Source organism: Brevibacterium permense, from assembly GCF_025506275.1.
In the GTDB taxonomy this organism is placed as follows: Bacteria; Actinomycetota; Actinomycetes; order Actinomycetales; family Brevibacteriaceae; genus Brevibacterium; species Brevibacterium permense_A.
Window position 1 is genome coordinate 172547 of sequence record NZ_QYCP01000093.1, and the last position, 85421, is coordinate 257967.

At 63.7% G+C, this 85421-nt stretch carries 77 protein-coding genes and 1 pseudogene (1 of these 78 cut by a window edge); 51 read left to right on the forward strand and 27 right to left on the reverse strand.

The window, feature by feature from the left end; genetic code table 11:
- The 3 genes from D3I60_RS14855 to D3I60_RS14865 all read left to right on the forward strand — a co-directional run.
- Positions 1–355, forward strand: partial view of a CoA transferase subunit A gene (locus D3I60_RS14855; RefSeq protein WP_262777087.1) — the 3' end only. Its footprint begins 560 nt before the window's first position; 355 of the gene's 915 nt are visible here — the last part of the coding sequence; its start codon lies beyond the left edge, outside the window; its stop codon occupies positions 353–355.
- Positions 352–1236: a CoA-transferase subunit beta gene (locus D3I60_RS14860; RefSeq protein ID WP_262777089.1), complete on the forward strand. Its 885-nt coding sequence runs from the start codon at positions 352–354 to the stop codon at positions 1234–1236. Before D3I60_RS14855 ends, D3I60_RS14860 begins: the two co-directional genes overlap by 4 nt.
- Positions 1237–1337: 101 nt before the next feature.
- Positions 1338–2717, forward strand: a complete 1380-nt coding sequence (locus D3I60_RS14865; protein ID WP_262777090.1) for an MFS transporter — start codon at positions 1338–1340, stop codon at positions 2715–2717.
- 212 nt (positions 2718–2929) lie between these two features.
- Here the strand turns inward: D3I60_RS14865 and D3I60_RS14870 are convergent, their stop codons facing one another.
- Positions 2930–5449, reverse strand: a complete 2520-nt coding sequence (locus D3I60_RS14870) for an HNH endonuclease signature motif containing protein (protein ID WP_262777092.1) — start codon at positions 5447–5449, stop codon at positions 2930–2932.
- 974 nt (positions 5450–6423) lie between these two features.
- Between D3I60_RS14870 and D3I60_RS14875 the strand changes: the two genes are divergently transcribed.
- Positions 6424–7629 (forward strand): NAD(P)-dependent malic enzyme, encoded by a 1206-nt coding sequence (locus D3I60_RS14875; protein WP_262777094.1) that lies wholly within the window; start codon positions 6424–6426, stop codon positions 7627–7629.
- 118 nt (positions 7630–7747) lie between these two features.
- Positions 7748–9109, forward strand: coding sequence for a hypothetical protein (locus D3I60_RS14880; protein WP_262777096.1), 1362 nt, complete (start codon positions 7748–7750; stop codon positions 9107–9109).
- 411 nt (positions 9110–9520) lie between these two features.
- Here the strand turns inward: D3I60_RS14880 and D3I60_RS14885 are convergent, their stop codons facing one another.
- From D3I60_RS14885 to D3I60_RS14895, 3 genes are all read right to left on the reverse strand, one after another.
- Positions 9521–9943, reverse strand: a complete 423-nt coding sequence (locus tag D3I60_RS14885) for an organic hydroperoxide resistance protein (RefSeq protein WP_259358799.1) — start codon at positions 9941–9943, stop codon at positions 9521–9523.
- 128 nt (positions 9944–10071) lie between these two features.
- Positions 10072–10551 (reverse strand): MarR family winged helix-turn-helix transcriptional regulator, encoded by a 480-nt coding sequence (locus D3I60_RS14890; RefSeq protein WP_262777098.1) that lies wholly within the window; start codon positions 10549–10551, stop codon positions 10072–10074.
- Positions 10552–10794: 243 nt separating this feature from the next.
- Entirely contained in the window at positions 10795–11961 is a 1167-nt protein-coding gene (locus D3I60_RS14895) for an SPFH domain-containing protein (protein ID WP_262777100.1), read from the reverse strand.
- Between the two features lie 340 nt (positions 11962–12301).
- Here D3I60_RS14895 and D3I60_RS14900 point away from each other — a divergent pair, with 340 nt between their 5' ends.
- Positions 12302–13000, forward strand: a complete 699-nt coding sequence (locus D3I60_RS14900; RefSeq protein ID WP_262777102.1) for a FadR/GntR family transcriptional regulator — start codon at positions 12302–12304, stop codon at positions 12998–13000.
- A gap of 138 nt (positions 13001–13138) precedes the next feature.
- The gene (gene nagB, locus D3I60_RS14905) at positions 13139–13921 is read left to right on the forward strand and encodes a glucosamine-6-phosphate deaminase (protein WP_262777103.1); all 783 of its coding nucleotides are present in this window, start codon (positions 13139–13141) and stop codon (positions 13919–13921) included.
- 84 nt (positions 13922–14005) lie between these two features.
- Here nagB and D3I60_RS14910 read toward each other — a convergent pair whose 3' ends face one another.
- From D3I60_RS14910 to D3I60_RS14925, 4 genes are all read right to left on the reverse strand, one after another.
- On the reverse strand, positions 14006–14692 hold the full coding sequence (locus tag D3I60_RS14910) for an N-acetylmannosamine-6-phosphate 2-epimerase (RefSeq protein WP_262777104.1): 687 nt from the start codon (positions 14690–14692) through the stop codon (positions 14006–14008).
- 81 nt (positions 14693–14773) lie between these two features.
- A complete protein-coding gene (locus D3I60_RS14915; protein WP_262777106.1) occupies positions 14774–15898 on the reverse strand; it encodes an ROK family protein in 1125 nt (374 codons plus the stop codon).
- A complete protein-coding gene (locus tag D3I60_RS14920) occupies positions 15895–16812 on the reverse strand; it encodes a dihydrodipicolinate synthase family protein (RefSeq protein ID WP_262777108.1) in 918 nt (305 codons plus the stop codon). The genes D3I60_RS14915 and D3I60_RS14920 overlap by 4 nt, the downstream gene beginning before the upstream one ends.
- Positions 16813–16822: 10 nt before the next feature.
- Positions 16823–18487: a sodium:solute symporter gene (locus D3I60_RS14925; RefSeq protein ID WP_262777109.1), complete on the reverse strand. Its 1665-nt coding sequence runs from the start codon at positions 18485–18487 to the stop codon at positions 16823–16825.
- A gap of 324 nt (positions 18488–18811) precedes the next feature.
- On the opposite strand from D3I60_RS14925, the gene D3I60_RS14930 reads away from it, so the two are divergent.
- From D3I60_RS14930 to D3I60_RS14950, 5 genes are all read left to right on the forward strand, one after another.
- The gene (locus tag D3I60_RS14930; RefSeq protein ID WP_262777111.1) at positions 18812–19699 is read left to right on the forward strand and encodes a CoA transferase; all 888 of its coding nucleotides are present in this window, start codon (positions 18812–18814) and stop codon (positions 19697–19699) included.
- A 141-nt stretch (positions 19700–19840) separates the two neighbouring features.
- Entirely contained in the window at positions 19841–20920 is a 1080-nt protein-coding gene (locus tag D3I60_RS14935; protein ID WP_262777113.1) for a glycosyltransferase family 2 protein, read from the forward strand.
- Positions 20917–21834, forward strand: a complete 918-nt coding sequence (locus tag D3I60_RS14940; protein ID WP_262777114.1) for a hypothetical protein — start codon at positions 20917–20919, stop codon at positions 21832–21834. The genes D3I60_RS14935 and D3I60_RS14940 overlap by 4 nt, the downstream gene beginning before the upstream one ends.
- Positions 21835–21924: 90 nt before the next feature.
- Positions 21925–22386 (forward strand): DUF3151 domain-containing protein, encoded by a 462-nt coding sequence (locus tag D3I60_RS14945; protein ID WP_262777116.1) that lies wholly within the window; start codon positions 21925–21927, stop codon positions 22384–22386.
- Between the two features lie 103 nt (positions 22387–22489).
- Positions 22490–23989, forward strand: coding sequence for an MFS transporter (locus D3I60_RS14950; RefSeq protein ID WP_262777118.1), 1500 nt, complete (start codon positions 22490–22492; stop codon positions 23987–23989).
- 84 nt (positions 23990–24073) lie between these two features.
- On the opposite strand, the gene D3I60_RS14955 is transcribed toward D3I60_RS14950, so the two are convergent.
- Positions 24074–24397 (reverse strand): ArsR/SmtB family transcription factor, encoded by a 324-nt coding sequence (locus D3I60_RS14955; RefSeq protein WP_262777119.1) that lies wholly within the window; start codon positions 24395–24397, stop codon positions 24074–24076.
- A 159-nt stretch (positions 24398–24556) separates the two neighbouring features.
- On the opposite strand from D3I60_RS14955, the gene D3I60_RS14960 reads away from it, so the two are divergent.
- Positions 24557–25633, forward strand: a complete 1077-nt coding sequence (locus tag D3I60_RS14960) for an NADH:flavin oxidoreductase/NADH oxidase (protein ID WP_262777121.1) — start codon at positions 24557–24559, stop codon at positions 25631–25633.
- A 183-nt stretch (positions 25634–25816) separates the two neighbouring features.
- On the opposite strand, the gene crcB is transcribed toward D3I60_RS14960, so the two are convergent.
- From crcB to D3I60_RS14975, 3 genes are read right to left on the reverse strand one after another with little or no spacing between them, the layout of a single operon-like run.
- Positions 25817–26194 (reverse strand): fluoride efflux transporter CrcB, encoded by a 378-nt coding sequence (crcB, locus tag D3I60_RS14965; RefSeq protein WP_262777123.1) that lies wholly within the window; start codon positions 26192–26194, stop codon positions 25817–25819.
- Entirely contained in the window at positions 26191–26733 is a 543-nt protein-coding gene (locus D3I60_RS14970; RefSeq protein WP_262777125.1) for a fluoride efflux transporter FluC, read from the reverse strand. Before D3I60_RS14970 ends, crcB begins: the two co-directional genes overlap by 4 nt.
- Entirely contained in the window at positions 26730–27323 is a 594-nt protein-coding gene (locus D3I60_RS14975) for a universal stress protein (protein ID WP_262777127.1), read from the reverse strand. Before D3I60_RS14975 ends, D3I60_RS14970 begins: the two co-directional genes overlap by 4 nt.
- A 314-nt stretch (positions 27324–27637) precedes the next feature.
- Between D3I60_RS14975 and D3I60_RS14980 the strand changes: the two genes are divergently transcribed.
- The 8 genes from D3I60_RS14980 to D3I60_RS15015 all read left to right on the forward strand — a co-directional run bounded on the left by D3I60_RS14980 (position 27638) and on the right by D3I60_RS15015 (position 36207).
- Positions 27638–28132, forward strand: a complete 495-nt coding sequence (locus D3I60_RS14980) for a MarR family winged helix-turn-helix transcriptional regulator (protein ID WP_262777129.1) — start codon at positions 27638–27640, stop codon at positions 28130–28132.
- Between the two features lie 120 nt (positions 28133–28252).
- Positions 28253–29683, forward strand: coding sequence for an MFS transporter (locus D3I60_RS14985; RefSeq protein ID WP_262777130.1), 1431 nt, complete (start codon positions 28253–28255; stop codon positions 29681–29683).
- A gap of 75 nt (positions 29684–29758) precedes the next feature.
- The gene (locus tag D3I60_RS14990; protein WP_262777132.1) at positions 29759–30703 is read left to right on the forward strand and encodes a hydroxymethylglutaryl-CoA lyase; all 945 of its coding nucleotides are present in this window, start codon (positions 29759–29761) and stop codon (positions 30701–30703) included.
- Entirely contained in the window at positions 30700–31431 is a 732-nt protein-coding gene (locus tag D3I60_RS14995) for an enoyl-CoA hydratase/isomerase family protein (protein ID WP_262777133.1), read from the forward strand. The genes D3I60_RS14990 and D3I60_RS14995 overlap by 4 nt, the downstream gene beginning before the upstream one ends.
- A gap of 1 nt (position 31432) precedes the next feature.
- Complete coding sequence (locus tag D3I60_RS15000) at positions 31433–32629, forward strand: CaiB/BaiF CoA transferase family protein (protein WP_262777135.1); 1197 nt, start codon at positions 31433–31435, stop codon at positions 32627–32629.
- On the forward strand, positions 32626–33450 hold the full coding sequence (locus tag D3I60_RS15005; protein ID WP_262777136.1) for an enoyl-CoA hydratase/isomerase family protein: 825 nt from the start codon (positions 32626–32628) through the stop codon (positions 33448–33450). The genes D3I60_RS15000 and D3I60_RS15005 overlap by 4 nt, the downstream gene beginning before the upstream one ends.
- On the forward strand, positions 33447–35192 hold the full coding sequence (locus D3I60_RS15010) for a class I adenylate-forming enzyme family protein (protein WP_262777138.1): 1746 nt from the start codon (positions 33447–33449) through the stop codon (positions 35190–35192). The genes D3I60_RS15005 and D3I60_RS15010 overlap by 4 nt, the downstream gene beginning before the upstream one ends.
- A gap of 1 nt (position 35193) precedes the next feature.
- A complete protein-coding gene (locus tag D3I60_RS15015; RefSeq protein WP_262777140.1) occupies positions 35194–36207 on the forward strand; it encodes an NAD(P)H-dependent flavin oxidoreductase in 1014 nt (337 codons plus the stop codon).
- A 184-nt stretch (positions 36208–36391) separates the two neighbouring features.
- Here the strand turns inward: D3I60_RS15015 and D3I60_RS15020 are convergent, their stop codons facing one another.
- Together D3I60_RS15020 and D3I60_RS15025 are read right to left on the reverse strand one after the other, a co-directional pair.
- Positions 36392–36721 (reverse strand): nuclear transport factor 2 family protein, encoded by a 330-nt coding sequence (locus D3I60_RS15020; protein ID WP_262777142.1) that lies wholly within the window; start codon positions 36719–36721, stop codon positions 36392–36394.
- 70 nt (positions 36722–36791) lie between these two features.
- The gene (locus tag D3I60_RS15025) at positions 36792–37547 is read right to left on the reverse strand and encodes an SDR family oxidoreductase (protein ID WP_262777144.1); all 756 of its coding nucleotides are present in this window, start codon (positions 37545–37547) and stop codon (positions 36792–36794) included.
- A gap of 63 nt (positions 37548–37610) precedes the next feature.
- On the opposite strand from D3I60_RS15025, the gene D3I60_RS15030 reads away from it, so the two are divergent.
- The gene (locus D3I60_RS15030) at positions 37611–38297 is read left to right on the forward strand and encodes a TetR/AcrR family transcriptional regulator (protein ID WP_262777146.1); all 687 of its coding nucleotides are present in this window, start codon (positions 37611–37613) and stop codon (positions 38295–38297) included.
- A 126-nt stretch (positions 38298–38423) separates the two neighbouring features.
- Here D3I60_RS15030 and D3I60_RS15035 read toward each other — a convergent pair whose 3' ends face one another.
- On the reverse strand, positions 38424–39704 hold the full coding sequence (locus D3I60_RS15035) for an aminotransferase-like domain-containing protein (RefSeq protein ID WP_262777173.1): 1281 nt from the start codon (positions 39702–39704) through the stop codon (positions 38424–38426).
- A 243-nt stretch (positions 39705–39947) separates the two neighbouring features.
- Here D3I60_RS15035 and D3I60_RS19525 point away from each other — a divergent pair, with 243 nt between their 5' ends.
- Both D3I60_RS19525 and D3I60_RS15040 read left to right on the forward strand, forming a co-directional pair.
- The gene (locus D3I60_RS19525; protein ID WP_440588581.1) at positions 39948–40154 is read left to right on the forward strand and encodes a mycothiol transferase; all 207 of its coding nucleotides are present in this window, start codon (positions 39948–39950) and stop codon (positions 40152–40154) included.
- Between the two features lie 35 nt (positions 40155–40189).
- A complete protein-coding gene (locus tag D3I60_RS15040; protein WP_262777175.1) occupies positions 40190–40411 on the forward strand; it encodes a hypothetical protein in 222 nt (73 codons plus the stop codon).
- A 63-nt stretch (positions 40412–40474) separates the two neighbouring features.
- Here D3I60_RS15040 and D3I60_RS15045 read toward each other — a convergent pair whose 3' ends face one another.
- Positions 40475–41002, reverse strand: coding sequence for a hypothetical protein (locus D3I60_RS15045; RefSeq protein ID WP_262777176.1), 528 nt, complete (start codon positions 41000–41002; stop codon positions 40475–40477).
- 217 nt (positions 41003–41219) lie between these two features.
- Between D3I60_RS15045 and D3I60_RS15050 the strand changes: the two genes are divergently transcribed.
- The 4 genes from D3I60_RS15050 to D3I60_RS15065 all read left to right on the forward strand — a co-directional run bounded on the left by D3I60_RS15050 (position 41220) and on the right by D3I60_RS15065 (position 45784).
- On the forward strand, positions 41220–42506 hold the full coding sequence (locus D3I60_RS15050; protein WP_262777177.1) for an adenylosuccinate synthase: 1287 nt from the start codon (positions 41220–41222) through the stop codon (positions 42504–42506).
- A 241-nt stretch (positions 42507–42747) separates the two neighbouring features.
- Positions 42748–43725 (forward strand): Bug family tripartite tricarboxylate transporter substrate binding protein, encoded by a 978-nt coding sequence (locus D3I60_RS15055; protein ID WP_262777179.1) that lies wholly within the window; start codon positions 42748–42750, stop codon positions 43723–43725.
- Complete coding sequence (locus tag D3I60_RS15060) at positions 43722–44276, forward strand: tripartite tricarboxylate transporter TctB family protein (protein WP_262777181.1); 555 nt, start codon at positions 43722–43724, stop codon at positions 44274–44276. Before D3I60_RS15055 ends, D3I60_RS15060 begins: the two co-directional genes overlap by 4 nt.
- Entirely contained in the window at positions 44273–45784 is a 1512-nt protein-coding gene (locus D3I60_RS15065; RefSeq protein ID WP_262777183.1) for a tripartite tricarboxylate transporter permease, read from the forward strand. The genes D3I60_RS15060 and D3I60_RS15065 overlap by 4 nt, the downstream gene beginning before the upstream one ends.
- Before the next feature lie 97 nt (positions 45785–45881).
- On the opposite strand, the gene D3I60_RS15070 is transcribed toward D3I60_RS15065, so the two are convergent.
- Together D3I60_RS15070 and D3I60_RS15075 are read right to left on the reverse strand one after the other, a co-directional pair.
- The gene (locus D3I60_RS15070; RefSeq protein WP_262777185.1) at positions 45882–46328 is read right to left on the reverse strand and encodes a carboxymuconolactone decarboxylase family protein; all 447 of its coding nucleotides are present in this window, start codon (positions 46326–46328) and stop codon (positions 45882–45884) included.
- Between the two features lie 131 nt (positions 46329–46459).
- Positions 46460–46738 carry a hypothetical protein gene (locus D3I60_RS15075; RefSeq protein ID WP_262777187.1) on the reverse strand — a complete coding sequence of 93 codons (279 nt, stop codon included), beginning with the start codon at positions 46736–46738 and terminating at the stop codon, positions 46460–46462.
- 170 nt (positions 46739–46908) lie between these two features.
- Between D3I60_RS15075 and D3I60_RS19380 the strand changes: the two are divergent.
- From D3I60_RS19380 to D3I60_RS15085, 3 genes and pseudogenes are all read left to right on the forward strand, one after another.
- Positions 46909–47110: pseudogene (locus tag D3I60_RS19380) on the forward strand (hypothetical protein); the annotation flags it as partial.
- Positions 47111–47149: 39 nt separating this feature from the next.
- Positions 47150–47440, forward strand: coding sequence for a DUF1989 domain-containing protein (locus D3I60_RS15080; RefSeq protein WP_262777244.1), 291 nt, complete (start codon positions 47150–47152; stop codon positions 47438–47440).
- An 85-nt stretch (positions 47441–47525) separates the two neighbouring features.
- Positions 47526–48440, forward strand: coding sequence for an arylamine N-acetyltransferase family protein (locus D3I60_RS15085; RefSeq protein ID WP_262777188.1), 915 nt, complete (start codon positions 47526–47528; stop codon positions 48438–48440).
- A gap of 44 nt (positions 48441–48484) precedes the next feature.
- Here D3I60_RS15085 and D3I60_RS15090 read toward each other — a convergent pair whose 3' ends face one another.
- Positions 48485–49237, reverse strand: a complete 753-nt coding sequence (locus D3I60_RS15090) for a helix-turn-helix transcriptional regulator (RefSeq protein WP_262777189.1) — start codon at positions 49235–49237, stop codon at positions 48485–48487.
- A gap of 84 nt (positions 49238–49321) precedes the next feature.
- On the opposite strand from D3I60_RS15090, the gene D3I60_RS15095 reads away from it, so the two are divergent.
- From D3I60_RS15095 to D3I60_RS15110, 4 genes are all read left to right on the forward strand, one after another.
- Positions 49322–50698, forward strand: coding sequence for a CynX/NimT family MFS transporter (locus D3I60_RS15095; protein WP_262777191.1), 1377 nt, complete (start codon positions 49322–49324; stop codon positions 50696–50698).
- Between the two features lie 84 nt (positions 50699–50782).
- Complete coding sequence (locus D3I60_RS15100; protein ID WP_262777192.1) at positions 50783–51634, forward strand: helix-turn-helix domain-containing protein; 852 nt, start codon at positions 50783–50785, stop codon at positions 51632–51634.
- An 81-nt stretch (positions 51635–51715) separates the two neighbouring features.
- The gene (locus D3I60_RS15105) at positions 51716–52138 is read left to right on the forward strand and encodes a VOC family protein (protein ID WP_262777194.1); all 423 of its coding nucleotides are present in this window, start codon (positions 51716–51718) and stop codon (positions 52136–52138) included.
- Between the two features lie 1208 nt (positions 52139–53346).
- Positions 53347–54393, forward strand: a complete 1047-nt coding sequence (locus D3I60_RS15110; RefSeq protein ID WP_262777195.1) for an NAD(P)-dependent alcohol dehydrogenase — start codon at positions 53347–53349, stop codon at positions 54391–54393.
- Positions 54394–54396: 3 nt separating this feature from the next.
- Here the strand turns inward: D3I60_RS15110 and D3I60_RS15115 are convergent, their stop codons facing one another.
- A complete protein-coding gene (locus D3I60_RS15115; protein ID WP_262777197.1) occupies positions 54397–55557 on the reverse strand; it encodes a GAF domain-containing protein in 1161 nt (386 codons plus the stop codon).
- A gap of 156 nt (positions 55558–55713) precedes the next feature.
- Here D3I60_RS15115 and D3I60_RS15120 point away from each other — a divergent pair, with 156 nt between their 5' ends.
- Positions 55714–57534: a flavin-containing monooxygenase gene (locus D3I60_RS15120; RefSeq protein ID WP_262777198.1), complete on the forward strand. Its 1821-nt coding sequence runs from the start codon at positions 55714–55716 to the stop codon at positions 57532–57534.
- A gap of 182 nt (positions 57535–57716) precedes the next feature.
- On the opposite strand, the gene D3I60_RS15125 is transcribed toward D3I60_RS15120, so the two are convergent.
- A complete protein-coding gene (locus D3I60_RS15125; RefSeq protein ID WP_262777199.1) occupies positions 57717–58238 on the reverse strand; it encodes a TetR/AcrR family transcriptional regulator in 522 nt (173 codons plus the stop codon).
- A 189-nt stretch (positions 58239–58427) separates the two neighbouring features.
- Here D3I60_RS15125 and D3I60_RS15130 point away from each other — a divergent pair, with 189 nt between their 5' ends.
- Both D3I60_RS15130 and D3I60_RS15135 read left to right on the forward strand, forming a co-directional pair.
- Entirely contained in the window at positions 58428–59972 is a 1545-nt protein-coding gene (locus D3I60_RS15130) for an MFS transporter (RefSeq protein WP_262777200.1), read from the forward strand.
- Between the two features lie 54 nt (positions 59973–60026).
- Positions 60027–60710 carry a DUF4166 domain-containing protein gene (locus D3I60_RS15135; protein ID WP_262777202.1) on the forward strand — a complete coding sequence of 228 codons (684 nt, stop codon included), beginning with the start codon at positions 60027–60029 and terminating at the stop codon, positions 60708–60710.
- 160 nt (positions 60711–60870) lie between these two features.
- On the opposite strand, the gene D3I60_RS15140 is transcribed toward D3I60_RS15135, so the two are convergent.
- From D3I60_RS15140 to D3I60_RS15150, 3 genes are read right to left on the reverse strand one after another with little or no spacing between them, the layout of a single operon-like run.
- A complete protein-coding gene (locus D3I60_RS15140) occupies positions 60871–62418 on the reverse strand; it encodes a tripartite tricarboxylate transporter permease (RefSeq protein ID WP_262777203.1) in 1548 nt (515 codons plus the stop codon).
- 1 nt (position 62419) lies between these two features.
- Complete coding sequence (locus D3I60_RS15145; protein WP_262777205.1) at positions 62420–63094, reverse strand: tripartite tricarboxylate transporter TctB family protein; 675 nt, start codon at positions 63092–63094, stop codon at positions 62420–62422.
- Positions 63091–64128, reverse strand: coding sequence for a Bug family tripartite tricarboxylate transporter substrate binding protein (locus D3I60_RS15150; protein ID WP_262777207.1), 1038 nt, complete (start codon positions 64126–64128; stop codon positions 63091–63093). The genes D3I60_RS15145 and D3I60_RS15150 overlap by 4 nt, the downstream gene beginning before the upstream one ends.
- 257 nt (positions 64129–64385) lie before the next feature.
- On the opposite strand from D3I60_RS15150, the gene D3I60_RS15155 reads away from it, so the two are divergent.
- From D3I60_RS15155 to D3I60_RS15205, 11 genes are all read left to right on the forward strand, one after another.
- Positions 64386–66719 carry a S9 family peptidase gene (locus tag D3I60_RS15155; RefSeq protein ID WP_262777209.1) on the forward strand — a complete coding sequence of 778 codons (2334 nt, stop codon included), beginning with the start codon at positions 64386–64388 and terminating at the stop codon, positions 66717–66719.
- 264 nt (positions 66720–66983) lie between these two features.
- Complete coding sequence (locus D3I60_RS15160) at positions 66984–67961, forward strand: ABC transporter substrate-binding protein (protein WP_262777210.1); 978 nt, start codon at positions 66984–66986, stop codon at positions 67959–67961.
- Positions 67962–68106: 145 nt separating this feature from the next.
- On the forward strand, positions 68107–69090 hold the full coding sequence (locus tag D3I60_RS15165) for an ABC transporter permease (protein WP_262777212.1): 984 nt from the start codon (positions 68107–68109) through the stop codon (positions 69088–69090).
- A 5-nt stretch (positions 69091–69095) separates the two neighbouring features.
- A complete protein-coding gene (locus D3I60_RS15170) occupies positions 69096–69887 on the forward strand; it encodes an ABC transporter ATP-binding protein (protein WP_172175025.1) in 792 nt (263 codons plus the stop codon).
- Between the two features lie 149 nt (positions 69888–70036).
- On the forward strand, positions 70037–70636 hold the full coding sequence (locus D3I60_RS15175) for a TetR/AcrR family transcriptional regulator (protein WP_262777215.1): 600 nt from the start codon (positions 70037–70039) through the stop codon (positions 70634–70636).
- Positions 70633–70992: a DMT family transporter gene (locus D3I60_RS15180; RefSeq protein ID WP_139906975.1), complete on the forward strand. Its 360-nt coding sequence runs from the start codon at positions 70633–70635 to the stop codon at positions 70990–70992. Before D3I60_RS15175 ends, D3I60_RS15180 begins: the two co-directional genes overlap by 4 nt.
- Positions 70989–71303, forward strand: coding sequence for a DMT family transporter (locus tag D3I60_RS15185; RefSeq protein ID WP_262777217.1), 315 nt, complete (start codon positions 70989–70991; stop codon positions 71301–71303). Before D3I60_RS15180 ends, D3I60_RS15185 begins: the two co-directional genes overlap by 4 nt.
- Positions 71304–71362: 59 nt before the next feature.
- The gene (locus D3I60_RS15190; RefSeq protein WP_262777219.1) at positions 71363–71494 is read left to right on the forward strand and encodes a hypothetical protein; all 132 of its coding nucleotides are present in this window, start codon (positions 71363–71365) and stop codon (positions 71492–71494) included.
- A gap of 184 nt (positions 71495–71678) precedes the next feature.
- Positions 71679–73889 carry a BCCT family transporter gene (locus tag D3I60_RS15195; protein ID WP_440588582.1) on the forward strand — a complete coding sequence of 737 codons (2211 nt, stop codon included), beginning with the start codon at positions 71679–71681 and terminating at the stop codon, positions 73887–73889.
- Positions 73886–75472, forward strand: coding sequence for a choline-sulfatase (betC, locus tag D3I60_RS15200; RefSeq protein WP_262777220.1), 1587 nt, complete (start codon positions 73886–73888; stop codon positions 75470–75472). Before D3I60_RS15195 ends, betC begins: the two co-directional genes overlap by 4 nt.
- A 258-nt stretch (positions 75473–75730) precedes the next feature.
- Positions 75731–77131, forward strand: a complete 1401-nt coding sequence (locus D3I60_RS15205) for a TIGR01777 family oxidoreductase (RefSeq protein ID WP_262777222.1) — start codon at positions 75731–75733, stop codon at positions 77129–77131.
- Positions 77132–77206: 75 nt separating this feature from the next.
- Here D3I60_RS15205 and D3I60_RS15210 read toward each other — a convergent pair whose 3' ends face one another.
- On the reverse strand, positions 77207–78436 hold the full coding sequence (locus tag D3I60_RS15210; protein ID WP_262777224.1) for a cobalamin-independent methionine synthase II family protein: 1230 nt from the start codon (positions 78434–78436) through the stop codon (positions 77207–77209).
- A 940-nt stretch (positions 78437–79376) separates the two neighbouring features.
- Here D3I60_RS15210 and D3I60_RS15215 point away from each other — a divergent pair.
- Entirely contained in the window at positions 79377–79925 is a 549-nt protein-coding gene (locus D3I60_RS15215; protein WP_262777225.1) for a hypothetical protein, read from the forward strand.
- A gap of 582 nt (positions 79926–80507) precedes the next feature.
- Here D3I60_RS15215 and purL read toward each other — a convergent pair.
- A complete protein-coding gene (gene purL / locus D3I60_RS15220; protein WP_262777227.1) occupies positions 80508–82892 on the reverse strand; it encodes a phosphoribosylformylglycinamidine synthase subunit PurL in 2385 nt (794 codons plus the stop codon).
- Between the two features lie 163 nt (positions 82893–83055).
- Here purL and trhO point away from each other — a divergent pair, with 163 nt between their 5' ends.
- Complete coding sequence (gene trhO / locus D3I60_RS15225; protein WP_262777229.1) at positions 83056–83967, forward strand: oxygen-dependent tRNA uridine(34) hydroxylase TrhO; 912 nt, start codon at positions 83056–83058, stop codon at positions 83965–83967.
- 72 nt (positions 83968–84039) lie between these two features.
- Here the strand turns inward: trhO and D3I60_RS15230 are convergent, their stop codons facing one another.
- Positions 84040–85056, reverse strand: coding sequence for an epimerase (locus D3I60_RS15230; protein WP_262777231.1), 1017 nt, complete (start codon positions 85054–85056; stop codon positions 84040–84042).
- Positions 85057–85421: the final 365 nt, after the last annotated feature.

The following is an 85421-nucleotide window of genomic DNA, read 5'->3' on the forward strand; positions in this document are numbered from 1 at the left end:
GTTCGCCGGTCGTCGACTCATCGTCACCGTCGAGGAGATCGTCGACGAGGCTGTCATCCGCTCCGACCCGAACCGCACGATCGTTCCTGCGCACGTCGTCGATGCCGTTGTCGTGATTCCTCGAGGCTCGCATCCACATTCGGTCCAGGGCTATTACGACCGCGACGACGAGTTCTCGAGACAGTGGTCGGCGCTCGCCCGCGACGCGGGCGCGGTTCAGAACTGGATCGAAGCGCACATCCGCGGCACGAACGACCACGATGAGTTCCTTGCCGCTCTCGGTTCGGACCATTTTGAGCGGATGGCCATCCACGACGCCTATTCGACACCAGTGAACTATGGAGGCCGAGCATGACGCTGAGTGCACACGACACCATTGGGGCTCAAGCCCGCGAGGAGACCGCCGGGAGTGAGGCAGCCCGCGGTGGGGCCGCGGGGAGCGAGACCGCCGCCAGTAAGAGTGCCGGGAGCCAGGTGACCAGCAGCGAATTGCTTACCGTCCATTCGGCGCGGGCGCTGGCCGGTCGCAATGTGGTCTTCGCCGGACACGGACTGCCGACGCTCGCCGTCTCCCTGGCGCAGCACACTGTGGCACCGGACGTCGAGATCGTCTACGAGTCGGGGGTCACCGGAGCCAGACCGCCGGTCATGCCGCGCAGCATCTCGGACTCGATCCTCGTCCCCGGAGCCGCCTCGGTGATGCCGATGACTCATCTGTTCAACTATGTTCTCCAGGGCCAGCGCATCGATGTCGGCTTCCTCGGTGCCGCGCAGGTCGACAGATACGGAAACCTCAACTCCACCCTCATCGGCGAGGACTGGGAGCACCCCGACAGTCGGCTTCCGGGCTCGGGAGGAGCCATCGAAGCGATGGCAGGTGCAGCCGAGATCTTCCTCGTCATGCGCCGGCACACCCCGCGCACCTTCGTCGAATCCTTGGACTTCGTCACCTCCCCAGGGCCGAAGAAGGCTGCCGAGGCGAAGGCCGGGGCAATGCCGGCGGGCGCAGGCGTGACCCATGTGATCACTGATCTCGGAATCATGACGCGCTTCGCCCGGGATGAAGAGCTCACCCTGACCGCAGTTCATCCCGGTGTCGACCCCGCCGAGGTGGTGCGCCAGACCGGGTGGAATCTCAAGGTCTCGCCCGGCATCGAGACGACACAGCCGCCGACTCCGAGTGAGCTCGCACTGCTGCGAGAGACGCTCGATCCCACCCGGATCTACCTGCGCTGAGCCGCAGTCCTCTGGCCATCGGCTCTGCCCGAGGACGGATGCAGGTGGCGGTCGAGCGGTGACCGAGCACGCGAGAATTCGAACCGAAGAAAGTTGAAACCATGTCAATGAAGACAAGCACGCACACTGCCTCCCCTCTCGACCCGAATGTGACTCGCCCCGAGCTGCGTCGTGCCGCATGGTCATCGTGGCTCGGCAGTTCGCTCGAGTACATGGACTTCACCCTCTACACTCTTGCCTCAGCCTTGGTCTTCGGGCCGCTGTTCTTCCCCAATGAGACTCCTGCGGTCGCGCTGATCTCCAGTCTCGGGGTCTATGGATCCGGGTTCGTTGTGCGACCGATCGGCGGGTATGTCTTCGGTCGAGTCGGTGACAAACACGGCCGTCGCATCGTCCTCATCGTCACTCTGTCGATGATGGGCATCGCCACCATGGGCATCGGACTTCTCCCGACTTATGCCCAGATCGGCATCTGGGCGCCTGCGCTGCTCGTCGTTCTCCGACTCGTGCAGGGGTTCGGAGCCGGAGCCGAATTGGCCGGAGCCTCGGTGCTCTTGGTCGAATCGTCGCCGGTGCGTCGACGAGGACTCTTCGGGGCGATCGTGGCGATGGGGACAAACAGCGGAATCTTCCTGGCCACAGTTCTGTGGACCCTACTCACGCTCTTGCCGGACGACGCCTTCCTCAGCTGGGGCTGGAGGGTGCCTTTCCTGCTCAGCATCGTCACCACGTTCGTGGCATTGGCAATTCGTACGAAGGTCAGGGAATCGCCGGTGTTCGAGGAAGCCAAAGAACGTCGCGCGGAGGCCGCTGCGCACACTGCAGAGCAGCCGAACATCCTTGTCGAGGCGCGGCGGTCGACGAAGTCGTTCCTGCTCGCCTTGGGCATCCGAATGGGAGAGAACTCCGCGGTCTACCTCGTCAAAGGTTTCATGGTCGGATGGGTCGTGACTACGACCGGTCTGGACTCCGCAGTGGTCACGACCGGCATCATGATCGGCACCGTCATCGGCTTCGCCACCGTTCCGTACTTCGGCAAGCTCAGCGACAAGCTGGGCCGGCGGCCGGTGTTTCTGGGCTTCACTCTCTTCCAGATCCTCTTTGCGATTCCGGCCATGATCCTCATCGATACGGGCAATCCAGTTGTCATCGCCGCTGTGTTCGCGGTCTTCGTCGGCGGCCCCTTGCCCAATCTCTACGGTGTCGAGTCGAGCTGGTTGGTCGAACTGTTCGGATCGAAGCATCGGTATACATTCATGACCACTATCAAAGAGGTCGGATCGGTCGTCTCCGGCGGTCTGGCGCCGGTGATCGCGGCCTCGCTCGTCGCCGTGATCACCGACTCATGGTGGCCCGTTGCGATCGTTCTCATTCTGTTCGCCGGCTGCGGCTTGCTCGGTGCGCTCTTCGCGCCCGAGACCCGTGGTCGCGACCTCACGACTGAAGTCGACGCAGTGGACGATCGGCAACCGCTGCAATAGGCGCGGGCTGGGTCTGTGCGATAGGTGAGGGCCGTGGCCCTGCGATAGGCGAAGGCTGGCCCAGTGAGGTGGACTACGACCAGCCCGCTGGGGTAGGCGACGGCCCCACCGCCGAATCGCGGTCCGCAGTTGCGGCGCGGAGGCGCTCTGCCACCAGTGCTGTCGCTGCAGCTCTGCGTCGAGAGCGATGCCACAGGCTCCGTGGCGTGTCATCAGAACGGTGGGGGATCGACCTCGAGGTCGTGGTCCCAGTTCACTGTCTTGGAGACGAAGCGGTGGTCCCAGGGATCGTCGGCTCCAGCGCCCTTGGGGCCTGCAGCGTCCGCAGACTGCGAATTGCTTTCGAAACCGGTGACGTTCGGGCCAGCGGCGGTACGGACGCTGCGCTTGTCGGGCTCATTCGGGTCGAAGTCGATATCGTCGATGTCGAGCTTCGCAAGACGCGCCCATCTGACGACTCGGGCGTACTTCGCGTTCCCCGTCAGCTGCTTCACCGTGAGAGTGTTGGAGCCGGCAGGGAGACTGAGCTGGTGGACAGACTTCTCCCAATTGAGGCAACGCTCCAGCCGCAAGCGCTTGATTTCAACCTGCTGCTCCCGATACGCCTCCGAAAGACGTCGCTGGTGTGCTTCGCGTTCCTCCCGTTGGCGCTTCTCTTCGTCGCGCTGACGAATCGTCGACTCGCCAGGCATGAGCTCGAGCACCCTCGGTGCTGAGGGAACCATTGACCAGGGCAGTTTCCACCGCTTGAGACCCAGTCGTCCCAGGGAATCGAATTCGAGCGCTTGGGCAACATTGATCGGCTGGCCGGGCGCTGACACAGTGGTCGAGATTCCGTGTTTGAACTCATAATCGAGCTCACCGGATTTGGGCATAGTGACCCGAAGGCGGCCGGCGGTCTTCAACGCATGATGCTTCTTGCACAGAGGATGAAGGTTTCCGAACCGAGTGAGACCGCCCTTGAGCGGATCCAGATGGAAGAACGGAACGACATGGTCGATCTCCGACTTCTCAGCCCGACGAACACAGCCGGGAACGGTGCACACGGTCCACTGCTCGACCAAGGTCTTCCGAAGATCTCTGGGGACCTGGTAAGTGGTCGCTTTGGCGTCGATGGGAGTGCCGGTGGCGGGATCGGTGAGGATCCGCTGGATGCTCTTCGACCGGCCGGCGATGTTGCGAGCCACCTCGACGGGTACCGGTGAGCCGTCGGCGAAAGTGCCGGGCAGGTCCGAATCCCCGGTGAGCGAGAGGAAGGGAACGGTCACCACGGTGGCGGCCTGATGCGACAGCCACCACGCGCTTGTGGGCATACGCAGCTTGACGACATATTCAATGGGACCGTCAGGGTCCTCACCTTCGACGATGCAGTCGGGCCGGAAAGCCGATCCGTCGGGTCGGTTGGCGACAGAGAATCCGTCGGACGACTCTGTGGTGCTGTTGGCCGAGCTCCCGGCGGACGATTCTGCGACATCGTCGTCCGAGTCCGAAGCAACGTGTTTCGCGAAGTCGGCGACAGCGTCGTCCGAGTCCATATCCGGAATGAGCTCGCCGTCGGTGTCGAGCAGCGACTTCTCTTCGGCGGTTTGGATACCTGTGATCGGGTCGACCGAAATGACCTTGACCTTGAGCTCCGGGACTGGCCGGGTGAGCAGATCGTACTCGAGCTGAGAGATGGAGCGGTCATCGCTGATCTCAACGCCCATAGGCAGATTGAACGCCGACTTGTTCTTTCCATGCACGGCCAGCGCCATGCCCTGGATTCGGTTGTAGCAGGCGAAGATCTCCGCTGAGGGCCCGCTGACGGTCAGGCAGGCCGAGCCGTCCTTGTAGCCTTCGACATCGACGCGGCGACGCTTGGTGGCGAGTTCGGTATTGTCGACCGGCGGAACGAGCAGGGCGATCATCTTCGCCAGGTCCCGGCGCAGGGTCTCACAGGTGATATCGGCGCGCCTCGCGGCCAGGAAGATGTCGAGCTTCGGAAGGAAGTCGAACGCGACATCAGCACACTGGCGGGCGACCACATCGACATGTGCCTGGGTGAACTCTCCGGCGCGGACACGGTCGGCGAAGCGCGGCAGACCATAGAAGATCGTCATCGCGCCGGTGAGCTGACGGTAGGTGCGGGCAGTGTTGGTCCCCAGCACCGTCGAGATCTCCACGAGGTCCTCAGCGTCGACATTGTCATAGACCCATTTCGAGAAGCAGATGCCCTCATCGAGCTCGGGGAACTCGGGCAGAGCTTTCGCCTCGGGTTCAGTCGCCTTGCGCAACTGTTCGCGGGCGAAGTCGGCGTCATAGAGCACAACTGTCGCGGAAGGGGAGCCGCGGGTGCCTGTCGTGTCGTCAGTGGGCGACGACGCGACGTTGGGCGAAGACGCGTCCTTGGTTGACGACGCGCCCTTGGGTGAGGTCTCCGACTTCTCCGCAGCGCCGAAGACGGTGTTCTCTTCGGACTCTTTGGCGCGGCGTTCGAAGGATGCGGAGATCGTCTCGCAGCGAAACGGTTCGGAGCCCTCGGGTATGGGCAGTTCGAGGGCGATGAAGACCTGTTCCAACACAACTGAGGAGACTGATTCGAGAAGGGAGAAATGGGCACGGTCGGAAGCGACAGCGTTCTCGGCAAAGCGAGACATGCTTGATTCGAAGCGGATGGCGAATCGGGGCGACGGCTGTGTCACACCCGGCTCGTCTGCCTGGGCGGGGGTCGAACGGTTGGTGGTGCCCTTCATTGCTTTTTCACCTGCCTCGGACTTCGTTGTCGGGGAAGTGGTGCTGACTTGAAAAGCTGTTAATCAAATCTTAGGCGTTCAAATTGACATTCACAATAGGAAAAAGAAAAAAGATTCGAATAAAGTTCGATGTCACGTCAAGGATGGAAATGCTGTCTACTCATCATTGCATTCAGTGCTGACATAAGGATGTTCGTTTTCGTTTGTGCAGGTCAGCCACGATTTCGGTGTGGGTGAGTGCCCTTCGGGGCGCGTCCGTTGCGGTTTCGAGAAGGAGGAGCCGCCTCGGGAAGAACGTCGCGGTTTCGACAAGGAGGAGCCTCCTCGGGCAGAGCTGTCGCGGTTCCGGAGTGGGGAGCGCAGGTGGGCTCAGTGGGTAGGTCATGCATCGGGCCCAGAAGCGAGATCATGCAGGGGACTTGGCGGAGGGCCGCACAGGGAGCGTCGGGGCGGGCAACGCATGTGGCTCGCAAGCGAGCCGCACAGGGAGCTTCGGGGCGAACCACGCGGAGGGAAGAGCCGCCTCGGCGAATGCGCCAGCCGCGTTCCCAACCGGTCCAAAGGTCTGGAGAACATGCCGCCGGAACGGCGGGACAGCCTCGGTGGGGGCCGGATTTTCGGGTGAAACGGGTCACAGCATCGGTTATGATGATCGAGTTGTCGGATGCGACCCATGAGGTCGGTACTCGCCTCATGCGAGCCGTATCCGCACTGCGCGCAACCGCGTCGCCCTTCACCTAGGGCCATGTCGCGGGCCGCGTCGACGTCACCGCACCATCCTTCACTGGTGACCAGTTCTTCGCCCAGACCATCGCCTGCGCTCACGGTCGACCGTGTCCGCGCCGGCCGACGGCCAGACGATCACTGCCGGCTGCACCGATGATCCGATCATCGAACGGAGTGCTCGCCCAACCGAGTGCTCGCGAGCTCCAAAAGCTCGCGAACCGCCGCCGCATCAACCATGAGGATCAACCATGACGACCACCGCTCACAACTCCGCCGCCTCCGACCAGGGGTCGAAGGGCCCGATCACCGACGCCGAGATCTTCGAGGCACACGAAGGCGGCAAGCTCTCCGCCGAGCTCACCTCGCCGCTCGAGACCCAGCGCGACCTCTCGATCGCGTACACCCCGGGCGTGGCCAAGGTCTGCACCGCGATCAAGGACGAACCGCAGCTGGCGCGTACTCACACGTGGACCGGTCGACTTGTCGCGGTCATCTCCGACGGATCGGCTGTGCTCGGCCTCGGTGACATCGGTCCGGCCGCCTCGCTGCCGGTGATGGAGGGCAAGTGCGCCCTGTTCAAGTCCTTCGCCGGGCTGAATGCGATTCCGATCGTACTCGACACCAATGACACGGACGAGATCGTCGAAACCATCGTCCGCATGGCCCCGACCTTCGGTGCGATCAACCTCGAGGACATCTCGGCTCCGCGCTGCTTCGAGATCGAAGACCGGGTCAAGGAAGCCCTCGACATCCCCGTCATGCACGATGATCAGCACGGCACCGCCGTCGTCGTCCTCGCCGCGCTGACGAATGCTCTGCGCGTGGTGAAGAAGTCCTTCGAGTCCGTCCGTGTCGTCGTCTCCGGCGCCGGTGCCGCCGGTGTGGCCGTGGTGAAGATCCTCGCCGACGCCGGCGTGAAGGACATCGTCGTCCTCGATTCCAAGGGAGTCGTCGAGTCCGGCCGTTCCGACCTGACCGAGACCAAGCAGTTCCTCGCCGAGTCGACGAACCCGCGCGGAATCTCCGGTGGGATCGGCGAGGCCCTCGACGGCGCGGATGCCTTCATCGGCGTCTCCGGCGGCACCATCGACGAGGCGCATCTGGAGAACATGGCCGACGACGCGATCATCTTCGCCCTGTCGAACCCCAACCCCGAGGTGGCTCCCGACGTCGCTTCCAAGTACGCCACCGTGGTGGCCACCGGGCGCAGCGACTTCCCGAACCAGATCAACAACGTCCTCGCGTTCCCCGGAATCTTCCGCGGCGCGCTCGACGCCGATGCGTCCGAGATCACCGACGATATGAAGCTCGTCGCCGCTCGTGCGATCGCCGATCTCGTCGGCGATGACCTCGAGCCTGGTTACATCGTGCCCGGTGCGCTCGATTCCCGTGTCGCTCCGGCTGTCGCCGAGGCGGTCGAGAAGTCCGCTCTCGAGGCCATGGCTAAGCGCTGAGTGGAGGAACGGCTGGAGCTAGGTTCCGGGCTGGTGGTGGGTTCTTGGAAGAGCCTGTCACCAGCCCGTCTTGTTCGTAGATTTCTTGGCAGGCTAGCATTTGTATGAGGGGAGCTCCGTGATTCTTCCGGTTGTCGTGGGCACTAGCGCAGCAATCGCGCTCAAGATCGTGTTCTTAGCGGCCAGAGTGTCATGGCCGGACAACTACTTCGACAGCTCTGATCGTACAAAGCATTGGGTTGTGGAAGCTCCACTGAAAGTTCTTGTGTGGCGACTTGTTCCTTTCGTGTTGGCTGCAATTTTCGCGGTCGTAGTAGCTCGTTCGTTGGGGGCCGATGCAAGCCCTGTGCTGTGGGTGTTCCTTGGTAGTCACATCGCTACAACAAATCTTCTCGCCCTGATCTCCGCATACTCGAGGAGCTCCGGAATTCTCGTCCAGTGGGCTTACCTGATTGGACTGTCTCTTGTGTTCGCCGTTGTTGTCGGAGTTCTGGGCTGGGGTCCTTGGGATCTTGCTGGTGTGGCCCCGGAAGCGGAGACGCTGGTGCAGGGGGTCTGGACAGCTGTTTGCGTCGCCGTTCTGTTCGCTGTGTTCAAAGCCATGACTCTGAGCCGCCGTTCTGGTGACGTGGGCGCTGGTTCATTGAGCAGCCTCAAAATTGACGATTTCTACATGGGGTACTTGGCAAATTGTGCTTTTGAAAGACGGGCAGACTTGCCGTTGTTGCTAGCGATTGTTGCTCATGAATCGAGTAATCGTCCAAGGTTTGTTCGGCATGTTGAGTTATTCCTGTTCAAGCATTCTTTCCGAAAGTTGACCCCGCAGTCTGTGGGGATTGCGCAACAAGAGATTGGGAAGGGAAGATCCTGGCGGCAGCGTAGCCGGACTCGTTTGAACGAACTTGATTGCCAGTCTCTGGAGAGGCTTTCTGAACAGTTTTCGGGCTCGGTGGTTCCTGAGGGTGAAGTGAGATTTGGAGCCTATCAAGTGAAGAGTCTCGTGAATTCGCACAACAAGGGCTCGTCAAATCTGGTTGCCGTCGCGAGGATTTATGATGACCTCTTCGTTGGTGAAAGTGCCGTAATGACGGCGATCCAAACGACCGCTGAAGATTGCTCGGCGGTGGCGGAGTCCGTCGAGCCTGGTGGCGTTAGCATTAGTCCGAATTTGGTGTCGGCCCCTGAGTTTAATTCGCCCTGGGTGGTCCGCTATGGGAGTTATTGTTACGTTCAGTTCAAGGTTTCGCGATTTGATGTTGCAAAAGTGGACGTAAGCATTATCTCAAGCAGTGCTTCACGCTCCAGACCTGTTTCTCATGGCTTTGGTTCAGGAAGCAAGGAGTTCAAGACTGGTCTGTTCAAGGTTCCCGCAAGTGGGATGGGAGTGAAGCTAATCGTTACAGACTATAGTGGTAGGAGATTGCAGGTCGCTAGTCTGTTTTTTGACGCGGAACGAGACTTTGCGTCCGTTTTTGACTAGTGGGTTATTGATTGCAGCTTGGCCTCTTGTCTCAAACTATTCTTTAAACCCCGGTCGGTATGTGCAACTTTGCCGGCGCCAGGCATGGGGCCGCGAACATTTGACTTACCCCCGGATCTTGCTCAGTTCTTGCTCAATGCGCGAAGTGGTGTGTGGGCGAAGTGAAGTGATGAACTGCGGGTTTACACTGAAGAGGTCACGTGGCAGTGCAGTTGCGCGTCTGGCTATACAAAATGTGTTGACATCATTAGTGACCAGGTCTCTCATGCCCGTCGGGGCAGAATACGCAACCATACGCAGATAACGGGGGCGCATGAAAAGCGGTCCTCACCCATCCCTCATTGCGTTGTGGGCAGAGTGCGCTGGCCTGTTGAGTGTCCGTCGCGCTGCTGACGGTCGCGTTTCTGACTGTCAGTCGTCGGTGACGGTGATGGTCACGTCGATGTTGCCGCGGGTGGCGTTCGAGTACGGGCAGACCTTGTGGGCCTTGTCGGCCAGCGCCTGTGCCTCGGCTTTGTCGAGGTGCGGGAGGGTGACCTCGAGTTCGACGGCGAGCTGGAACCCGCCCTCATTGTTCTTGCCGATGCTCACTCGTGAGCCGACCGCTGAGTCGTCGACGTTCGCCTTGGCCTGACCGGCCACGAGGCGCAGCGCCGAGTGATAGCAGGCCGCGTAGCCGACCGCGAAGAGCTGCTCGGGATTCGTGCCGTTGCCGCTGCCGCCCATCTCCGCGGGTGTGGCGAGATCGACGTCGACCTTCCCGTCGTTCGTGCGACCGTGGCCGTCGCGGCCTTCGCCGGTGGCCAGTGCCTCTGCAGTGTAGAGAGCCTTCATGATTCTTCCTTTCGTTGGCGGTGCGTTGTCGGATCAGTGGTGAGCAGTGGGATCGGTGGTGAAGTGTGGGGTCAGCGGTGCAGTGCGGGTTCAGTGGCGCACTGTGAATCCACAAGTGCGGTGTGAGTTCAATGGTGCGGCAGGGGGCCAGGGGGCTCGACGGGCGCGGGTTCCGCGCGCAGGTTCCTCGTCAGTGTGCGCAGGGTCTCGAGCAGCTCCGGCATCGAAGCGGGATCGAGCTGAGTGCGCTCACCGATCCGGACCGGAACGCACTCGGCGCGCTCCTTTGCTGCGGCACCCTCGGCAGTGGGGCGGATGAACACACTGCGCGAGTCCTCGGCGGAGCGGTGGCGGGTGACGTAGCCGAGCGATTCCAGCCGCGACAGCAGCGGAGACAGCGTGCCCGAATCGAGCTGCAGACGCTCACCGAGGTGCTTGACGGTCACGCCTTCGGGCGCGGAAGCCTCCTCCCACAGCACCAGCATCACAAGATACTGCGGATAGGTGATGCCGAGCTCGGCCAGCAGATCCTTGTATGACGCGGTCATTGCACGCGACGCCGAGTAGAGGGCGAAGCAGAGCTGTCTGTCGAGGTCGAGCGCATCCATATCTAAATGGTTGCACACAATTCAATTGTGCACAACTGATTATCAGAAGTCGGATGAACGGGGATCGAGGTGAACACAGCGGAGGGGCGGGCGAAGATGTCTCTTCGCCCGCCCCTCCGCTGTGCGGTGCCTCAGTCGTTCGCCGGCGCTCGGTGTCGTGCGTCGGCGTTCGGTCAGCTCCGGCGTCGCTTCGGCCGCCTGGCTCGGCTCTCGGTCACTGCGGTGGCCTGGCTCGCCTCTCAGTCAGTGTGGCGGCTGCTGGCTGTTCTTCCACTGCTGAGCAGCCTCCCGTGCAGATTGAGCCGCCGACCGAACGGATTGGCCGAGCGACTGGGCGGAACCTCCAGGGCCACCTGACTGACCGTCATGACCCGAACCGTCGGAGCCATTTGAGCCGCCCGAGTTCGGCGGGTTGGTCGGCTGCGGTGGAACGCTGGCCTGCTCGGAGCGGTGGCTCGGGGCGTACCTGCTCTCGGGTGCTGTGAAGGTCGCTCCATCCTCGGCGGCGTTGGCGGCGAACAGGGCGTTGCGGATCTCCTGACCCATCTCGCCAACGCCGCCCGGGTTCGAGGGCATGAACAGCACGTTCGACCGGCCCTCCTGAGCGACGTTCTGCATGGTGTCGAAGTACTGGGTCATCATCAGCAGCTGCTCGGCCGTCTTGTCGATGCCCACCTCCTGCAGCTTCGCGTACTGCTCGGCGATACCGGTCGCGATCGCCTTGCGCTGAGCGGCGACACCCTCACCGTGGAGGCGCATCGCCTCGGACTCCGCCTGCGCCTGGGTGACGCGCTTGATCTTGTCCGCCTCGGCGAGCGACTGAGCGGCGACACGGTCACGCTGTGCGGCATTGATCGAGTTCATCGAATCGCGGACCTTCGGGTCCGGGGTGATATCCGTGACCAGGCTGCTGACGATCTTGAAGCCGTAGCGCTTCATCGATTCCGAGAGCCGGCCCTCGACGTTCTCCGCGATATCGTCCTTCGACTCGAACGCCGTGTCCAGAGTCAGGCCCGACAGGGCCGAACGAACAGTGTCGAAGACGTAGGAGCGGATCTGCTCCTCGGAGTTCGCCAGCTTGTAGTACGCGTCGGCGACATTGTTCTCTTCGACGACGTACTGAACGGCGACGGGAACCGTGACGAAGACGTTGTCCTTCGTCTTCGACTCGATGTTGACCTCGAGCTGCTGGACGCGCAGCGAGATCGGTCGGCTCGTCGTCTCGATGAACGGCACCTTCGTGTTCAGTCCAGGCTTCGCGACCTTCTTGAACTTGCCGAACCGCTCGACGATGACGTTCTCCTGCGTCTTCACCGTGAAGAACATGCTGGTGCGCAGCTTGCCGAAAAGCAGAACGGCGATGACGAGGATGACGATGATTATGGCGAATGTGGCCACCAATCCAGTCACGGGTGCTCCAATGCGTCGTAGATTTCGGCCGCCGAGCGACCGCCTGTGACTACCACCCTAGTAGCCAGGACGACATCCGCATACGCCAAGGCCGGTTGGCGGTACTGCGGGGTTCGGGAGATCTGGACGGCAAACCCCTCTGGGCCGCAAGCCCCTGGACGCTGAACGGCAAGCCCTGAGGCGATGAACGGCAAGCCCTTGGGTGCTGAACGACAATCCCTGAGGCAACGAATGACGTCGCGTCGGCCCAACTGTCTCGACATCGAAGAATGACCGCCGACACATCTGATGTCGGACGTATAATGGAGACTCAGCGTGGAACGACCAGCAGAAGGTGATCATGGCGGAGCCGACAGAGACCGGACGGAAAGTGACAACCTCCGACAGAATCAAGGATCTCATCCTCTCCGATGGTCTGCGTCCCGGAGACCTGCTGCCGACCGAAGGCGAACTGTGCACCCGCCTCGGCGTCTCGCGGTCGAATGTCCGGGAAGCCATCCGCAAACTCTCGACCCTCGACATCGTCGACGTCCGGCACGGTCACGGCACCTACGTCGGCGAGATGACGCTCGACGCGCTCGTCGAAGCCCTCGTCTTCCGAGGCGTCCTCAGCCCCGGCGACGACCTCGACGCACTGCGCGATGTCGTCGAAGTGCGCAAGGCCCTCGACCACGGAATGTCCGAGCAGATCGTCGACGCCCTCAACGGCACGGAGAATTCCGAGCTCAAGGACTTGGTCGACGAGATGACCGCGCTCGCCGCTGACAGCAAGACCTTCCCGCAGCAGGATCGCGCCTTCCACACTGGGTTGCTCGCGAAACTCGGAAACTCGCTCGTCGGCCAACTCGTCGCAGCGTTCTGGGATGTGCACACTGCCGTCCTGCCCAAACTCAACGTCGCCGTGGCCGCCGACCTGGAGCAGACCGCACGTGCCCACGGCCTCATGCTCGAAGCGGCAGAATCCGGTGATGCCGAAGCCTTCCGCGCTGCGATCACCGCCCACTATGAGCCGATCATGCGAGCCCTCGAACAGAAATGATTGACTGAAGACAGACGCCCACACAGCCGACCGGGGCAGCGCCGAACGAAGACCCCGGGACGCCAAACGCACCCGCACGACGCCGAATACAGGCCGCAATACGCCGAACTCAGATCGCAGAACGCCGAAGGAGACCACATGGAAGTCGTCATCGCCGACGAATACACGTTGGCGGAGCTCGCCGCCGACGCGATCGAGGAGCTGCTGCGCACCGAGGCTGCACCGGTCATCGGGCTGGCGACCGGCTCGAGCCCGCTGCGCATCTACGACGAGCTGACCACGCGCCACAAGAACGAGGGTCTGTCCTTCGCCCACGCGCAGGCGTTCATGCTCGACGAATACGTCGGCATCGCCGACGACCATCCGCAGCGCTATCGCAACGTCATCGACGCCGAGATCGCCACTCGCGTCGATTTCGCCGAGGGGGCTGTCCATGGTCCCGAGGGATCCGCCGACGACTTGGCGGCCGCCTCGGCGGACTATGAACGGAAGATCGCCGAAGCGGGCGGGATCGACCTGCAGATCCTCGGGATCGGCAGCGACGGTCACATCGCGTTCAACGAACCCGGATCATCCCTGGCCTCGCGGACACGGGTGAAATCCCTGACGCACCAGACGCGGCTCGACAATGCGCGGTTCTTCGACGGCGACGTCGAGCAGGTGCCGAAGCTGTGCCTGACCCAGGGGCTTGGCACGATCATGGAGGCGAAGCATCTCGTGCTCGTCGCGACTGGCGGCAACAAGGCCGAGGCCGTGCATCAGATGGTCGAGGGACCGATCTCGGCGATGTGGCCCGCGACCGTGCTCCAGATGCACCCGCATGTCACGGTCATGCTCGATGATGCGGCGGCGTCGCGGCTGCAGCTCGGCGACTATTACCGCCACGCTTACGAGAACAAGCCTGAGTGGCAGAGCCTCTGAACGATTTCGGCCCGGGCCGGTAGCTGGCGGACTCAGCCCGGGCCGCCTACCTGCGAACGCAGCTTGGGCTGCTGACTCGCGAACTCAGCCCTCGACGGCTTCGGTGAACCACGAGGTGATCGTTGCGGGATGCGTGATCGCGGTGCCCACGACCACGGATTCGGCGCCGGCTTCACGCGCGGCGGCGGCATGCAACGGGGTGTGGATGCGGCCCTCGGCGACGAGCAGCGCAGGCAGCTCGGCCGCTCGGATCGCGCTGATGAGTTCGAGGTCGGGACCCTCGGTTCTCGCACGTTCGCCGGTGTAGCCAGCCAGGGTAGTTCCGATGATGTCGGCCCCGGCATCTGCCGCCGCTTTCGCATCGTCAAGGCTGCCGCAATCGGCCATGACCAGGGCGTTCGTCTGTTCGTGGAGGCGTTCGACCGTCTCGGCCAGGCTCAGTCCGTCAGGCCGTCCACGTCGCGTCCCGTCGAGGGCGACGATGTGGGATCCGGCCAGAGCCACTGCAGACGCGTGTTGGAAGGTCGGCGTGATGACAACTCCGTCCTTGCCGTCCTTCCACAGCCCGATGATCGGGACTTCGACGGCCGAGCGAGTTGCCTGAATGTCGCCGAGTCCCTGCACTCGCACGGCCGCAGCTCCTCCGCTGACCGCCGAGGCCGCCACCTGCGCCATCGTTCTGGGGTCGCGCATCGGCTCGCCCGGATAGGCCTGAGCGGAGACGATGAGCCGTCCCCGCAGCGCCTCGAGGATCTCGGTCTTCGACAGCATCAGTGAGTCTCCTTCTTCTGGCGGTTCTTCTCGCCGTTCGGCGCGTTCGTCAGTGTGTTGGTGTCACGGGAGGGAAGCGTCTCAGTGCTTCTGGCCGGGCTCGTCATTCCAGAGGCCGGCAGCGCCGATGAGCGCGGCATCCTGCCCTAATTCTGCCTTCACCAGCGGGGCTCCGGAGGCAGCGGGAATGAGTTCTGCGGTGAAAGCCTCGTGGAGCGGCCCCCACCAGGCGTCGTCCATTTCGGCGAGCCCGCCGCCGATGACGACGACCTCGGGGGAGAGGACGTTGACGATCCCGCCGAGTGCCGATCCGAGGGCACGCGCCCCTATGTCGAAGGCGCGAAGCGCCAGTTCTTCCCCCGCCGAGGCGGCCGCCGCCAATTCTCGGGTGTTCGTTGGGACCGGCGCATTCGCAGAAGCGGGAGTCGGGGTGGGGGAGTCGGACGGTGTCGCCGGCGCCGATTCGTGGGTCTGCCCTTGTGCTGCACGTTCCGATTGCACGAGGTCGGGATCGGCGGATCCACGGACCAAGCGCCGGTAGGTCGCGAGAATAGCCGGACCCGAAGCAATGGCCTCGACGTGGCCGGTTCCGCCGCACGGGCAGTCCAGCCCGGCCGCAGCCGCGACGGGCACATGCCCGATGTGACCGGCGGCAGAATTCCTGCCAGTGAGCAGGTGGCCATCGGTGATGAACCCGCTGCCGATGCCGGTGCCCGCCGCGACAAGCAGCGAACTCCGAGTGTCGTTGGAGGCTCCGACGGCCGCCTCGCCGAGGGCATGGGCGTGCACATCGTTGACGACGCGCACGGGAAGGCCGGTGCGCGCGGTGAGTTCAGCGACCAGGTCCGTTCCGGTCCACCCGGGCAGGGAATCCGTCGCCGAGACCACAGTCCCCGTCACAGGGTCGATGACCCCGGCCGCGCCGATGCCGATCCGCCACACGAAGTCGGAACCCGAGCCGTCCCCGCCCCCGGCGAGACCGCCGGATCCGGCACTGCTACGGCCGCCGGACTCGGCGCCACGCGAACCCGACGTCTCTGCGATGACGGCGGCGGCTACCTCGGCGATGGTGTCGAGAACCGCCCGGGCACCTGCGATCGCGGGCGTCGGCACGCTGCGCACGTGCGCAAGTTCGCCGTCGATGACGGAACCGGCACGGATCTTCGTGCCTCCGACATCGACGGCGACGGTGGCGGGCAGCGTCACAGCAGTCCTGCGGCGGCGACGATCTCGCGGACGTGCTCGGTCTCATCGGCGTTGAGCACCTCCATCGGTTCGGCCATCCGGTTAGAGCCGATGATGCCCAAGAGCTGCAGGGCGGTCTTGAACCCGCCGAGGCCTGCCGCACCTGCGGACACGCGTCCCGGGGTCGCGGCTCCGGTGATATCGAACAGCGCCGCCACACGATCCTGCTCGGCGGCCGCTGCCTGCCAGTCCCCGGCCTTCGCGGCATCATAGATGCGCACATATCCGGCGGGGTCGACGTTGCCGAGCCCGGGCACGATGCCCGCCGCGCCGCCGAGCATCGCACCGTCGGTGACCACCTCGTGGCCGGTGAAGACGGCGAAGTCCGGCAGGTGCTTCGTCGCGAGCAGCAGACGACGGAAGCCGACATCGTCGCCGGAGGAGTCCTTGACTCCGGCGATGACACCATCCTCGGCGAGGCGGACGACGACGTCGAGCGGCATCTTCATATGCGTGCGCACCGGCACGTCATAGGCGAACAGGGGCACGCTGATATGGGCGGCGACGGTGCGGAAGTGGCGCTCCACCTCGGCGGCGTCGGACAGCGCATAGAACGGCGTGGTCACGACGGCTGCGTCACCGCCGATGGCCAGCAGGCGGTCGGCCTCTTCGAGGACCCGGGTCGTCGTCTGCTCGCTGATGCCCACGAGGACAGGCACCCGGCCGGCGGCGGCCTCGATCGCGGTGGAGAGGACGAGGTCACGCTCGGCGTTCGTCAGGTACGGGACCTCGCCGGAGGACCCGAGGACGAAGATTCCGTGCACACCGCCGGCGACGAGGTGGTCGACGAGGGCGGCCAGCCCGGCGCGGTCGATCTCACCGTCGGAGGTGCGCGGGGTCAGCAGCGGCGGGATGATTCCGTGGAAGTCAGTCATGGTCGTGTCCTTACTTGTCGTGCTTGTCATTGTTCGCCGAGGCGGCCCCGGAGTCGGCCGGAGCCGATCCGTTCGTCGGGGCAGAGTCGGCGGAGATTGCGGGGGAGGGGGCCACGGATGCGGCAGGCTCCCGGGCTGGTTCGGTGGGGACTCGGCGAGTGTAGGCCGAGCGCTTTCCATAGATCGTCAGCGGCAGCACATCGTGGTCGCCGCGGCCGCTCTGCATCGCTCCGGTGAGCAGGGAGATGAGGTAGCCGAAGAGCATGGCGCCGATGAACGCGACGGTGGAGACAGCGAACGGTGTGAGTCCGGCCTGCTCCTGGACGATCCAGGCCAGTGCGGCACCGAGCAGGAGGCCGGTGAGCACTCCCGAGGAGTTCGCCCGCTTCGTGAAGATGCCGAGGGCGAAGACGCCGGCCAATGGGACGCCGAAGAGTCCGGTGATCGAGAGGAAGAGGTCCCAGGTCTGGGCCTGATCGGTCGCCGAGAGGTAGAGCGCGACCCCGACGGACAGGGCACCGACGATGACGATGACGGCGCGGGAGAAGCCGACTCCGGTGCGGGGCCTGCCGTCCTTGGGCGGGAAGAAGCGGTCGCGGATGTCGACGGTCACGCAGGCCGAGATCGAGTTGAGGCTCGAGGAGATCGTCGACTGTGCGGCGGCGAAGATTGCGGCGATGAGCAGACCCGAGACACCGGCCGGCAGCGCGGTGACCGCGAAGTAAGGCACGAGCGCCGAGGTGTTGAAGCCTTCCGGCAGAGCCTCCGAGTGCTGGTAGAAGCTGTAGAGCACGGTGCCGATGCCATAGAACAGCGGGATCGTCAGCAGGGCGAGGAAGCCGTTGACGATGAGCGAACGGGCCGTCGACTTCGGAGAATCCGTGGTCTGGTAGCGCTGGACGACGTCCTGGCTGGCCGTGTACTGGTGCAGATTGTTGAAGACCGAACCGAGGAAGACGATCGGGATGGCCGCCGCGGCCCCGCCGAACTTCCAGTTGTCGGCGGAGATGAACTTGTCATCGGCTGCGGCGTCGGCGGCGACCGTGCCGAGACCTCCGTCGATGGCCATGACGCCGAAGACGAGGATGACCGCAGCACCCACGAGGAGGATGATGCCCTGGACGACGTCGGACCAGATGACGCCCTCGATGCCGCCGAGGAAGGTGTAGACGACCGAGAGCACGCCGACGGCTCCGGCGACGAGCGCCGGATTGATGTCCGTGACCGAGCTGATGGCCAACGTCGGCAGGTAGATGACGATGGCGACGCGACCGATGTGGAAGAGGACGAAGAGGACCGAGCCGAGCACGCGGATGCTCGGGCCGAAGCGCTCCTCGAGGTACTCATACGCCGTGGTGACGTCGAGCTTGCGGAAGAACGGGATGTAGAAGAGCACGAGCAGCGGGACGATTGCGAAGATCGCGATATTGCCGGCCGCATAGGACCAGTCGGTGAGGAAGGCCTGCTCGGGCGTGGACATATACGTGATCGCCGACAGCGTCGTCGCGTAGATGGAGAAGCCCGCCGCCCAGGCCGGGATCCGCCCGCTGGCCTTGAAGAACTCCTCTGTTCCGCCACTGGCTCGCCTGGTGAACCAGACTCCGATGCCGAGGGTGGCCAAGAGGTAGATGATGATCACGGCCCAGTTGAGGCCGCCGAGTCCCGGAGCGTCCATGCTCCCTCCTCACGTGGATGAACGAACGTAGGGGACCGGCGCGGGCGTGAGTGCGAGCGGAAGTCCCATCTGACTTATAGAACCAATACGTAAGACGTATGATGTCCTATGTTGTGAATGTACGGGAATGTGCGGCACGACACAACCCGGCAGACGGCGGATGTGCTATCCGCGCTGGTGAGAGCGTGGGGGCCTCGACGGTCCAGCGATATTCGGGCGCCGCTTATTGAACACTCTTTCAGTTTCCAATACATTCGGTGAAAGACGATGATGTGCAGCAGTCATGCTGTGAGCCGATTCCATGGCCGAATACGAGGAGACACGGTGCCCGACCAGCCACCACTTGCCGGAGTCACGGTGATCAGTCTCGCCGTGAACCTCCCTGGCCCCTTGGCTGCCGCCCGATTGAGTGCCCTGGGGGTCGAGGTCATCAAGATCGAACCGCTCACGGGCGACCCTCTCGATTCAGCTGTGCCCGAGTACTACCGAGAACTGACCGTCGGTCAGGACATCCGCAGGCTCGACCTCAAGGATCCCGCCGGCAGGGCAGAGCTCGACGCCCTCGCCGCCGAGGCTCAGGTGCTGCTGACGGCGATGCGGCCGCGAGCCGCGGTCGCGCTCGGTCTGCCCGAGCTCGTCGAACAGCACGGGCTCGTCCACGTCGAGATCGTCGGCTTCGCCGGAGACCGTGCCGATGTGCCCGGTCACGACCTCACCTATCAGGCAGCACATTCCACGCTCGTACCCGGCGCGATGCCGACCGTGCCCATTGCCGACGTCCTCGGCGGAGAACACGCCGCCCTCGAGGCGCTCGCCGGTCTGCGCCAGAAGGAGCAGCAGGGTGCCGTCGGCGGCATCGTCAAGCGGGTCGTCCTCGATGATGCTGCCGCATGGGCGGCAGGGCCGGCACGGCACGGTCTGAGCTCACCCGGGGGCCACCTCGGCGGGGGATCCCCGTTCTACCGGACCTATCCGACGTCCGATGGGCACATCGCCGTCGCCTGCCTCGAACCTCATTTCGCGAGCGCGCTGGCCGCGCACATCGGCACCGAGGAGGCCGTACTCGAGCGCACGTTCGCCGAGAAGCCGACCTCGCACTGGGTGGAATTCGCCGCAGAGCACGACCTTCCGATCGAACGAGTCGCGCTCGGTTCCGGTCAGAATCTAGGTCGCTATCGGACACTTTCTGCGAACAGAAATATCCGATGTTGACCTAGATTCGAGTGCTGGTGTCCGATGGTGACCTGAAGTCGGGGTGTGCGGTCGAATGCGGCGGGGGAGTCTCAGCTCGACAAAGCCCACCTGTATGCCCCCTCAAGACCGAGCATTCGCGGGTGTGGGAAGATTGAGGGCGTGTCGACAGTACTTGAGATCCTGACCCCGGAGGGCCTTCCGCCGCTGGCCGAGAAGCCCGGTGTCTCCTTCATCATGCCGGTCCTCAACGAGGCCGAGCACATCGAACAGGCGATCACGACGATCCTCGCGCAGGAGTATGACGGAGACAAGGAGATCGTCCTTGCCCTCGGCCCCTCGACCGATGAGACGAACGCCATCATCGAATCGATGGCTGCGCGTGATTCGCGGATCCAGACGGTCGACAATCCGCAGGCCGCGACCCCGATCGGGCTCAACCTCGCCATCGCCGCGACCCGGCACCCGGTGATCATCCGCGTCGACGCACACTCCGGGCTCGGCGCCGACTACACCAGACAGGCCATCGACACTCTGCGCGAGACGAAGGCCGCGAACTGCGGCGGACTCATGCTCGCCCGCGGCAAGACCTCCTTCCAGAAAGCCGTGGCGAGAGCCTACATGTCCCCGGTCGGTCTCGGCGGTCCCGCCTACCACTCCGGCGACGAGGCGCAGGAAGCCGAATCGGCCTACCTCGGCGTCTATCGTCGGGAAGTGTTCGACCACCTCGGCGGGTTCGACGAAGGCATCAAACGCGGTCAGGACTGGGAACTCAACCTGCGTATCCGCACCGCCGGCGGCCGCATCTGGTTCAACCCCGACATGGAAGTCACGTACTGGCCGCGCGGCACCTGGTCGAAGATCGCGCAGCAGTTCTGGGCCACCGGAATCTGGCGCGCCGAACTTATCCGCCGCTACGGATCGCAGAACTCCATCCGCTACTTCGCCCCGCCGCTGCTTGTGCTCGGCATGAGCGCAGCCGTGGTCGAAACCCTGCTCCAACTGTCCGGATCGACGAAGCGGTGGCCGAAGTTCCTCCGCCGCTTCACCTCGCTGATCCACGTGCCCAGCTTCGGCTACATCGCCGGAATCGTGGCCACCGCATCGGCGGCGAAGGACTGCGGACGACGCGAGCGATTCTGGTTCGGCATCGTCCTGCCGACCATGCACCTGTGCTGGGGTGCCGGGTTCCTCCGTGGACTCGTCACCGGAGCCGGAACGACGAAGGACAGCAGCCGATGAGCAAGAAGAAGCCGAATCGGGCCCACCGGGACCGCTACGGTCGCGGCACCAACGATCCGCTGCCGAGCGTCGATCCCGAATCCCGCGAACGGATTCCCGTGCCCGACCGTCCCGAGCCGAAGAAATTCAACGCACCCCTGTGGGCCGGCGCCATCGTCGTCCTCCTCGTCGCGGGAGTGTTCGCGATGAACATCTTCGGCTCCGACGACCAGCTGACCGTCGATTCGCTCAACCCACCGGCCGTGGGCGCCCTCGACGGCGGATCCTCGGTGTACCCGGCGAACTCGAAGCTCGCCTTCACCGAGAACGTGAAGTTCGGCTACCTGCCCGCGCCCACACTCACCGCGCTGGGCGACGGCACGATCGTGGCCGCGAACCCGGAGACCGCAGCCGAGGACATGGGCCTGAAGAAGGGCCTCGACGAGCTCGACTCCGCAGAATTCCTCGACCAGACCATCAAACCGGCCCGCAAGGACACGAGTCCCGGCGATCCCATCACTTGGGATCAGATCGTCGACGAGTTCGGCGGGGACACCGTGTTCATGCCCGCCATCGACTCCGCCGAGGTGGCCACCCCGGCGTTGAAGACCATCACCGAGGCGGGGCTCGAGGATTCGACGCTCGTGCGCACCGATGACCCCGAGGTGGCCCGTGCCGCCGCCGATGCCGGAGTCGGCGCCATGTTCATCGGGGACTACACGGTGAGCTCGGCTGAGGCCCTCGACTCCAGCGGGTACACGGCAACGGCGGTTCGTGCCGATGATGCGTCGACCTGGGCCGAAACGGACCTGGCCGTCTGGGCGACCGATGTCAAAGACAAGAAGCAGCTCGAGAAGCTCGCCGACGCCGGGGTCACGGGAGCACTGAGTGAGAACCCGTACAAGGTGCTGCCGTCCGAAGTGAAGAAGAACTGACTGCGGCCCCGAACCGAACGTGCTGCTGGGGGCGGACAGCCGCCTCGGCGAAATGATGTTGACAATGACCCCGACTACGAAGGAGACGCAATGACCCAGCCCATCGGCAACCCGTCACACATCGGCAATCTGGATGCCAGCCAACTCGGCCCGCAGCCGACCTATCTGCCCGACGACCACCCGGACGTCGATGCTCGCAAGCGCATCGACGCAGGTGAAGAGCCCATCGATGTAGCGACCGCACTGCCGGCCTCGTCCCTGGCGTGGGCAGAACTCGCCGATGAAGCGCACCGGGAAGGCCGCCTCGTCGACGCCTATGCCTACGCCCGCGTCGGCTACCACCGCGGACTCGATGCCCTGCGCGCCGCCGGTTGGCGCGGCGCGGGGCCGATCCCGTATTCGCACGAGGTCAACCGCGGATTCCTCCGCGCGCTCTACGCGCTCGGCCGTGCCGCCGGAGCGATCGGCGAAGGCGAGGAAGCCGCACGCATCGAAGAATTCCTGCACTCGTCCGACCCGAAGGCTGTGGAAGCCATCGGCCGCGGGGAGTAGCCCCGCCGCAGCTTTTTCGGACACATCGGCCTTCGTGGTGCGTGAGCAAACGCACCACGGAGGCCGATTGTGCTTGTCGGCAGGGCGGCGTAGAACTATATGAATGGGTAATGTTTCCGAGACGGTCATGACGGCAGAGCAGCGCAAGATCCTGGCGGTGATGCTCGTACCGATGTTCATGTCGCTGCTGAGCGTGTCGATCGTCAACGTCATCCTCCCCGACATGCAACGCTCGATCGGCGCCTCGAACTCGGCGATCCAGTGGGTGCTCTCGGGCTATACGCTCGCATTCGGCGTGCTCCTCGTGGCCGCCGGTCGAGCCGGCGACCTCTTCGGCCGTGGTCGGCTCTTCGTCATCGGCGTCGGCGTCTTCGCTCTCGGTTCCCTCATCTCAGGACTGTCCCCGGACCCGCTCGTGCTCAACATCGCCCGTGTCGTCATGGGCCTCGGCTCCGGCCTGCTCAGCCCTCAGGGCGTGGGGATGCTCCAGCAGTACTTCCACGGCCAGGTGCGCGGTCGCGCCTTCGGGATGTTCGGCACGATCGTCGGCGTCTCCGTAGGCATCGGCCCTGTCCTCGGCGGTGGACTCATCGCTGTTCTCGGCGACGAGTGGGGGTGGCGTTCGGCGTTCCTCATCAACGTGCCGATCGCCCTGGCCGCGATCATCCTCGGCCGGCTCTGGCTGCCGCAGAGCGCCTGGGTCGGCACCGGCACCGAGTCCGACACCGATTCCGAGTCCGGCACCGAGTCCGACTCGAACGGCAGAAGTCGGGCCGACTTCGATCCGGTCGGGCTCGTTCTGCTCGGCGTGGGCACTCTGCTGGTCATGCTGCCCTTCCTCGAGCGCAGCGCAGGTGCTTGGATCTATGCCCTCGTCCCGGTCGGCGTCGCCGTCGTCTGGCTGTGGGCGCGATGGGAGAACCGATACTCTCGCCGAGGCGGATCACCGATGGTCGACATGCAGCTGTTCCGGACACGCAGCTTCGCCTACGGGGCGTCGCTGACGTCCATGTATTTCGTCGGTATGCCCGGCATCTGGGTCATCGTGGCGCTCTATTTGCAGAACGGTCTCGGATTCCCTGCCCTCCACGCAGGCCTCGTCGGTCTGCCCTCGGCGCTGCTCTCGGCCATCGCCGCACAGGCGGCCGGCCGTGTCGTGCTCACCTTCGGTCGGAAGATGGTCGTCCTCGGGGTCGCAATCGGTCTGACCGGGGTCGTCGCCTCGGCGCTCCTCGTGCTGGCACATGAGGCCTGGGGGATCAGCATCTGGTGGCTGCTCCTCACGCTCGGGGTCACCGGCCTCGGGCAGGGCATGGCGATCAGCCCGAATCAGACGCTCACTCTGGCTGAAGTGCCCGTCGAGTATGCGGGCAGCTCCGGCGGCGTTATGCAGACCGGGCAGCGGGTGGGCACGGCCATCGGCATCGCGATCGTCACTGCTGTGTTCTTCGTCGTCCAGCCTCTGGCCGGCTACGGCGCCGCCATCGTTGCGGGCTTCGGGTTCATTGCGCTCGTCATCGTCTTCGCCGGAATCATCGGACTGGTCGATCTTGCTCGCGGTCGGGCCAGGGCCCGGCAGGAGGGGCAGACGGTCAGGAGCTGAGCCCCGCCTCGTCGGTCCAGCCGGCTCACAGCGATGTGGGCGTTGTCTCGTCTGGGGGATGGGCGGGCTTGAGCGAGGACGGAGCTATGACGTCGGTTTCTCGATGTCCTGGGCGGCGAACACGGCGTCGAGGAGGCCAGGGAAGCGGGCGTCGAGGTCATCCTTGCGCAGGGTGTTCATGATCTTCGTGCCCTCGTACTCCTGGCGGATCACTCCCGCTTCGCGCAGAGTGCGGAAGTGGTAGGTCGCCGTGGACTTCGACACCGGCAGCTCGAAGGTCGCGCACGCGTGATCGCCGAATGCGTCGTTGAGCTTGCAGGCGACGGTGCGGCGAACCGGGTCGGCGAGTGCGGCCAGCACGGTGTCGAGTCTCATCTCGTCCTTGCTGGGGTGGTCAAGTGTGCGCATAAGGAGCCTCCCTTCTCGCCATCGTGTCGGTCTGATGTCGTGCCCCTCTATTGTACGAAACATTTGGTAGTACGAAATTCATCGTAGTAAAGTGCGAACTCGAAGTACGAAGAATCTCATACTTCCAATCGACTACTTTCGACGAGATCACGAGGTGCCATGTCTCATCTGCTGTTCGAACCGCTCACACTGCGCGGCCTGACCTTCCGCAATCGGATCTGGGTTCCGCCCATGTGCCAGTACTCCGTCGAGACTCTTGACGGGGTCCCCGCTCCTTGGCACACCGTCCACTACGGCGCCATGGCCAGAGGAGGAGCCGGCGCCGTCATCGTCGAAGCCACTGGGGTCACTCCGGAGGCACGCATCTCGGCCAAGGATCTGGGACTGTGGAACGACGAACAGCGCGACGCCTTCGTCCCCGTCGTCGACTTCCTCCACTCGCAGGGCACCGCTGCGGGCATCCAGCTCGCCCACGCCGGTCGCAAGGCCTCGACCTATCCGGAATGGGGAACTGACCACGACGGCAGCCTGCCCGTCGACGAAGGCGGTTGGCAGACCGTGGCTCCATCCGAACTGGCCTTCGACGGACTCGCCGAACCGCGTGCGTTGACTGAGGCAGAGATCGCCGAGGTGGTCGAGGCCTTCCGGTCCTCGGCTTGCCGGGCGATCGAGGCAGGGTTCGACTTCGTCGAGATCCACGCTGCACACGGATACCTCCTCCATGAGTTCCTGTCGCCCCTGAGCAATTCGCGCACCGACTCCTACGGCGGAACCTTGGAGAACCGGGCCCGACTGCTGCTCGAGATCGTCGATGCCACCCGCGCCGAGGTGGGCGAGGACGTTCCCGTGTTCGTGCGCCTGTCCGCGACGGATTGGACCGACGGCGGGCTCACACTCGACGACACCGTCCAGGTCGCCGGACGGCTCAAGGAGCACGGCGTCGACCTCATCGACGTCTCCTCCGGCGGCAATGTGATGGCGTCGATTCCCGTCGGCCCCGGCTATCAGACGACCTTGGCCGCCGGCGTGCGTCAGGGATCGGGACTGCCGACCGCGGCCGTCGGCCTCATCAGCGAACCGTTCCAGGGCGAGCACATTCTGGCCACTGGCCAGGCCGATGCGATCCTCGTGGGCCGTGAGTACCTGCGCGACCCGAATTTCGCGCTGCGCGCCGCCGACGCACTGCGCTTCGACATCGACTATCGCCCGGCTCAGTACCACCGCGCCTATCGGTGAGCTGAGCTCAATTCGCTGGAGCGGCTCGGCGCTCACACGCTGACGGTCCAGTTGAAGTCGCACGGCACATGTTCAAATGTGTGCTGTTCGACTTCAACTGGGCCGTTCGGCATCTGCGTGGACAGCGCCGCGCCGAGGGTGGGCGTGTGGAGATGCGGCCGAGCCCGGAACGGTCGGTCGTATCTAAGCCAGGCCGCCGAGCCACATTCCGATCGCAGCAGACGTCGTGGCGAGGACGAGGGTGCCGAACCCGTTGACCAGGCCCGCCGCCCAGCGACGTTCCTGGAGAAGTCGAACTGTTTCGAAGCTCGCCGTCGAAAACGTCGTATAGCCGCCGAGGAATCCTGTGCCGAGCACCAGGTGCCAGGCTTCCGGCAGCAGATTCGCCCCGGCCAGTCCGGTCAGCAGTCCGAGCACGAGCGATCCCGAGACATTGATGATGATCGTTCCCCACGGCAGGGCCGTGCTCACGCGGGACTTGATGAGTCCGTCGATCAGCATTCGTGATGAGGCGCCGAGTCCGCCGGCGGAGGCAAGGGCGATGAAGACCAGCGGGGTCATCGGGCACTTCCCGGGTGACGGTCCGTAGAGACACCGGGACCGGCATCCGCGGCGTCCTCGTCCCGGACATCGGGTTCGATCGGCAGATCGTCGGTCCCCTCGTCGACCTCACCGGCGCCTCGACGCAGCGTCGTCGCCGTGGCGATGCCGGCGAACGTGGCGAGACCGCCGATGAGTACCGTGCCCACCGCGTAGGCAAGACCGATGCCGGGGCTGCTCGCACCGCCCGGATCCGCGCCGAGGAGGCCAGCGGTATCCGCGGTCAGCGCGCTGTACGTGGTGAAACCGCCCATGAAACCGGTGCCGACCAACATCCGCGCTCGGCGACGCCACCCTTCATCTGGACCGCTGCGCGCCAGGAAATCCAACAGCAGGCCGAGCAGGAACGCCCCGAGGATGTTCACCGTGAAGATCGCCCACGGCACATCGCCGAGGGGCGGCAGGCTCAGGCTGATCGCCTCACGTGCCGCGGTTCCGAGCGCGCCGCCGAGGAATGCGAGCCCCAGATAGGACGGGCGCAGGTGGACCGGCCGGGTCACTGCTCGCCCTCGCCGGTTTGAGGCTCAGCAGTGGGGAAAGCGCCCGGGGGCGGCGACGTCGCAGGAGCTTCGGGGTCGTCCATGCCGCCGGTGCCTGTCGCCAGCGGAACGACGACGAGGGGGCGATGCTGGAGCCTGGACAGTTGGATCGCGACCGAGCCGTTGAAGAACTCATGCAATGAGCCGCGAACACCTGCGCGACGGACGCCGAGGATGATCATGCGGGCATCGAGCGCCTCGGCGAGTCTGTCGAGTTCCTGTGTCGGTGACCCGGCCAGTGCTCGGGTCGACCAGGCGACATTCGTGCCTTCCAGAGCGGCAGCGATGCGGTTCTGGAGTTCTGGGTCGAACTCGGTGGCCGCCTCGTCGGTGGTGTCCGGATCGATGGGCATCGAGAGCGCGGAGCCGTCGGGACGAGTCTCAACGGTGTAGCGGGAGTCGTCGACACGGGCACAGACGAGCTCGGCGTCGAAATGGGCGGCGTAGTCCGCAGCGGCGGCGATCACCTCGGTGGGCTGATCGGGGACGACGCCGAGGACGATGCGGGCGCGTGGCGGCCCGTCGTATTTCGGAGCGGGGCTGGCGGTCATGGTCTCTCCTACCTTTCGGGCATGCTGAAGCCGGTCGAGGTAGGGACTGTTGTCGACTGCGGACTCTTGAACACCATCACGAGTCCTGCGCCGAGGTTGGGTACGGCGAGCCCCACCGCCGTGCCGCGACAGGCGCGACGTCTTCATTGTGCCACAGAGTGGGAGTGCAGGCGGGTGCGCCTGATCGAGGTTGGCAAAAGTGGTGGCACTGCACCTGACATGGTTTCGCGGCATCCGGAAGCACGCTAGGTCATGGAACGATAGAGTACTGACGTTTCTATGCCCGCTGGCGCACAAGAAGATTGGATGCCTTTATGGACGACGCCCCGCATGTAGAAGGTGGCGCGAGCACTCAGCCGCTGCAAATAACCGAGCTTCTCTCGTTCCGAGTGCGGCGTCTGGCTAACCTGCTATCAGCCAGCGCGGGGCCTCGATTCCGACGGGAGTTCGACGTTAGTCTTCCCGAGTGGCGGACCTTGGCCCTGCTCGGTCAGACGCAGCCGATGACTGTGAACAAGTTGGCTCGTTTGGCTGCGCTCGACAAAGCGCAGATGAGTCGCGTGATTTCGGGACTTGTGGATCGCGGCCTAGTCTCCAAGTCGCTGGGGCCTCGCCGGTCGAGTCAGCTCACTCTTACAGATAGCGGGCAATCGCTATTCGAGCAGATTATTGCAGCCGCAAATGAGCGAGATCAGACGGTGCTTGCGATCTTGGAGCCTGAGGAACGTGAGGTTCTGGACCGAGCTCTCAACAAGCTTGCCGACGTCGCAATCGTCCTCGAGCACCATGAGCACGAGACCCCAGGGTGAGGTGACCTAGTCAGAGTTTCGGAGACGAGCTTCTTTGTGTTGATTTTAGTGTTGACAAACTCAACACTGATGGTGAGACTTGAACCACTTAGTTGGAATCAAGGCATTGGGGGCTTGTCCATGGCGATTGACGCTGCGACAGAGGTGTCGCTGACAGAGAAAAAGCGCATCTACCGAAAGGTGGCTTTGCGGCTAATGCCGCTTCTGGTCATCTGCTATTTCATCAGCTTTATCGACAGGACGAACATCGGCATCGCCCAGATCGGACTGGAGCGTGACCTGGGGTTCAGTGAGGCGGTCTATGCATTAGGGGTGAGTTGCTTTTTCGTTGGATTTATCATCTTCGAGATTCCGTCGAACGCGCTCATGTCCCGTATCGGTGCACGAAAGACCATTGTGCGCATCATGATGCTTTGGGGTTTGGTCACCATTGCCACGATGTTCATCACTGGACCGGTGACCTTCTATATCGCACGGTTCCTCCTCGGGGTTGCTGAGGCGGGCTTCTTTCCGGGGTGTCTGCTCTTTCTCTCATACTGGTTCCCCTCTAGTCGGCGAACCGGGATGACTGCGATCTTCTTTATGGCTATTCCGATCTCGGGTGCCGTGGGGTCCGCGATGTCCGGATGGATCATGAGCGCTTTCGGTGGTGTTGCGGGTCTGGCTGACTGGCAGTGGCTGTTCGTTATCGAGGGCATCCCTCCGCTCATTCTCGCGGGAATCGCTTGGCTGGTGCTCTGCGATAGGCCGTCGCAAGCTAAGTGGCTGAGTGGCGCGGAAAAGGCTGTTATTGAGCGGGATCTTGCTGATGACTCAGCGACGAAGGGCACGGGGCGCGAATCGCACGGTGGACTGCGCGTAGCGCTGCGCGACCCAAGGGTGTGGATCCTTGGTCTTGGCGCCTGTGCAGCGTATACGTTCGCCAACGCGGTCTCCTTCTGGACGCCGCGCATCATCCATCGCTCCGGTATTGATGATCCGCTTTCGTTGGGCCTGCTCTCGGCCATCCCGCCGATCGGCGGAATCATCGTGATGCTCCTCGTGGGGCGCCATTCGGACAGAACTCGCGAGCGCCGCTGGCATACGGCTGTGCCGTGGTTGACGGGCATTGCAACGATGTTCATCCTCGCGTTCACTCTTGATACGCCGCCGCTTGTGGTTGTCCTGCTCACTGTGATGGCATGCGCGCATTATTCAGGTCTTACGGTCTTCTATTCGATCCCCTCGATCTATCTGTCGCCGAGGACCGCTGCTACCGGCATTGCCTTTGTCACGGCTGCTGGATCGGTCATGGCGGCTGTGGCTCCGGCGATGCTGGCTGCAATCCAGGCAATCACCGGCGACATATCCGTGGGCCTAATGGCCAGTGGGCTCATCATTCTGTGTGGAGTCTTCGTTGTGCTGATCGGTATTCCGGCGAAGTCGCTGCGGGAGGCTGATACCAGGCAGGCGACGGAATTGAATGCTGAGGGCGAGCCGACTGTTGGTCAAAATGGCTGTGGTGATGAGGCTGTGTCGGGGAGCGTGGCATCAGGCGATGGAGAACGGTGAGTCCGAATTGCCAACTGTTGATTAAGTCAACAGTTATGCGATAGTCTGCAGCAACGACAAAGGAGAATCACCAGAATGAACGACAGAGTGAGCATCAACGAGTGCTTCGCCCGAGATGGTCTGCAGCACGAAAGTGCTTTCGTGCCGACATCAAAGAAGCTTGCCGTGCTCAAATCTTTCACTGCTGCCGGATTCCGGCGCATTGAAGCCACCAGTTACAGCCACCCGAAGCAAGTGCCAGCATTTACCGACGCCAGTGACCTGCTGAAAGCGCTGCCGCGGAGCGAAGGTGTCGCCTTCAAAGCCACGTGCCCAAATCAGAAGGCCGTCCAGCGCGCTGTGGCTGACGCCGCGTCCGGGTACGGAGCCGAGGAAATCAGCCTGCTCACCTCTGCCAGCGACTCGCATTCGCAGGTCAATCTCCGTGCGACTCGAGCAGAACAATGGCAGAAAGTCGAGCAGATGGCTGAACTTGCCGCAGGGAATTTCACACTGGTAGGCGTTGTCTCGGTTGCCTTCGGTTGCCCATTTGAAGGAACGGTCGACCCGCAGAGAGTCATCGATGATGTGGCTCGCTTCCGTGACCTGGGTGCCGCCTATGTGACCATCGGGGATACGACCGGTTTGGCGGACCCGGCAGGTGCCAAGAGTCTCTTCGCGGAGCTGGTCCCAGCTTTCCCTGAACTTACCGTCGTCGCTCACTTCCACGATACGCGTGGCCTCGGCATCGCGAATGTTGTGGCTGCCTATGAAGGAGGCTGCCGTAGCTTCGACTCCGCAATGGGCGGTGTCGGGGGGCACCCGAACAAGATCAACTACGGTTCCGGGTCGACGGGCAATGTGGCTACCGAAGACACGGTCAATCTCTTCGACTCGCTCGGGGTGGATACGGGTCTTGACCTCGACGCACTGATGGAGGCCGCTGCCGAATGTGAAAGCGTGCTCGGCCGCACGCTCCTAAGTAAGACGTCCAAAGCTGGGCTGTCGAACTCAATCCTGAGAAAGGCTGACGCAGTATGACCAGTGACACACTCATCGTCACGGACTCTGAGGGAGGAGTCAGGACCATAACTCTCAACCGCCCGGACAAGCGCAACGCGCTCACCACAGAACTGACAACAGCCCTCCGAGATGCCCTGCTCGACTGCGATAGTGACCCTGAGATACGGGCAGTTGTCCTCGCCGGAGCTGGGCGCGGCTTCTGCGCAGGTGCTGACCTGAGTGAGTTCACGGAACTCACCCCTGATCACGCCGAACGCGTGGTTGCCCGAGCGGCGCTCACCGCTGAGCTGCAGTCGCTACCGACCAGCCTCTCGGTGCCTGTGGTCGCTGCGGTGAAGGGCCATGCGGTGGGCGGAGGCGCTGGACTTGCTCTGGCATGCGACATGATCGTCGTCTCCGATGACGTGTCGTTCGGGTACCCCGAGATCAAGCATGACATTGTTCCTGCGCTCGTGATGACAGGTCTGCAGCGGCACCTGGGGCGCAAGCTCGGGTTCGAGTTGATCTCGACTGGTCGTATGCTCGGCGCGAATGAGATGTCAGAACTCGGGCTGGCAAACGAGGTCGTTGAGACCGGCGCCGAGGTCGCTCGTGCACAGGAGATTGCGACCAGTTGGGCCGGACGTTCGTCTAGGGCGTTAAGCGCCATCAAATCTCTGTACTACCGGGTTGCCGATCTTCCGACGGCAGCGGCGATGGATGCAGGGCAGGACCTCAATGCGCTTATGCGATCGTTCAGGAGCTGAAATGACCAAACCGCTGGATGGAATCCGCATTCTCGACTTCTCACGCGTCCTGGCCGCGCCGATGGCCACTCAGATCCTTTCTGACATGGGCGCCGAAGTGATCAAGGTCGAGCGTCCTGGGAAGGGCGACGAGACTCGATCTTTCGAACCGAGAGTCGGAGACCAGAGCGCCTACTTCTTCGCTTTCAATCGCGGCAAGAAGTCCGTCACGTTAGATCTCAAAAGCGATGACGACCGACACATCGTCGAACGCCTTATCACTGAGGTCGACGTCGTCGTCGAGAACTTTGTCCCAGGCACCATGGATCGCTACGAACTTGGCTGGGAACGTCTGCATGAACTCAATGAACGACTCATCTACGTCGCCGCCAGCGGCTTCGGTCAGACGGGTCCTGAACGCAACCGAAAAGGCTACGACACAGTGTTCCAAGCTCTGTCGGGAGTTATGCACCTGACAGGCGAGCCCGAGTCAGGGCCGTCGAAGGCAGGCATTCCAGTGGCCGACATGACAAGTGGACTGTGGGTAGCGATCGCGATCCTCACCGGGCTTGTCGGGCGTGGCACTCACGGAATCGGCACCTTCATCGATGTTGCGATGATGGACGTCCAGACTAGCCTGCTCGCGCTCGCTGCCGCTCGGACGTTCGCTCTCGACGAAGATCCCGCGCGGACCGGTACCGCGCACCTCGGTCGGGTGCCCTCTGCAGCATTCGAATGCCGAGATGGGTGGGTGCAGATCAGCGGCAGCGACCAACACTGGCCGCTTCTTTGCAACGTTCTCGGTCTCGACGAGCTTGCGCGAGACGCGGAACTGGCTGAGAACGCCGGCCGAGTCAACCGTCGTGAGGAAGTGACTCAGGCGCTGTCCGAAGCCATCTCCTCGTGGATCCGAGACGAGCTGGTTGCCGCACTCACCGAGATTGGCATCCCGGCGGGCGAAGTTCGCTCGGTCAAAGAGGCCCTGAACGCACGACAGACACAGGAACGCGGAATGGTCGGTACCTTCGAGCATCCCACAGTCGGCAGGTTCAGTGCGCTGCGCACCCCAGTGAAATTCCACGGATATGAGGACCCGACGATCTCTGCTCCTCCACTCCTGGGAGCCGATAACGAGGAAGTGTTGGGAGCCTTCAAGCCTGTCGGGGCCATGCACGCGGGTGGCGCAGCCGAAACTGCCGGAGCGGAGGGGCAGGCATGAGCCAGTCGCTGACGACGAACACGGCAGCCGTTGCTGGACCGGCGCCGAGCCCGCGGAACACGCTGACGACCGAACGCCTCGGCGACGTCCTCATTGTCATGCTCAACCGCCCTGAGGCCCGGAACGCCGTCAACCTCGAACTCTGCCTTGACCTCATCGATACCTTCGGGGCCATCGACGCCGAACTGCCGGGTGTTGTGGTGATCGGTGCTAACGGGCCCACGTTCTGCGCCGGTGCCGACCTCAAAGAACGACAGGAAAAGGATTCTGCATGGATTCGACAACGGCGGCTTGCCTCGTTTGCGGCATACCGTGCAATCGTGCGCTGCCGTGTTCCGGTCATCGCCTATCTGCAGGGAGCCGTTGTCGGTTCTGGAGGCGAGATCGCACTTTCCTGCGACTTCGCCTACGCGCAGGATGACGTCAGCTTCCGGTACCCCGAAGTTCACTGGGGCACGATCGGCGCCACTCAGCGACTGCAACGCGTGGTCGGGGTCCGAAAGGCCAAGGAACTTCTCTTCACCAATTCGGTCCTGGATGCCGCCGATGCTGTCGACCTGGGGCTTGTGCAAAAGGTGATCAACTGCGAGGACGGGTGGGACTTCGTGCTGCAAACGGCAAAGACGATTGCGGAAGCGCCGACCTCCGCAGTGCAGCTGACGAAGAATGCCATTGATGCGGGAAGCGAAGTCAGCCTTGACCAAGGCCTCGATATCGAACTGCGCGCGATCGAGACGAATCTCGCCCAGGGCGAGTGGAAGAAGGGCCTCGCAGACTTTGCAACCCGTAATGACACAACCACCACGGAGGTGCGTAAGTGACTGCTCTGAATGACGTCCCGGATACGTTTGACACCGATCCCTTCGACCGCACCGAGGTGCCGGTAGACGCCTGTCCTCTGACTACCTCCGCAGTGCTTGCTCGAGCAGCGGCCACTGTCCCGGACCTCGAAGCCGTCGTCTGCGGCGATGACCGTGTCACCTATGCAGAGCTCAAGCGCAGAGCTGATTCCGCCGCTGAGGTATTGCGTCGAATGGGTGTTCGTGCAGGAGACCATGTGGCGCTGTGCGTTGGCAACGGTCCGCGCTGGGTGGAGCTGTTCTACGCGATTACGGGCATCGGTGCGGTGGTCGTTGCGGTCAACACGCGGTACCGTTCAAGCGATCTGGCATATGTGCTCAATGACTCGCAGGCGTCATTCCTCATCACTGCTCCACGCGTGCTCTCGAACGATTTCCTCTCCACGATTCGCACCATCGGACCAGGACCGAATTCAGAGCTGCCGCACCCCGAATTGCCCTACTTGGCGTCAATTGTCGTCCTCGAAGATTACTCCGCGACAGAGATCGAAGCGGGTTGGACTCGCTGGTCCGAGTTCTCCGACACCTCTGTCGGCAGTCGCCCAGAGGATGTGGTCGTGGAAGGTGACGCAACCGATGGAGCGGACGGAATCGCTGGCGATGATGCCGCTGTCGTCAGCCCGACGAGTATCTCACTTATCCAGTACACGTCGGGGACTACCTCTCGTCCGAAGGGAGTCCTTCTGACTCACAGGGGAATGTGCGCCGACGCGCACTTCTCGGCCGTGAGAATGGGACTGCGGGCCGGCGACAGGTTCCATTCAGTCCGCCCTTTCTTCCATGTTGCAGGCAGCACGCTTTCCGTGCTCAGCAGTGCACAGTCGATGGCGACGTTGGTGACTATGGAACGGTTCTCTGCAGGTCCCGCGCTCGGTATTCTCGAACGGGAGCGGTGTACTCACTTCTCCGGCAACGACACAATCGCGCTCATGCTCCTCGACCACCCGGATCGTCCGCGACGAAATCTTGTCTTGCGGGGCGCTTGGGTCGCGGCTTCTGCCGCGGTGCTCAAACGAGTGGCCGAAGAACTCGGTGCCAGCGAGGTTGTCGCTGGGTACGGTCAGTCGGAGGCCTCACCGAACGTCGCTCAGTCAGCGTGGTGGGAGCCCGAGCACGTGCGGCTTGCCTCGGCGATGCTTCCGCAGCCTGGAGTTGAGGTGCGGATCTGGGACGATGCTGCCACCGAGCAGGCGCCGACCGGGTGTAAGGGAGAGATTCAGGTGCGCGGTTGGAACGTCATGAGCGGGTATCTGAACAATCCTCAAGCCACACGCAACGCCTGCACTTCTGATGGGTGGCTGCGCACGGGGGATCTTGGCGTCTTGGACGAGGACGGGCGACTGACTTTCGTCGGTCGGCTCAAGGAGATGTTCCGCGTGGGCGGTGAAAACGTTTCGCCTGTTGAGATCGAAGAGGAACTGCTTCATCATCCTGCAGTACGGCAAGCTGTGGTGGTGGGAGTGCCGGACCCGCGCCTCATCGAAGTGCCGTTCGCATTCATCTCCCTGTCCCAGGGACATTCGTTGGAAGAAGCGGCATTAGTAGCATGGTTGCGCGAACGTGTGGCTGGATTCAAAGTACCCAAGTACGTCCGATTCATGGAGGACTTCGAGGAACTGGGCATGACGGCCAGTTCGAAGGTCCAACGCGGGGGTTTGGGTCGACAAGCACAGAAGTATCTCGATGAGATGGCGGCGATCTGAGATGCGCATCGACACACCCCTGACCCGTCTCGTCGGTATGGACCTGCCCATCGTCCAGGCAGGAATGTCCTGGGTGAGCTCCTGTGCCGAACTCCCCCTGGCAGTGTCCGAAGCCGGTGGTTTGGGAGTTGTCGCTGGCGGTCCTATGCGGCTGCCCGACCTCGATGAGTGCCTCACGCGCATGCGGGCCGGCACGGACCGACCATGGGCTGTCAACATGCCCCTCTACCGCAAAGGAGTCGATGAGGTGATGGCTCACCTCATCGACCAAGCGCCGCCAGTGATTATCGCCTCGCAAGGCGGGCCGAAAAAGTACCTCGGCGCTCTCCACGATGTTGGGACTGTTTGGCTTCACGTCGTCACGAGCCTCACTCACGCGGCCAAGGCCGTCGGGGCCGGAGTCGATGGTTTGGTCGTCGTCGGTGCGGAGGCAGGCGGCCATCCGCCCGAGCACGGAGTGACTAGTCTCGTGCTCACCCGTCTGATCGCGCGAGAATTCCCTGAGATCCCGGTCGTAGCGTCCGGCGGATTCACCGATGGTTACTCGCTCGCGGCTGCGCTGTCGTTGGGAGCCGCCGGAGCACAATTCGGCACTCGGTTCATCGCTACCCCAGAGGCGAACGCGCACCCGGCGTACAAGGACAGGGTTCTCAGCGCGAAAGTCGAGGACGCTGTTCTCGTCGGACGTGGGCTCAATCCGATTCGCACCCTGCGCAATCAATTCACCGAACGGATGCTTGATCTTGAGACTGCAGGTGCGTCGGTGGACGACCGACGGGAAGTGTTCGCGTCCACCGTGCTTCGGCAGTCGGCAAAAGACGGTGAGGTCGAGACTGGGAAGGTCGAAGCGGGTCAGACAGCAGGTTTGGTGACGGAGCTCCATTCCGCCGCTGAGGTTGTTCGCCGAATCGCAGTCGAATACGGTGCCGTTGTGAATGGACTTCCCCGGGCAGCCGGCGGTGACAGTGCTCCCCAATGCGCACAGGCAGACGGGAATGTGGCAACCGCCGTGTAGCCTGGCGGGCCACCTCGGTGATGGTGCCGCGAAAGCGAACGGCGAGCCCCACCGCCGTGCCGCGCAGGCGCGACGCCAATATTGTGCCACAGGGGCCGCAGCGAAAGGGCCGTCGGATGGCCGACATCCGAAGATGGCCGGCATCCGACGGCCCTTTCGCTGGGGTGTCAGCGCTCGCTGGGCCTCAGCCTTCGCGGATCGTCATCCGGCTCAGTTTGTCGCCGTCGGTGACGAAAGCGAATGATGAGCGGCCGTTAGCATGCGTGGAGCGCCAGTCGCCGATGACGGTCACGCTATTTCCGTCGACGGTGACCTCTTCGGGTGTGAGGACACCGGTTGCGCCGATGAATTCCTTGTCGCTCCACGCCCTGATGGCCTCTCGGCCCTGGAACTCACGGCCCCAGTCATCCACGACTCCGTCAGAGGTGAATGCGTCGATGAAGCCCTGGTCATCGTGAGCGTTGACGGTGTCGATGAAGCCGGCGACTGGTTCGGGAATCTGCAGATCTGACATGTGTTCTCCTGTGGTTTCGGGAGGTGGTTGTTGGACGGGTGCCGAGGGGGACTGAAGTGTCGTGTCCGCCTCAGCGAGTGGTGTAACCGCCGTTGGCGAAGATCGTCTGCCCGGTGATCCAGTTGCCCTCTGTGGCGAGGAATCGCACGATCGGTGCGATGTCCTCGATGCGAGTCAGGCGATTGCCCATACCCTGCGACTTGTGGAACTCCACTCGTTCCGGGGTCTCCTGACCGTAGAAGAAGGGAGTGTCCATGGGCCCGGGGGCGATAGCGGTGACGGAGATGCCGCGTTCGGCATATTCCTTTGCTGCGGCTCGGGTGAAATGCTCGACCGGACTCTTGCCGCCGGCATAGGTCGAATAGCCGTCGGTGAACGCGGCGAGCAGGGCGGTGACGATGGTGACGATCTTCCCATTGTCGGCAAGGTGTTTGCCTGCTTCCTTGATGAAGAAGTACGCGGCCTTCGCATTGATGTCGAACATCGCGTCGTACTCGTCCTCGGTGGTCTCCGCAATAGGCTTGCGCAGAACCCTGCCCGTCGTGTTCACCGCGATATCGATGGACCCCAATGCCGAGACGGCATCGTCGAAGAGCCTCTCGACGATGGCGGGCTTGGTGAGATCTCCGGTGAGCAGGACGCCCTTCGAGCCGCTGGATTCGACGGCTGCGAGTGTCTCTTCGGCCTCCGGGCGCGTTGAATCCGAGTTGTAGTGGATGGCGATATCGGCTCCGGCTGCGGCGGCCTGTCGAGCGATGAGCCCGCCGAGGTTCTTCCCGCCTCCTGCTATAAGGATGGTCTTGCCTTGCAAAGTCTGTTCGGTCATGGTCTCAACCTCCGTATCGTTGTTACATCGGACTATATCGACGGTACACTATAATATAGCGATATGACAGAAGTTGAGGGAACGGATACACGGACCCGCCTGCTCGAAGCGGCCGCCGACCTCATTGCCGCGGCGCCCGGAGAGGACTTCTCTCTGCGCGCGGTCTGCGACGCGGCGGGGGTCAAGATGCCAACTCTGTACCATTTCTTCGGCAATAAGCAGGGGCTGATCGAAGCCGTCGTCGAACGCGGCTTCGACATGTATCTCTCGGCCAAATCCTCAACCGAATCCAGTGGCGACCCGATTCAGGATCTGCGACTGGGCTGGGATGCTCACGTTGCCTTCGGCCTGGAGAATCCGGGTTTCTACACCCTCATGTACGGCAAGGTCAGGCCCGGCTATTCTCCGGAGGCGCAGTCGAAGCCGAGTGAGATTCTGCGCGGTCTGACGCTCAAAGCGGAACAGGATGGACGGCTCGTCGTCGGCTACGAGCAGGCGGCTGCTCATGTGCTCGCCACGAATATCGGCGTCACCCTGCGATTGATCATTCAAGGCAAGAACGATCCCGAACTTTCAGCAGGCGTCCGTGAAGGCGTCCTCGCCGCCATCACCGGAACCGGACAGAGCGAACCGGGCGACGGTCGACTGGGTCATTCTGTCATCGAACGTGCTGCGGCGAATCCGGGCATCCTGGGCGAAACGGAGACTCAGCTCCTCATCCAATGGATCGGCCGCCTCGGCGAGGTCTGAAACCGGACGTCGAACAGGCGCCGCGCCCGCCTCGCTCGGCCGAGGCGGGGCCGTCGGTTCGGGAGCGCTAGGACGTCGTGGTCGGGCGAGGTCAGAGACGCCTCGGCGAAGGTGTCGTCGTGGTGATCAGCGCTCTGCGCGGTATCGGTCGACGGCGCGGCGGAGGCGCTGCAGGCCATCGTCGATGCGGTCGGGAGCCGCCGAGGCGAAGCACAGGCGCAGTGCGTTCGAGAAATTCCCGGCCGGCGAGAACGCGGGGCCAGGGATGTAGGCCACCCCCTCCTCGAGCGCGGTGGTCATGAGGTCTTCGGTGTTGATGGATTCGTCCTCGAAGGTCACCCACAGGAAGAATCCGCCGTCGGGATCGGTGGCTCGGATCTCTCCGGGGAAGAGCCTCTCCAGTCCTTCTGACATTGCGATCTTCCGTTCGCGGTAGGCCTTGCGCAGGACCTCGACGTGGGAGTCGGCGCCGCCTTCCTCCATCCAGCGGGCGATGAGGTGCTGGTTGGGGACGGGGGCGCAGGAGTCCATCGTCTGCTTGGCGTTGACGGCGAGTTCGCGGACCTCGGGATCGACGTCGATCCAGCCGACCCGCAGGCCCGGGGCGACGAATTTCGAGAACGTGCGCACCCCGAAGATGAGGGGATCGTTCGGGCTGAGGTCGCACAGCGCGGGCAGGGACTGACCTTCGAAGCGCAGCATTCCGTACGGATTGTCCTCGATGATCACCGACCGGTGGCGGTGAGCGAATTCGAGCAGGCGCTCGCGACGCGGAAGCGACATCGTCACGCCGGCGGGGTTCTGGAAGGTCGGGACGGTGTAGATGACCTTCGGGGCACGCCCGGTGCGCTTCGTGTGCTCCTCGAGGACGTCGATCTGCATGCCCTCTTCGTCGACGGGGATCTCGAGGATCTCCGCCTCATAGCTCATGGCCGTCGCCGAACCGTTCGTATAGGTCGGCGACTCACAGGCGACGAGGTCGCCTGGGGTGACGAAGAGTTTGAAACCGAGGTCGAGGCCCTGCATTCCTCCGGAGGTGATGAGGAGACGATCACGGTTCCCCTGTTGTTCGGGCGGGATCTGATCGGTAGAAGCGAGGTACTCGTGCAGCGCCTCGATGAGGATCGGCTCGCCCTTGGTCTCCCCGTACGTGAAGTTCTCCGGGGAGAAGACGTCGGAGGCGATGCGGGCGAAGTCCTTCGCCGGCAGCATGTCCGGGGCCGGTGCGCCCATGCCGAACTTGACGATGTCATGGTGATATTGGGCCAGCACCGTGGTGGAGGCGTCGATGACGGATCCGACGAGCTGATCGCGGCGGCGGGCGTAGGGCAACGCGGGGGACTGCGACTGGTTCTCGGGTTGGTTCTGCGAAGCACTCGTGGCCGGATGCATTGACGTGGTGGACATGAGCGACCTCCTCTGAGCGGTGATGCCCTGAAGTCGACGGCTCCGGCGACAATGCCAAGGCTCCTGCCCGAACGACGGGTTACGTGGGTCACTTCAGCATAGGGGTGGGGGCCGGGGCGAACAAGGATGCTGAGCGCCTGCAATTTCGGGCGAGTCGGCGATCAGGTCTGTCCACCCTCGCCGTGGCGGCTCTAACTTGGATCCATCACGGACAACGGAGTCGACGCCAACAGCACCTTCGTCATGTGTTTGGTCGAATCCGTCTGGTTCGGTGAGGCGGTCACCGATCGTAGCCGAGTCGACTACGGGCTGCCGCGGGTCTCGAAGGACTCATTTCTCCTCGACTCCTCGGACACGATCGCCAGCGTGTCGGCTGACTATCGGGCGGCCGTGGAGCGCTCGCATTCCGCGATCGAGGGGGATGGACCTCGACACCGTGCTCACCGGTGATCGGACCGGGCCGATGCGATGGATCCGCCTTCGACGTGCCCGCGGGGACGGCCCTGGTCAGCGGCGCCGATGCGAACATCCTTGAGGAGTCGGCCGGCCACGAAGTGCAGGAACGGACCTGCGCGAAGATCGCCGATGACGCTTCGAGTTCGCAGATCGAGGCCCTGACCTCAGAACTCGACGCTGTCGGCGCATCAAGCGATGCGGCTGCGGCACAGCATAGGGCAAGTCCGCCTCGCTGTTCCAAGCCGCGCTGATCGTCGGAGCCGGAGTCGGCACGTTCTTCGGGATCGCGACACGCAGCGGGAGTTGGGGCTGTCTCAGTCCGCCCAGTCGGTGCAGGTCATGGTTCCGTCGAGCGTGGCCGAGCCGAGCTCGGTCCCGTCGAAGGTCACGCTCTCATCGCCGATGGCGATGCCTTTGGGGTTGTTCGTCTTGTAGGGGCGTCCTTGTCCGACCTTGACCATGACGAAGTCGGTGCCTTCGGTCTTGACCAGGGGCAGCTCGTTGTCCGTCTTGCCGATGATGTGATGGAGCTTGCCCGGTTCGCCGGAGCAGTAGACATCGGTGGGTTCGATCGTGACAGTTTTCTCGCCGGTGTCGAGAGTCAGGGTCGAGACTGCAGAATCGTCTGCTGCTGTGGTGCCCACTTCGGACGAATCGTCTGGGGCCTCGGCCGGTTCATCGGCATCGCCTGTCGTTGCGGAGGTCGACTCGTTCGGTGCCGAATCGGTGTTGTGCGACGCCGAGTCATCAGGCCGGGACTCGTCGGTTTCATTCGCGCCGGAACATCCGCTGAGAGCGAGCAGGCCTGCGATGGCAATGGTGGTGATCGATCTGGTGCACATGGGTCCATTGTCTCCGACGTCTGTAGTTGCATCCAGCGCAAACCGGGCGCCACGGACGTGCGATTGCACACTTTGGGGCTCGGAGCAGCCTGTGAGGTGTGAGCGCTTCTCATCCGCAGTGACGGTCGACGCTCGTCTGCTGACGGTTGCGTCAGTGTGACCCAGTAGACTTGGGGAGTAATGACATCCCCTTTTCACTTCGAGGTGAAGCACTCTCATGCCAGCAATCGTTGTCGTCGGCGCTCAGTGGGGCGACGAAGGTAAAGGTAAGACCACCGATATCCTCGGCACCAGCGTCGATTACGTGGTCAAGCCCAATGGTGGGAACAACGCAGGCCATACGGTTGTCGTCGGAGGCGAGAAGTACGAACTCAAGCTTCTGCCGGCGGGCATCCTCTCACCGAATGTCACCCCGGTCATCGGCAACGGCGTCGTCGTCAACCTCGAGGCGCTCTTCGAGGAGATCGACGCCCTCGAATCCCGTGGCGCGGACACGTCGAAGCTGCGCATCTCCGCGAACGCCCACCTCGTGGCTCCGTACCACCAGACCCTGGACAAGGTGACCGAGCGATTCCTCGGCAAGCGGGCCATCGGCACCACTGGTCGCGGCATCGGACCGGCCTACATGGACAAGATCGGGCGTCTGGGCATCCGCGTCCAGGACGTCTTCGACGAGTCCATCCTGCGCCAGAAGATCGAAGGATCGCTGCGGCAGAAGAATGAACTGCTCGTCAAGGTCTACAACCGTCGGGCGGTGTCGGTCGAAGAGATCGTCGAATACTTCGAGCCCTTCATCGAACGCCTGCGCCCCTATGTCGCCGAGACAGAGCTCATGCTCAATGAGGCACTCGACCGCGGTGAGGTCGTCGTCATGGAGGGTGGTCAGGCGACCATGCTCGACGTCGACCACGGCACGTACCCGTTCGTCACCTCGTCGAACCCGACCGCCGGCGGATCCTGCGTCGGCACAGGCATCGGTCCGACCCGGATCAACCGCGTCGTCGGCATAGTCAAGGCCTACACGACCCGTGTGGGCGCCGGACCGTTCCCGACCGAGCTCTTCGACGAGATGGGCGAGTACCTGCAGAAGGCCGGCGGGGAATTCGGCGTCAACACCGGTCGTCCGCGCCGCTGCGGCTGGTACGACGCGGTCATCGCCCGCTACGCCGCCCGCACCAACGGCTTCACTGACTATGTGCTGACCAAGCTCGACGTGCTCACCGGCATCGACCGGATCCCGGTCTGTGTGGCCTACGACGTCGACGGAGTGCGCCAGAACGAGATGCCTGTGTCGCAGACCGAGTTCCACCACGCGAAGCCGATCTTCGAATACTTCGACGGCTGGACCGAGGACATCACGAAGGCTCGGACTTTCGACGACCTGCCGGAGAACGCGCGGAAGTACGTGCTTGCGCTCGAGGAGCTCTCTGGCTGCCGGATGTCGGTCATCGGCGTCGGCCCCGATCGCGAACAGTCGATCGTGCGTCACGACTTACTGGACTGAGCAGGCTCCCGGAGACATCCGGATCTAATCAATTGCGAAAGGGCGGAACCAACGATCAGTCGGTTCCGCCCTTCGGCATCTGCCCGCGAGGTGGGAACAACTGGCAAAGTACTCAGACTGCTTGTCTCATTCTTGCAGGAATTTTTGAGGTTTGAGGGCTCCAGTAGGTAACGTGCCGGGCATGCTCCACATCGGATTCCCAACGGCGAGAACATCCACAACGAGACGAACTCTTCTGCGCGTGACAGTTGCGTCTGCGGGTCTGGCGCTCGTCGCGTCCACGACGGCATGTATGCCCGACATTCACAGAAACGATGGCTTCCCGCCGCCGCGTGTCACGGCTATCGCCGCAGGATCCCCGGGCGGTGGCCTCGACCTGACGACCCGCATCACAAACGACGGTTTCGAAGCCGCGGGAATCGACACCTTCATATTGATCGAGAACATGGGAGGCGGCGGAGGCAATCCGGCTCGTGCCGCCGTTCTCCAGCGGGAGAACGACGGAACATCCGTCGTGTTCGAATCGAACCGAATCTTCCTCTCAAAAGTCACGGGAACTACCGACATGTCCCTGGACGACTTCACACCACTGGCCCAGCTAACGACCGACTATGAAGTGTGGATCGTGAAATCCGGGTCGAAGTACGACTCCGCGGAGAAAGTGCTCGATGACATCAAGAAGGATGCAGGTTCAGTCAATTTTGGAATCGGCACCGTCCCCAGTGACGACCAGCTCAACGTCCTTCGTCCCGCGAGTGAATACGGAGTCGAAGACCTGTCCAAGATCAATCTCGTGGCGTTCTCCGATGGCGGTGACCTCAACAACGAACTGTTGGGCGGACGTATCGATGTGGCATCGACGGGGATGTCGGAGGCGATGGAACTCGTCGACAGCGGTGACGTCGAAATCATAGCAGTCTCGGCTCCCGAACCTGTCGATTCAGCGCCAGGGGTTCCGACGTGGCACGACCTCGGAATGGACATCACGATCAACCACTGGAGGGGAGTCTTCGGTCCGAAGAATATGCCGCAGGACGCAGTCAACTGGTGGCGGGAGTCGTTGAAGAAGTCAGTGGAGACGGACGAATTCGCCAAGCAGGCAGAGGCGTTGGGGATCAACCCCGAATATGTCGCCGGTGACGAATGGCTCGACACGGTGATTCGCCCCGAACAGGAGGAATCGACGGAAGTGCTGGAGAAAGTGGGGTTGGTGAAATGAGTGCGGATACAGATCCGACCGCAACTCGACCGGTCGACGAACCACACCATGAACCCGGAAGTCGGACCACCTCGGCGATGCTGTCGAGCATTGTGCTCGGTTTCCTCGCAGTCTTCTACCTCGTCAACGCCATACTCCTGCCGGACGCTGTAGGAGAGGATGGAATCGGTCCGAAGACGTTCCCGCTGGTTGTCGGCATCGTCCTGTTCTGCACAACTGCTCTCGGAATCATCGCGATTCTGCGCGGCCATGTCGACGTCAGGCTGGTCGAAGGACGGGAGATTCTGCGTGTTGTGTGGTGCATCGTCCTCTTCGGTCTGTATGCGGCCTCGATCTTCCTCATCGGATTTGTCGAAGCATCAGTTCTCTTCTCGATGCTGGTCTCGATGACTGTGTTCGGAATTCGACTCAGTGCGGCACGAGCGGTCGGGCTCTTCGTCATCAATATTGCGATCGCGATGATTCTCTTCCTCGTGTTCGACGTCTGGCTCAACGTGCTTCTGCCTGTCGGCTGGTTGGAGTACCTGGTATTCGGAGGTCTGCAGCTGTGAGCACCATCAACGATCTCCTCTCGGCTCTCGGCGGTATCGCGGCATCGCCGACACTGCTGCTGGTCATCCTGGGCGGCGTCGTCCTCGGAACCATCGCCGGTCTGCTGCCCGGTATCGGTCCGTCGACTGCCATCGCTCTCCTCCTTCCGGTCGCGATCACGGTTCCGGCCGAGATATCGCTTCCACTCATGGTCTCCTTGTATCTCGGTGCAGAATACGGCGGGAGGATCTCAGCGATCCTGTTGAACATCCCAGGTGACCCGGGCGCCATCATGACCACTCTCGACGGGCATCCGATGGCGTTGAAAGGCAAGGCGGCCACCGCGCTTTCCATCTCTGCCCTCGCGTCATTCGTCGGCAGTGTTCTCGCGTTCCTGGGGCTGGCGTTCATCGCTGGGCCGATGTCGGAGCTCGGGCTTGCGTTCGGACCCGGAGCCTATTTCGCAGTCGTCGTCATGGCGCTGGTCCTCAGCGCCACCCTCGTCGGATCGGCACCGATGTTGGGGCTCACAGCAGTCGCCATCGGAGTGGCAGTTTCGACTGTCGGCATCGAACTTCAGTCCGGGCTTCCTCGCTTCACCTTCGGCAGCTTCACCCTGTTGGAGGGGGTCGACTCGATCGTCGCCATCATCGGCGTCTTCGGCGTCGGTGAGATCTTGGCCAGCACCACGATGGGCAGGGACTCCCCGGTGATGTCGAAGCTGTCGGGACGTTTCCTTCCGACGAAATCCGATCTCAAGCAGGGGACCTTCCCCAGCCTGCGAGGATCGGTCATCGGATTCGTCGCCGGAGTGCTCCCGGGAGCAGGAACGACGATCGCCGCATTCTTCTCCTATGGACTGGAGAAGAGACTCGCACCTGCATCGGCAGGCATGGGCAAGGGGTCAGTCCGCGGGCTGGTCGCGCCGGAGTCCGCGAACAATGCTGCAGTGTCGGGTTCGATGGTGCCTCTGCTGACCCTGGGAATTCCGGGATCAGGCACGACGGCAGTTCTGCTCGCCTACCTGATGATGTACGGCCTCAATCCCGGACCCGGTTTCTTCGACGCGAACCCAGAACTCGGTTGGACGATCATCGGGGCACTGCTGTTCAGTGCGATACTCGGTGTCGTCATCAACATCGGCGCGTCCCCGCTGCTCGCGAAGATCCTGGCCATTCCGATGCCGTTCATGGCTCCGGTCATCCTCATCCTCGCACTCATCTCCTGCTACAGCATCCACAACTCAGTGACCGATGTGTACATTGCACTGGCTTTCGGTGTGCTCGGCTACGTCATGCGACTGGTCGGAATGGCGCCCGCACTTCTGGTCATCGGACTGGTTCTGGGGGAGATGCTCGAACGCAACCTGCAACAGGCATTGGGTCTGACCGGAGGAAACTTCTGGGCCGTCATCTCTGACCCGCTCGTAATGGTCTTCCTCATCATCGCCCTGCTCGCGCTCGTGTCGTTCCTGCCCTGGAAGCGAGTGCTGGGCAAGAAACACGACGAGAAGACGGCCAACGTCTGAAGACTGGTCCGACCAAATCCGTCCAAAAAAGGTGCGTAGCCGACACGATCGTGTCGGCCCCGCACCTCTCAGTCGGATCAGCGGTGTTCGGACGAACTCAGTCCAGGTGTTGGTGGGTGCTCACTGCCAGACGGTTCCAGACGTTGATCGCCGAGATCGACATCAGCAGTTCGACCAGCTCCTGCTCGGAGTAGACCGCCGAGGCCGCCTGCCAGGTCTCTTCGGAGACGCCGCCATCGGCGATGAGTGTGACCTCTTCGGTCATGAACAGCGCGGCCTGCTCGCGGTCACTGTAGACGGACGTCGCTTCCTTCCACCCGGCAAGGACGTCGACCTTGACCTGGTCGACTTCGGCCTTGCGCGCTTCGCCGGCATGCATCTTCAGGCAGTAAGCGCAGCCGTTTATCTGGGAGGCACGCAGTTTGATGAGTGAGAGCAGAGCTTCACCGAGGCTGCCTCGGTGAATGTACTTCTCGAGCGCGTAGAGCGGTTCGTAGGCCTTCTTGTCGACGGCGAGAATATTGAGTCGTTGAGTATCTGACATATGAATCATCTTCTTCTTCACGAGGGTTTCCTGCGCCCGCCGAAGCGAGCAACCGCATCCTGCTGCTCGCCGTGATGAGCAGCGCTAGAGGGCAGCCTGTCCATTACTTCATCCGCCGAGGCGGGATGTGGTCATCCCCGCAGTCTGCGGATGGACTCGATAGCTCCGTCGTAGGCGGCGGCGATGTCGACGAGGTCGATCCGGTCCGGCAGATCTCCGGGAGGCTGATGGCTGAGAAGGAATTCCACGGTCGCGCGGACGGTGGGCTCGTCGTTGCCCAAGAGTCCGTCGGAGACGTCTTCGGCATCGTCGAACATCAGAACGATCTCGTCGATTCCCGTCGCTGAGTGGATGCTGGCCAGGAATTCCCCCGTGTCCTGCATCTCGACGTCGATCCTCTCTCCAGCCATTCCGACCTCCCACTGCTCGGTCCACGCGGTTCGGTGCATCCGACGGCGCGGCCCAATCGACTGCGTCCATTCCTGCTTTTCAGCATAGACCTGGTTGACAACCCCTTGGGCAGACGGGCAGAAAGCTGGCATCGTTGCAGGCAACACAGCTACGGAGGAGGATGCGTCCAATGACTCAGAGCCGTCTGCAGGAAGCCGCCTATCAGGGCGCCGCGCTCGAGGTCGACAGAAACTACTACTCACGGATCGGTGAAGACACCCAATCCCGGGAAATCATCGACGAATTCACCATTCCCATCCGTTCCGGGCAGGCTTGGGACGTCCCCGCCGACCATGTCTGCCGCATCTCCACCGTCGACGGTCCGCAGGTCGGCGACCTGAACCTGTGGGACCGATCTCGTCCGCGCGATCCTGCCTTACGGCCTCACCGAATTCGACGTCCACGATGTGCTCAACTTCTTCCAATGCACAGGACTGAACGACAACGACGAATACTTCATGAAGACCTGTCCAGCACGACCAGGAGACCACTTCGAATTCTTCGCCGAACAGGACCTGCTCGCGGCCTTGTCCACCTGCCCCGGCGGGGATCTCTCCGCACCGATGGTCGGGGTCGGCTCGTCAGATCCGGTGGAGAACTGCCACCCGTTGAAGGTCACGGTCTATCGGATCGCGCAGAGCCTCCTCGGCGATTGGAGCTAACCGACCTCGCCGAACTATCGAGGAGCCGATGGTCTCCGACCTCAACCGTGGGCGTGAACTTGCGCCCAGAAGGGAAGGACTCGTAATGGCATCGTCAACGCTCGTCGCCCGGTACGTCGACCGACTCGGACTCAACAGTTCGGAGGATGTGCTGCGAGTTCGGGCACGTGGGTCGGCCGACGAAATCGTCGATCTCATCGATGTACTGCTGGCCGCCCACGTCCGGTCGATCTCCTTCGAGAACCTCGACGTCATCGCCGCACGCGCAGCAGGGGAGTCGCGGGGCATCCCGACCGACCTCGACTCACTGACGGCGAAGCTGTTGGACGCAGGCCGCGGCGGCTACTGCCACGAACACGCGACACTCATCCGCGCCGTGCTCCGAGAGCTCGGGCTGAGCGCGCATCCGATCCTTGCCCGAGTCCACCTCGGCGAGGGGAGAACAGCGCCGGGAGGGCTGACGCACCAGGCGACGATCCTCGATCTCAGCGGACGGCGGTTCCTCGTCGATCCGGGGTTCGGCGGTGGGACGCCGCAGGTCGCACTCGCCCTCGATGTCGAGTCGGAACCGCGGACGACCGAGCACGGAGAGCACAGGCTGGTTCCGGCCGACACCGTGCTTGAGCCTGCATTGCGAGCGGAGGCTGAATGGGCATTGCAATCCCGCACCCGCTCTGACCAGGAGTTCCGCACCGTCTATGCTTTCGCGGACGTCCCGCGAGAACAAGCCGACCTCGAGGTGTCGAACTGGTTCACCGCGACGAAGCCGGGCACGCGCTTCACCGGCGCACCCGTGGTGGCCAGGACGCTCGGCAACGGCGGCAAGGCATCGCTCGAGGGCCGCCAGTTGCGCTGCGTGCGACCCGGTGACGACCCCGAACGCCTCGAGCGGACGGTGGCCGATGCCGCCGACTTCGCTGCCGTTCTCCGCGAGGAGTTCGGTATCGACCTCGACCGAACCTTTACCGACCCGATCTGGGTCGTCGCCTTGGAACACTGACAGTGACACGACTGTGCTGGATGTGCCCGTGACGAGGCGCCTAATCAGCCATGCAGGGATTGTCGGTATTGGCCCGGGCTTGTGCCGACCAGCGCGGTGAATACGGAGATGAACGAGCTGGGATTCGCCCACCCGCATTCGGCCGCGGTGTCGTAGACACTCCACCCGTCGGTCAGGAGCAGCAGCGCCCGGTGGATGCGCAGCTCGGCACGCCATTGACGGAACGTCATCCCGGTCTCCTGCTGAAACAGCCGAGTCAGAGTTCGCTCGCCGGCTCCCACCCGGCGCCCTAGCTCAGCCAGAGACACGGGATTCGCCAGATCCTCCTCGACGATCTTCGTCAGGGCCAACAGCCGAGGGTCGACCGGTTCGGGGAGGTGCAGCGGCTGTTCGCCGGTGACCGTCAACTCGTCGATGATGACGAGTCGGAGTCGGTCGGCGCTTGCCTTCGTCCGGTGTCGTGTACCGGTCAGCCCCAACATCGCCTCTCTGGCCAGCGGGGTCGTCGCCAGAACGGCGGGCCGGTCGACGAGCGAAGCAGCCATGTGTGCGGGGAGGAAGACGACGCGCATGTCAGCGGCCCCATGCGCGCGGTGCTGATGCTCGAACTCTGCGGGCACCCAGACGACACGATTCGATGGTGCGATCCACGAGCCCTCGCGAGTGACCAAGGACAGCACCCCAGTCGCCGGATACACCAAGTGACCGAGGCCGTGAGTGTGTGCCGGGGTCCATTCATCGTGCCCGAGCAGGTGGACGAGTTCCGGCCTCAACGAAGTGTGGCTGAAAACGGTCATATCGAGTCAGTTTAATGGTTCCCCGCCGAAGCGGGTGGCGCTTGAATGAGAAGTATCAGCACCCGCGCGAAACGACAGGACGCAATGAAGAGACTCGACCAGAACTTCGAACAGGACTTCGACCAGGACCTCGCATCCACCGACGAGGGGCATGCTCCCGGCGAATTTCCGAGCCGATCGACGTCGCACGGGAAACGGAGTCGGAGGAGCCTGCTCCTCCTCGGTGCAGGTCTCATCCTCATCGGTCTCAACCTGCGCATCGGCGTCGCCTCGGTCGGTCCGGTGCTCGGGGATATCCTAGGCGATCTGCGTCTCACTGCCACAGAGGGCAGCCTCCTGACGACGATCCCAGTCTTCTCCTTCGGGGCGTTCGCGTTCCTCACGCCCGCGCTCACACGACGCTTCGGCATGCATCGGGTGCTCGGGATCCTCATGATCGTCCTCGCTGTCGGGATCTCGTTGCGGCTGCAGCCGAGCCTGCTCGCTCTCTTCGGGGGAACGGTACTCATCGGTGCGGCCATCGCGGTCGGCAACGTACTGCTGCCGACAGCAATCAAAAGCGACTTCTCTCATCGAGCGGGTCTGATGATGGGCCCGTACTCGACGTCGCTGTTCCTCGGCGCCGCGCTCGCGTCAGGTCTGACAGTGCCGATCATGTCCGCCTTTGACGGATTGTGGCGTTGGGCCCTCGGAATCTGGGCGGTCCCGGCAGTTCTGGCGGTGCTGCTGTGGCTCCCGAACATGCTGCGCCGCTCGGCGGACCTCCCGAAGCCCCGGCGGGTCACTGTCGCGGACTCCGCCGACGATGCTTCCGCAGATGCTTCGATCGAGACCGGGGAGCCGCCTTTCCGCTCGATCCTCACTGATCCCATCGCCTGGGCGGTCACCGGATTCATGGGATTACAGTCGCTGAGCTACTACGCTGCGCTGACCTGGGTGCCGGTGATTCTGCAGGACGGCGGCATGGCTGCGGGTAAAGCCGGCTGGATGCTGTCGTACTCCGCATTCCCTGCGATCCTCACCTGCCTCTTCACGCCAGCTCTGGCGCAGAGAATCCGGCCGCGCTGGATCGGTGCTGCCGCGGCCTCGATCCTCATCGGTTCCGGAATCGCAGGGCTCCTCATCGCTCCCGCGGCTGGAGCGCCTGTATGGATGACATTGATTGGTCTCGGACAGGGCGCGGCAATCAGTCTGTCGCTGTCCTATATCGTGTGGCGGTCTCCGGACGCACATCACACCGGACACGTCTCGACGATGGCGCAGGGTTTGGGATATCTCTTCGCCGGGCTCGGACCCTTCGGCCTCGGTTGGCTGCACACGGTGACCGGTTCGTGGACGGTGCCACTCGTCACCCTCCTCGTGCTGCTCGTGGCTCAGCTTCTCATCGGCGGAATCGCAGCCCAGGACAAACATGTGCGCGCCCGTGGCGTCGGCAGCCGTGAGGTGCTGCTGCGCGGTTGAATAGTCAGAACGGCGTGGCGTCATTGCAAGACGGCACCTCGAGTATCCGACTGTTGGCCGAGGGCGCGGGTTTACACTGTGGACATGTCTGCGGCACCCGTCGGCCCGCTCACCCGCGCTCCGCATCCGAGTCTGCGGCGATTCGTGGGTGATTACGCCGGCTACGACATCTCCGGCGTCCCCGCGGGGACGCATCTCGGGTTGCCTTCGGGCACGCTGACCTTCATCGTCTCGATCGACGAACCACTGTGCCAGGTCGATGCGGTCTCCGGCAGTCGCGAACATTTCGATGTGCTGCTCGCCGGCCTCCACCTGCGTTCGACGCTCATCGCTCACTGCGGCGCGATGTCCGGAATCCAGATCAACTTCAGTCCGTCGGCTCCGCGCGCGTTCTTCGGAATCCCCGCTGCCGACTTCGCCCATCACAGCGTCGACGTCGCTCGGATCTCCCGGCCGCTGGCCACGGAACTGCACGAGCGGGTCAATCTCGAGACCGAATGGTCCGCCCGATTCGCCGCCATCGACGACGTGCTCATGCGCACGATCGATGATGCGAATCGCCCCCGCGCCGAGGTGGCCGCCGCCTGGCGTCGGATCGCCGACAGCCACGGCGGTCTGCCCGTCTCCCTCGTCGCCGACGACATCGGATGGAGCAGGCGCCACCTGGGCAGCCAGTTCCGGTCCGAATACGGGATCGGGCCGAAGGACGCCGCCCGCATCATCCGCTTCGATCGAGCGCGGCGGCTCATCCCTGCCGGCCGGGGCAGCTTGGCGGAGATCGCTGTGAGCTGCGGTTACGCCGATCAAGCACACCTCAACCGGGACTTCCGGGACTTCGCCGGCCTCAGCCCCAGCCGGTGGCTGGCGGCTGATGACATGGCCCGGTCACGGACGGCGAGAACAGATTCGGCGGGGGTCACGTCGGCGAGAGAATGAGCTGTTCCCATTTGTCCAAGACCGGGTAGGGATCGCTCTTCGATGATGGAGGTCCAGAACACCCAGAGAAAAGGAGTCCTCATGTCCGTCGATGCCGCACAAACTCAGGCCTGCAACATCTGGCCCACCTTCCGCTACCGCGATGCCAAAGCCGCGATTGCCTTCCTTCAGGAGGCGCTCGGCTTCGACGTCGTCGCCGAGTACACGAATGCCGACGATCCGAACCGCGTCGATCACGCCGAACTGGCCTGGCCAGAGGGCGGGGGAGTGATGCTCGGGTCCGTCCGCGATGACGGCGGGGTCATGACGAAGACCGGAGTTGCCTCGGGGTCGGTGTATCTGGCCTCCGGCAACGTCCGTGAGCTCCACGAACGTGCGCTCGCCGCCGGTGCCACCGAAGTCATGGGACTGACCGAACAGGACTACGGATCGCTCGACTTCGCCATCCAAGACCCCGAGGGAGTGCTGTGGTCGGTCGGAAGCTACCGCGGGGCGTCCGCGTAGGGCGTGCTGCCTGGTCGCGGTCAGTTTCCGAGAACGGCGTCAGCGGCGATATTGAGCGTTTCGGTCTCCAGCTGAGCCAGCGAGTCCTCTGACGGCAGAGCACGTTCGAGGGCGAGGCCGTCGAAGACGGTGTTGAGGAAACGCGCCGACCGAGGGATGCTGCCGGCGTCGGTCAGGGCTCCCTCGTCGGCGAGGACCTGGAAACCGCAGTGTCGCGGATGTCTGCGCTCGGCAGATACCTGTCGTAGACATGTCGCATGACTTCATCCCGAAGCAGCTGCAGGTCTCCTCTTATTGCGTTTCCCTGATCCACTGCCACTGACCAATACTCCGAGTTGGTTTGCTCGTGCCCATTCCAACACGCTGTGTTGGAGCTATGTTGAGTGTCGAGGCGATACTCAGATGCTTCGACAGTGGAGGCGTCGTCGAGCAAACGAGCGGATCGAACAAGGTGACGGGAGGATTCTGCCGGCGTTCCGATGGAGGCAGCTGCTCGGGCGCTCGCAGTTCCACCTCGAGCGGGACGGCGCCGAGGGCGGGCTCGTCAGCTAAGCGATCGACGTCCGCCAATGGAGAACCGATGAGAACGGCTACCTCAAGGTCTTTCTCTATAGCAATGACCGGGAGCATGCGGTCTCGCGTGTGCCAGCCGTCTTCCCTGTCGAAGGCGGCAATATCGAGGCAGCCGCGAGCAATTTCGGTTTGAAGCGCTGACTTTTAGTCTCCGCCGACGGAGCCGAGGAGCAGCTTCGGCCTAACCACCGATCCGCAGTGGGCCGCCGGGCACCGCTTGATGGGCGTCGGCTCCGCCTCAGCCTCGCGCTGGGGATCATTTCAGCTCTGGAAATGCTGGTCGGGGTTGCGCTGCTGCAACAGGAGATCGCCGTGCCGGTCCTGCGGACTCCTCCGATCGCTGAGCGGATCGGTCCGGTCTAGCCTCTGTTCACGATGCCTCGGTGGGTCACAATCGGCATCGGCATAGTGACAGTCTTGGCGAGTACCGAGCGGGCGCTGCGAACGCGCTATCGCTGGTGGCTCGATGCGGCGGGGAACCAGCCGTCGTTCAGGAGTGTTCATGCAGATCGGCTCGGCAATGAAATATACGGTTTCATCAGGTGATATAAGGGTTCAACTATCTGTTGCGCGAGCCTAACGTGGACCTCGGAGCGGTGATCACCGCCCCAATCCTTTCGAAAGGAACTCGAACCATGAAGGCGATCGTATTCGAAGACTTCAAGACCTTTCCCACGCTCAAAGACGTCGAGAAGCCCACACCAGGACCAGGTGAAGTTCTGCTCAAAGTCGCCGGAGCAGGAGCATGCCACTCCGACGTTGCCGTGTACAACGAATTCGAAGAGGGCGGCCCCGGAGCAGTACCGCCGCCTTTCATCCTCGGACACGAGAACTCGGGCTGGGTCGAAGACCTCGGCCCCGGAGTGTCGGGATTCAACAAGGGTGACGCCTACCTCGTCTACGGCCCGATCGGCTGCGGCCGCTGCCGAGCATGTTCGCGTGGACAGGACACCTACTGCGAGAACGCCGCGACCAATCCCTACCTCGGCGTCGGGCTGGGCCGTGACGGCGGTATGGCCGAATACGTCACTGTTCCCGCACGAAACCTCGTCCCGCTCGGCGACGCCGACCCTGTCGCCGCAGCACCGCTCTCCGACGCGGGGCTGACTCCCTATCACGCAATCAAGCACTCGCTGCCGAATCTTGCAGGGGGCGGACGCTATGCGCTGGTCATCGGTCTCGGCGGATTGGGCCAAATCGGCGTGCAGATCTTGAAGGCCCTCACCGGTGCGACGGTCATCGCCACAGATATGAAGCCTGAGGCGATGGCGAAGGCCCAAGCAGCCGGTGCCATTACCGTGAGTGGAGGAGATGATCAGGTCGAACGAATCCGTGAGATCACCGGTGGCAAGGGCGTCGACGCCGCGTTCGACTTCGTCGGTGCCGCCTCAACGGTCAAGGTCGCCGCGCAGTCAATGGCCCGCATGGGTCGTTGCACAATCGTCGGCATCGCTGGGGGCGCGTATGAATGGTCGTTCTTCACCAATCCCTACGAGGCAACGCTGACGAACACTTACTGGGGAACGATCGAGGACCTCCATGAGGTAGTCGACATGTACCGGGCAGGTCAGATCATGCCAGAAGTCGAACGTTACAGCCTCGACGACGGACTGGAAGCCTATCGCAAGCTGCAGGCCGGTGAGCTCTCCGGTCGAGCGGTCGTCGTTCCCCACGGCAACTGACCCTCAGTCCACGCGCGCGTCGACGCCTTCGGCCCATCGGTAGGGCCGGGTGGCGAGCAGGGCTCCGACCGATCGGCGCAGACGCGAGACTTCTGCGCGGACGGTGACCACATGGTCGCCGTCCCCGTAGAGGCGCTGGCTGAGGTCGGCGGCACTGATCCCAGCTGCCCCCGCCGAGGTGACCGCCGCCAGAATCTGTGCCCGCCGTGGCGTGAGCGGAACGACCAGAGGTTCGGTGCCGGAATGGATATCCAGAACGGGCGGATCTTGCTTCGTCCGCAGAGTCACAGAAGCTCGACGATCGCCGGTGGGCCGCAGCAGCCATCCACCGGTGATCTTCTCCGGCAGGCACAGACCGGCACCGGGGACGAGGATCGAACGGTCGGCGGCCGGCACCTCGATGCGGTCGCGGCTGCGCACTCCCTGCTGATACGCCACCCATCCTGCATCATCGACGACGAGGGCCGGGCCGGACGTGCCGGCGAGCATCGCCGACATCCGATCGCGGAGAGTGTTCAGCGCCTCCTGCTGAGCGATCATCAGCCGGGCCTCGGCCAGACGCACCGCCGTCGTCACCAACGACTGCACTGCAGGATGAAGCGTCATCGCCGGGCCACTGATATCGACGACTCCCAAGAGAGTCCCATCGTGCGGGTCGTGCACGGGCACGGCGCTGCAGTACCAGGGGTGCTGAGACGCCTCAAAATGTTCGGCGGAGAAGAGCTGGACGGGTGCCTCCTCGGTCAGCGCCGTGCCGATGGCGTTCGTGCCGACCTTGGCCTCAGACCAATGTGCTCCTTCGACGAATCCGAGTTCATCGGCTTGCCGTCTGGCGGACGCTGCACCATCTCGCCACAGAATGACTCCATCGGCATCCGTGACGACGAGGATGAACGGCGCGGCGTCGGGAGCCCGCAACAGCACTGAGCGCATCTCATCGACGACCAGTCGCAACTGGGACTTCCGGCGTCGAGTCTCCAACTCAGCCTCATCGGCGACGATCCGCGCATTCGTGCCATCGGGGTCCAGCCCCAAGCGCAGCATCCGATCCCACGAGCGCCTGACCAGCGCGCGCGGTTGCACCGGCGGCGACGCCCCGGTGATCACGGCATCGTGAATGCGTGTCAGATCTCTGGCGAGATGCGCCAGATCCGGCTGAAGCATGCCTTGAGTATAAGTCGGGAACGCACCCCTGGCCATGGGGTCGAGGCGTCGGTGAGAATCCCGACACAGCGTGGACCATGCAATCCGATGCAACTCTTCCGAGCCGTGAGAGCCCGGCCTAGTTTGGAGTCACTGAACTCAATGAGGAGGAGTGACATGACAACGACGCTCGACCGTCCCCAGCTGACCGCCGACGACATCGCTATGAGGTGGCTGCAGGACTTCGAATCGGCGCTCGGCCGCCGGGACATCCCGGCTGCAGCCGGACTGTTCGCCACCGACAGCTATTGGAGGGACCTCGTGTCCTTCACCTGGAATCTCAAAACGGTGGAGAACCCCGACGGAGTAACCGACCTGCTCACCCACAATCTCGACCGGGTCTCACCGGAGGAATTCGAACTCAGCGAACCGGCGGCAACCGCCGACGGTGTGACGGAAGCATGGTTCACCTTCACCACCTCGGTGGGGCGTGGCAAGGGACTCGTCCGCCTCATCGATGAAGACGGCATCAAGGCCTGGACCGTGCTCACCTCGCTGCAGGAGATCACCGGACACGAAGAGCCCCGCGGCACCCGCCGGGTCAAAGGTGCCGAGCACGGCGTCGATCCCGAACGGAAGAGCTGGTCGGAGAAACTCGCCGAGGAGGACGCCGCCTGGGGCGCGACCGCCGATCCCTACATCCTCGTCGTCGGTGGCGGACAGGGCGGGATCGCCCTCGGCGCTCGCCTCCGCCAACTCGGAGTGCCGTCCCTGGTCATCGACCGGTGGGAGCGGCCGGGTGATCAGTGGCGGTCGCGGTACAAGTCGCTGTGCCTGCACGACCCGGTCTGGTACGACCACCTTCCGTACCTGAAGTTCCCAGACAATTGGCCGGTGTTCGCACCGAAGGACAAGATCGCGGACTGGTTGGAGTTCTACACGAAGGTGATGGAGATTCCGTACTGGTCGTCGACCACAGCTGCCTCGGCGAAATACGACGAAGCGGAAGGCCGGTGGACGGTCGAGGTTGACCGGAACGGGGAGAAGGTCACTCTGCGGCCGACCCATCTGGTGATGGCCACGGGCATGTCGGGCAAACCGAGCATCCCCACGTTCCCGGGGTCGGACATCTTCAAGGGCGAGCAGCAGCACTCCTCGCAGCACCCAGGTCCCGACGCTTATGCAGGCAAGAAGGTCGTCGTCATCGGCAGCAACAACTCCGCCTTCGACATCTGCGGTGCTCTGTACGAGAACGGTGCCGACGTCACGATGGTGCAGCGATCGAGCACGCACATCGTCAAGAGCGATTCGCTCGTGGAGATCGCGATGGGCGACCTGTACTCCGAACGCGCGTTGGAGAACGGCGTGACGACGGAGAAGGCGGATCTCATCTTCGCATCACTGCCGTACCGGATCATGCACGAGTTCCAGATCCCGCTCTACGACCAGATCAAGGAAGCGGACAAGGACTTCTACCAGCGGATGGAGGCCGCCGGGTTCGATCTCGACTTCGGCGACGACGAGTCCGGCTTATTCCTCAAGTATCTGCGCCGCGGTTCGGGCTACTACATCGATGTCGGATCCGCCGAGCTCGTCGCCGACGGCAAAGTGAAACTGGCCAAAGGTCAGGTCGACCACCTCACCGAGGATGCCGTCGTCCTCTCCGATGGGACTGAACTGCCGGCTGACCTCGTCGTCTACGCCACCGGTTACGGTTCGATGAACGGCTGGGTCGCGGACCTCGTCGACCAGGAGACCGCAGACAAGGTCGGCAAATGCTGGGGACTGGGGTCGGAGACGACGAAGGACCCAGGCCCGTGGGAAGGCGAGCAGCGCAATATGTGGAAGCCCACCCAGCAGGAGAACCTGTGGTTCATGGGCGGCAATCTGCACCAGGCCAGGCACTACTCGCTGTATCTGGCGCTGCAGCTCAAGGCCCGGCACGAAGGCATCGAGACTCCGGTGTACGGGCTGCAGGAGGTTCATCACCTGAGCTGAGCTCGGGGTGAGGCCGGCTCTTGGCGATCGGGTGGACGCTCATAGGTGTGCGAAATGGTCACGTCCTGTTGCTCGGGACGTGACCACTTCGCCCACCTAGCGCGTCCGCTGGGGTATGTCCGCAGAAGAACGGGAAGGGAGCTGAGCGGTGGGTATTCGAGAGGCGGAGGCGCGTAGGCGTCTCAGAGCCCCAGGCGCGAGAGCACTCGCTTCACGTGGTCGAGGGCTTCGTCCTGTGACAGCCCGAAGTTTTGGTTGAAATACATTCCGTCACCGATGAGCTGGATCGTCATCGCCAGGTCGGCATCGCCGAGGTGGTTGTTGAGAGCGTCGAACCAAGCTTCCCGGGTTCTACGCAGAGCCGCCTTGGCGTCCTCGTTCTCGAGTGCAAGACAGCCGGCGGCGATGAGGCTGCGGTCCAGGGGAGTGCCGACCTCGGCGGAGGTCTCGAGATAGTAATAGTGGAGGCGCTCGCCAGCAGCGTTCATCTCCTCGACGTCTTCGGCGACCAGTCGGTCGAGGCGTTCCAGGCTGCCCTTGATGAGCTCGGCCTTCGACCCGAAATGATAGAGCAGACCGCCTTTGGAGACTCCGGCCTTCGCGGCTACTGCGTCCAGAGTCGCCCCGGCAGTGCCGTGTTCGTCGAGGAGCGTATCGAATGCGTCGAGCAGCTTCTCCTTGGTTGCGGTCGGATTGCGTGCCATAGCCACGAGCCTAGTCCATAGCTGTACTCACGAGACGGACGTGTGCCTGGTGTACTGCCGGCTGGGCATGCAGGAGGCCGCTCGGATTTCTCGCGCGGCCGGGCCTGTATCTGCGCAGTACCTGAGCATCTCGATTGCAGCACGCCAACCGCTTTTCAACTGTACCGTCCAGACGGTACAGTTTATGGTATGACGACGACACTGACTCCACAGCTGCGTGCCGGCCGGCGCGAATGGGCCGGACTCGCGGTGCTCATGATCCCCGTGCTGCTGATCTCGATCGACAACACGGTCCTCGGCTTCGCGATCCCGGCCATCAGCACCGGCCTGCACCCGACGGGCACGCAGCTGCTGTGGATCGTCGACATCTACGCGCTCATGCTCGCCGGTCTGCTGGTGGCCATGGGCAGCCTCGGTGATCGGGTCGGACGTCGCAAACTGCTCATCATCGGGTCCGTCGGCTTCGGTGCGGCCTCGCTGCTCGCAGCGTTCTCCACCTCCGCCGAGATGCTCATCCTCGCCCGCGCCCTGCTCGGCATCTTCGGTGCCACCCTCATGCCCTCGACGCTGTCGCTCATCCGCAACATCTTCGACCATGACAAGGACCGTCGCATCGCGATCGCCACCTGGGCCGCGATGTTCTCCGGTGGTGCCGCACTCGGGCCCATCGTCGGCGGCTTCCTGCTTGAGCACTTCCATTGGAGCTCGGTCTTCTTCATCAACCTGCCGCTCATCGCGCTCTTCATTCCCGCTGCCGCCATTCTGCTGCCCGAATCGCGCGACCCGAACCCGGGTCGATTCGACCCGTTCTCCATCATCCTGTCGATGCTCGCCCTGGCCCCGCTCGTCTTCGCCATCAAACACAGCATGGCGTCCGGCGCTGACTTCCTCTTCTGGCTCAGCCTGTCCGTGGCGATCGTCGCCGGTGCCAGCTTCGTCCTCCGCCAGCTCGCCACATCGAATCCGATGCTCGACGTCCGTCTGTTCGCGAACTCCGTGTTCACCTCGGCGGTGGTGTCGAACCTGCTGAGCATCATGGGACTGGCCGGGTTCCTCTACTTCGGCACCCAGCTGCTCCAGCTCGTGCTCGGACTCTCTCCGATCGACGCCGCCCTTGTGCTCATCCCGGGACTCATCACCTCGGTCGCGGCCGGCTACCTGGCAGTGCCGCTCATCGCCCGCTTCGAACCGCGCGTCGTCGTGCCTTGTGCTCTCGCGCTCAACGCCATCGGAATGGGCATCATCGCCTTCACCTCCGAGCACTCCGTGATGGGAATGCTGCTCGCCTTCCTCATCCTCGGCATCGGGCTCGGCACCGCGGAGGTCATCACGAACGACCTCATCCTCGCCGCGGTCCCCGCTCACAAGGCCGGAGCGGCCTCGGCGATATCGGAAACCGCGTACGAATTCGGGTCCGTCATGGGAACGACCGTGCTCGGCGGACTCTCGACCTTCATGTACGGATCCGCGCTGCAGTCGGCGATCGGGGACAAAGCGGACAGAGCGCAGTTCGATACGCTCGGCTCCGCCCTCGAGTACGCGTCCGGGTTGAGCGGCGGAGCCGGCGAGCGGATCACCGAGGCGGCCGTGACGGCCTTCGACTTCGGCGTGCAGTGGGCCGCCGGTGCGGCCGTCGTCCTCGTCCTCATCGCCGCCGTGCTCACGAGCTTCGGCCTCAAAGGCGCCGGGAGGCTCCTGCCGGGAGCTGCCGCCAACGCCAACGCCGACCGCTGAGGCCGGGACGGAACCTGACCACTGATCCGGCGGAGATGCCCTACACTCGCAGCCATGGGCTCTCCCTCCCGATCCGCATATGAGCGGGCGCTCGGCGCTCGAGCGGCAGAGCTCCACCCGGTCCTCAGGGGATACTTCGCGGTGATCCCTCCCGGCGCGGTGGGTGTCGGTGAGGGAGTCTTCGAACGGTTCGGCACCCAACGGCGGTGGCTGTGGCCCGTCCTCGCCATTGCGAAACTGTGCGGTGTGATCGTGCCGGGTCTGCACCGCAATGTTCCTTTTCGCGTAGAGAACCGAACGGAAGACGGTGAGCAGACGGCGTCGCGGACGTTGAAGTTCAATGACGGTGATTGGTCGATGGTCGATGCGGTATCGTTCGTCTCGCGCGGATCCCGATCCGAGGTAGGTGGAGAAGTTCCGTGCGACTCTCAGGGCGGAGTCGTCGACGTGCTGGGGAAGCCGTCCATCGTCGAGGCGGAGTTTGCTGTTGACGTAGTCGACGGGGGATTGCGACTGCGCAGCCGCCGAATCGCACTACGGGCAGGTGGGTTGCGGTTGCCCATGCCGTTGGCGCTGCGACCGGTCATCGAACTGAGTGAGCGATTCGACGACACCCTCGACCGGCAGAGAGTCGAGCTCTACGTCGACGTACCGCTGATCGGACGTGTCTACGAGTACTCCGGCACTTTCACCTACCGCATCTTGAGCGAATACCTGCGTTCGACGATGGGCAATTGAGCGATTCGGGCAGTCGGCGAAGGCCGTAAATGCCCTCGATCAAGCAGAAGCGCGGATATCGGGACGTAGACGTCTCGATATCCGCGCTTGGGCTTGAACGACGGTTAGTTGGCTGGCGAACCGCGCTGCGCCTTGAACGACGGCTGGGCGCTGCGCCAGGTCAGAGGCTGATCGACTCCGTAGAGTTCGATGAGACCGACATCGTCTGCTTCTGCCGCCTGCGGGCCAGCACTCGGCCGATGCCGGTGTAGACCAGAGCGGCGATGAGCACGACGTAGATGACGACCGTGATCGGCGAGGACACGAGCGTCGACGCCTCACCGCCGGAAGCCAGCAGAGCATCGCGCAGGTTCGACTCGGCCAGGGGGCCCAGCACCATGCCGATCATCAGCGGAGCCAGCGGCACGCCGTAGCGCTTGAGCACGAAGCTCAGCACGCCGATACCCAGCAGGATGAGCAGTTCGAACGTCGAGGCGGACGTCGCATAGATGCCCAGGCCGCAGAACACCGCGATGCCGCCGTAGAGGTACGGGTCCGGGATCTTCAGCAGCTTCGCCCACAGGGGAGCGAACGGCAGGTTGATGATGAGCAGGACGATCATCGCGACGAAGAAGCTCGCCAGCAGACCCCACACGAGCTCGGGGGAGCGGTCGAAGAGCAGAGGACCGGGCTGGATGCCGTACTGACGGAATGCCGCCAGCATGATCGCCGCCGTCGCCGAGATCGGCAGACCCAGAGCCAGCAGGGCACCCATGGCGATGCCGGTCGTCGCCGATCCGGCCGCCTCGGGGGCGGCGAGACCGCGGATCGAGCCCTTGCCGAACTGCGGATCCTTCCGGCGGGAATCGAGCTTGCGCTCCAGGCCATAGGCCATGAACGTCGGCACATCGGCTCCGCCGACGGGGATGACGCCGAAGGGCAGACCGATCGCTGTTCCGCGCAGCCATGCCGGCAATGCCTCGCGGACCTCCTTGCGGGAGAGGAAGGGCCGACCAGAGGAATTGATCGTGTTGTCCTTGGTCTGACGGCGGATGCGGGAGGCGATGAAGAACACCTCGCCCAGCGCCAGCACGCCGACGGTCACCGTGACCAGGGAGACTCCGTCGAAGAGCTCAGGCACGCCGAGCGTGAACCGCTCGGTACCCGAGACCGAGTCGATGCCGATGACGGTGAAGCCGATGCCCAACACCAGTGCCGTGAGTCCCTTGAGCACCGAATCGGCGACCACCGAGGATGTCGCGACGAAGGCGAAGAGCGCGAGGGCGAAGAACTCCGCCGGACCGAAGCTCGTCGACAGGTCGGCCAGGGCCGGGGCGACGAAGACGACGAGGAAGCAGGAGATGAACCCGCCGATGAACGCACCGATCGCGGCCGTTGCCAGGGCCTGCGGGGCCCGCCCGGCCTTGGCCATCTTGTGGCCTTCGAACGTCGAGGCGATCGCAGAGGCCTGACCCGGGGTGTTCATGAGGATGGCCATCGTCGAGTCGCCGAAGAGCCCACCGAAGTAGACGCCGGCGAACATGATGAACGCGCCCGTGGGGTCGAGCGCAAAGGTCATCGGCAGAAGCAGAGCCACGGCCATCGACGAGCCCAGACCCGGCAGCACACCGACGGCGGTGCCGAGGAAGCAGCCGACGAGCACCCACAGCAGGTTCATCGGCGTCAGAGCGTGTGTGAACCCTTCGAAGAGGAATATGAGGGCGTCCATATCAGAAGCCACCTCCCAGAATTCCCGAAGGAAGATTGAGTCCCAGCATCACTGAGAAGGCGATGTAGACCAAGGACGAGAACGTCAGTGCCAGAGTGAGGTCGAACAGCGGCGTCTTCGAGCCCATCGACCGGGCCACGCACCAGAACAGAAGAGCTGCGGCGATGATCCACCCGGCGAATTCGAGGATCAGCGCGAATGCGGCGAAGCCGCCTGCGCCCCAGGCCAGGGACACGAAGTCGCTGTGCGTTCGGTGCTTCGCGTCGGCCCTGCGGGCCGCAGCCAGAGCTGCGCGGTCGTCTTCCGGCTCGTCCTCCTCATGAGGGGAGAGTCGAGAGGCCGCGACCGCCGAGGTGACCGGGGTCGAGAACGCCTTGTCCTCTTCGACCTCGGCCGGGACCACCTCGTCGATGTCGACGGGTTCGGGATTGCGGAGATAGGCGATGACCAGCAGGACCGTCAGCGCATAGCCGACGACCATGATGATGGTCGGGAAGAATTGCGGACCTGGTTTGTCCGCATCCGCTGGCACCTCCATGGTGAGGATGCCGACGAGCAGATAGGTCGAGAACGCCCCCATGATGAGGGGCACGATGAGTCCCGACCGCCCCTGCCACCAGGTGCCCGCGCCGAGGTGGCCTGTCCGTTCCGTGTTCATCGTCGTCTGTGCGCTCACAGTCCCAACTCCTTCAGCAGCTTCTCCACTCGTGACGTGTCCTCCTTGACGAACTCGGCGAATTCGTCGCCGGTCAGCCACACATCGGTCCATTTGTTCCGGTCGAGAGCGTCTTTCCAAGCCGCGCTGTCACGAGTCTTCTGCAGGATCTCGAGCAGCTGAGCGGAGTCGTCGCCGGTGATGTCCGGTGCTCCGAGCCAGCCGCGCCAGTTCGTCAGCGTGACCTCGTAGCCCTGTTCGGACATGGTCGGCACGTCATCGAAGCCCTTGACCCGATCGGGGGCGGCGACGCCGATGGCCTTGACGCGTCCGGCCTCGATCTGATCGGAGACCTCATTGAAGCCGCAGGAGGCGAAGTCGGTGGTGCCCGAGAGCAGAGTCTGGATGGCCTCGCCGCCGCCGGACTTCGGGATATAGGTGATATCGGAGGCAGGGATCTTGCCGAGCAGCGCCAACTGAGCGATCGTCAGGTGGTCGACTGAGCCGGCCGAGCCGCCCGTCCACACGAATCCCTTCGGATCTTTCTTCCACGCGCCGATGACATCGTCGATCGTGTTGTGCGGGGAATCGGCGGCGGCGATGAGGACGTCATAGTCTTCGGCCACCCGGGCGAGCAGCGTCGTGTCGTCGAAGCCGACCGGGGACTTGTTCAGTGCGATTCCGCCGACCATGGCTGTGCCGGTGGCCAGGATCGTGTCCGCCTGGCCGTGCATCGTCGAGAATTTGCCGAGGCCGATCGTGCCGCCGGCGCCGGGGATGTTGACGACCTGGGCGTTGTTGGCGAGCCGGTCGACGCGCATGGCCTGCTGGGTCTCGCGGGCGAATCCGTCCCAGCCGCCGCCGGCTCCGGCCGGAGCGATGAGGGTGAGATTCGACGACAGGTCGCCCTTCGCCGAGGCGGCCTTGACCGAGTAGGTTGTCGCCGTTCCGATCGCCGCCAAGGCGATCGCCCCGTAGGCGATGCGACCGAAGGTTCGTCGCGAGGGATGAGAGGATTCCGCCACGGAATCCCCGGAAGGTGGCGCCTTTGGCACGGACTTCTCCTTTGAAGGCAGGTGTGATGTGAGACTCACCTTAGAGGTTCCTGAGTGTCGGCTGCGAGGTTGTGCTCACTCTGCGCGTTCTGCTCATTGAGCGCGTTGAGTGCATTCTGCTCAAGAGGTGGCGCGTGGAGCGCGGAGCGGGTGGAGCGGGGGCGAGGAGCAGGTGCTGCGGGAAGGGCCGGCACCGACGTCGCGGCCGGGCAGCGAGGCGGCGCCGGTGCCATTGATTCTGCCGCTAGGCTGGCGATATGAGTGAAACTTCCGGCAACGACTCCGCAGCTTCGACGACCGCGATTCCGACATCGGCGCCGGTGGCGAAGAAGGTCCCATTCGAGCGCACCCACCACGGCCATACTTTCGTCGACAATTACGAGTGGTTGCGTGAGAAGGAGTCGCCCGAGGTCATCGCCCACCTCGAAGCAGAGAACGCCTGGACGAGCGCGCAGACCGCCCACCTCGAAGGACTGCGGAACTCGATCTTCACGGAGATCAGAACGCGCATCAAGGAAACCGACATGTCCGTGCCCAACCGGCGCGGGAACTACTGGTACTTCTCCCGCACGAAGGCCGGGCTCGACTACGGCATCAGCGTCCGGGTCCCCATTTCCGGACCCGATGACTGGACTCCGCCGGAGGTCGGTGAAGAACCTCTGCCCGGCGAAGAAGTCGTCTTCGACTCGAACATCGCTGCTGACGGTGAGGAGTTCTTCTCCCTCGGGTCCTTCTCACTCTCGGACGACGGCAGCCGGCTCCTCTACGGTGTCGACACCACCGGCGACGAACGCTTCACCCTCCGTGTCCGCGACCTGACCACGGGAGACGACCTCGCCGACACGATCGACGGCACCTTCGCCGGAGCTTCCCTCGATCCGAGCGGACGCTTCATCTTCTACACCACCGTCGACGACGCCTGGCGACCCGAGAAAGTGTGGCGCCACGTCGTCGGCACCGACAGCAGCGACGACGTGTGCATCTTCCACGAACCCGATGAGCGCTTCTTCGTCGGCTCGGGCTTCTCACGTTCGGGCCGAATGATGTTCGTCGTCACCGGATCGAAGATGACCACCGGATATTGGAGCATCAGCGTCGACGACCTCGAAGCCGAACCGCAGGAGATCTGGCCCCGCGTCGACGGCGTCGAATACAACGTCGAGCACGCCGTCATCGGCGGTGAGGACCGCTTCCTCATCACCCACAACCGCAATCGCGCCGACTTCGAACTCGTGGATGTTCCGGCCGCCGATCCGACCGGAGCCGGTCGCGACATCATCGCAATCGGTGCAGACTCCGAGGGGAACACCAAGACTGAGGCCGACGCAGAGTCTGGGGCTGAGACGGAGTCTGCGGGGAAAGCGGAGCTGAGCATCAACGATCTGCGCATCGAAGACGTCGACGCCTTCGCCGACTTCATCGTGCTCAGCTACCGTCGCGGCGGCTTTGCGCGCGTCGGCATCATCCGCTTGGGCGATTCCTCCTCGCCGTTCGGACCGCTGCAGGAGCTGCCCTTCGGCCGGGAGACCGGGTCACTTTACGTGGGCAACAACCCCGAGTTCGTGCAGACGGGGATCCGACTGCACTTCACCTCCATGTCGACGCCCGCCGTGATCTATTCCCACAGCGTCGCAGACGGCACTGACACAGTTCTCAAGCGTCAGCCTGTTCTCGGCTCCGTCGACCTGGACGCCTATACCGAAACCCTGCTGTGGGCGACAGCTGAAGACGGTACCGATATCCCGATCTCGGTCGTCTTCCGCAAGGACCTGCACCGATCCGACGGCCACGGCGGTCCCGCCTCGGCGAATGCGGGCACAGGTGACGGTGGGGACACAGCGAACGGAGCCGCCTCAGCGAAGGTCGAGCCGGCACCGCTGCTCCTCTACGGATACGGGTCCTACGAAGCGAGCATGGACCCGTACTTCTCGGTCTCCCGGCTGTCCCTGCTCGACCGCGGCGTCGTCTTCGCCATCGCCCACGTGCGCGGCGGCGGCGAAATGGGCCGACACTGGTACGACCAGGGCAAGACCACAGCGAAGAAGAACACCTTCACCGACTTCATCGACGTCGCCCGCCACCTCATCGACACCGGGTGGACGAGTCCGGACCGGCTCGTCGCCAGCGGCGGATCGGCCGGCGGCCTGCTCATGGGCGCGATTGCGAATATGGCCCCCGAGCTCTTCGCCGGAATCAGCGCCGAAGTGCCGTTCGTCGACGCGCTGACCTCGATCCTCATGCCCGAGCTGCCGCTGACCGTCATCGAGTGGGAGGAGTGGGGAGACCCGCTACATGACCCGCAAGTGTACGAGTACATGCGCTCGTACTCTCCCTACGAAAACGTCACCGAGGCGGCCTACCCGCAGATCTTGGCCGTGACCTCGCTCAACGACACCCGAGTCCTCTACGTGGAACCCGCGAAATGGGTCGCCCGACTCCGCGAAGTCGGTGCGAACGCCCTGCTCAAGACCGAAATGGTCGCCGGGCACGGCGGAGCATCGGGGCGGTATGACGCATGGAAGGAGATCGCGTTCGAGTACGCGTGGATCCTCGATGTGCTGGGACGATCGGATATCGAAATAGAGCCCTGAGGGGACGACTGTCGCCGCAGATAACGATACTGGGACGATTGTCTCCAAAACCCGGATTCGGCACCCGGCGTCAGTGCCGGGCCATAAAGTGGATATCATCACATTCGACGTGATGCGCGTCATGGTCTCAGAACGGTCTGAGTGAAGGCGACGCATCATTCATCTGCATTGCCGTCACCTCCTTGCGTGCGAGGAGCGGCGGTGTCGAATGCAGAATTCGTGACGGATCCGCACCGGCGGACCGAAATTCCGAAAGGGAGAAGAATGCGTCTCAGGAAAGTGGCCACAGCGATGGTGGCAGTCGGTTCGATTCTTGCGGTTTCGGCCTGCGGAGGCGGCGAAGGCGGTGGCGGTGAGAGCGACTCGTACTCCATCGGCGTCTCCCAGCTCGTGCAGCACCCGGCACTCGACGCCGCGACCGAAGGCTTCAAGAAGTCGTTCGAAGATGCCGGCGTCGACGTCGAATGGGACGTGCAGAACGCCCAGGGCGAACAGGCCAACGCGACCTCGATCGCCCAGCAGTTCGCCAACGACGACCTCGACCTCGTGCTCGCCGTCGCCACCCCGGCCGCTCAGGCCGCGGCCCAGGCGATCACCGACAAGCCCGTGCTCTTCACCGCCGTCACCGACGCCGAAGAGGCCGGACTCGTCGACGCCGATGACAAGCCGGGCGGCAACGTCACCGGCACCTCCGACCTCAACCCGGTCGAAGAGCAGCTGAAGCTGGTCAAGGACGTCAAGCCCGATGCGAAGACCGTCGGCATCGTCTACAGCTCCGGTGAGGTCAACTCGCAGGTGCAGGTCGATCTCGCGAAGAAGGCCGCCAAGGACCTCGACGTGAAGATCAAGGAAGCGACGATCGCGAACTCGGGTGAGCTCGCTCAGGCCGTGGATTCGCTCGGCAAAGTCGACGCCTACTACGTGCCCACCGACAACAACGTCGTCTCGGCAGTGTCGACCATGGTCCAGGCGGCAGAGAAGAACAAGGCTCTGCTCGTCGGGTCGGAAGCCGGCCAGGTCGAATCCGGTGCGGCGATCACCCGCGGCATCGACTACACGAAGCTCGGCGAACAGACCGGCGAAATGGCTCTGAAGATCCTCCAGGACGGAAAGAAGCCCGCCGAGATGCCCGTCGAGACCAGCTCGAACCTCGAACTCGTCGTCAACCCGAAGGCCGCCAAGGCCCAAGGCGTCGAGATTCCGAAGAAGCTCGTCGACGAGGCCGACAAGGTCATCGACTGATCGGGCCCTGCTTCACCCCGTGACCCGGTGCCCGAAGTCATCGACTCCCCAGCGGCACCGACGTCACCGGCCCCGAGGCCGTCGGCATTGAAACCGACGGCCTCGAGGCCACCACGAACCACACACCAGAAATGAACGGAAACCCATGTTCGGAGCATTGGAGCTCGGGCTCATCTACGGCGCTATGGCGCTCGGGGTCTATCTGACCTTCAAGGTCCTCAACTTCCCCGACCTCACCGTCGACGGAAGCTTCACCACGGGCGGCGCCACCGCAGCCTCCCTCATCATCGCCGGGGTCAACCCCTTCCTGGCCACTGCCGCAGCGATCGGTGCCGGACTCATCGCCGGCTACATCACCGGTCTGCTCCACACGAAGGGCGGCATCGACGGACTGCTCGCCGGAATCCTCACCATGATCGGCCTGTGGTCGATCAACCTGCGGATCATGGGGAAGGCGAACCTGCCGCTCCTGCGAGAAGACACCGTGTTCACCCCGCTTCGGGAGAACCTGCTCATGGGCAGCTGGGCATCGATCGCGATCCTGCTCGTGTTCGCCCTCATCCTCAAATTCGCCATCGACTGGTTCCTCACCACCGATCTCGGACTGGCCATCCAGGCCACCGGCAACAACAAAGAGATGATCCGCAGCCTCGGCGTCAACACCGACAACTCGACGATGCTCACCCTGGCACTGTCGAACGGCTTCGTCGCACTCTGCGGTGCACTCGTCGCCCAGTACCAAGGGTTCTCCGACATCAGCATGGGCATCGGCCTCATCCTCGTCGGACTCGCCTCGGTGATCCTCGGCCAGGCAGTGTTCGGCAGCCGCAACATCTTCATGGCCAGCCTCGGCGCGCTCCTCGGCTCGGTCGTCTACCGACTCATCATCTTCCTCGCCCTGCGCGCGGGCTTGGATACGAACGATATGAAGCTGACGACCGCGCTGCTCGTCGTCATCGCACTGCTGCTGCCCAGATGGGGCTTCCTCAAACGAATCCCCTCACTGCGCGGACGCGGAAACCGCGCGGCCGCCTCGGTGCCGACAGGAACGACCGATATGAAGGACCCCGCGGAGATCGCCGACATCCCCGCCGGCGCGACCGGCGCCCGAACCGGGAAGGAGATCTGAGACCCATGCTCAAGATCGACAACATCTCCAAGACCTTCTTCCCGGGCACCGTCAATGAACGCAAGGCGCTGCAAGGACTCTCGCTCGAACTCGACGAATCCGACTTCGTCACCGTGATCGGCTCCAACGGAGCCGGAAAATCGACGCTGCTCAACACCATCTCCGGTCGTCTGCCCATCGACTCCGGTTCGATCACCATCGACGGTGCCGAGGTGTCGCGGATGCCCGAGTACAAACGGGCGAGATACCTGGGCCGCGTCTTCCAGGATCCGATGGCCGGCACCGCTCCGGACCTCACGATCGAGCAGAACCTCTCGCTCGCGCTCAGGCGCGGAAAACCGCGTGGGCTGGGGCGGGGGACGACCTCGGAGCGGCGCGAGCACTTCAAGGAGGAACTCGCCACTCTCGAACTCGGTCTCGAGAACCGACTGAAGACGAAGGTCGGGCTGCTCTCCGGCGGTCAGCGGCAGGCGCTCAGCCTGCTCATGGCCGGATTCACCCAGCCGCGGATACTGCTGCTCGACGAGCACACCGCCGCCCTCGACCCGCAGCGCGCGGCCCTGGTATCAGCTCTGACGAAGAAGATCGTCGAGGCCGACGGGCTGACCACGCTCATGGTCACCCACAATATGGAGCAGGCCATCGCGCTGGGCAACCGGCTGATCATGATGCACGAGGGACGGATCATCTACCAGGCCTCCGCCGAGGAGAAGAAGGACCTGACCGTCGAGACGCTGCTCGGCGAATTCTCGAAACTCAAGGGAGCGACCCTGGGCGATCGGGCACTGCTGAACTGAACCGAGACTTCGCCAGAAGCCAGGCGAACGCTCGCAGGCAGGCCGACGGTCTGCAGACAGGGATGAGAGGGCGGTTCGCACCGACAGGGTGCGGACCGCCCTTTCTTCCGCACTGGCGTACTTTACCAACCGGTTGGTAAAGTGAAAGTATGGCGAATGATCGACGGATGCGGATACTCAAGGCGGCGAAGGCTCTGGCTGAATCGCATGATTCGGTGCAGGGTGTGACGATCTCGCTGGAGTCGGTCGCACAGCAGGCGGGCCTGACGAAGCCGGGCCTGATGTATCACTTCCCGTCCAAGGAAGCGCTCATGCTCGGGCTCGTCGACCATGCCGCAGAAGACTGGGCACGGCGACTGCGCGAGCACACCGGGCGCCCGAGTCAGGAGCTGTCGAGCTTCGAGCGGCACCGTGCCTATGTCACAGTGGCCACCACTGCCGAGGTCTCTCGCGCCGACTATTGGATCTTCTCCGATGCGCTCTACCACCCGAAGCTGTCGCGGGCATGGAGTGAGCACCTCGGTCCGTGGTTCGACACCACCGGACTCGACGATCGTGCGGTATCTCTGCTGACCGCGGCTCGATTCTGCGCCGACGGCGCGTGGATGTCAGAGGCGACGGGAGTCTTCCCCTCCGAGGACCTCGCCGCCGTCCGCGAGCACGCCCTCGCTCTCATCGACGCCGCTGAGACCGCCGACGACGACGCTGAGAACACGTCCGACAACACCGAACCGGAGGTGAGTGAATGAATGCGAAACGTCTGCTGCTGCTCGTCACGGCCATCCTCGCCGAGGTGGCCGCCACCCTGATGCTGCGCGCCTCGGTTGCCGATCCCAGGTGGATCCCCGGTGTCGTAGTCCTCTATGCCACAGCCTTCTTCATCCTCGGGCTCACCCAGCGGCTGGGCATGCCGCTCGGCGCTGTCTACGCCACTTGGTCGGCCAGCGGAGTCGCCCTCGTCGCCGTGCTCGGCGTCGTGTTCTTCGGTGAGCTCCTGAGCATCGGCGCCATCATCGGCATCGCCCTCATCATCATCGGGGTCATCCTCGTCGAATCCGGCACTCCCGAGGAATCCGAGACCGTCGACGCGGAGGTGACCGAATGAGCTGGATGTGGTTGGCCCTGTCGATCCTCAGCGAAGTCGCCGGCACCCTGTGCCTGCGCGCCAGCGCCGGACTGCAGCGCAAGATCTGGTTCATCCCCGTGGCGATCAGCTACACCGCGGCCTTCTTCTTCCTCAGCCGCACCCTCGCCGAGGGCATGCCGCTCGGCGTCGCCTACGGTCTCTGGGCGGCGTGCGGAGTCGCACTGGTCTGCCTGCTCTCTCGAGTGATCTGGAAGGATCCGCTGACGCGGAAGGCGCTCCTCGGGATCGGCTTCATCACCGTCGGCGTCATGCTCGTCGAAATCGGCTGATCCGGTCTTTGCTGAGAATTTATTGTGAAGCCGCAAGGAAGCTGTTATCGTCCGAAGACATGATCCCTCTTCGATTCGACGACCTCCACCGCGGGGGATGGTCGACCCCGAATCGAGAGCGCCCGAGCTGCGGCTTCGCCAATGATTCCTGGGAACCCGTGGCCGTCGGCTGGTGGGGCGGAGAGCCCTAGTCCCTGATCGCCGATCCGCAGACCATCTGCCCGATCGTCGGCCGCCGACCGGCCGCATCACCTGATTTCCCACTCGTACCCGATGTGCGTTCATGCCATCGGGCCATGATGCGTTCGTCTCCGTGTACGGCACCGATCGATTTCGGCAGTCTTCCGCAACTATCGAAAGAGTGTGAACCGACACATGACAGATGACTCCACCCGTACCGACGAACACGATCCGAGCCCGGATCTGGAGTCCGACACCTCCACCGAGGCGGCCCGACGAGCATCACGCGAGAGGATCATGGCCGATGCCCGTCGGATGAGGGACGACGCCAAACGCGTGGGTCGCGAGACCGGACGCAACCTCGGCCAGTTCGACTACCGTCGCCCGCGCGGTCCAGTGAAGGCCGATCTCGAAGATACGCACGGCCACTACCCGCACGACACCCATCCCATCCTCGTGCCCGGAATCGCCATCGACGAACAGCGGCGCAAATACTCGCTGGACACCATCATCTTCGCGATCGCCGGCGGCCTCACCGTCGCCTTCGTCATCTGGGGCATCTCCAGTCCGGCCAGCGTCGCCAGCGTCGCTCAGACGGCCTACGACTGGGCCACGCTCAACGTCGGATGGCTGTTCAACCTCGTCGCGATCATCATCCTCGTCTCCCTGCTCATCCTCGCGTTCTCTCCCTACGGCAAGATTCCCTTGGGCAAGGACGGAGAGACCTCCGAATTCTCCACCTTCTCGTGGGTCGCCATGCTCTTCGCAGCGGGCATCGGCATCGGCGTCCTCTTCTTCGGACCCTCCGAACCGCTGACCTACTTCATCTCACCGCCGCCGCTGACGAACGATCCGGGGACGACCGAGGCGCTCCATGGGGCGATGGCCCAGACCTACTTCCACTGGGGCTTCCACGCCTGGGCGATGTACGCCCTCGTCGGCGGTGCCATCGCCTACGCCGCCTACCGCCGCGGTCGTTCGCTGCTGCTGTCCTCAATCTTCCAGACTCTGTTCGGCAAACGCCAGACCGAGGGCTTCGCAGGAAAGCTCGTAGACATCTTCGCGATCGTCGCCACTCTCTTCGGCACCGCTGCGGCCCTGGGCATCGCGGCCATGCAGATCGGAACCGGTGTCAGCATCGTCTCCGGAGCGGGACCGATGACGAACAACATGCTCGTCGTCATCATCCTCGTCCTCACACTCGGCTTCATCATCTCCGCGGTCTCCGGCGTCTCCCGCGGAATCCGCTACCTGTCCTCGATCAACATCGTGCTGACCGTCGGCATCGTCGCTCTCGTGCTGTTCCTCGGGCCCACGCTCTACCTGCTCAATCTGCTGCCTTCGGCGTTCATGGAATACCTCGGGTCGATGTTCGACATGATGGGTCGTTCCCTGTCCTGGGGCGCCGAGACCCAGGAGTTCCAATCCCTGTGGACCGTCTATTACTGGGCGTGGTGGATCTCCTGGTCGCCGTTCGTCGGCACCTTCATCGCCCGCATCTCCCGCGGCCGTTCGATCCGCCAGTTCATCCTCGGCACGATCTTCATCCCCTCGACTTTGCTCTTCGTCGCCTACGGCATCATGGGCGGAACCTCGATCTGGATGTACCGGTCCGGAGCATCGGGATTCACCGACAGCATGGAAGCCCCCGAGGTGTTCTTCACCCTCATCGACAACCTGCCCTATGTCGAATGGCTGCCGTTCGTCGTCATCATCGTCCTGGCGATCTTCTTCATCACCTCCGCGGACTCCGCCTCGGTGGTCATGGGCATGCTCACCAGCCGCGGTGATCAGGAGCCGAAGAAGTGGGTCGTCGTGTTCTGGGGTCTGGTGATGTCCGGCATCGCAGTGGTGATGCTCCTCCTCGGCGACGCCAGCGCACTCGAAGGGCTCCAACAGCTCGTCATCGTCACCGCGGTGCCGTTCGCGCTCGTCATGCTCTTCATCATCGTCGCCTGGTTCAAGGAGCTGCGCACGGATCCGCTGGCGCTGCGTCGTCAGTACGCGCTCAACGCGGTCGACAACGCTGTGGTCGCCGGTGCCGATGCCTACGGTGACGACTTCGCCCTGCAGGTCGTGCCCACCGAACCCGGCGACGGCGCGAACGGCGGAATCGACTCCGAGCATGGAGATTACACCGATTGGTACCAGCGCACGGACGAGAACGGCGAACCCGTCGGCTTCGACTACGAAACCGGCGAATGGGCCGACGGCTGGACCCCGGACGACGATTCGACCACTGCCGAGGATTCCGCATCAACTGAGGAATCCACCGCCGCCGAGGCGGACGCCGCCTCGACGACCGACGTGGACTCCGGGACCGCCTCGGCGAGCGAATCCGACCCGGATTCAGCGACCGATTCCGAAGCCGACTCCGGCTCCGACCGCAGAGAGGACCACTCATGACCACCCCGAACATCGTCGTCATCCAAGCCGATCAGATGGCCGCCCAGGCTCTGGGTGCCTATGGCGATGCGGCCGCGCTGACGCCGAATATGGATGCCCTGGCTGCCGACGGAGCCGTCTTCGACCGTGCGTACTGCAATACTCCGCTGTGCTCGCCGTCGCGGGCGTCGATGATGACCGGGCGGATGCCCTCGGAGATCGACTGCCTGGACAACGGCGACGACTTCGCGGCCTCCGTGCCGACGTTCGCCCACCGTCTGCGCAAGCTCGGCTACCATACGGCGCTGATCGGGCGGATGCACTTCATCGGGCCTGATCAGCACCACGGTTTCGAAGAGCGCCTGACCACGGACGTGTACCCGGCCGATCTCGATATGGTGCCCGACTGGAACCGTCCCCTGGAGCAGAAGCTGCAGTGGTACCACGAGGCGGACCCCGTGTTCACCGCCGGTGCGGCGACTGCGAACGTCCAGCAGGACTTCGACGACGAGGTGATCTTCAGAACCCTGCGCCACCTCAACGACCGCAAGCGCGCGAACCAGGCCGCCGGGTGCGATCAGCCCTTCCTCATGGTCACCTCGTTCATCCACCCCCACGACCCATACGAGCCGCCGAAGGCCAACTGGGATCGGTTCGCCGAGGTGGACATCCCGGACCCGGCCCACCCCGAGGTCCCCGATCCGGCCGTGGACCCGCACAGCCACCGTCTGCGCACGATGTGCGGCTTCGACGAACGTGAGCCGGGAATCGAGGACGTGCGGCGGGCCCGCCGTGCCTACTATGCGGCGGTGAACTACATCGACGACCACGTCGGAGCGATCCGGCGCAAGCTCGAAGAGCTCGACCTCGCGGACAACACCGTCATCGTCGTCACGAGCGACCACGGTGACATGCTGGGGGAGAAGGGGCTGTGGTTCAAGATGTCGCCCTACGAGCAGTCCTCCCGAGTGCCGCTCATCATCAACGGACCCGCCGAGGTGATCGCCCCGGGCCGGTATGCGACCCCGGTCAGTCTCGTCGACCTCGCGCCGACCCTGCTCGAGATCGCGCAGGGTTCGGCTTCGTCCGGGCCGTCCGGGGGCACGGGAGATGCAGGTGGAGGAGCCGCCTCGGCGATCGACGAGGGACTGACCGGAACCTCGATACTCGAATCTGCCGGGCGGGAAGCCGCCGGCGAACTCGGGAACGAGTACCGCGACGTCGTCATCGAGTACTTCGCCGAGGGCACCTACCGGCCGCAGGTCACACTGGTGCGCGGCGATCTCAAGCTCACGGTGTGCCCCGGCGACCCGGAGCTGCTCTTCGACCTGGCGGCGGACCCCGACGAGCTGGTCAACCGCGCCGCCGATCCGGCCTATGCCCAGGCGCATGAGTCGATGCGTGCAGAACTCGAATCCCGGTACGACCTCGAGCACCTCGAACAGCATGTGCTCGCCTCGCAGCGCAGCCGTCAGCTCGTCGCCGATGCGCTCAAGGTCGGTCGAGTCCGCCACTGGGACTTCGACCCGGAGCCGTCGCACGGATATGTGCGCGGAGACTTCTGGTCGGCGTTCCGCTTCGGCAAGATCCCAGCGGCCGACTGAGCAACCGGCTGCAGCGCACCGCGGTGCCCTTGCGGCCGGTTGCGCTGCACCCGCGGGGTCGAAGTGTGAGCGTACTGATCGAGATCGATGCGCTCACACTTCAAACCAGCGGATACAGGTTTCGGACCCCGCCGGACGGCTCCGGCGGGGCGGCCGGGAGGGTGAGCCGCCTCGGCGAGAACAATTCACTTGGACTTAGGTGAGTTGCGGGTCACATTCTCAGAAACCGGTGGCATCATTCGAGGGAGGAGGGATGCCATGACCATCTTTGAGTCGACATCTGAAGTTCCGCTCGGTGCGGAGACCACATTCGACTGGCATGCTCGGCCAGGAGCGCTGACCCGCCTCTCACCTCACTGGGCGCAGGAGATCGTCGAGGAGAGCTATCCTCCGATTGCGCCGGGCTCGGTGGCGCAGGTGAAGACGAGCGTTCCCGGCACTTACGGCCTTGTGCGGCGGCCGTTCAGCTCGGTGCATTCGGAGGGGCCGTCTCGGTTCTCCTTCGTCGATGAGCTGAAGAAGGGGCCGCTGAGCCAGTGGAAGCACACGCACGAGTTCACCTCGGTTGCCGGCGGGACGAAGATCGACGACCACATCGAATTCTCCATGGCTCCGCAGGGCTTCGACGTCATCGACCGGGGCCTCACCCACTACCTTGAAGCCACCTTCGACGCCCGCCGCAAGCGGATGCTCATGGATATCGACTTCCTTGAATCCACGAATGCGCCCCTGCTGACGCGGAAGAAGGGCAAACACATCCTCATCGCCGGTGGCAGCGGAATGATCGGACGCCAGGTCGCCGCCCTGTTCTCCACCGCGGGACACTTCGTGCGACTGCTTGTGCGCGAAACCCCGAAGTTCCCCTACGAGGTGCACTGGAACCCGGACCTGGGGATCCTCAATCCACGGGACCTCGCGTGGGCGGATGCGGTGGTCCACCTCGGTGGGCGATCCATCGCCACTCGGTTCACCAAACACGCGAAGGACGAGATCTGGTCGTCTCGAATCGACTCGACGAGGCTGCTCGTCGAAACGATGCGCGGCTTGCCCGAGGCGAAGCGTCCGTCGGTCTTCGTCTGCGCCTCCGCGGTCGGCTACTACGGGTCGAAGGCCGACGAACCAGTCGACGAAACCGGACCCGCCGGCGACGGATTCCTCGCCGAGGTATGCCAGAAGTGGGAAGAGACGGCGGCCGGCGTCGAGGATGCCGGGATCAGACGTGTGTCGATCCGAACCGGAGTCGTGCTCAGCTCCTTGGGCGGTCTGCTCAAACTGCAGGCGCCGCTGTTCCTTGCCGGTGCGGGCGGTCGATTGGGCAACGGGGAGCAGGCCCTGGCCTGGATCTCGCTTGACGATGTGGCGCGGTCATATGTGCACGCGGTCCTCTATGACTATGTGCGCGGGCCGGTCAACGCTGTTGCGCCGGAGCTTGTCACGCAGGCGGAATTCGCCGAGGCGCTCGCCGCTCACCTGCGCAGACCCGCGTGGATCCCGACGCCCGGTTTCATCACTGAGATCATGCTCGGCCGTGATGGGGCGAAGGAACTCGCGTTGGCGGACCAGCGAGTGGTGCCGGAGAAGCTGCAGGAGACCGGATACCAGTTCGCCCACCCCACCTTGAGCGACTGCTTCGACGAGGAGCTCGGCGGCGGGGCGTAATACAGAAGTCCCCTCCGCTCGGCAGACGTGCCTAACGGAGGGGACCGGTGTTTCTGCTGTTTCCGCAGTACGGGGTCAGAAGCGCTTCGAGGCGATCTCCGCACCCTCGGTCAGGGACTGCAGCTTCGCGACGGCGATGTCCGGGTGGACGCGGCCGCCCAGGCCGCAGTCAGTTGAGGCGACGACGTTCTCGGGTCCGACGAGACCGGCGAACCGGCCGATGCGCTCGGCGACGAGCTCGGGGTGCTCGACCACGTTCGTCGAGTGGGAGACGATGCCGGGAATGATGTACTTGCCCTCGGGCAGCTTCTTCTCTTCCCAGATCCGCCATTCGTGTTCGTGGCGGACGTTCGCGGCTTCGAAGGTGATGCCGGCGGCGTTGATGGAGAGCACCTGGTCGACGATCTCGATGAACGGCAGGTCGGTGACGTGCGGTCCGTGCCACGAGCCCCAACAGGTGTGCACGCGCACCTGCTCCGGGTCGATTCCGCGCAGCGCATGATTGAGCGCATCGATGCGGACCTGGATGAACGCGCGGTAGTCATCGAACGACGGTTCCGGGTTGATCTGGTCGAAGTTCTCCGCGAGGGAGGGATCATCGATCTGGACGGTCAGCCCCGCCTCGGTGATGGCGAGGTATTCCTCCCGGAGCACATCGGCCCATGCCCAGATGAACTCCTCATCGCTTGGGTAGTACTCGTTGGCGATGCGGGAGGCCGAACCGGGGGAAAGCGCATTGATGTAGCCGGCACGCTCGTCGTAGCCTGCGGCGGCCAGACCTGCTTTGAGGTTCGCGACATCACGGTTGACCTGATCCTGGCCGATGTAGCTGATCGGGCCGGTGGCCTTGGGGAACTGGGGCTGCTCGCCGGTGTCGGTGCCGGCGTCGGCATCGGAGTAGACGTTGGGGAAGAGGTTGCGATCGCGGCGATCGCCGAAGCTGGTGAGAACCGTCTTGCCGGGCTCGGACCGCACAGCTGGTGCATCCCACTTGTCGACATCGTCGAGCTCGAGCCCGCCGGTGCGGGCGAACGAGTAGTGCCACCACGCGCCGTAGTCGAAGTCGGCGGCCATGGCGTGACCGTACTCGCCGTCGTTGGGCAGTGAGATGCCCAGGTTCTTCTGCCGCTTGACGAGGTCGGTGACGCTGGCGGCAAGGAGCTCGTCGAATTCCTGCTCCTGTTCCTGAGACACGGACTCACCGGCCAGGCGGGCGGTGTTCTGCGCCTGCTTGACCTTGTTGGCCTCGATGAGTTCGGGAGTGCGGGGTAAGGACCCCGCGTGGGATGTGCGAATCGTTGCCATGACTGGCTCCTCTTCCTTGAATGTGGTGTCGTTCTGCTGCGCTGCTGAGTCCCTGGCCGTGGAACGGCTGAGGCTCATCGTTCCCCTTCAGGCAATCACATTCGCAGTCGTGCATGTGCGGTCGGCGTCATCTTCGGTCACGTCGCGGGCGGGCCAAGCGGTTATGTCAGATGTCGCGGTACAGGTGTCAGCATTGCCACTTCAGCTGGCGCCGCAGTCCGCTGATCGATCCTAGAGTGAAGATATGAGTTCAAGATGGCCCCAGGGATCCGACGTGAACCGGTCGCCGCCGTACCCACAAGATGCCGGACGCTTCGGCGATCCAGGGGCTTCCGTTGCGGGCGCTGCCCAAACAGAATGGTCCACCAGGATCATGCTCTGGTGTTCCAGGGGCCTGATGCGTCTCGCGGTTGCACTCTATATCGTGCCCCCGCTGTTCTCTGCGGCAGTGGCGGCAGTAATCCCAATTTTGGTGATCCTGAATGCCCAGGCCATCATGGGACTGCGATCAATGTCATTGTCGTTGGAGCCATAGCTCTGATGCTGGTGAGCAATTCCTCGTGGCCTCGAAGAATTCTCGCTGCTGCCCTCTTCGCCGCCGTCTGGTGCGTTCCTTTGGTTGTCGTGCCGATTCTGTCGCCGCCCTTCGACCCAGCAGAGTCGCAGCTGACGATGTCAATCCTGCCGGACTTCATCCGCGTGCCTGCCGGCCTGACTCTGTTCTTCGGCGTGACTTATCTGGCGTGGAACATCGTTCGCATGCGCCGGTGGTGGATTCTGCTGCTTTCGTTCGCCTGGTCCGCCATCGTCGGCGTGGTTCAGCAGCTGGTCTTCTTTGCGATGACGTCGTTCGGCGCGTCTCCTCTACAGTCTCGGGACGGTCGTCTCATCATTGCTGCGTCTCGTCATCGGCACTATCGCCATGCTGCTGGTGAAGAATGTGAGTTGGACACGCCGGTTCATTGCCACCGGAACCTACCTGTTCGGCTGCATCTGCCTTTTGGCGGTCACCCCGGTCGTGAGTTCCATCTTCAGCGTCGCCGGCACCGGAGTCGGCACAGATTCGACGCTTCGTGCGAGTATTGCCCAGGTCGTAATCAGCGTCGTGTACCTCGCCGCTGTGTTCTGCGCATGGAACATCGTCCGCCGCCGCAGGTGGTGGGTTCTCATCGTCGGAGTCATCATCGCCGTGGTGATGAATGCGGGAAGCTACGTTGCCGGCCTGGGCCTGAACGCAAGCCCACTGGATCAGGCACTGTCGATGATGATCGTCCAAGGAGCCTGGCTCATACTCCTTTTCATCGTTCTCGGTCTCTTCCACATGCTCGGCTTCCCGCCGGCTGGAACGGTGCCGATGCCAAGCCGGCCGGCTTCGACTCAGCAACAGTTGTACTCACAGCAGATCTACCCGCAAGCTGGTCACCTGGCACTGGCTCACCCGAATCAGTGGCATCCCGGAGCGGGCCAGCAGCCATTCCCACACCACTAGACGGTTCTCCTCGCATTCACCCCGCTCATCGACATCGTCATCATCGTCCTGACTTACATCGATTTGCACCGGGGGAGCGGCAGCGGACTTCAGCCACGGAACGGCCGCGTTCTACGTCGGCTTCTCCGTCGTCTTCGGTCCGGAGGCCATCGCCCGCTTCGACCGCCGATTCGCCCGTCGCCATACGGATCTCAACGAAGCGGAACTGCCTGCCGTACCGACCCGCACCGGTCTCGAGTACCGGCTGCGCTGCCTGACCGCCTCGGCGATCACCATCGCCCTGCTGGCCGTGGGAATCGCGATTGCGGGCTTGGCCGATTCCTTCTGGCTGATCTATCGGGCGATCGTCGCCGTCTTCACTGCTCTCGCCTGGGGCATAGTCGGACCGCTGCGTGACGGCTGGCGCCGCAGCAAGCGCGAAGGTGAGAAGTCTACCGACCCGCCTTCGCGACCGTCACGCCCAGCAGGGCGATACGGACACAGTGCGACAGCGAAACGGCCTCTCAGCCTCGAGAGAACCAACCGCTGCTGGTCTTGTCGAGGCCGAGAGGCCGTCTCACTTCAGTCTTCGCCGGTCGTAGCTCAGACCGCGGTTTCGGTCACCGCCGCGACGCTGCCGCCGAAGCGATCTGCCAACGTACCCTCGTGGGCCTGGCCGAGTTCGTCGAGTCCGATCGAGAAGTGGTCGACGACCTCGAGCGCAGGAGCTCCGTCGCCGGCATCGGTCATGCCGATGCGCACGAACGGGAACCGGCGTGCCGTGCACATGTCCTTGAAGCGGACCTCTTCCGACCGCGGCACGGCGACGATCGCGCGCGCCGCCGATTCGGAGAACAGTGCGGTGAATACGTCGATGCCGTCACGCTCGCAGACCTCGTCGAGCCAGATCCGGGCGCCGGTGCCATAGCGCAGCGACGATTCGACGAGCGCCTGGGACAGCCCGCCCTCGGACAGATCGTGCGCGGCATCGATCATGCCGTCGCGCGAGCAGTTGATGAGGATCTCGCCGAGTTCCTTCTCTGCCGCCGGTTTGTACTGCGGAGGAACCCCGCCGAGGTGGCCCGCCGTGACGTCGGCCCACGCCGAACCGTCGAGCTCCGCCTCGGTGGCGCCGAGCAGATAGATGGTCTGGCCCGGCTCCTGCCAGCCGCTCGGGGTGGCGCGGGTGACATCATCGAAGACACCGAGCACACCGACGACCGGAGTCGGGTGGATGGCCACTCCGCCTGTCTGGTTGTACAGGGACACATTGCCGCCGGTGACCGGGATTCCCAGGTCCTGGCAGGCGCCTGCGAGGCCTTCGACGGCCTGCGCGAACTGCCACATGATCTCCGGATCCTCGGGGGATCCGAAGTTCAGGCAGTCGGTGACCGCACGCGGAATGGCACCGGAGGTCGAGACATTGCGGTAGGCCTCGGCCAGAGCCAGCTGGGCACCGCGCGCCGGGTCGAGGAAGCTGTAGCGGCCGTTGGCGTCGGTGGCGATGGCCACACCGAGACCGGACTCCTCGTCGACGCGGACGACACCGGCATCATCCGGATATGCCAGTGCTGTGTTGCCCTGGACGTACTTGTCGTACTGCGAAGTGATCCACGACTTCGAGGCGAGGTTCGGCGACCCCGCGAGCTCGAGCATCGTCGACCGCAGCTCATCATCGGACTCGGGCATCGCCAAACCAGCGGCCTCAACGGTGTTCGCAGCCACCTCGGCGGTCCATGACGGTTCGGTGAACGGACGGTTGTACACGGGTCCGTCGTGGGCGACCGAGCGCGGGGGCACGTCGACGATGACGTCGCCGTGCCATTCGATGACGAGACGATCGGAATCAGTGACCTCGCCGAGCACGGAGGTCTCGACCTCCCATTTGCCGACGATGCGCAAGAATTCGTCGAGGCGGTCGGGACGGACGACGGCCATCATCCGCTCCTGCGACTCCGACATGAGGATCTCCTCAGGGGTGAGGGTCTCGTCGCGCAGCAGCACGTCGTCGAGTGCGATGTGCATTCCGCCGTCGCCGTTGGACGCCAATTCCGAGGTCGCACAGGAGATGCCGGCAGCGCCGAGGTCCTGAATGCCTTCGACGACTCCGGCGTGGAAGAGCTCGAGGCAGCATTCGATGAGCACCTTCTCGGCGAACGGGTCGCCGACCTGCACGGCGGGGCGCTTCGAGGGCTTCGAATCGTCGAAGGACTCGGAAGCGAGGATCGAAGCACCGCCGATGCCGTCGCCACCGGTGCGCGCACCGAAGAGCACGACCTTGTTGCCCAGTCCAGACGCGTTGGCCAAACGGATGTCCTCATGCCGCATGACACCCACAGCCAGGGCGTTGACCAGCGGATTTCCCTGATAGACGGAATCGAAGACGGTCTCGCCGCCGATGTTCGGCAGGCCCAGGGAATTGCCGTAGTTGCTGATCCCGGCGACCACGCCGTGGACTACACGGGCGGTGTCCGGATGGTCGATGGCTCCGAACCGCAGCTGATCCATCACGGCGACCGGGCGCGCACCCATGGAGATGATGTCGCGCACGATGCCACCGACTCCGGTGGCCGCACCCTGGTGGGGTTCGACGTAGCTGGGGTGGTTGTGCGATTCGACCTTGAAGGTCACCGCCCAGCCGTTCCCGATGTCGACGACGCCGGCGTTCTCGCCGATGCCCACGAGCAGGTGCTTCTTCATGTCCTCGGTGACCTTGTCGCCGAACTTGGACAGGTGGACCTTCGAGGACTTGTACGAGCAGTGCTCGGACCACATCACCGAATACATGGCCAATTCCGCCGAGGTGGGGCGACGTCCGAGGATCGCCTTGATCTTCTCGTATTCCTCGGCCGTGAGACCGAGATCGGCGAAAGGCTGCTCGACGTCGGGGTTCGCCGCTGCGAACTCGACCGTCTCCTTGACCTTCTTCGATGCATTCTGCGGGGAATCGACCTGCGTGGAATCCGCAGAGCTGAGGTTAGACGTCATGTCCTCTTCGGGGCCCTTTCATACGACACGGCACTCACGGCCAATCTTAGCCGTGTCTCTGCGGCGCGAGCGAAGCGCGTCCACGGGCGGACCGCCTCGGCGCGGGTGCGGGACCGTTCCCCGCTGGGAATCGGACGGCTGCACTCCACTTAGAATGGGGGCCATGGCAACTCCCAAGATCGTTCTGTTCTATGTCTTCACTCCGCTGCCAGACCCAGAAGCGGTCAAGCTGTGGCAGTACACCCTGGCCGAGAGCCTCGGGCTCAAGGGGCGGATCATCGTGTCGAAGGACGGGATCAACGCCACAGTCGGCGGGGACATCTTCGAGGTGAAGCAGTACGTGCGGGCAACGAAGTCGTATGCGCCTTTCAAGGGTGCGGACATCAAATGGTCGAACGGTCAAGGCGATGACTTCCCGCGGCTGAGCGTGAAGGTCCGCGACGAACTCGTCACCTTCGGCACTCCCGATGAGATCACAGTCACTGAAGACGGAGTCCAAGGCGGCGGCCAGCATCTCAAGCCCGGAGCCCTGCACAAGCTCCTCGACGAACGCGGCGAAGAGGTCGTCTTCTTCGACGGGCGCAATGCGATGGAGGCGCAGATCGGGAAGTTCCGGGACGCGATCGTTCCCGACACCGACACCACGCGTGACTTCATCGCCGAGATCGAATCCGGCAAATACGACGACCTCAAAGACAAACCCGTCGTCACCTACTGCACCGGCGGAATCCGCTGCGAGGTCCTGTCCGTGCTCATGAAGAACCGCGGGTTCGAAGAGGTCTATCAGCTCGACGGCGGCATCGTCCGCTACGGCGAGACCTTCGGCAGCTCCGGCTACTGGGACGGTTCGCTGTACGTCTTCGACAAGCGCATGCACGTCGAGTTCGGTGACAACGTCGAATCCATCGGGCACTGTGTGTCCTGCGACAGGAAGACGCCGGAGTTCGTCAACTGTGCGAACCTCGAGTGCCGCAGACAGTACCTGCGGTGCGCCGACTGCACGGACAGGGGTCTGCAGCCCTATTGCGCCGACTGCGTCGAGCAGGGAAACCCCGCCGAGGCGGCTGTCGGCTGAGCTTGTGATCCTGCCGTTCCCCGGAGACCGGGGAGGCATTCCCCGAAGACGGGGGAGTGCCGTACCGACACTTCAGCGCAGCAGGTGCTTCGTCGCCGCCTCGATGTCGGTCCACCTGAACTCGAACCCGGCCGCTTCGAGTCGTGCCGGCAGCACCCACCGACTCTTGAGCACGAGTTCCGACTCCTGACGCAGGACGACCATCCCGATCTCGAGCAGCCACCTGGGAGCAGGAATCCCCACGGGCATACGCACTGCCTTGCGCAGCGCTTTCATCAGTGAGCGATTGTCCGCGACCTGTGGGTTCGAGACGTTGATCGGGCCACTGAGTTCGTCGTGTTCGTCGATGAACCGGATTGCCCGGACCACGTCGTCGATATGGACCCAGCTGAACCGCTGTCGTCCGTGAGTCGGCGGGTGTCCTCGCCAGACGGTCGGCCCGGAAGCCGCGGGGCCGATCCCGCGATAGCGCCGGTGCGGGAACCAGCGCCCGTCATGCTGAGCTCCACCGGCACCGAACCTGGCCGCGGTGGCCAACATGTTCAACGCCGCTCCGTCACCGAGCACGATCGCCATTCGCAGCGCGACTCGTCGGGTCTCGGGCAGGTCCCCGGCGAAGAACTCCTTCTCCCAGGCCTTGGCGATGTCGACCGAGAACCCTTCGCCGATGTCGCCGTCGTCCTCGGTCTGCGGTCGGTCCATCGCGTGGCGGTAGATGGTGGCCGTGCTCGAATTGATCCACACACGCGGCGGCACCGAAGCGGCTGCCACCGCCGTATTGAGAGCGCGGGTCGTATCGACTCGGGAGTCCCAGATGACCTGTCGGTTGGCGTCCGTGTATCGACATCCGACGCTGCGACCGGCGAGGTTGATGAGCAGGTCGGCACCGTCGATGAGTTCGGCGATTCGGTCGGGACGGTCCCAGGTGGCGTCGGCGGAGGCAGGGGAGCGGCCGATCGTCCGCGTCGCGTACCCCCGAGCGCTGAGCGCATCGAGCAGCTCTCCACCGATGAACCCCGATGCTCCGGCGACGACGGCGATCGGGGCCTGGGCGCTTGTCAGCGATGTGTCTGTGGGCTCCGTGCTCATACAGGGACGCTAACACCCCTCATTGGTGGGGCTGTTGATGCGGCACCGAAGCCGTGTGGTGGGTGTCACGTGGAGAAAGTCGGTTTTGGATTTGCGTGGTGCCTCTGGGGTGGTCTAGAGTTATATCTCGTTGCCCCGCCGGAAACACCGTCTTCGAGACAGAGTTTCCACCGGGTCTGACCAGGACAAACACGGTTTGATCCGAGGGTTCAGGCGATCGGGTGGGTGACACGAAAATGAAACTGATACCCCCAGTGAACACACGCGTTTTGTGTGGTGTGGTGATGGGTGTGTGTTTGTGGTTTGAGAATCCAATAGCGTGTTTGTTTGAACAAGTTGTGATGCCAGAACATTTATTTTTCTGG

Coding starts and splice junctions, on each gene's coding strand:
- D3I60_RS15165 (WP_262777212.1), top strand. CDS start 68,107: ATGTTCGGAGCATTGGAGCTCGGGCTCATCTACGGCGCTATGGCGCTC.
- D3I60_RS14950 (WP_262777118.1), top strand. CDS start 22,490: ATGGGTAATGTTTCCGAGACGGTCATGACGGCAGAGCAGCGCAAGATC.
- D3I60_RS14960 (WP_262777121.1), top strand. CDS start 24,557: ATGTCTCATCTGCTGTTCGAACCGCTCACACTGCGCGGCCTGACCTTC.
- D3I60_RS15180 (WP_139906975.1), top strand. CDS start 70,633: ATGAATGCGAAACGTCTGCTGCTGCTCGTCACGGCCATCCTCGCCGAG.
- D3I60_RS15130 (WP_262777200.1), top strand. CDS start 58,428: ATGACGACGACACTGACTCCACAGCTGCGTGCCGGCCGGCGCGAATGG.
- D3I60_RS15230 (WP_262777231.1), bottom strand. CDS start 85,056: ATGAGCACGGAGCCCACAGACACATCGCTGACAAGCGCCCAGGCCCCG.
- D3I60_RS15185 (WP_262777217.1), top strand. CDS start 70,989: ATGAGCTGGATGTGGTTGGCCCTGTCGATCCTCAGCGAAGTCGCCGGC.
- D3I60_RS15135 (WP_262777202.1), top strand. CDS start 60,027: ATGGGCTCTCCCTCCCGATCCGCATATGAGCGGGCGCTCGGCGCTCGA.
- trhO (WP_262777229.1), top strand. CDS start 83,056: ATGGCAACTCCCAAGATCGTTCTGTTCTATGTCTTCACTCCGCTGCCA.
- nagB (WP_262777103.1), top strand. CDS start 13,139: ATGGAAGTCGTCATCGCCGACGAATACACGTTGGCGGAGCTCGCCGCC.
- D3I60_RS15015 (WP_262777140.1), top strand. CDS start 35,194: ATGCGCATCGACACACCCCTGACCCGTCTCGTCGGTATGGACCTGCCC.
- D3I60_RS15005 (WP_262777136.1), top strand. CDS start 32,626: ATGAGCCAGTCGCTGACGACGAACACGGCAGCCGTTGCTGGACCGGCG.
- D3I60_RS14860 (WP_262777089.1), top strand. CDS start 352: ATGACGCTGAGTGCACACGACACCATTGGGGCTCAAGCCCGCGAGGAG.
- D3I60_RS14875 (WP_262777094.1), top strand. CDS start 6,424: ATGACGACCACCGCTCACAACTCCGCCGCCTCCGACCAGGGGTCGAAG.
- D3I60_RS15205 (WP_262777222.1), top strand. CDS start 75,731: ATGACCATCTTTGAGTCGACATCTGAAGTTCCGCTCGGTGCGGAGACC.
- D3I60_RS14890 (WP_262777098.1), bottom strand. CDS start 10,551: ATGGATGCGCTCGACCTCGACAGACAGCTCTGCTTCGCCCTCTACTCG.
- D3I60_RS15170 (WP_172175025.1), top strand. CDS start 69,096: ATGCTCAAGATCGACAACATCTCCAAGACCTTCTTCCCGGGCACCGTC.
- D3I60_RS15120 (WP_262777198.1), top strand. CDS start 55,714: ATGACAACGACGCTCGACCGTCCCCAGCTGACCGCCGACGACATCGCT.
- D3I60_RS15115 (WP_262777197.1), bottom strand. CDS start 55,557: ATGCTTCAGCCGGATCTGGCGCATCTCGCCAGAGATCTGACACGCATT.
- D3I60_RS14920 (WP_262777108.1), bottom strand. CDS start 16,812: ATGACTGACTTCCACGGAATCATCCCGCCGCTGCTGACCCCGCGCACC.
- D3I60_RS14910 (WP_262777104.1), bottom strand. CDS start 14,692: ATGCTGTCGAAGACCGAGATCCTCGAGGCGCTGCGGGGACGGCTCATC.
- D3I60_RS14995 (WP_262777133.1), top strand. CDS start 30,700: ATGACCAGTGACACACTCATCGTCACGGACTCTGAGGGAGGAGTCAGG.
- D3I60_RS14980 (WP_262777129.1), top strand. CDS start 27,638: ATGGACGACGCCCCGCATGTAGAAGGTGGCGCGAGCACTCAGCCGCTG.
- D3I60_RS15025 (WP_262777144.1), bottom strand. CDS start 37,547: ATGACCGAACAGACTTTGCAAGGCAAGACCATCCTTATAGCAGGAGGC.
- D3I60_RS15090 (WP_262777189.1), bottom strand. CDS start 49,237: ATGACCGTTTTCAGCCACACTTCGTTGAGGCCGGAACTCGTCCACCTG.
- D3I60_RS14975 (WP_262777127.1), bottom strand. CDS start 27,323: ATGACCGCCAGCCCCGCTCCGAAATACGACGGGCCGCCACGCGCCCGC.
- D3I60_RS15030 (WP_262777146.1), top strand. CDS start 37,611: ATGACAGAAGTTGAGGGAACGGATACACGGACCCGCCTGCTCGAAGCG.
- D3I60_RS15060 (WP_262777181.1), top strand. CDS start 43,722: ATGAGTGCGGATACAGATCCGACCGCAACTCGACCGGTCGACGAACCA.
- D3I60_RS15190 (WP_262777219.1), top strand. CDS start 71,363: ATGATCCCTCTTCGATTCGACGACCTCCACCGCGGGGGATGGTCGACC.
- D3I60_RS15105 (WP_262777194.1), top strand. CDS start 51,716: ATGTCCGTCGATGCCGCACAAACTCAGGCCTGCAACATCTGGCCCACC.
- D3I60_RS15100 (WP_262777192.1), top strand. CDS start 50,783: ATGTCTGCGGCACCCGTCGGCCCGCTCACCCGCGCTCCGCATCCGAGT.
- D3I60_RS15075 (WP_262777187.1), bottom strand. CDS start 46,738: ATGGCTGGAGAGAGGATCGACGTCGAGATGCAGGACACGGGGGAATTC.
- D3I60_RS15035 (WP_262777173.1), bottom strand. CDS start 39,704: ATGTCCACCACGTCAATGCATCCGGCCACGAGTGCTTCGCAGAACCAA.
- D3I60_RS14865 (WP_262777090.1), top strand. CDS start 1,338: ATGTCAATGAAGACAAGCACGCACACTGCCTCCCCTCTCGACCCGAAT.
- D3I60_RS15175 (WP_262777215.1), top strand. CDS start 70,037: ATGGCGAATGATCGACGGATGCGGATACTCAAGGCGGCGAAGGCTCTG.
- purL (WP_262777227.1), bottom strand. CDS start 82,892: ATGACGTCTAACCTCAGCTCTGCGGATTCCACGCAGGTCGATTCCCCG.
- D3I60_RS15195 (WP_440588582.1), top strand. CDS start 71,679: ATGACAGATGACTCCACCCGTACCGACGAACACGATCCGAGCCCGGAT.
- D3I60_RS14955 (WP_262777119.1), bottom strand. CDS start 24,397: ATGCGCACACTTGACCACCCCAGCAAGGACGAGATGAGACTCGACACC.
- D3I60_RS15050 (WP_262777177.1), top strand. CDS start 41,220: ATGCCAGCAATCGTTGTCGTCGGCGCTCAGTGGGGCGACGAAGGTAAA.
- D3I60_RS14985 (WP_262777130.1), top strand. CDS start 28,253: ATGGCGATTGACGCTGCGACAGAGGTGTCGCTGACAGAGAAAAAGCGC.
- D3I60_RS14940 (WP_262777114.1), top strand. CDS start 20,917: ATGAGCAAGAAGAAGCCGAATCGGGCCCACCGGGACCGCTACGGTCGC.
- D3I60_RS15000 (WP_262777135.1), top strand. CDS start 31,433: ATGACCAAACCGCTGGATGGAATCCGCATTCTCGACTTCTCACGCGTC.
- D3I60_RS14990 (WP_262777132.1), top strand. CDS start 29,759: ATGAACGACAGAGTGAGCATCAACGAGTGCTTCGCCCGAGATGGTCTG.
- D3I60_RS15020 (WP_262777142.1), bottom strand. CDS start 36,721: ATGTCAGATCTGCAGATTCCCGAACCAGTCGCCGGCTTCATCGACACC.
- D3I60_RS15155 (WP_262777209.1), top strand. CDS start 64,386: ATGAGTGAAACTTCCGGCAACGACTCCGCAGCTTCGACGACCGCGATT.
- D3I60_RS14900 (WP_262777102.1), top strand. CDS start 12,302: ATGGCGGAGCCGACAGAGACCGGACGGAAAGTGACAACCTCCGACAGA.
- D3I60_RS15070 (WP_262777185.1), bottom strand. CDS start 46,328: ATGTCAGATACTCAACGACTCAATATTCTCGCCGTCGACAAGAAGGCC.
- D3I60_RS14870 (WP_262777092.1), bottom strand. CDS start 5,449: ATGAAGGGCACCACCAACCGTTCGACCCCCGCCCAGGCAGACGAGCCG.
- D3I60_RS14885 (WP_259358799.1), bottom strand. CDS start 9,943: ATGAAGGCTCTCTACACTGCAGAGGCACTGGCCACCGGCGAAGGCCGC.
- D3I60_RS15045 (WP_262777176.1), bottom strand. CDS start 41,002: ATGTGCACCAGATCGATCACCACCATTGCCATCGCAGGCCTGCTCGCT.
- betC (WP_262777220.1), top strand. CDS start 73,886: ATGACCACCCCGAACATCGTCGTCATCCAAGCCGATCAGATGGCCGCC.
- D3I60_RS19525 (WP_440588581.1), top strand. CDS start 39,948: ATGTGTTTGGTCGAATCCGTCTGGTTCGGTGAGGCGGTCACCGATCGT.
- D3I60_RS15095 (WP_262777191.1), top strand. CDS start 49,322: ATGAAGAGACTCGACCAGAACTTCGAACAGGACTTCGACCAGGACCTC.
- D3I60_RS15125 (WP_262777199.1), bottom strand. CDS start 58,238: ATGGCACGCAATCCGACCGCAACCAAGGAGAAGCTGCTCGACGCATTC.
- D3I60_RS14925 (WP_262777109.1), bottom strand. CDS start 18,487: ATGGACGCTCCGGGACTCGGCGGCCTCAACTGGGCCGTGATCATCATC.
- D3I60_RS15160 (WP_262777210.1), top strand. CDS start 66,984: ATGCGTCTCAGGAAAGTGGCCACAGCGATGGTGGCAGTCGGTTCGATT.
- D3I60_RS15210 (WP_262777224.1), bottom strand. CDS start 78,436: ATGGCAACGATTCGCACATCCCACGCGGGGTCCTTACCCCGCACTCCC.
- D3I60_RS15140 (WP_262777203.1), bottom strand. CDS start 62,418: ATGGACGCCCTCATATTCCTCTTCGAAGGGTTCACACACGCTCTGACG.
- crcB (WP_262777123.1), bottom strand. CDS start 26,194: ATGACCCCGCTGGTCTTCATCGCCCTTGCCTCCGCCGGCGGACTCGGC.
- D3I60_RS15110 (WP_262777195.1), top strand. CDS start 53,347: ATGAAGGCGATCGTATTCGAAGACTTCAAGACCTTTCCCACGCTCAAA.
- D3I60_RS15085 (WP_262777188.1), top strand. CDS start 47,526: ATGGCATCGTCAACGCTCGTCGCCCGGTACGTCGACCGACTCGGACTC.
- D3I60_RS14945 (WP_262777116.1), top strand. CDS start 21,925: ATGACCCAGCCCATCGGCAACCCGTCACACATCGGCAATCTGGATGCC.